The organism is Klebsiella sp. R390 (assembly GCF_051131745.1).
GTDB lineage: Bacteria > Pseudomonadota > Gammaproteobacteria > Enterobacterales > Enterobacteriaceae > Klebsiella.
Genome location: NZ_CP180445.1, coordinates 1,715,989 through 1,831,331, shown reverse-complemented (window position 1 = coordinate 1,831,331; position 115,343 = coordinate 1,715,989). Strand labels below are relative to the sequence as shown.

Genomic DNA, 115,343 nt, shown 5'->3' with positions numbered 1-115,343 from the left:
TTCAAAGCAGCCTGTGGCAGAGCTTCAGCGATCCGCTGGTAGAGCTACTGTCCGATCACCCTGAATCCCAATTTGATCTGCTTGAAACCCGTCACGCGCTGGAAGGCATCGCGGCTTATTATGCGGCACTGCGCAGCAATGAGGCTGACCGTGAGCGTATTCGCGAACTGCACCAGGCAATTGAGCGGGCTCAGCAGTCTGGCGACCTTGACGCCGAATCAGACGCCGTCGTCCAGTATCAAATTGCTGTCACCGAAGCCGCACACAATGTCGTGCTCCTCCATTTGCTACGCTGCATGGAGCCGATGCTGGCGCAAAACGTTCGTCAGAACTTTGAATTGTTGTACGCCCGTCGGGAAATGCTCCCGCAGGTCAGCAATCATCGCACTCGGATTTTCGAGGCGATAATCGCCGGGGAGCCGGAGCAGGCGCGTGAAGCGTCGCATCGTCACCTGGCGTTCATTGAAGAAATTTTGCTGGATCGTAGCCGTGAGGAGAGTCGTCGAGAACGCTCACTGCGTCGTTTACAGCAACGGAAAGATGAGAACTCCGGTTCTTAAGCGCCATTTTTAGAGCGCGGCAACTAAACGCAGAACCTGTCTTATTGCGTTCTTCGCTTCAGTTGCCCAAAGTAATTCGGCTTGTATCGCGGCGGCAAGCGTCGAATTCCCAGGAGCTTACTAGAGTAAGTGACTGGGATGAGGACGTGAAGCCAACAATGAGACAAGTCGAAGTATGACGGGCAAGAGCGCAATGGGACAGGTTCCAGATTAATCAACGATTAGATAGATAAGGAATAACCCCCATGTCAGAACGTTTACCAAATGACGTGGATCCGATCGAAACTCGCGACTGGCTACAGGCGATCGAATCGGTCATCCGTGAAGAAGGTGTTGAGCGCGCTCAGTATCTGATTGACCAACTCCTTTCTGAAGCCCGCAAAGGCGGGGTGAAGGTTGCTGCTGGCACATCTACAGGCAGTTACGTCAACACTATTGCCGTTGAAGATGAACCGGAATACCCGGGGAATCTGGATCTGGAACGTCGAATTCGTTCTGCGATTCGTTGGAACGCCATTATGACCGTTCTGCGCGCATCGAAAAAAGATCTCGAACTGGGTGGCCACATGGCGTCCTTCCAGTCCTCCGCGACTTTCTACGAAGTGTGCTTCAACCACTTCTTCCGTGCGCGTAACGAGCAGGACGGCGGCGATCTGGTGTACTTCCAGGGCCACATCTCTCCGGGCGTATACGCACGTGCCTTCCTTGAAGGTCGTCTGACTGAAGAGCAGATGAACAACTTCCGTCAGGAAGTTCACGGCAACGGTCTGTCCTCTTATCCGCACCCGAAACTGATGCCGGAATTCTGGCAGTTCCCGACCGTATCTATGGGGCTTGGCCCGATCGGTGCTATCTATCAGGCTAAATTCCTGAAGTATCTGGAACACCGTGGTCTGAAAGACACCTCTAAACAAACCGTTTACGCCTTCCTGGGCGACGGTGAGATGGATGAGCCGGAATCTAAAGGCGCCATCACCATCGCGACCCGTGAAAAACTGGACAACCTGGTCTTCGTCATCAACTGCAACCTGCAGCGTCTGGACGGCCCGGTCACCGGTAACGGTAAAATCATTAACGAACTGGACGGTATCTTCAGCGGTGCTGGCTGGAACGTGATCAAGGTTATCTGGGGCGGCCGTTGGGACGAACTGCTGCGTAAAGACACCAGCGGTAAGCTGATTCAGCTGATGAACGAAACCGTTGATGGCGACTACCAGACCTTCAAATCCAAAGACGGCGCCTACGTGCGTGAGCACTTCTTCGGTAAATATCCGGAAACTGCCGCACTGGTAGCTGACTGGACTGACGAGCAGATCTGGGCCCTGAACCGCGGTGGTCACGATCCGAAGAAAGTCTTTGCTGCACTGAAAAAAGCGCAGGATACCAAAGGCAAAGCGACCGTCATCCTGGCACATACCATTAAAGGGTATGGCATGGGCGATACCGCTGAAGGTAAAAACATCGCTCACCAGGTGAAGAAAATGAACATGGACGGCGTACGCTACGTCCGCGATCGTTTCAATGTACCGGTTGCCGATGCTGACATCGAAAAACTGCCGTACGTAACCTTCCCGGAAGGTTCTGAAGAGCACACCTACCTGCACGCTCAGCGTCAGAAACTGCACGGTTATCTGCCGAGCCGTCAGCCGAACTTCTCTGAGAAGCTCGAAATGCCGACGCTGGAAGATTTCGCACCGCTGCTGGAAGAGCAGAACAAAGAGATCTCTACCACGATCGCTTTCGTTCGTGCCCTGAACGTGATGCTGAAAAACAAATCCATCAAAGACCGTCTGGTGCCGATCATCGCCGATGAAGCGCGTACTTTCGGTATGGAAGGTTTGTTCCGTCAGATTGGTATCTACAGCCCGAACGGCCAGCAGTACACCCCGCAGGACCGTGAGCAGGTTGCTTACTACAAAGAAGACGAAAAAGGTCAGATCCTGCAGGAAGGTATCAACGAACTGGGCGCAGGCGCATCCTGGCTGGCGGCGGCAACGTCTTACAGCACCAACAACCTGCCGATGATCCCGTTCTACATCTACTACTCCATGTTCGGTTTCCAGCGTATCGGTGACCTGTGCTGGCAGGCTGGCGACCAACAGGCTCGCGGCTTCCTGGTCGGTGGTACTTCCGGTCGTACAACGCTGAACGGCGAAGGTCTGCAGCACGAAGATGGTCACAGCCATATTCAGTCTCTGACTATCCCGAACTGTATCTCTTACGATCCGTCTTACGCGTACGAAGTCGCTGTGATCATGCACGACGGTCTGGAACGTATGTACGGTGAGAAACAAGAGAACGTTTACTACTACATCACCACGCTGAACGAAAACTACCACATGCCGGCAATGCCAGCAGGTGCTGAGGAAGGTATCCGTAAAGGTATCTACAAACTCGAAACCGTCGACGGTAGCAAAGGTAAAGTTCAGCTGCTGGGCTCCGGTTCTATCCTGCGTCACGTTCGTGAAGCAGCACAGATCCTGGCGAAAGACTACGGTGTAGGTTCTGACGTTTACTCCGTCACCTCCTTCACTGAACTGGCGCGTGATGGCCAGGATTGCGAACGTTGGAACATGCTGCACCCGCTGGAAACCCCGCGTGTACCGTACATCGCTCAGGTGATGAACGACGCTCCGGCTGTGGCATCTACTGACTATATGAAACTGTTCGCCGAGCAGGTTCGTACTTACGTACCGGCTGATGATTACCGTGTACTGGGTACTGATGGCTTCGGTCGCTCTGACAGCCGTGAGAACCTGCGTCACCACTTCGAAGTTGATGCTTCCTATGTGGTTGTAGCGGCGCTGGGCGAACTGGCTAAACGTGGTGAAATCGATAAGAAAGTGGTTGCAGATGCCATCACTAAATTCAACATCGATGCAGAAAAAGTTAACCCGCGTCTGGCGTAAGAGGTAAAAGAATAATGGCTATCGAAATCAACGTACCGGATATCGGGGCAGATGAAGTTGAAATCACCGAAATCCTGGTCAAAGTTGGCGACAAAGTTGAAGCTGAACAGTCGCTGATCACCGTAGAAGGCGACAAAGCCTCTATGGAAGTCCCGTCTCCGCAGGCTGGCGTCGTGAAAGAGATCAAAGTCTCTGTCGGCGACAAAACCGAGACCGGTAAACTGATTATGATTTTCGATTCCGCCGAGGGTGCAGCAGCTGCTGCACCTGCGCAGGAAGAGAAGAAAGAAGCGGCACCGGCAGCAGCACCTGCTGCGGCAGCGGCGAAAGACGTTCATGTACCGGATATCGGCGGCGACGAAGTTGAAGTCACCGAGATCATGGTTAAAGTCGGCGACACCGTTGCGGCAGAACAGTCCCTGATTACCGTAGAAGGCGATAAAGCCTCTATGGAAGTCCCGGCTCCGTTCGCGGGTGTGGTTAAAGAGATCAAAATCAACACCGGCGACAAAGTGTCCACCGGTTCTCTGATCATGGTCTTCGAGGTGGCGGGTGCTGCACCTGCTGCGGCGCCAGCACAGGCAGCTGCTCCGGCAGCGGCGGCGGCACCAGCCGCCAGCGGCGCGAAAGACGTCAACGTACCGGACATCGGTGGCGACGAAGTTGAAGTCACTGAAGTGATGGTGAAAGTGGGCGACAAAGTTGCCGCTGAGCAGTCACTGATCACCGTAGAAGGCGACAAAGCCTCTATGGAAGTTCCGGCACCGTTCGCGGGTACCGTGAAAGAAATTAAAATCAGCACCGGCGATAAAGTTTCTACCGGTTCTCTGATCATGGTCTTCGAAGTGGAAGGCGCTGCGCCTGCTGCGGCTCCGGCTCCGGCTCCGGCTGCTGCTGCACCAGCACCTGCGGCTGCCGCACCGGCACCGGCTGCAAAAGCAGCGGCTCCGGCAGCGAAAGCGGAAGGCAAATCTGAGTTTGCGGAAAACGACGCTTACGTCCATGCAACTCCGCTGATTCGTCGCCTGGCGCGCGAATTCGGCGTGAACCTGGCGAAAGTAAAAGGTTCCGGTCGTAAAGGCCGTATCCTGCGCGAAGACGTTCAGGCTTACGTGAAAGACGCGGTAAAACGTGCAGAAGCCGCTCCGGCTGCAGCCGCCGCTGGCGGTGGTATCCCGGGCATGCTGCCGTGGCCGAAAGTTGACTTCAGCAAGTTTGGTGAAGTTGAAGAAGTGGAACTGGGTCGTATCCAGAAAATCTCTGGTGCTAACCTGAGCCGTAACTGGGTGATGATCCCGCACGTTACCCACTTCGACAAAACCGACATTACCGATCTGGAAGCGTTCCGTAAGCAGCAGAATGCTGAAGCTGAGAAACGTAAACTGGATGTGAAATTCACGCCGGTGGTGTTCATCATGAAAGCCGTAGCCGCTGCTCTTGAGCAGATGCCGCGCTTCAACAGCTCTCTGTCCGAAGATGCACAGCGTCTGACGCTGAAGAAATACATCAACATTGGTGTTGCGGTTGATACGCCGAATGGTCTGGTTGTTCCGGTCTTCAAAGACGTGAACAAGAAGAGCATTACCGAGCTATCTCGTGAACTGACGGTGATTTCTAAGAAAGCGCGTGACGGTAAGCTGACCGCTGGCGAAATGCAGGGCGGTTGCTTCACCATCTCCAGCATCGGTGGCCTGGGTACAACCCACTTTGCGCCGATTGTTAACGCGCCGGAAGTGGCTATCCTCGGTGTTTCCAAGTCCGCGATGGAGCCGGTGTGGAACGGTAAAGAGTTTGTGCCGCGTCTGATGATGCCTATCTCTCTGTCCTTCGACCACCGCGTAATCGATGGGGCTGACGGTGCGCGCTTTATCACTATCATCAACAATACGTTGAGTGATATTCGCCGCCTGGTGATGTAAGTGAAAAGCCGGCCTGACGGCCGGCTTTTTTCTGGTAATCTGGTCATCGTTTCGGGGTTACCAGCAACAAAGGACAAAATCGTTTGCCGTTTGTTGTTTCAAAATTGTTAACAATTTTGTAAAATGCAGGCGGATAGAACGTCCCGGTGGACATGGGCGTAAAAACAATAGCGTCAGACCCGCCGGATACAAACTACAGAGGTCATGATGAGCACTGAAATTAAAACTCAGGTCGTGGTACTTGGGGCAGGTCCTGCAGGTTATTCTGCTGCCTTCCGTTGCGCTGATTTAGGTCTGGAGACCGTCATCGTAGAACGCTACAGCACCCTCGGCGGTGTTTGCCTGAACGTCGGCTGTATCCCTTCTAAAGCACTGCTGCACGTTGCGAAAGTTATCGAAGAAGCGAAAGCGCTGGCCGAACACGGCATTGTTTTCGGTGAGCCGAAAACTGACATCGACAAGATCCGCACCTGGAAAGAAAAAGTGATCACTCAGCTGACCGGTGGTCTGGCTGGCATGGCTAAAGGCCGTAAAGTGAAAGTGGTCAACGGTCTGGGTAAATTCACCGGGGCTAACACCCTGGAAGTGGAAGGCGAGAACGGTAAAACCGTGATCAACTTCGACAACGCCATCATCGCAGCGGGTTCCCGCCCGATCGAACTGCCGTTCATTCCGCATGAAGATCCGCGCGTGTGGGATTCCACCGATGCGCTGGAGCTGAAAACCGTACCAAAACGCCTGCTGGTTATGGGCGGCGGTATCATCGGTCTGGAAATGGGTACCGTGTACCATGCGCTGGGTTCAGAGATCGACGTGGTTGAAATGTTCGACCAGGTGATCCCGGCCGCCGACAAAGACGTAGTCAAAGTCTTCACCAAACGCATCAGCAAGAAATTCAACCTGATGCTGGAAACTAAAGTGACCGCCGTTGAAGCGAAAGAAGACGGCATCTATGTTTCCATGGAAGGTAAAAAAGCGCCGGCAGAAGCACAGCGTTATGACGCAGTGCTGGTGGCTATCGGTCGCGTACCGAACGGTAAAAACCTCGATGCAGGCAAAGCGGGCGTTGAAGTTGACGAGCGCGGCTTTATCCGTGTTGACAAGCAGCTGCGTACTAACGTGCCACACATCTTCGCTATCGGCGATATCGTGGGTCAGCCGATGCTGGCGCACAAAGGTGTTCACGAAGGTCACGTTGCCGCTGAAGTTATTTCCGGCCTGAAGCACTACTTCGACCCGAAAGTCATCCCGTCAATTGCCTACACCGAGCCAGAAGTTGCCTGGGTTGGCCTGACCGAGAAAGAAGCGAAAGAAAAAGGCATCAGCTACGAAACTGCCACCTTCCCGTGGGCAGCCTCTGGCCGTGCTATCGCTTCTGATTGCGCAGACGGTATGACCAAACTGATCTTCGACAAAGAGTCCCACCGTGTTATCGGCGGCGCGATTGTCGGTACCAACGGCGGCGAGCTGCTGGGTGAAATCGGTCTGGCTATCGAAATGGGCTGTGATGCTGAAGACATCGCACTGACTATCCACGCGCACCCGACTCTGCACGAGTCCGTTGGCCTGGCGGCGGAAGTCTTCGAAGGTAGCATTACCGACCTGCCGAACGCGAAAGCGAAGAAGAAATAAGTTTTCTTTTCGCAACAGAATATAAGCGGCTCTCAGAGCCGCTTTTTTTATGCCTGATGTTTAGAACTGTGTCTGCGTAAACAAATGGGCACATCTTATAAATACTTCCGAAATAATTACAGACTAAACTTATAGGCAGTTAATTATTAGTGAGGTGTGTCATGAAACTCTTTTTAACAACTGCGCTGTTAGCCGCTACGATGGTCTCCGGCCTGGCCTGTGCCGCCGATCCTTCCATTCCCTGGGCCGACAACAGCGGTGGGACGGAAAATACGCATATTGCCAACATGGGGCAAAATCTGAATTCACAGCACCAGATGATCAGCAAATCGTCGGAAGGCGTGTGGGCCGCAAACTCCGGCAGCATTCATCAGGATGAAGCGGCGTTAAGCAGCACCAGGCCGGCATTCAACGGCTATCCGCAGCTGATGCCGCACCAGGGCTAAACCGCGTTCAGACTCTCAGGATGCCCGGCGGCAGATGACTGCGCCGGGCATTTTTTATTGCGTGATAGCCTGCCATTTTGCATCCGGGGCAAACCGGGTAATCGCCTGAGCGAGCGTCTGCGTATCCTCACCTAAATTAGCCTGATACACGCGATCGTTCTGATCAACCATAAAGCTCATCACGCCGGTTTCACCCCATTCAACGGGCCAGGCCAGTAGGGCAACTGCCTGCTTGCCACCGCCGTCAATGATACGGAAACGATAGCCGTGATAGCCTTCACCAGGCTCGACGGGGCTGAAGGCTGGTCCAAGTGGGCTAGGCTCTTCGCCGGGCTGAGTTGGCCAGTACAGGCCGTCTTTCGCCCCCGTGCCACTGAACAGCTTTTTGGCATAGGTCTGGAAGTGCTGGTAATACTCATTTTGAGCGTCAACATAGGCATGCATTGCCTGGATCGCCGACAGCTCATTACGGCCGATTTCACGCGTGTGGATCTCATCTTCAGCCTGCGCCATATCGAAGTGCCAACCTTCGGCGGTTTTCAGGATTGGCAGCGGCAGCTGCCACTCTTCACGACCGACGTTCAGGTGCGCCGTGTCACCCTGCTCGACAATCTTATGTCCGACTTTCCAGTCACGCAGAAAACGGGCGACGGCTTCCGGATCGGCCTCCCGCTGGGGCAGGTACTGACGCCAGTTATCTCCGAGCAGGTCGTTGAGCGCCGCCTCGTTTTGCGTCGAAATGGCATCCTCCAGCGCGATGGCTGCTTTCTCCGGAGTGGCAAAATGTTGTTGGGCAAAAACGGGGAAGGCGAAAAGTGCCAACCAGCCAGAAATCAGGACTTTTTTCATGACCGCTCCTTAGCGATGACGCAGTTCGCGATGTTGGCCCGCGTGCTGTTGCACCGCCGCACGCTGATTATTGTTAAGGTGCGCCGAATTCCGGCTCTGCGTACCTCGCTGGCGCTGGGCCTCCCACGACGGCGACCGACTGTCGTTGCCGCTGAACGCATTCGAACGGACATTCTGCACTTTCTGCTGGCGCTGCTGCGGCGTGGTATTGGTCCGGTGCTGCTGAACCTGTGATTTCGCCGTTTCGCGATGCTGTTGCTGCTGAGCCGTTGGGTTCTGGACATGCGACTTCACATTTTCACGTCGCTGTTGCTGTGCTGCTGGCTTTTGCAGCTTCTGTTTCGCCGCGCTGCGGTTTTCCGGGGTGTCATAGCCACGGTAGTTGCTGCGTTGAGTAATTTTATTGAGCTGCTGCGAGGCTGCCTGACGCTGAGAATCCCGGTTGCCCGCTGCTGCCACGCCGCCTGCGGTCAGGCCTTTCGCCGCGCCGTTATGGGTGCTGTGCTGGAACTGATCAAGTGCCGCCTGACGCTGGTTGGTCAGATTCGCCGGGTTGCGCTGCGTGGCACTGAGACCTCCAGGAACGTTGGTCTGGTGGAAACGCTGCGCCACATTATTGTTCGGGTATGGCACGTTATTGCGAAACGCCGGGTTGTGCTGCCAGTTGGTGTTTTTGCCGTCAAATCGCTGGTTGTTGAAATGGTTGAAGTTATTGACGTCGATATTGATATTGTTGTTCCCGCCGCCGTGGTAGCCGCCGTGATTCCAGTCATCGTCGTGATGGTGATAGTCGTCATCCCAGTCGATGCTGCTAAACAGTGCATAGGTTGTTGCGATACCCAGGCTGAAGCCGAGGCCGTTGACGAAGCTGTCGGTGAACTGCTCGCCCGGCGTTGGCGGTAAGTATACCGGCGGGTAAGCCGTGTTCGGCCAGGTGCCATAAACCGTATTGGGGTTGTAGGTTGGCACATACACCACGTTCGGATCGGTAGATTCAATCTTGATGATTTGCGTTGTGGGCGCCGGCTCAACCACGGTGGTGGTGCTGGTTTTTGCGGTTGTCGTTGCCGGTGGCGGCGTTATCTGGGTGGTCGTCACTTTCTGCTGCGGTGACGATTTCAGCGTCCCGGTTTGCTGGGCGATAGCGCGCAGTTTCTGCACTGAATTCATCACATCTTGTGGTTGAGCAAGAAACGCGTTACCCAGGTCCTGAACCCACTGCGGATTTTCCCCCATCAGCGACAGCAGCGCCGGGAAGGCGACCAGGGATTTCACGCTGGGGTCCCACGGCTGGTTCGCTACGGCTTGCACGGCGGCATCACCCTGCATCGTGGGGTTATCCTGTGACCACTGGACGGCCTGCAACACGTTGCTTGGGTAGGTAGACGCCATTAACACCTGCGACAGCAGGTTATCCGGATACAGGGCGACGGGCGCCACCCACTGATCGATTTGTGCCGACGTGTAAGTGGCGGTAGCTGGCTGAGCTGCCGGAGCAGGGGCCTGCACGGCAGCAGGTGCGGCAGGTTGGGCGACTGGTGCAGGTGCGGGCGGTGTTTCTGCGGCGCGGCTTTTGACATACAGGGTGCCGGAGGCGGCTAATAACCCTGCACTGCAAATCAGTGCAATCATGTGGGGTTTCAAAGGTCTTATCATGTTAGCTCCCGGCGCAATAGTTTGGCCTGTTTCCACTGAGTATCGCCGAAAATAGCGCTCGTGACGGAGTATAAGCAGGTCTATTTTTGGTTTTTGATGTTTGTTGGGTTTTTGGTCAGCAATCTTGCACAGAATTAAATTTATATACCGGGAAATGTGGGGAAAGCCTGTAAAATCCTGCCCTTAACGATTCAGCTAAATTTTAATGTTGCTTTTTTGTAAACAGATTAACACCTCGCCAAAATCCTGCTATGCTGCCGACGCGGTATCGGGCATTTACCCTACAAACTGCTGTCTCACAGGAGCGTGAAGAGAATCGCCTACCGCATTTTACAATGAGAGCGAGGAGAACCGTCGTGCTAGAAGAATACCGTAAGCACGTAGCTGAGCGTGCAGCCGTTGGGATTGTTGCCAAACCCCTAGATGCTACCCAAATGGCCGCGCTGGTAGAACTGCTGAAGAGCCCGCCTGCGGGTGAAGAAGAATTCCTGTTAGACCTGTTAATCAACCGTGTACCACCGGGCGTCGACGAAGCTGCCTATGTTAAAGCCGGATTCCTTGCCGCTATCGCCAAAGGCGAAGCGACCTCCCCACTGGTCACTCCTGAAAAAGCCGTTGAACTGCTGGGCACCATGCAGGGCGGTTACAACATTCACCCGCTGATCGATGCACTGGACGATGCCGCACTGGCACCGATTGCTGCAAAAGCGCTCTCTCATACGTTGCTGATGTTTGATAACTTCTACGATGTTGAAGAGAAGGCAAAAGCTGGTAATGAGCATGCGAAGCAGGTGATGCAATCCTGGGCCGACGCTGAGTGGTTCCTGAGCCGTCCGCAGTTGGCTGAAAAAATTACCGTGACCGTTTTCAAGGTGACCGGTGAAACCAACACCGATGACCTCTCGCCGGCGCCAGATGCCTGGTCCCGTCCGGATATCCCGCTGCACGCCCTGGCGATGTTGAAAAACGCCCGCGAAGGCATCGAGCCGGATCAGCCGGGTTCAGTTGGCCCGATTAAGCAAATTGAAGCGCTTCAGCAGAAAGGCTTCCCGCTGGCCTACGTCGGTGACGTGGTCGGTACCGGCTCTTCGCGTAAATCTGCCACCAACTCGGTGCTGTGGTTTATGGGCGACGATATCCCGAACGTGCCGAACAAGCGCGGCGGCGGCCTGTGCCTGGGTGGCAAAATCGCACCTATCTTCTTCAATACCATGGAAGATGCTGGCGCACTGCCGATTGAAGTCGACGTGAATGACCTGAACATGGGCGACGTGATTGACGTTTACCCGTTCAAAGGCGAAGTCCGTAACCACGAAACCAACAACCTGCTGGCAAGCTTCGAGCTGAAAACCGACGTACTGGTTGATGAAGTGCGCGCCGGTGGCCGTATTCCGCTGATTATCGGCCGTGGTCTGACAACCCGTGCTCGCGAAGCGCTGGGTCTGCCACACAGCGATGTTTTCCGTCAGGCGAAAGACGTTGCTGAAAGCAGCCGCGGTTACTCGCTGGCGCAGAAAATGGTGGGCCGCGCCTGTGGCGTTGCCGGTATTCGTCCGGGCGCTTACTGCGAACCGAAGATGACGTCTGTTGGTTCTCAGGATACCACCGGTCCGATGACCCGTGATGAACTGAAAGACCTGGCGTGCCTGGGCTTCTCTGCCGATCTGGTGATGCAGTCCTTCTGCCACACTGCCGCTTATCCGAAGCCGGTTGACGTGACCACGCACCACACGCTGCCAGACTTCATCATGAACCGCGGCGGTGTTTCACTGCGTCCGGGCGATGGCGTTATCCACTCCTGGCTGAACCGTATGCTGCTGCCGGATACCGTTGGTACCGGTGGTGACTCCCATACCCGTTTCCCTATTGGGATTTCCTTCCCGGCAGGCTCTGGTCTGGTGGCGTTTGCCGCTGCAACCGGCGTGATGCCGCTGGATATGCCGGAATCGGTGCTGGTCCGCTTTAAAGGCAAGATGCAGCCGGGGATCACCCTGCGCGATCTGGTTCATGCGATCCCGCTGTATGCGATTAAGCAGGGCCTGCTGACCGTTGAGAAGAAAGGTAAGAAAAACATCTTCTCTGGCCGCATTCTGGAAATCGAAGGTCTGCCGGATCTGAAAGTTGAACAGGCATTTGAGCTGACCGATGCTTCCGCCGAGCGTTCTGCGGCTGGCTGTACTATCAAACTGAACCAGGCGCCGATCGTTGAGTACCTGAATTCCAACATCGTGCTACTGAAGTGGATGATTGCCGGTGGTTATGGCGACCGTCGTACGCTGGAACGTCGTATCCAGGGCATGGAAAAATGGCTGGCGGATCCGCAGCTGCTGGAAGCGGATGCCGATGCTGAATACGCTGCGGTGATCGAGATCGATCTGGCTGATATCAAAGAGCCGATCCTCTGTGCACCGAACGATCCTGACGATGCTCGTCTGCTGTCCGACGTGCAGGGTGAAAAAATCGATGAAGTGTTTATCGGTTCCTGCATGACCAACATCGGTCACTTCCGCGCGGCAGGTAAACTGCTGGATAGCCATAAAGGCCAGCTGCCGACCCGTCTGTGGGTGGCTCCGCCAACCCGTATGGATGCGGCACAGCTGACTGAAGAAGGTTACTACAGCGTGTTTGGTAAGAGCGGAGCACGTATCGAAATCCCTGGCTGTTCCCTGTGTATGGGTAACCAGGCGCGTGTTGCCGACGGTGCGACGGTGGTTTCCACCTCAACCCGTAACTTCCCGAACCGTTTAGGTACCGGTGCTAACGTCTATCTGGCTTCTGCTGAGCTGGCGGCGGTCGCTTCTCTGCTCGGCAAACTGCCGACGCCGGAAGAGTATCAGACCTTCGTCGCCCAGGTGGATAAGACCGCGGCGGATACCTATCGCTATCTGAACTTCAACCAGCTGGAAGAGTACACCGAGAAAGCTGACGGCGTGATTTTCCAGACCGCGGTATAAGCGAATCAGTCCTGCTACACAAAGCCACTCCTCGGAGTGGCTTTTTTCTTGCTGCGTGACCTGTCACGTTAAGCGCATCAAATGTCTATTACTGCCGCCAGGCGATTCCTTAACCTCTCCTGTATCACGCCGTGTCAGAACATCTCAATGTATCGACAGGTCCTGAATTCCCAGACAGGAAGGAGAGAGATATGGTTTCGTTACAACGTCAGACCGTGGCAATTATCGGCGGCAGTTCGGGGATTGGTTTTCGCGTTGCACAGCTGGCAGCGGAGGCCGGCGCTAATCTGATCGTGATCGGACGTGATACCGGGCGTCTTGCCGAGGCGAAAAAGACGCTGGAGTTAGCGGGTACGACGGTTAATACGTATGCCGCGGATGCTCACGATCATCAGGCTCTGGAGGCACTCTTTGCCGGACTGCCTAACGTTGATCACCTTGTGTCGATGGTTGGTGATGTGATGGGCGGCGGCTTTCTGTCTGCATCGCTGTCCACGATTCGCCATGTAATGGAATCGAAATTCTTCACCAATGTGATCATTGGCCAGCTGGCGGCGAAGAAACTGAATACCGGTGGCAGCCTGATCTTCACTTCCGGCACCGGTGGGCGTGCCCAGGATGCCTGTGCTAGCTACGTTGGCAATCTTGGCATTAATGCGCTGGTCGAGGGGCTGGCGGTAGAATTGGCTCCGCGCGTGCGGGTTAACGCCGTCTCGCCGACCTGGACTATTACGCCGTTCTGGCGTGATATGCCGGCCGAACAGCTGGAAGAGACCCGGCTGCGTTTTGCGGAGTCGATCCCGTTGGGACGTACCGCGACCATTGATGAGCTGGCCGGCGCCTACCTGTTCTTACTGCAAAATACCTTTATTACCGGCCAGCATCTGGCGATCGATGGTGGAATTATGCTCGGCAGTTGATGCTAAGACGACCGGTTAGCAGGCCGCAACGCTTTTATTTGCTGTAGCCCAGTCTGCTCCACTTTTTTTCTGCCCTGGTACTGCGATAATTACCCTATGGGTACAATGTAGCGGTGACGCATTGCCCTTGCAGAGGAAGACACTATGGATTACGAATTTCTGCGCGATATTACCGGAGTGGTAAAGGTGCGAATGTCGATGGGCCACGAGGTCGTTGGGCACTGGTTTAATGAAGAAGTGAAAGAAAACCTGGCCCTGCTGGATGAAGTGGAACAGGCAGCACGTACCGTAAAAGGCAGCGAGCGTTCCTGGCAGCGTGCCGGTCATGAATACACGTTATGGCTGGATGGCGAAGAGGTGATGATCCGCGCCAATCAGCTGGATATTGCGGGCGATGAGATCGAAGAAGGGATGAGCTATTACGACGAAGAAAGCTTCTCTCTATGCGGCGTCGAGGATTTTCTTCAGGTGGTGACGGCGTACCGCGAGTTTATCGGCAAAGCCTAGCCGCCCTTCATGTGTTCACGCCGGGAGCCTGTCTCCCGGTTTTTTTTTGCAATTGATGATTATTTGATTTTTTATAATCATATTAAATCTGTGATCGCGGTCTGTTGTGGTTTGTTATTGATTAAATATAATCAATATGATTTTATTTAATCACATTGATGACAGGCGGCACGACATGAACATCAAGAAAACAATAGAACGAGTACCTGGCGGCATGATGGTTGTGCCACTGGTTATTGGGGCGATCATCAATACGTTTGCTCCTCAGGCGCTGGAAGTTGGCGGATTCACTACCGCCTTATTTAAGAATGGTGCGGCACCGCTGATTGGCGCATTTTTGCTGTGCATGGGGGCGGGCATCAGCGTCAAAGCCGCCCCTCAGGCGTTGCTACAGGGCGGGACCATCACGCTCACAAAACTGCTTATCGCGATTGCGTTGGGACTGGGTGTTGAGCATCTTTTTGGCGCCGAGGGGATCTTTGGCCTGAGCGGTGTGGCGATTATTGCGGCGATGAGCAATTCCAACGGCGGGCTCTACGCGGCGCTGGTGGGAGAGTTTGGCAATGAACGCGACGTTGGGGCTATCTCTATTCTGTCGCTGAACGACGGTCCTTTCTTCACCATGATCGCGCTGGGTGCGGCCGGCATGGCCAACATTCCTCTGATGGCGCTGGTTGCGGTACTTATTCCACTTGTTGTTGGCATGATCCTCGGCAATCTTGACGCCAATATGCGTGATTTTTTGACCAAAGGTGGGCCTCTGCTCATTCCATTTTTTGCCTTTGCGCTGGGGGCCGGGATCAATCTCGAGATGCTGCTCCAGGGCGGGCTGGCAGGCATCCTCCTCGGCGTTCTGACGACCTTTATTGGCGGGTTTTTTAACATTCGCGCTGACAGGTTAGTGGGCGGAAGCGGTATTGCTGGCGCCGCCGCGTCCAGTACCGCCGGAAATGCGGTGGCCACACCGTTGGCGATCGCTCAGGCCGACCCTTCACTGGCATCCGTTGCCGCAGCGGCAGCACCGCTGATTGCGGCCTCGGTGATCACTACCGCGATCCTGACGCCACTCCTGACTTCCTGGGTGGCAAAAAGGCAGGCACGTCAGCTGGCGGAGGAAAAAAACGCATGAAAATGATCGTTATCGCCGATGATTTTACCGGATCCAACGATACCGGGGTCCAGTTGGCAAAAAAAGGCGCGCGGACGGAAGTGATGCTAAGTGCGGCCCAGAAGCCTTCCCGCCGTGCCGATGTGCTGGTGATTAACACTGAAAGCCGGGCGTTGCCGGCCCCACAAGCCGTAGACATGGTTCAGACGGCGCTGGCTCCCTGGTGCGATACGCCAGACGCACCGCTGGTGTACAAAAAGATTGATTCTACTTTTCGGGGCAACGTGGGGGCCGAAGTGGCTGCGGCAATGAAAGCCAGTCGCAGACGTCTCGCGGTCATTGCCGCAGCGATCCCTGCTGCCGGGCGCACGACGCGGGATGGCCAGTGCCTGGTTAACGGTGTCCCGCTCGTGGATACCGAATTCGCCAGCGATCCCAAAACGCCGATTATCTCTTCTCGCATTGCCGAGCTGATCGCGTTGCAAAGTCAGATCCCTGTTCATGAAGTCCATCTGGAGGGGCTTCGTCGCGGGCGGCTCAGTGCGCTGCTGGAGGCATGGGCCGCGGAAGGCGAGTGCATGGTTGTGGTCGATGCACTGGAAGATCGGGATTTGACGCTGATTGCACATGCGATCTGTGAACAAACCCAGATACCGCTGATGGTGGGGGCGGCCGGGCTGGCGAATGCGCTACCCGGCTGGATGTTCAAGCAGGACAAGCTGGCACTGCCCGTGCTGGTGGTGGCGGGATCGATGAGTGAAGCGACGCGCCGACAGGTTGACTATGCGCTCAGCCAGGGGCGAGCAGAGATCGTGGACATTGATGTCTCTCGTCTGGTGTCGCCCTTCTGCGCCCAGGAGATGGCAGCGGTAGTGGAACAAGCCTGCGCGCTCCTGAGCCGACAGCGGCATACGATCCTGCGCACCAGTCGCCGGATGGAGGACCGACAGGGCATTGATACGCTGTGTGCCACTACCGGCATGAGCCGCCAGCAGTTGGGCGAGACGCTGAGCCTGCATGTGGGAGAGATAACGTTAAAGATCCTTGAGCAGGCACGCATCGGCGGCCTGTTTTTGACGGGAGGGGATATGGCCACTGCCGTCGCCAGCGCACTGGGCGCTGAAGGTTATCGGATTCAGAGCGAAGTCGCGCCCTGTATCCCCTGCGGCACGTTTATTAACAGTGATATCGACGATCTACCGGTGATCACCAAGGCTGGGGGATTTGGCTCCGATCGTACGTTGTGCGATGCGCTTTATTTTATTGAGGAGATGTACTGTGGGCATTAAGACTGTGGCAATTACAATGGGAGATCCGGCAGGGATTGGGCCGGAAATTATCGTTAAGGCGCTCAGCGAAGATCGGTTAAATGGCGCACCGGTAGTGGTAGTTGGCTGTTTCCAGACGCTGAAGCGATTGCAGGAGAAAGGTCTGGCAGAAGGCGTTGAGTTCCGCGTTATCGACGACGTGGCGGCGGCTCGCTTTACGCCCGGCGTGATCCATGTGATCGATGAACCTCTGGCCGATCCGCAGGCGCTTGAAATTGGTAAGGTGCAGGCGCAGGCAGGCGATCTGGCTTATCGCTGTGTGAAGCGGGCGACGACGCTGGCGCTGAAGGGCGATGTCCACGCGATAGCGACCGCGCCGTTAAATAAAGAGGCGCTGCATCTCGCCGGGCACCATTATCCGGGACACACCGAACTGCTGGCTACGCTGACAGAGACGCGCGACTACGCGATGGTGTTATTTACGGAAAAGCTGAAGGTCATCCATGTCTCTACCCATATTGCGCTGCGTAAATTCCTTGATACGCTGAATACGCCGCGTGTCGAGACGGTCATTGATATTGCGGATACCTTCCTGAAACGCGTTGGTTACCAGCAGCCGAGAATTGCTGTTGCCGGGGTGAACCCCCATGCCGGAGAAAACGGTCTGTTTGGCGACGAAGAGGGACGTTTCCTGGCGTCGGCGATTGCACATGCAAAGGCCAAAGGGATCGCGGTTTACGGCCCTTGCCCTCCGGATACCGTCTTTCTCCAGGCTTATGAAGGACAGTACGATATGGTGGTCGCCATGTACCACGATCAGGGACATATTCCTTTGAAACTATTGGGATTCTATGACGGTGTCAATATTACGGCCGGTCTGCCGTTTATCCGCACCTCTGCCGATCACGGGACCGCTTTTGATATCGCCTGGACGGGAAAAGCAAAATCTGAGAGCATGGCGATATCGATAGGACTGGCAATGCAACTGGCGTAATTCCCTGTTATGAAAGGACAACCCCGTCTGGATAAAATAGTGGCGTATCTGAAAAACCATACGCTGGTTACGGTAGAGGAACTGGTTGAGGCGGTAGATGCTTCTCCGGCCACTATCAGACGTGATTTGATCAAGCTGGACGAGCAGGGCGTTATCAGCCGCAGCCACGGCGGCGTAGCGTTACGCCGCTTTGAACCAGTGCAGCCAACCACCAATGAAAAACAGCTGCGATCGCCTGCCGAGAAAAGGGCGATCGCTCGCTATGCCGCCTCTTTGGTGCATCCCGGAGATGCAGTGGTGCTGGATGCCGGGACCACCATGCTTGAACTGGCGAAGTGCTTAACGCATTTGCCACTGCGGGTGATTACCGTGGATTTGCATATCGCCCTGTTTTTATCTGAATTCAGGCAAATCGAAGTGACCATTGTGGGTGGTCGAATCGACGACAGCAGCCAGTCTTGTATCGGTGAGTATGGCCGTAAAATGCTGCGCAGCGTTTTCCCTGATATTGCGTTTATGAGCTGTAACTCCTGGAGCGCGGAAACCGGTGTCACAACGCCGACGGAAGAGAAAGCCGGACTGAAGCAGGAAATCATTGCCAATGCCCAGCGCAAGGTGCTGCTGGCCGACAGCAGCAAATACGGCGCACATTCGCTATTTACCGTAGCGCCGCTGGCTGACTTTAGCGAGGTGGTGACGGACGTCAATCTGCCGCAGTCAGTACAAAGCGTGCTAAAAGGGCAGCAGGTGCCTCTCAAACTGGTTCAGCCGGAGTAACAGCGCCCGTGGGCGCTGTCATCAGCTCAGATACCCGGGATATTTCTGGCGTAATAGATTTCGCGCATCTCTTTCCATAACAGGCTGGTAATGGTTTTGCGCTCTTCCTCGGTCAGGTCTTCTGGCCGGGTGTGGAACATGTAGTGCTTCAGATCGAACTCTTTCAGCAGCATCTTGGTGTGGAAGATGTTTTCCTGATAGACGTTAACATCCACCATGTCATACAGCGCTTTCATATCGTCGGACATGAAATTCTGAATTGAATTGATTTCATGATCGATGAAGTGCTTCATTCCATTGATATCTCGGGTAAAACCGCGAACGCGATAATCAATAGTGACGATGTCAGATTCCAGTTGATGAATCAGATAATTCAGCGCGTTAAGCGGCGAAATCACCCCGCAGGTCGATACTTCAATATCAGCGCGGAAGGTGCATAGCCCGCCTTCCGGGTGGCTTTCCGGGTAGGTATGCACGCAAATATGACTCTTATCAAGATGAGCAACCACGGCGCTTGGCAGCGGGCCCGGATGTTCGGTCTGATCGATAAGCTGTGGGTCAATGGGCTCTTCACTGACAAGAATGGTGACGCTTGCACCCTGAGGTTCATAATCCTGACGCGCGATGTTCAGAATGTTGGCGCCAATAATCGAGCAGGTCTCTGACAATATTTCGGTCAGGCGGTTGGCGTTATAGAGTTCATCGATATAGGCAATGTAGCCATCGCGCTCCTCTGCCGTTTTGGCATAGCAGATATCGTAGATGCAAAAACTCAGGCTCTTGGTGAGATTATTAAAGCCATGCAGCTTCAGTTTTTTCAATTCGTTCACCCCCTTACTTAAGTTCGCTGGCAGACAGAGTATCCAGCAAATATTGCGGTAGGGCGAAGGCCGCCTTATGAATCGCCGGATTATAGTAACGGCACTTCAGATTAGTTTTGTGAAAACGCGCCTGGATAATTTCATTGGACAGGTGGCGTAGGGCGTCATTATCCGTCGCCCAGGCGAAGGTCATGATGCCGCCATAGTAGGTTGGGATGGCGGCCTGATAGAAGCTGACATCGCTGAAATAGTGGCTGAGCTTGCGGTGACTATCGAGGGCTTCATCCTGTTGCAGGAAGCAGACGCCGTTCTGGGCAACAAAGATTCCGCCAGGGTTAAGGCAGCGCTTACAACCTTCGTAAAAGGCGGAGGTGAACAGGCTTTCTCCGGGACCAATAGGGTCGGTACAGTCGGAGATGATCACATCAAACGTTTGCGTCGTCTGGTTAACAAAATTGACGCCATCGTCAATAACCAACGTAAACCGCGGATCGTCGTACGCGCCTGCGCTGTGGTTAGGCAAATACTGGCGGCAGAACGAGACCACACCAGCGTCAATTTCCACCATGGTGATGGTGTCGATAGTGCTGTGACGAGATACTTCACGCAGCATGGCGCCATCACCGCCGCCGATGATCAGCACATGTTTTGCCCGGCCGTGGGCCATCAGGGGCACATGGGTCATCATCTCGTGATAGATAAACTCATCGCGTTCGGTGGTTTGAACTACGCCATCCAGCGCCATCACGCGGCCAAAGGCGGCGTTCTCAAAAATGATCAAATCCTGGTGATCGGTTTTTTCGTGGTACAGCACCTTATCAACTGTAAAGTACTGACCAAAATGGTCGTGCAGCGTTTCATGCCACAGATTGCTATCGGCCACTGGCTGATCCTCCGTTGTTAACACCCGTTACGCCTGTATAAATAAGCGCAACATCATAGCCAACTATAGATGAGGATGCACGGTTGGTATTTCAGCAATGCGGTCAGTGAACGTAGCAATGCAAAAACGAATAATGCCTCCTTTTTTCAGGAGGCATTGGAGTCAGGGTTTTTTAGCGGTCTGCGGTTCTGCCGCTTTAACATCGACGATGCGGATTGTGTAGACCATGGTTGAGCCTGGCGGAATTTTAGAAGGGATACCTTCACTACCGTATGCTTGCTCAGGTGGGATAACGACAGTAATCACACCATGATTGCTCAGGCGCTTTATCGGCCCAAGGAAAGTGGCTGGGTATTTATTGAGTTCCTGGGACCAGACTTTACCTTCGGCTTCCATATCATTAATGACGGTTCCGTCGATAAGCATCTCTTTGATGGTTATCGTGACGATATCATTGTCGTGAATTTTGCCTTTCCCGGCATAATCGATACGGCTGTAGATCCCGTCTTTAAACAGTACGCCTTTTTGTTGGCTGAACGTCTTCTGATATTTTTTTCCTTCTCCGATCGCTTGTTTCTCGATTTTATTCAGGTTCTGGAACAGTTTATTGGAGACATCAAATAAGGCTTTGTTGCGTTCTGTCTCATCCAGCGCAATCTTGCCGGAGAAGGTGTCCATGATGCCTTGCAGCACGATACTTTGGTTTATTTTTACACCCTGGGTATTACGTGTAGACAGGACTTTTAACGCCTCATCGCCCATGGATGTCCCGATCGCATAATCCTGCAGCTGTGACTCTTTCGTCAGGTCAAGCGCGGCAGACTTTCCGCCGTCATCCGTTTTGGTCTGCACCAGTTTTGCTTTCAGTTGGCTAATTTCATCCGTATTAGCCTGTAACTGGGCTTTGGCTTTTTCTGCCTCAAGCTTTAGGGTATTTTCAGTATTTATCGCCTGCTGTCTGGTGAGATTAAACGAATCTACTTTTGCCGTCAGCGCGAGTTTTTCCATCATTGCAGTCGCTAATTTTGTGGCAACATCTTGTTTTTCTTCCGTTGTTGTTTTCAGCTTTGCGGTGAGTACCTGAGTGTCCGCGAGGGCGGCACTGAGTTTTGTCTCGAGGGCTTGTTTTTCGGTTTCGCTGGCGGAGAGTTTGCTGGCGACGTCCTGCCTGTCGGGGGCCGTCGCGACTAATTTAGCGGCAAGGGCCTGCTTCTCTTCTGCTGAGGCTTTCAGTTTTGCCGTGAGATCCCTGATCATCGAAGTGGCGGTAGCCAGTTTTGCGACCTCGGTTTTATTTTTCGCCTGTGCGGCGGTCAGTGTTGTCGTCAGCGCCTGTTTTTCTGTTGTCAGAGCGGCCAGCTGAGCGACAATCTTTTGCTTTTCTGATGTCATCGCAGCAAGCGCGTTCTTTGTACTTTCATTCGCGTCGGGCTGTACGGCATGCACTTTTTTATCATTCAACGCTGAACGGGCCTTTGCGTTCTCAGCCGTCGCCTGGTTTAACTTTGCCTGCAAATCGTTAATTTTGGTCAGTAGCGCTTTCCGGTCGCCAGAATTAGCGCCCTCCGCCGTAGTTTTCGCTTTCAGCTGCGCCTGAAGCTGCCGGATTGTTTTGTCTTTTTGTTGAATAATAACGGAGTACTGGGGTACGGAAGGCTTTGTTTGAGGGGGCGTTTTTTTGCCCAGACCATTATTATCGTTAGTCAGCTCAGCAGGCTTTGATGGTTCTTTTTTCTCCTGCTGTTGAACATAATTGAGGAACGTTGGTGCTGAGTTATTACTCTGTGTATTAGCCGTTACGTTAACGAGCGCACCATTTTCTGCAGTAACACTCTGCGTAAAAAATAACGCCAGCATTAGCGAGATGGCGCGTGTTACCGTCCTGGAATTCACCGCCGTTGAGATATTCATAGCTGCGTATTTTCACCACGTTTAACCAGGCTGTCTATCAGCTCCTTTTCAATATCAGCACACAGCTTGATTGATTTGAACTGATACATAGAGTCAATGCCTTGTTTGGTTGGCTCGGCAACCTTATTACGAACTGAATTGTACTGCGAAGCGGCGCTGACTAACGCTGTAAAATCATTGCCGAATTTTGCAGCCTGTCGTGGATTCACTTCTTTCAATGATTCCAGCGCCTGACTGCAATTATTCATACGCTCCTGTTCTGCCGCTATTCTTTGTTGCTCAATTTGCTGCTGGCTGGCGGTAGGATCTGTTAATGCTGTTGTTATATGGTTTGATTTCCGGGTTGATGTGCTATTGCAGCCAACCAACAGCATTACGGCAAACGGAGCGACGCGGGTAAATAAAATGGTATTCAAAATTTCAGTCCATTTGAAAAATAAGAGTCATTAGCCGGCGATAATAGTGTGATGAAAATGAGAAGGCAATAAACGGCTTCCTCATTTTTTATGGTGACATATGATTTTATATTTATTCAATTAGTGGAATCGTTAATGAATTTAGGTTGATTTGATGGGTTGATATATGAACTGGCAGTTGCGGCGTGGGAGTGAAAAGATATACAGGATATCTGTAGCCGTGTTTCATCGGCTACATATTAGACACAGGGCAATGACATGAATTTTATTTGACGTATGCCAGCAGACTTAATGAATCACGGGCCAGCGCTTTACATTTTTTCGTCGTTGAAATCTTAATGCCGCTGAGATCGCGGTAGCTGTCTTCACCGAGCGCTTTCATGTTGAAGCTGTCGTAGTTGCTCAGATCCCACTGGTTTTGCTGGGCAAAAAACACCAGCGCCCGACGGATTTGGGTATTGGGGAGGTTCTGGTATCCGCAGTCGTTTTTCAGAAAGACAAATACCGCCGTTAAATCAGCCATATCTTCCGCTTCGGACTCGCTTAACGCATAACTATTGCTGGAAAGAGTAAGCAGGCTGCCGAGCACTACCGTTCTGAAAAGCGTCTTCATTTTTTTTACCATTGCATCACGGACGCTCAACGTTAGCATACTTCGTTACAGTGCGCAGAGCTTTATTCTTACTCTTCTGCTTGACCTTCCCGTTGGTGGAAGGTTTAAGCTCAAATGTTCACCAGCAGAATAAAAGGATGTGAAAATGCAACGTCGTGAATTCATCAAATTAACCGCTGCAGCCGGCGTATTGAGTGCTCTTCCGCTCTGGAGTCGCTCAGCATTTGCCACCAGCCGTCCGGCTCTGCCGGTACCCAATCTTTTGACCGCCGACGCACGAAATCGCATCACCTTAACGATCCAGGCCGGAAAGACGCAGTTTGGTCCCCATCAGGCGGCCACCTGGGGTTATAACGGCACTCTGCTGGGCCCGGCGCTGAAACTGAAAAAAGGTGAGGCGGTGACCGTCGATATTCATAATCGACTGGCGGAAGAGACCACCGTACACTGGCATGGCCTGGAGGTTCCCGGGGTGGTTGATGGCGGACCGCAGGGGATTATTGCATCAGGCGCGTCCCGCAGCGTGAGTTTTACCCCCAGCCAACGGGCCGCGACCTGCTGGTTCCACCCGCATCAGCATGGCAAAACCGGCCATCAGGTTGCCATGGGACTGGCGGGACTGGTGCTGATATCTGATGAGGAAAGCGAACGACTGCTGCTGCCGAAGCAGTGGGGGATCGATGATGTGCCGGTGATCGTGCAGGACAAACGTTTTACCGCGGCCGGCGAGATCGACTACCAGCTCGACATCATGAGCGCTGCCGTGGGCTGGTTTGGCGATACGCTGCTGACGAACGGGGCGCTCTATCCGGAACATGCTGCACCGCGCGGCTGGCTGCGCCTGCGTTTGCTTAACGGTTGTAATGCCCGCTCGCTCAATTTCTCCACCAGTGATAACCGACCGATGTACGTTATCGCCAGCGATGGCGGCCTGCTTGCCGAACCGGTGAAGGTGAATGAGCTGCCGGTGTTAATGGGCGAGCGTTTTGAGGTGCTGATAGATACCCGCGACGGCAAAGTGTTTGACCTGATCACGCTGCCGGTGAGCCAGATGGGGATGGCGATTACGCCGTTCGACAAGCCACAGCCGGTATTGCGCATTCAGCCGCTGACGATTCAGGCATCCGGTACGCTTCCAGATTCACTGGTCAGCATGCCCGCGCTGCCGTCGCTGGAAGAGCTGACCCAGCGCACGCTGCAGCTATCGATGGACCCAATGCTCGACATGATGGGCATGCAGGCGCTGATGCAAAAATATGGCGACCAGGCGATGTCCGGTATGCACCATGGCGGCATGATGGATCACGGCAAAATGGGCAACATGGGACAGATGAATCACGGCGATATGGGGAACATGACGCATGGCAATATGGGGCAGATGAACCATGGCGCTGAGCGCTTTGATTTCCATAATGCCAACCGGATTAATGGCAAAGCGTTTGATATGAATACGCCGATGTTTGCCGCGACCAAAGGGCAATATGAACGCTGGGTGATTTCAGGCAAAGGCGACATGATGCTGCACCCGTTCCATATTCACGGCACCCAGTTCCGCATTCTGTCTGAAAATGGCGCCGCGCCTGCCGCTCACCGTTCGGGCTGGAAAGATACCGTGCGGGTGGAAGGCGAGGTTAGTGAAGTATTAGTGAAGTTCGACCATGACGCGCCGAAAGAACATGCCTATATGGCGCACTGCCACCTGCTGGAACATGAAGATACCGGGATGATGCTCGGCTTTACGGTCTAGCTTGTCTCCCTAAAGGGACATTCTGACAGCAATAAAAAAGCCCGGATAATCCGGGCCTTTTGCGTATGACGTCAGCGCTTATTTCGCGTCGTCAGGCAGCGCATAGGCGACGATGTAGTCGCCCATTTTGGTACCAAACGAGCCGTGACCGCCGGCGGAGATGACAACATACTGCTTGCCATTCACTTCATAGGTCATCGGCGTTGCCTGGCCGCCAGCTGGCAGGCGGGCCTGCCACAGTTTATCACCATTGCTCATGTTATAGGCGCGCAGGTAGTTATCGGCGGTGGCACCAATAAACAGCACGTTACCGGCGGTGGAGATTGGGCCGCCCAGCATTGGCATGCCGAGGTTAAACGGCAGCTGGACCGGCATCGGGAACGGCAGGCTATCCTGCGGGGTACCGATACGTTTTTTCCACACCACTTCGTTGGTTTTCAGATCCAGCGCTGAGATATAGCCCCACGCCGGCTGTTTGCACGGCAGGCCAAACGGCGACAGGAAAGCATTAAGGGTGACGCCGAACGGCACGCCGTACTGCGGCTGGATGCCGGATTCAGTACCAGAGCCTTTGGCATCTTTCGGCGGTTCCATCGGGTTGCCTGGGCCGCGTGGGATCAGTTTCGAGACAAACGGCAGCGCCATCGGGTTAGCAATCGCCACCTGACGGTTTGGATCGACGGAAATACCGCCCCATTCAAACATCCCCAGGTTACCCGGGAACACCAGGGTGCCCTGTTCAGACGGCGGCGTGAAGATGCCTTCATAACGCAGCTGGTGGAAGATAACGCGACACACCAGCTGGTCGAACATGGTGGCGCCCCACATATCCGCGCCGGTCAGATCTTTCTTCGGACGGAAGCTCAGGTCGGAGAACGGCTGCGTTTTCGAGACGTAATCGCCTTTCGCGGCGCCCTGCGGAACCGGTTTTTCCGGCGCCGGAACGACCAGCTCGCCATTACGACGGTCGAGGACGAAAATATTACCGGTCTTCGCCGGCGCGTAGATCACCGGAACGGTTTTGCCGTTAACGTCGATATCCGCCAGCGTCGGCTGGGACGGCATATCCATGTCCCACAGGTCATGGTGAACGGTCTGATAGCTCCAGGCCAGTTTACCGGTCGTCGCATTCAGCGCCACGATAGAGCTGGCGTAGCGTTCCTGTTCCGGCGTACGGTTGCCGCCCCAGATATCCGGAGTGGTGACGCCCATCGGCAGGTACACCAGATCCAGCTTCGCATCATAGGCCGCCGGTGCCCACGAGTTCGGTGAGTTCAGCGTAAAGTGGTGTTCATCATCCGGAATTGCGTTTGGATCTTTCGCACCTGGATCGAACACCCACATCAGCTTACCGGTGTTGACATCGAAGCCACGAATGACGCCTGACGGCTCGCGGGTCGAGAAGTTATCGGTTACTGCACCGGCAATGATAATGGTGGTGTCGGTCACGATCGGCGGGGAGGTTGGTTCGTACATCCCCGGCGTGGTCACCGGCATATTGGTCTGCAGGTTGAGGATCCCTTTGTTGGCAAAGGATTCGCACAGCTGACCGTTATCGGCGTTAATGGCGAACAGACGACCATCGTTGACCGGCAGAATGATACGGCGTGGGCAGTTGGCGACGACGTCAGCCGGCGCGCTGTCTGCTTTTGCTTCGTGGTAAGAGACGCCACGGCAGGTCACGTGCTGGAACGACGGGTCAGAATTCAGCTGCGGATCAAAGTGCCATTTCTCTTTACCGGTAGCCGCATCAAGCGCGAACAGACGCTGGTGAGCGGTACACAGGTACAGCATGTTGCCCACTTTAATTGGCGTCACTTCGTTGGTGATTTCGCCCGGGTCGTTCGGCTGCTTCAGGTCGCCGGTGCGGAACACCCAGGCTTCCTTCAGGTTTTTCACGTTATCGGCGTTGATCTGCTTCAGCGGTGAGAAACGCTGGCCTTCCTGATTGCGACCGTAGGCCGGCCAGTCACCATCGGCTACGGCGGAAATCGGTGCGGCAGGCGTAGCGTCGGCACTCAGAGTACCGTTGACTTCCTGCGGGTCATTGAACGCCGCCCAGGTCAGGATACCGCCGCTGATCAGCAGAGCGACAACCAGACCGGCAACCGCGCCGCCAGACGGGAACGGCAAACGACGCCAGACAAAAGGCAGAATCAGCCAGATGCCGAAGAAGACCAGAATATCGCTACGAGGTGTCAGCGCCCAGAAGTCAAAGCCGACTTCCCAGACGCCCCAGAGCATGGTGGCGAGCAGCAGTGCGGCATACAGCCAAAGAGCTGAACGCTTACCACGCAGGAGTTTCACGGTAACGGCCAGCATCACCAGACCGGCGATGGGGTAGTACCAGGAACCGCCAATCGCTGCCAGCCAGACTCCACCAATGAGAAGATACAGGCCACAGAATGCAGCAAAGAGCGCCGTCAGTGTCACGAGTAATCGTGATTGTTGAGATTTTGTTTCTGCCATAGAAAGAGACTCGGTTGTTTGTTAATTTTTTAAGTGCAATTAATTATAGGATTTAACAAGTGTGATCGGAATCACAAAATGGGCTTTATTATTCCCTGCATCGGATATTTCTTTTTACTGGTATACTGCATAGCTTGCCGGTCAACGTCGGTGCGCTCGCAGCGGCTTTGATGATTTATCCTAAGAATCAAATGGTTAGTTTTATGAAACATACTGTAGAAGTGATGATCCCGGAAGCCGAGATCAAAGCGCGTATCGCCGAACTGGGTCGTCAAATCAACGAATGCTATCAAGACAGCGGCAGTGAAATGGTGCTGGTGGGGCTGCTGCGCGGCTCATTTATGTTTATGGCCGACCTGTGCCGTGAAGTTCAGGTCCCGCACGAAGTCGATTTTATGACCGCCTCTAGCTACGGCAGCGGCATGTCGACTACCCGTGATGTGAAAATCCTGAAAGATCTGGATGAAGACATTCGTGGTAAAGATGTACTGATTGTCGAAGACATCATCGACTCCGGTAATACGCTCTCGAAAGTGCGCGAAATTCTCAGCCTGCGCGAGCCGAAGTCACTGGCGATTTGTACTTTGCTGGATAAACCAAGCCGCCGTGAAGTCAATGTCCCGGTTGAGTTCGTTGGTTTTGCGATTCCGGATGAGTTCGTGGTCGGTTACGGGATTGATTACGCCCAGCGCTATCGCCATCTGCCGTATGTCGGAAAAGTTGTACTGCTGGACGAGTAAGGTTTCATGTGACCCCGGACGATGGCGCGCTGCGCTGCCGGGGTTTTCGAAACGGGCGGGTTACTTGTGGTTGACGTGTTTGATTTTGAGGTTGGAAATCCCATGTCGATAGCGCTGCTCGAGGGTTTCACGGCTGACGGCGGTAACATCAAGATCGCGTAACAGCCCGTCGTGAATACCGTAAGCCCAGCCGTGAATTGTCACTTTCTGACCGCGCTTCCATGCCGACTGCATAATGGTCGAATGCCCCAGGTTATAGACCTGCTCCATCACGTTCAGCTCACATAATGTATCCAGCCGACGATCTTCCGGCATTTCGCCCAGCAGCGAACTGTGCTTGAACCAGATATCGCGGATATGCAGTAGCCAGTTATCGATAAGCCCTAACTCTGTGTTATCAATCGCCGACTGTACGCCGCCGCAGCCGTAGTGGCCGCAGATAATGATATGCTCGACTTCCAGCACATCGACGGCATACTGCACCACGGACAGACAGTTCAGGTCGGTATGAATCACCAGATTGGCGACGTTACGATGAACAAACAGTTCGCCTGGCTCAAGGCCGGTTAACCGTTCAGCGGGAACACGACTGTCAGAACATCCAATCCACAGAAAGCGTGGCTTCTGCGCTTGCGACAATTTTGCGAAAAAGCCAGGGTCTTCTTCCACCAGCATTTTTGACCATAGTGCATTATTGCTGATGAGTGTATCTATATCGTTCATGGACGTTCACGGCCTGTAACCAAGTAAGTGCGTTGGGCTAATATAGGTTAACCTTACTTTTTTTAAAACAACCCATCGCGTGCCATCACGCGAGAAGAGAAATTTAATGACCATTGCTCTTGAACTAAAACAGCTCACCAAGACCTACCCCGGCGGGGTTCAGGCGCTTCGGGGGATCGATCTGCAGGTGGAGGCGGGGGATTTTTATGCGCTTCTCGGTCCAAATGGCGCGGGGAAATCGACCACTATCGGCATCATCAGCTCGTTGGTGAATAAAACCTCCGGTCAGGTCAACGTGTTTGGCTACGATCTGCAAAAGGACGTGGTGAATGCCAAGCGCCAGCTCGGGCTGGTGCCGCAGGAGTTTAACTTCAACCCGTTTGAAACCGTCCAGCAGATCGTCGTTAACCAGGCCGGTTACTATGGCGTCGAACGTAAAGACGCGCTGCTAAGAAGCGAAAAGTATCTCAAACAGCTCGATCTGTGGGAAAAACGCAACGAACGTGCACGGATGCTGTCAGGTGGGATGAAGCGCCGTCTGATGATTGCCCGTGCGCTGATGCATGAACCGAAACTGTTGATTCTCGATGAACCGACCGCGGGTGTGGATATTGAACTTCGCCGCTCGATGTGGGGGTTCCTCAAGGATCTGAACGATAAAGGCACCACCATTATCCTCACTACCCACTACCTGGAAGAAGCGGAGATGCTGTGCCGCAATATCGGGATTATTCAGCGTGGTGAGCTGGTGGAAAACACCTCGATGAAGGCGCTGTTGTCCAAGCTGAAATCAGAAACCTTTATCCTCGACCTGGCGCCCAAAAGCCCGCTGCCGACGCTAGAAGGCTATCAGTATCGTCTGGTAGATACCTCAACGCTGGAAGTGGAAGTGCTGCGTGAGCAGGGGATCAACAGCGTCTTTACCCAGCTGAGCGCTCAGGGCATTCAGGTATTAAGTATGCGTAACAAAGCCAACCGTCTGGAAGAGCTGTTTGTCACGCTGGTGCATGATCGCAAAGGAGAATCAGCATGATGCAGCTTTACTGGGTCGCGCTGAAAAGCATCTGGACCAAAGAAATTCACCGTTTTATGCGCATCTGGATCCAGACGCTGGTGCCGCCGGTGATCACCATGACCCTCTATTTTGTCATTTTTGGCAACCTGATTGGCTCGCGGATCGGTGAAATGCATGGCTTCACCTATATGCAGTTTATCGTACCGGGTTTGATCATGATGGCGGTGATCACCAACGCCTACGCCAACGTGGCCTCCTCCTTCTTCAGCGCCAAGTTCCAGCGCAACATTGAGGAGCTGCTGGTGGCGCCGGTGCCAACGCACGTGGTCATTGCCGGCTACGTGGGCGGTGGGGTAGCCCGCGGGCTGTGCGTGGGGATTCTGGTGACCGCGATATCGCTGTTCTTTGTGCCGTTCCAGGTCCACTCGTGGCTGTTTGTGGGACTGACGCTGGTATTGACCGCGGTGCTGTTCTCGCTGGCGGGGTTGCTGAACGCCGTTTTTGCCAAAACCTTTGACGATATCAGCCTGATCCCGACCTTCGTACTGACGCCGTTGACCTACCTTGGCGGGGTGTTTTACTCCCTGACGCTGCTGCCGCCATTCTGGCAGGCGCTGTCGCACCTTAACCCGATTGTCTACATGATCAGCGGGTTCCGCTACGGCTTCCTTGGGATCAACGATGTGCCGCTGATCACCACGTTTGGCGTGCTGGTAGTCTTTATCATCGCGTTTTATGCGCTGTGCTGGTATCTGATCCAGCGTGGACGCGGTCTGCGTAGCTAGCAGCGTCTCCTCGTTAGCGCTTCACGCTGCTATTAGGTGAAGCGCTATCCGCTAATCTTGACGGCCATCACTCATCCGCCTTACTCCCTTTGCTACAGTAATTCCCTGCTAAGTAAGGAGGCTGTCGATGCTAGGTTGGGTGATTACCTGTCATGATGAGAAGGCACAGGAGTGGCTGGATCGTCTGGAGAAAAAGTTTGGACCGCTGGCGCAATGCCGGGCGGTTAATTACTGGCGTAATTTGAGCAGTAACATGCTGAGCCGGATGATGTGCGATGCATTGCACGCCACGGACAGCGGTGACGGCGTGATTTTCCTGACCGATAAAACCGGTGAAGCTCCCTATCGCATTGCCGCGCTGATGAGCCACAAACATACTCATTGCGAAGTGATCTCCGGGATTAGCTATTCATTGCTGGAGCGAATGTATCTTCTGCGTACCAGCCTGAGCAGCGAAGCCTTTCGCGAGACTATTGTGAGCAGCGGAGGTCCGGTGGTCAGCAGTCTCTGGCACCAACAGCAAAAAAATCCACCTTTTCGTCTGCTGCATGATGCCTTCGGGAATTAAGCGTTGGTATTGATGCCGCTTTTGTTACAATGGCGGCTGATTTCTTCACCGGCCCGCCATGCATGTTTGCCCGCATTTTTGCTCTGTTCCTGTTGCTGACGTCGGTCAGCGCCTCCGCCAGCCTGTTAAGCCAGCAGGGGTCTCCTGCACGTTATATGCAAACCACCGAAGATGCGATTATCTGGGCGCAGGTCGGCAATGATGTGGTGAGCGTCGGTAATATTCGCGGCGGGCAAATTATCGCGGTGGTGCCGACGGCGGCCGACTATTATGAATTTAACTTCGGCTTCGGCACCGGATTTATTGATAAAGGCCATCTTGAGCCTGTTCAGGGTAAGCAGCGAGTGGAGGATAACCTCGGTGATTTACATAAACCGCTGAGTAACCAGAACCTGCTGACCTGGAAAGATACCCCGGTCTACGATGCGCCGTCCGCCGGCAGCGCGCCGTTCGGCACGCTGGCCAATAATGTGCGCTACCCGGTGATCAGCAAGCTGAAAGACCGTCTGAACCAAACCTGGTTTCAGATCCGCATCGGTAACCGCCTGGCGTGGATCAGCAGCCTTGATGCTCAGGAAGATCGTGGTATTCCGGTACTGACCTATCACCATATTCTGCGTGACGAAGAGAACAGCCGTTTTCGGCATACCTCCACCACGACCTCGGTTCGCGCCTTTAGTAACCAGATGACCTGGCTGCGCGATCGAGGCTACACCACGTTGAATATGTATCAGCTGGAAGGCTATCTGAGGAACAAAATCAATCTGCCGGCCCGCGCGGTGGTGATTACGTTTGATGATGGTCTGAAGTCGGTAAACCGCTACGCTTATCCGATTCTGAAACAATACGGCTTTCACGCGACGGCATTTATTATCTCGTCACGCATCAAGCGCCATCCGCAAAAATGGGACCCGAAATCGCTGCAGTTTATGAGCATTTCCGAACTGCGCCAGATTCAGGACGTCTTTGATATTCAATCTCACACCCACTTCCTGCACCGGGTCGATGCCCAGCGTCATCCTATTTTGCTGAGCCGCAGCTATCACAATATCCTGTTCGATTTTGAACATTCCCGGCGCGCGCTGTCGCAATTTAATCCGCACGTGCTGTACCTCTCTTACCCTTTCGGTGGCTACAACGCGACGGCGATCCAGGCGGCAAACGATGCGGGCTTTCATATGGCGGTCACCACGGTGAGAGGGAAAATTAAGCCGGGGGATAATCCGTTCTTACTGAAAAGGCTCTATATCTTGCGTACGGATTCGCTGGAGACGATGTCGCGGCTGATCAGCAACCAGCCGCAGGGATAACCCGAAGCCCCGTTGAACCGGGGCCTGGTGAGGGTTCAGGCAACCTGAACCGGAATGGCTTTGGCCTGGCGCTTCATTTCGTTGTCGCCTTCGAAATAGGCTACTTTCGGCTGCCAGCGGCGGGCTTCTTCATCAGGCATGGTGACGAAGCTGGCGATGATCAGAATGTCTCCGACGCTGGCGCAGTGCGCGGCGGCGCCGTTCACCGAGATGATTCTGGAGCCACGTTCTGCCGCAATGGCGTAGGTGGAGAAACGGTTACCATTGGTCACGTTCCAGATGTGGATCGCTTCGTTCTCAAGAATGCCGGAAGCATCGAGAAAATCCTGGTCAATGGCGCAAGAACCTTCATAGTGCAGGTCAGCCTGCGTGACTTTAACGCGGTGGAGTTTACCCTGCAGCATATTACGAATCATGATATCTACCTTTATTCCCGTGGTGCATCAGCGTGCGCTGGTCGTCTGGATGCGTCAGGGGTTATACCTTAACGATACGAAGCGGATTTAACATCCGCCTGGCGTAAATGCCCGGCAATATTGCCAGATTTTTAACCCTTGTCTACTGGCTCAGCGCCACGATGTGGTTATCGATCAACCGTGCCTGGCCCAGCCAGGCTGCCATCAGGATCACCGCGTTTTTGCTGGTCTCCGTCAGCTCCAGCAGCGTATCCGCATCGCGGATCTGGATATCGTCAGCGCGGAAGCCTTTCTCGTTCAGCTCCTGCCCGGCAAGGGTGATGATTTCATCGAGGTTACGATCGCCGGCGGCAAGCTTATCGGCCACGGTGCTCAACACCTTATACAGACCCGGCGCAATCTTACGCTGTTCCGCGGTGAGGTAGCCGTTGCGTGAGCTCAGCGCTAAACCATCTTTGGCGCGAATAATCGGCACGCCGATGATGTCGATGTCGTAGCCCATATCGGCCACCATTTTACGAATCAACGCCAGCTGCTGGAAATCCTTCTCACCAAAGCAGGCGATGTCCGGCTGAATCAGGTTAAACAGCTTGCTGACGATGGTCGATACACCGCGGAAGTGGCCCGGACGGCTGGCGCCTTCCAGCATGGTCGACAGACCGGGAACATCGACATAGGTCTGGCTTTCGGTACCGTTGGGATAGATCTCTGCAACTGCCGGGGCGAAAACGAAATCTACCTTACGCTTGTTCAGCTTTTCGCAATCATCCTGCAGCGTCCGCGGGTAGCGCTGCAGATCCTCGGGGCGGTCAAACTGCATCGGGTTGACGAAAATACTGACCACCACGACATCCGCGCTGGCTTTCGCTTTATCCACCAGCTGCATATGGCCGTCATGGAGATTGCCCATGGTGGGCACCAGCGCGATACGCTTACCTTCCTGACGTAAGCGGCGGATATGCTGGCGCAGCAGCGGCAGAGATTCAATAATCAACACAACAAGACTCCTTAATGGAAACTGTGTTCTTCGCCCGGATAGACGCCGGACTCCACTTCGGCAATATACTGCCGCACGGCGGCGCGCATGTCGCCCGCTTCAGCAAGGAAATTTTTCGCAAATTTCGGGATATGGCCACCGGTAATGCCGAAGGCGTCATGCATGACGAGGATCTGCCCGTCGGTCACGTTACCTGCGCCAATACCAATTACCGGAATTGTTAGGGCTTCGGTGATCCGCTGTGCCAGCGCCACCGGGACGCACTCAAGAACCAGCAGCTGCGCACCGGCCGCTTCCAGGGCCAGCGCGTCTTCAAACAGCGACTGCGCCGCATCGCCACGGCCCTGTACCTTATAGCCGCCAAAAATGTTGACCGACTGCGGGGTCAGGCCCAGATGACCGCAGACCGGGACCGCGCGTTGTGCCAGCATTTTCACGGTGTCTGCCAGCCATGCGCCGCCTTCCAGTTTGACCATGTTGGCCCCGGCCCGCATCACCAGAGCGGCGTTAGCAAAGGTCTGTTCCGGCGTGGCGTAGGCCATAAACGGCAGGTCAGCGAGCAGCAGGCAATGTGGCGCGCCACGACGGACCGCCTGGGTGTGATAGGCAATGTCTTCCACGGTCACCGGCAAAGTCGAGTCGTGCCCTTGTACCGTCATGCCCAGCGAGTCGCCTACCAGCATCACGTTGATCCCTTCATCGGCAAACAGCTTCGCAAAACTGTAGTCATAGGCGGTGATGGTGGCGAAGCGCTGCTTCTCCTGTTTGCATTTCTGCAGCAGGGCGATAGTGGTCGGTTTCATAACGTTTCCTGATGATGAAAGTCATTTTAACCGGCATTCTAACAGTCGCATTGAAGGGGGCAATGGTTTTAGGCAACCGATTACCCCGATAGCCAGAATGGTTAAGCCTGGGAAGAGGGGAGTGACCAGATAGCCGGCTTGTCGGCGGCAAGATTTTCCAGCACCTGACGCAGGGAGATGCCGTCCGGGAAGCGGAGCGTCGGGGCGATTTCAAACAGCGGCCAGAGCATAAAACCACGGTTTTTCATGTCGTAATGCGGCACCGTCAGACGTTCGGTGTTGATGACGGCATCGCCAAACAGCATGATATCGAGGTCCAGCGTGCGCGGGCCCCAGCGTTCGGCTTTGCGCTCGCGGCCCTGCTGCAGCTCGATGCGTTGAGTATGATCCAGCAAGGCTTCCGCCTGGAGTTCGGTCTCCAGCGCAACGGCGGCATTGAGGTAATCAGGCTGATCCTGCGGCCCCAGCGGCGGGGTGCGGTAAAACGAAGAGGTGGCAATCACCCGGCAGTCGGGAATCGCCGCAAGGGCGGCAACGGCAGCATTTACCTGCTCCAGGGGAGAGGCCAGATTGCTGCCGATGGCGATGTAGACGCGGGTCATGCGTTGCCGTGGCGCGGTGCGCGCTTGCGCGGGCGACGATGGCGACGGCGCGGTGCCGGCTCGTCATCAAGGTCGTTCAGCATATCTTTTTGATCTGGTGGCGCAGCTACCTGGAACTCGCCCCACCATTTGGTCAGACGCTGCAGTTCGTTATTCTTTTCAGCGCCGGCACGCAGCTCAAGCAGATCGTAGGCCGCACGGAATTTCGGATGCTCCATCAGCTTCCAGGCGCGTTTGCCCTGGCGACGCGACATACGCAGCTGCAGCTGCCAGATGTCGCGCACCAGCGTGGTGATCCGCTTCGGAATCGCCAGCGTACGGCAGGCTTCATCCAGCACATCGTTCATCGCCAGCGCGAAGGCGTCGTTGTAAGCCAGACCACTTTCCTGGGTAATTTTCTGCGCCATTTCCAGCAGCGGATACCAGAACATCACGGCAAACAGGAACGCCGGGTTAACGCGCATGTCGTTATGGATGCGGTTATCGGTATTCTTCAGCACCTGGGTAATGATGTGTTCCATCGGGCTATCGCCACGCTCGGTGAAGTAGCGGGTGATGGTCGGGAACAGCGGCTGGAACAGGTTGTATTCGCGCAGCAGCATGTAGGTGTCATAGCCGTAGCCAGCCTGCAGCAGTTTCAGCACTTCTTCGAACAGACGCGCCGGAGGCACATCGTGAAGCAGCGCGGCAAGACGCGGTATCGGCTCTGAGGTATCGGCGCTAATGCTCATGTTGAGCTTGGCGGCAAAGCGCACCGCGCGCAGCATGCGGACCGGATCTTCGCGATAGCGGGTTTCCGGATCGCCAATCAGGCGAATGACGCCTTCTTGCAGATCTTTCATGCCGCCGACGTAGTCGCGCACGGTAAAATCGGCCACGCTGTAATACAGGCTGTTAATGGTGAAGTCGCGACGCTGGGCATCTTCCTCAATGGAGCCGAAGATGTTGTCACGCAGCAGCATGCCGTTCTGGCCGCGCTGGGAGGTCACACGGTCGGTGGTGTGGCCTTCATGGTGGCCGCGGAAGGTGGCGACTTCAATGATTTCCGGCCCAAACATCACGTGTGCCAGGCGGAAGCGACGGCCCACCAGACGGCAGTTGCGGAACAGTTTACGAACCTGATCCGGCGTTGCGCTGGTCGTCACGTCAAAATCTTTTGGTTTTTTGCCTAACAGAAGGTCACGTACGCCACCGCCGACGAGATAGGCTTCGTAGCCCGCCTTGTTCAGTCGATAGAGCACCTTGAGGGCATTATCACTGATATCTTTGCGGGAAATTGCATGCTGTTCACGCGGGATAACCGTCATATGCGTTTGTTCAACGGCGGCTTCTGCCTCGCGCTCCTCACGGCTTAGCACCTTGCGGCAAAAATTAGCGACTCGGGTAAAAATGTTGCACCTCGTAGTGTCAGACGGACTTCAGATCAAAATATTACTCTATGCGTTTCGGGTTGCAGCAAGGTGGCAAACTTGTGAGTCCCAGCAGCATAGATAACTATGTGACTGAGGTGAACAAGTGCAGCCAATGCAGGAGCAACTTGAAAGGCGACGAGAAAAATAGCGGCTAATCATAGCTCAGCAAGAGTCATTTGAGAATGCTGGATTTTTTTCGGGTTCCAGTTCGCTACCGCATGCTTGAGTAAATCCTCAATATTGAGCGCTCGCCATTCCTGATCAATATCCTGATTCAGAAACATTAACGCCCGCATAATTTCCGGGCGTGGATCGCCTGCCGGCAGCGCCGGGGCGTGATTTTGTTTGGAGAGTTTACTCCCCTCAGCATTCAGGGCCAGCGGCAGATGGACGTAGTCCGGGGCCTGCCAGCCAAAGTGGTGATACAGGGAAATCTGCCGTACCGTCGGCTCGATAAGATCGGCACCGCGCACAATTTCGCTCACCCCCTGGAAATGATCGTCCACCACCACCGCAAGATTATAGGCGAACAGACCATCGCGGCGATGGATAATAAAATCTTCGCGCGCCAGCGCTTCATCGGCGACGAGGGTCCCGCGCAGCTGGTCGTAAAAATCGAGGACCGGTTGCGTCTGGCGTAACCGCAGGGCGGCATTGTGCGCCCCGAGCTGTAAATCCCGGCAGTGGCCATCATACACGCCGCCAACTTCGTGGATGCGCGCTCGCGTGCAGGTGCAGTAATAGCACAGTCCCTGGTCGTGCAGCCAGGCAAGGCGTTCGCGATAGGCTTCGTGGCGCTGCGACTGCCACAGGACTTCTCCGTCCCAGTGCAGGCCGTAGTGTTCTAACTGATGCAGGATGGTACTGGCGGCGCCGGGCACTTCACGTGGCGGATCGATATCTTCAATACGCACGCGCCAGATTCCATGTTGTGCACGGGCCTGGAGGTAGCTGCCGAGGGCGGCAATCAAAGAGCCGAAATGAAGTTCGCCGGACGGTGAGGGGGCAAAGCGGCCAATATAGTGTGAGTCATTCATGGGGTGACTATTAAAGCATGTAGGCGGGAGAGACTCCCGCCGGAGATACGATAGCGAAGCGGATTAGCCAGCCATCTGTTTTTCGCGAATTTCCGCCAACGTTTTGCAGTCGATGCACAAGTCAGCGGTCGGGCGCGCTTCCAGACGGCGAATACCAATCTCAACGCCACAGGATTCGCAGAAGCCAAAATCTTCGTCTTCGACTTTCTTCAGCGTTTTTTCGATCTTTTTGATCAGTTTACGTTCGCGGTCGCGGTTACGCAGTTCCAGGCTGAACTCTTCTTCCTGTGCGGCACGGTCTACCGGATCCGGGAAGTTTGCTGCTTCATCCTGCATGTGCGATACGGTGCGATCCACTTCATCCCTGAGTTGATTACGCCATGCTTCAAGAATACGCTTGAAGTGCGCCAGCTGGGCTTCGTTCATATACTCTTCGCCTGGCTTCTCTTGATACGGCTCCACCCCAGCGATGGCGAGAATACTCAGGGACGATGTTTTACGGTTTTGCCCTTCTTGCATGTTGCTTCTCCTTAACACGCACTATCGATCCCCATGTTGGGGGAAAAATCAGGCCGCTATAAATAGCAGATGCTTTTCCGGATAGCAATTATGTAAACGTTACACTTGACAACCCTGTGAAGAAAAGCGTATTTGCGCTCGCGACCCGGACATTATTTAGCCGTTTATTTACCGGGGGTTAACACCGCGGTAATCGGCTTATTCAGAGTCATCATCTCGGTAGAAAGTTCCGCCTTATAAACGAGAATTTCCACCCCCTTGGTTTGCGCCTCAATCAACAGCTGTGCGTATCTGGCATCAATGTGATGCGCGGGTGAGAAACGGTCAATCGCCGAATGGAGTACGGCGAACAAAATGACTGCCCGGTCGCCTGCCGCCGCCACGCTCATGAGCTCCCGCAGGTGCTTTTGACCGCGTTCGGTGACCGCGTCGGGGAAATAACCGCTTTCTTTATCCGCCAACGTAACCGATTTCACTTCAATATAGCAGTTTTGTCGCGCTTCTGCCTGTAACATAATATCAATACGGCTTTTCTCTTCGCCATATTTAACTTCACTTTTCAATATGTTATAGCCAGAAAGCTGCGGGATGTTCCCGGCCAGTATGGCCTCTTTCGCCAGTATATTCGCGCGTAGCGTATTAACACAAATTATTGCCCCCTGCTGGGTTTGCGTTAATTCCCAGGTATGGGCGTATTTGCGTTTGGGATTATCTGACGTGGAATACCAGACGGTATCGCCGGGAGTTGCGCAGCCGGTCATGGCGCCGGTGTTCGGGCAGTGGAGGGTAAGCTCCTGACCCTCTGGGGTCACCACATCTGCCAGAAATCGTTTGTAACGTTTAATCAGGGTGGCGGACTGTAACGGAGGAGTGAACTGCATCAGCTTTCCTTGTTGAAGGGATAACGTTCCAGGGCGGTATAGCGGGTACGTCCGCGCGTAAAACTGGACTCATAGAGAACGAACTCGCTGGCGGCAAAGGTCCACGCAAAACCCGGCGGCGGGATTGGCACCGCATGGCGGGCATCGCGCAGCAGGGTAATATGCGGGTGGAACGGTTGCGGGCTTTGATAGCAGCCGCTGCGGGCCGCCTGAGCGCGCAGCATGTCCGCCAGTTGCAGCAGGCCGCGTGCTGGCCGACGAGGGCCAAGCCAGACCACCCGTGAGCGCAGCCATTGCCCGGCATCGTCGAGGGTGAGCGTAAAGCCTGGCTGCTGGATCCGTCCGGCCATCGCCGCCAGCGCGCGCTGTTTCTCCGCGCTGACCTCTCCGAGAAACGCCAGCGTCAGATGCAGATGGCTGGCCGCGACCGGCCGCCCGGCATCTTCCGCAAAGTGCGCGGCGCGCCACTGCACGATGTGCTGCTGGACTTCTTCAGGCAGTTCAAGGGCGAAAAACAGCCTTTTCGGCTCGGACATGATAGAGACTCGGTTATGAATTATCAGGATGCTACAATGCTTGCCCTCAAATGTTAACCTCCGGAGCCTTTCGTGTCCCCATTGCCGGTTGCCGCCGTCCTTCCAGAACTTCTTAATGCCCTGCAGCAGGCACCGCAGGTGCTGCTTAATGCGCCAACCGGTGCCGGTAAATCAACATGGCTGCCGCTGCAAATTCTTGCCTCGGGCCAGATTGAGGGACGCATTATCCTGCTGGAACCCAGGCGCTTAGCCGCGCGCAACGTCGCCCAGCGCCTCGCGGAGCTGCTGGATGAGAAACCCGGTGCGACCGTCGGCTACCGGATGCGAGCGGAAACCTGCGTCGGGACGCAGACGCGCCTGGAGGTGGTCACTGAGGGGATCCTGACGCGGATGATCCAGCACGATCCCGAGTTGAGCGGCGTCGGGTTGGTGATCCTCGATGAGTTCCACGAACGTAGCCTGCAGGCGGATCTGGCGCTGGCGCTGCTGCTGGATGTCCAGCAGGGGCTGCGCGACGATCTGAAACTACTGATTATGTCCGCGACGCTGGATAACGATCGCCTGCAGCAGCTGTTGCCCGAGGCGCCGACTATCAGCTCTGAAGGGCGGGCGTTTCCGGTGGAAAAACGTTTTCAGGCCCTTGCCGCGCATCAGCGTTTTGATGAGGCGGTGGCGATCGCGGCCGCCGAGTTACTGCGCCATGAACAGGGCTCGATGCTGCTGTTTCTCCCGGGAGTGGGGGAAATCCAGCGGGTACAGGCACAGCTGGCCGAGCGGGTGGCCGACAATGTGGTCCTCTGCCCGCTGTACGGTGCGCTACCGTTGAGTGAACAGCGAAAAGCCATTCTTCCTGCGGCACCAGGCCAGCGTAAGGTCGTTCTGGCGACCAATATCGCCGAAACCAGTTTAACCATCGAGGGCATTCGCCTGGTGGTGGACAGCGCTCAGGAGCGAGTCGCCAGCTTTGACGCCCGGACCGGGTTAACCCGGTTGGTGACCCAGCGTATTAGTCAGGCGTCAATGACTCAGCGCGCCGGTCGTGCCGGGCGCCTGGAACCAGGGATTTGCCTGCACTTAATCGGCAAAGAGCAGGCGGAACGGGCCGCGGCACAGAGCGAAGCGGAAATACTGCATAGCGACCTGTCGGCGCTGCTGATGGAGCTTTTACAGTGGGGATGTCGCGATCCCGCACAGCTCAGCTGGCTCGATCTCCCCCCTGCCGCCAACCTGGCAGCGGCCCGGCGTTTGCTGACGGCGCTGTCGGCACTGGAGGGGGAAGGGCTATCGGCGCTCGGTCGCAAAATGGCGAGCATAGGCAACGATCCGCGGCTGGCGGCGATCCTCACGGCAGCGAACGATCCTGACGATGCGGCGACGGCGGCAAAGCTGGTGGCGATCCTCGAAGAGCCGCCGCGCGGCGGAAGCGGCGATCTCGCGGCGGCATTTTCCCGCCAGCAGCCAAACTGGCAGCAGCGTGCGCAGCAGCTCTTAAAACGGCTCGCCAGCCGCGGCGGACATCCTGATGCTCAGCGCCTGGCGGCGCTGCTGGCCCCGGCGTTTGCCGATCGTATTGCCCGACGCCGTGGTCAGGAAGGCCGTTATCAGCTCGCCAATGGTATGGGGGCGATGCTGGATGCTGACGACGCGCTGGGACGCCACGAGTGGCTGATTGCCCCGCTGCTGTTGCAGGGCAGTAGCGCGCCGGATGCGCGTATCTTGCTGGCGCTGCCGCTGGATATTAACGCGCTGATGACACAATGCCCGGCGCTGGTGCAGCAGTCTGATACCGTCGAATGGGACGAGGCGCAAGGTACTCTGAAGGCGTGGCGGCGTACCTGTATTGGGCAACTGGTGGTGAAAACGCAGCCGCTGGCAAAACCCTCGGAAGCGGAGCTACATCAGGCGATGCTCAACGGTATCCGGGATAAAGGCCTGGGCGTACTGCACTGGACTCCGGAAGCTGAGCAATTGCGCCTGCGCCTGCACTGTGCGGCGCAATGGTTGCCGGAGGAGGCGTGGCCCGCGGTGGATGATGCATCGCTGCTGGCTTCGCTTGAAGCGTGGTTGCTGCCCCAGATGAGCGGCGTTCATTCGTTGCGGGCGCTGAAGGCGCTGGATGTGCGTCAGGCGCTGCAAAACTGGTTACCCTGGTCGCTGCGCCAGAAGCTGGAGAGCGAACTGCCAACGCATTACACCGTGCCTACCGGCAGCCGGATCGCCATACGTTATCATGAGGAAAACCCGCCGGCGTTGGCGGTGCGCATGCAGGAGATGTTCGGCGAGGCCACGACCCCGACCATCGCCCAGGGGCGGGTGGCGCTGGTGCTGGAGCTCTTATCCCCCGCGCAACGACCGCTACAAATCACCCGCGACCTTGGTGCCTTCTGGCAGGGGACCTACCGGGAGGTGCAAAAAGAGATGAAAGGGCGTTACCCCAAGCACGTCTGGCCGGACGATCCGGCGAATACGGCACCAACCCGGCGCACCAAAAAATATTCGTAGCCCGGTGTAGCCGGCTAAGCATCGCGCCGGCCGGGAGCATTCCCTGTGATTGCCGTAACGGTTACAGCGTCTGGTTCCACAGGAACAGCCCGCTGCCGGCCAGTGCCAGCCAGGGACCGAAAGCCAGTGGCTGATCCAGTGACTGAAGCGTGATGCGGCGTTGCAGTAAGGTCCAGATCAGCCCGCTGGCAGACGCACACAGCAGCGTCTGCGGCAGAAGCTCCCAGCCTGACCACGCGCCGAGCGCGGCCAACAGCTTAAAATCCCCGTAGCCCAGTGCCTCCTTGCCGGTCAGCAGGCGAAACAGCCAGTACAGCGCCCACAACGATAAATATCCCGCCATGGCGCCGATCACCGCATCCACGAGCGGGACAAAGGTCCCGTCAAGATTAAAGAGCAGGCCGGCCCACAGTAGCGGCAGGGTCAGGCGATCCGGCAGAAGCTGCGTCTTCCCGTCGATAATCGCCAGCACCAGCAGCGTGGACAGCAGGATCAGACCTCCCAGTAGCGGTAATCCCGGCGTCAGCAGACTGCCCGCCAGCACAAAGATCAGCCCGCTGGCCAGCTCCGTCAGCGGATAACGGCGAGAAATTGGCAGCTGGCAGCAGCGCGAATGCCCCTTCAATGAGAGATAGCTCAGCAGGGGAATGTTATCCCGCCAGAGAAGAGGACGTTGGCACTGCGGGCAGAAGGAGGCGGGCACGCACAGGTTGAATTGCGGGTTATCTTCTTGCTGCATCATCAGCGGTAAACGGTGAATGACGACGTTAAAAAAACTGCCAAACGTCAGGCCGAAAAGAAACAAAAATCCGCCCCAAACCAGGGGAAACTGCAGCGAAAATGCATTAAATAGCGTCATGATATCTCCTGGAGGTTACCATTTTCCCTGCAGCTGCCAGGGAATACGTCCCTGCTCATCTTTGCGCTGATTTTGGCTCATCAGCAGGGCGAGCAGTGCTGGGGTTGACTGGCGGGTCTGAAGCTGGCCGTGAAAGGCGTAGCGTCCGTCGGGGCTCAGGGTACCTTGCCCGCTGAGACTGAGCTGATGCGAATCCTGGCTGAGGGTCAGCGCCAGCGCGCCGGCGGGCGTGCAGCGAAATGTGCCGCTCACCTTGACCAGCTCCAGTGAACCCGCCGGGGAGCGTAATTGCGCTTGCTGCCACTGCGCACGGCCTCCGGAGACCTGCTGACAGCCTGCGCGGTTAAAGCGGCCTTCCGATAGGTTCAGGGTGAGCAAGCCGCTGGCCTCCACCGGCAGCGTCGGCGTCAGCCAGCCGCTGGCGAGTCTGGCCGGCATCGTAAGGGAACCGTTTTGCACGCTGAGCGCCGACAAGGCGTACAGCGAGAGCTGACCGCGTAAACCGTCGGGATCGTGAAACGTGATCCGCCAGCCTGGCAGGCCGGAAGAGAAGGTCAGCGCCCAACGGAGATGATTGAAGCGCATGCCGCGCCAGCTCAACTGCCGGGCTTCACCTTGCCACAAGGTTCCGGAAAGCCCGCTGACGTTGACGTCCGCTGGCAACACGAGAGTCAACAAACGGGCTGGCGCGCTCACCAGCAGCCAGAGCAGATAGATCCCCGCAAACAGCACGCCGGGCATGATTTTATTGCTCATGCTGACGCTCCAGTATCAGGGTATTGACCGTCACCCAGCCGGGCCGGGTAGGGTCGGCGCTGACCGCCAGCGTCGGGGCGAGTATTCCCTGCCTGGCGAGGAGGTCCAGCCAGGTCATTAGCGCCTGAAAGGTACAGGGCTGGAGCGTCACGTTGACCCTTGCGCCCTGTGGCTGTAGCCGGACGATGGTCAGCGCCTGGCGGGTGGCCTCCCGCATGACGACGGCGGAAAGCGCTTCCCGGGTTGCTGTGGCCGGAACGGCGGGTTGTTGGCGGGCGAGCTGCTGGAGTCGCGGTGTTTGCTGCTGCATCCAGCGCAGGCTGGCCTGCTCTTTGGCGAGCGTTTGTTGCCATTGCGCTTCCCGGTTGAGCCAGGGCTGCCAGATGGCAGACCAGATCATTCCCACAAGCAACAGCAAGCCCATGCCGACCAGCAACCTCTGTTCCCGGCGGGTACGCTGTTGCCATAACACTCGAACATCAGCCATCGTGGCCCTCCAGCGTCAGGCGCCCGTCAATGCCATCTGGGCGGGGTTTCATTTCTCCCGTGCGTACGCGAAATCCCGCCTGTGCACGGGTGGTGAACTGCTCCAGCGCCCGCGTAGAGACCGCGGAGATATCGAGCTGCAGTATGTTGCGGGCGGCGTCCCAGCTCAGCGTTCGCAGCTGGATCCCCGGCGTGTCAGAAACAACATTTTGCAGGGTGCGGATATGGTCAATCAGTGGTGATGTCGTGGTGGTGCTTTCCAGCTGGCGCAGGTGCTGCTGCATCTGCAGCCGCGGGTTGATGACGTTTTTATCGTGATTGAACCAGTGGCGATAGAATGCCAGGCTGGCCTCCCGGGCGGCACCCGCCTGACGGCTCAGGGACAGATGATCGATCACCGCGTTGGTACTCCACAGCAGCGCCAGCGCCACGGCGGCGAACAGGGACGGACGCCAGCGTTGAGCGGCAGGCTGCCAGCGACGCTGTGGGGCAAAACTGCCCTGACGCACGCATATGCTGAGGGCCGTCGGGTTCGCCGCTGCCAGCGCAAGCACATCCTGCGGCGCGAGCACCTGCCAGGGGGCGGCGGTCGTGGGGGGCGGAGAGTAGCAGTCGATTGGCGGCAGGGTTTCCCAGCAGGCAAGCAGTGCCGCAAGCCAGCTATCTTCCGCCGCCATGCCGCGGCTGGCATTCTGGCGAATCAGCCATTGGCCGTCGGTCCGGACCGCGCTCCAGCGATCGGGGTGGCAAGGCAGGGTTAATACATCCGGCGTTAGTGCCAGCAGCGTTAGCCCCAGATTGTCGCAGCGGGCCAGCCAGTCGGCCATTTTCTGCCGCGCAATCGCCACCACCGAACAGTGCTCTCGCTGGCGATGGATCAGGGCGAAGTGGGTCTCTTCAACGTCGGTGGCCAGCTGCTCTTCCAGCAAAAACGGCAACACCTGCAGCGGCGGTTTGCGTAGCCCAGCCGGAAGCGTGACGTCATGAAAGGCGCAGTCGCTGGCCGGTATCAGTACCCAGGCGGGGACGCGTTCCGCCAGACCTGGGAGCGTGGCGTCATCGCCGGAGGCGGACCATTCGCCAGCGCGCTCCTGCCGCGGGTCGTCCGGGCAGATCAGTCGCCAGGCGATGGGCGCTTCGGGCGCGGCAAGGCGTACAATGAGCATCGCGCGGTGCGCTGTTTTATCGTGATTCATCGGCCATCCTATAGCGTCCATATTGCCGCTGGATAATGCGGAACGTGCGGCCTTCTTTTTGCAGGACGCTACGTTGTTGATACTGGGTGCTACCCATCGCCACGGTAAAGGCGGCGACAAAGCGCTCGCTGCGAACCGCCAGCCAGGGGCGGGCGGCGGCGGTATCGCTTTGTTGTAAGGCCGGCAGAGCCAGGAAGGCGGCGACGCTGTTCCAGCCGCTCTGTGGGCGATCCCGCAGCAGTTGCTGCGCCTGCTGAAGATTCACACCGCTGGGAAACAGCGCCATCAGCAGCCGCGCCTGCCCGAGCCTGAGGGTATTGACGTTGATCTGCAGCGTGTCGTCCGGCAGGGCGCACACGTAGGGCAGCAGGCGTTGATACAGCGCCGCGTCCATTCCGTTAAGCAGCCGCAGTTCACTGACGTCCTGCATCTTCTGGTTGGCGGCAAGATATCCCGGTGTTCCCGCCATATAGACCTCATCTTCGCCGCCGTTAAGCCGTGGCTCACGATCGCTGTCAATCCAGTCACCAAGCGCGGCGGTGAGCTGGCGCGCGCGCAGCGGCTCTTCCCCGAGGTTCTCCAGCAGGCGGATAAAGGTCGCTGCCGGCCAGGGGGTCTCTTCGTTCTCCTCAGCGCTCTTCTGGTTGATTGCGTTCAGGTTGAAGCAGGCCTGACCATCGCGGATCGTGGCGCCGATCTCGCCGCCATCGACCGTGAAACGCCGCCCTTCCTGGGCCCAGTTTTGCCCGAGATGCGTTTGATTAGGGGAGTCCAGTGCATCGCGTTGCAGCAGGGCGGCAGCCATGGTTTCTGCACCAAGCGCGTACCATTTCGCCTGCAGGTTATCGAGGGTGGTGGCGGTCTGCTGATAGAGCCGCGCCGTTCGCTCGGTGATGGCGCTCGCCAGCACCATCATCAGGGCCAGAATCAGCAGTACCATCAGGAGCGCGACTCCGCGCTGACGGTGATTCATTGGCTGGATCCTGGGGTTATTAGAAACAGACGAGTGATGTCGCCATAGCCGTCCAGCGTCAGGGTCACTTCGAGTCCCTGGGGCAGGCTTTGGGTGTTGTCCCAGCGTTCTTGCCAGCGGCCGCTGGCGTAAAAGCGCAGGCGGAAGGCCTGGACGCCCTCTTGCACCACCTCTACCGTCGGCTGCGCACCGGTAAGCGGATCCTGTTGGTCATAACTCAGGCGTTCAAGGCGCTGTTGACGCAGGCGATAGCTGACGTTCTGGATCTCCGATCGCGGTAGCATTCCCAGCGGGTTCGGCCAGCCGTTGCGGCTGAAGCTTAGCGCCCAGTCCTCACTGTTAAGCTGGTAACGTCCGGCAAAAAAGAGGCTGCTGCTCTCGCGGCTTCGACGCGCAATGATCTGGTTGATGTCGGAGGACATCTGGCTGAAGGTGTGCTGTAGCGCCTGCATCTGCTGTGTCCTGTCGCGAGTCAGGGTATCCGCGCGGATAACGTTTTGCAGCACCGCCATTGCCGCCACGCTCAGCGCCGCCAGAATCGCCAGCGCCAGCAGCATTTCCACGAGGGTGAAGCCGTGCATCTTGTGTCTGATCATGGCTGAGTCACGTAGGTGCGCAGGGAGGCTACCGGCGTCTTGTCACGCTTATCGTGACGGACTTCCACATCCAGCGCCCGCAGCTGTGGGAGCTCCGTTTCCACCCCTTTCCAGCGGATATGCCAGCGGCTTCCCGCCGCCTGGACCGTGGTTTCTGAGTCACTCAGCGCCGGCCAGTGGTTTTCCAGTTTCAGCTGTACCAACTGGTTATCCGCGAGCCAGCTGGCGAGGGTTTTCTCCTCCATTCGTCCCAGATGGCGGGTCTGCTGGAGCGTTGCCTGCATCACGGACAGCCCGGCCAGAGCGAAGACCACCAGCGCTACCATGACTTCGAGGAGCGTCATCCCGGATTGTGATTTCATGGTGTGTCGTCCTGTTGTGCCGGTTGGATGGCGCCGCGGGCATCGACGGCGATCCCCTTCGTCCCGTCGAGCTGGAGCTGGAACGGCGTCACTTCACCGCCGGGAAACAGCAGGACATCGGGCTGTTCCCCCGGGGTCCATTGGGCATCATGCGGGAAGATCAGGGTGAGTTTTCCCGACGGGACCTGACCGGCGGTCGCGACGCGGTCGGATGGCAGCGGCTGCCAGTGATAACCGGACCAGTTGTCGTCCGAGATGTTATCCGGCTGACGGTCATCCTGCGGTTGCAGCAACATAAATTGCCAGCGGTCGGGGTGAACCGAGATGCCAAAGAACTGCCCGGTCTGTAGCCCGCGCTCGCGGATAACTTGCAGCTGAGTCTGGAAGCGCTCAAGGGTCTGCGTGGCGTCATCGTCGCGTGCCGTCGGAAAGGCCAGCAGCACCATGCTCGCGCTGATGCCCATCAATAGCAAAATGAGCATCATTTCCAGTAACGTGAAGCCGCGCTGTCGCACTATTTTTTCCCGATAGTCCAGTTGCCGATATCGTCATTGGTATCCGGCACGCCATCAGGACCGACGCTAAACACATCGATCTGACCGTGCTGGCCCGGACTGAGCAACTGATAGTCGTTGCCCCACGGGTCCTGAGGCAGACGGCGGATGTATCCCCCCTCCGGATAGTTGCGCGCCTGCGGCTCGGCGGTGGGGCGGCTGACCAGCGCCTGCAGCCCTTGTTCACTGTTGGGGTAGCGGCTGTTATCCAGCTTGTACATATCCAGCGCGCCCTCCAGCGCCACCAGGTCGCTGACCACCTTCTGGCGATCCGCTTTTTCTTTGTTGCCCATTAAGTTGGGCACCACCAGGCTGGCAAGAATGCCGAGGATGACAATCACCACCATGATTTCGAGTAACGTGAAGCCGCGCTGCCGTTGCATATTTTTCTCCATTAAGACAATTACATACTCATAAGGGTGTTGAGCTGAAGGATCGGTTGCAGGATTGCCAGAACGATGAACAACACCATTCCGGCCATTACCACCACCAGCAAAGGTTCAAACAGGCTGAGCGCCATCTGTATCTGTGCGCTCAGCTCACGGTCCTGATTGTCGGCGGCACGCGCCAGCATGCCGTCGAGTTCTCCGCTCTGTTCGCCGCTGGCGACCATGTAACGCATCATGGGCGGGAAGAGGGCGGTCATTTCGAGTGCGCGGTGCAGGCTGATGCCTTCACGGACTGATTCCGTGGCGGCCTCCAGCTGGCGGCGCGCCCAGGCGTTGCTCAGCACTTCCGCACTGATGCGCATTGCCAGCAACAACGGAACGGCGCTGGCATTCAGAATGCTTAAGGTCCGGGCGTAGCGGGCGCTGTTGATGCTGCGCGCCACCCGGCCAATCAGCGGCAGGCGCAGCAGCTGTTTGTGCCACAGCAGGCGACGCGCTGGCTGGCGCAAGAGGTAGTGCAGCAGCACACCGCCGGCGAGAAGGATCAGCAGCAGCCAGGGGCCAGCGGTGCGGACGATATCGCTGAGAGCCATGAGTAGTCGGGTGGAAAACGGCAGCGCCTGCTTCAGATGGATAAACTGGTCGACGACTTTGGGCACGACCGTGGAGAGTAAAATGGCGATGACGCTGACGGCGACCAGGGTCAGAACAATGGGGTAGATCATCGCCTGCAGCAGGCGGGCGCGTAGCTGCTGGCGCTGTTCGGTATAGTCCGCCAGACGGTTAAGCACGCCGTCGAGATGGCCGGAGGTTTCGCCTGCGGCCACCATGGCGCAGTACAGCCGATCAAAACATCCCGGATAGCCGCGCATGGCATCGGCCAGCGAATGGCCTTCCAGGACCTTGCTGCGTACGCCTGCTATCAGGGTTTTGAGGTGCGCTTTTTCACACTGCTGGGCCACGGCATCCAGCGCTTTCTCTAACGGGATAGCTGCTGCCACCAGAGTGGCCAGCTGACGAGTCAGCAAGGCCAGATCGCTGGCGCTGGTGCGGCGGGTGAATAGCGGGCGGGCGGCGCCTGGCGAGGCGCGGTCGACGGCGTGGATCTCCAGGGGCAACCAGCCTTTATCGCGCAGGAGCTGACGGGCGTGACGGGCAGAATCGGCCTGCTGCACGCCGCGCTGGGTTTTGCCCCGCGCATCGAGCGCCTGATAGCGGAAAATAGCCATCTTAGTCTGCTTCCGTTGTTCGTTGTTCGGTCACCCTGAGCACCTCTTCCCAACTGGTGATACCGGCCAGCGCCTTCGCGCGCCCGGCATCCCGTAGCGTGGTGTAGTCTTCACCCAGTTGCTGAATCAGCGTGACTTCGTTTTCTCCCCGATGGATTGCCCTGCGTACGCGGTCATCAACCCGCAGCAGTTCATGGATCCCCGTACGACCGCGATAGCCGGTGAAACTGCATTCCGCGCAGCCCACCGCCCGCCACAACGGGGTTCCCGAGGGGATCGCCATCTGGCTGGCGGTATGAGCATCGGCCGGCTGCGGCTGGCGACAGTGCGGGCAGAGTCGGCGCACCAGCCGTTGCGACATCACCGCCAACAGTGAGGTGGAGAGTAAAAACGGCTCAACCCCCATATCCTGCAGACGTGAAATGGCTCCCAGCGCGCTGTTGGTATGGAGGGTGGAAAGGACCAGATGCCCGGTCAGCGAGGCCTGGACGGCAATTTGTGCCGTCTCGCCATCGCGGATTTCACCGACCAGCACCACGTCAGGATCCTGACGTAGGATCGCCCGCAGACCGCGGGCGAAGGTCATCTCCACTTTGGCATTCACCTGAGTCTGGCCAATGCCTTCCAGTTCATATTCGACCGGGTCTTCAATGGTCATAATATTGCGCTCACGGGCGTCAAGCCGGCTGAGGGCGGCGTACAGGGTGGTGCTCTTGCCTGAGCCGGTCGGGCCGGTGACCAGAATAATGCCGTGCGGACGGGCCATCAGATCGTCGACCTGCTGTAGCAGCGCCGGCGGCATCCCGAGGGTCAGCAGATCGAGGTTGACGCTGTTTTTGTCCAGCAGACGCAATACCACGCGCTCGCCGTAGCTGGAGGGCAGCGTTGAGACGCGAACATCGATCGCCCGTCCGCCGATGCGCAGCGCCATCCGTCCATCCTGGGGGATGCGTTTTTCCGCGATATCGAGGCTGGCCATGACTTTTATACGTGAGATCAGCAGCGCGGCGAGGCGACGCTGTGGGCGCAGGATCTCACGCAGCACGCCATCTACGCGAAAGCGAATTTGCAGGTGGCGTTCGTAGGTTTCGATATGAATATCTGAGGCTTTTTCTTTGATGGCCTCGGTCAGCATAGCGTTAATCAGGCGGATGATTGGCGCGTCGTCGTCGCTGTCCAGCAGGTCATCGGTGTCCGGTAGTTCTTCTGCCAGGGTGTAGAGATCCAGCTCATTGCCGATATCGGCCATCATACGTCGGGCTTCCGCCGAGTCACGCTGGTAGCTGAGCACCAGCAGTTTTTCAAACGCTTCGCTGGTGAGGTGCTCGACGGCAATCGGGCCGTCGGCCACCCGCCGGGCCTCCTGCAATGCCTGCGCGGACGTGCTGCTCAGGCAGTGGACCAGGCACGAGATGCCATCGTTAAGCAGCACGATATTGTGGGTGCGGGCATAGGCAAAAGGCAGCAACGGGCGAGGTTCGGTCACCGGCATCATGGGGTGCCTCCAAGGTTGAAGGCATCGATGGCGGCGCTGATCTGGCGAAATGCCACTGTGTCCTGCCGGGGATAAATCTGTAGCTTCTCTTCGTTCAGCAGCGCCTCGTTGTTCTCTTTGCCACGTTGTTTAGTCTGGGCTTCGTTAAAGGCCTCGTACTGGCCGGACGAGGCCCGACGGTAGCTATCCCGATCGCGAATGATCGTCGGGCGGATAAACAACATCAGATTACGTTTGGAGACTTTTTTGTTGCTGGAGCGGAACAGGGCACCAATCACCGGAATATCGCCGAGCAGAGGCACCTTATCGGCCGTGTCGGTGACGCTTTTATCCAGCAGTCCGCCGACGACGACGGTTTCGCCGCTGCCCACCAGCACCGCATTGTTGACCGTGCGGGTATTGAAGGTCGCCCCCAAATCCGAGCTGGTGCTGGAGGCGGAGTCGGCGACGCTGGAAACTTCTTGTTCGATTTCCAGCAGCACCGAGTCACCTTCGTTGATCTGCGGTTTGACCTTCAGCTTGATGCCGACGGTTTTACGTTCCACGGTGTTGAAGATGTTATCCCCGGAGGTGGTTTGCGAACCACTGAGTACCGGCACTTCCTGGCCGACGTTAAAGGTTGCTTCCATGTTGTCGAGGGTGACGATGCTGGGGGTGGCGAGGATATCGTTTTTGGTGCTGCTGGAGAGCGCGGTCAGCAGCATGGCCCAGTTTCCCTGATAGAATCCGGCAGCGATGCCGTTAAACGAGCTTAAGGCACTGGACAGCGAGCTGGTGAGGGTGCCGTCCTGGTTGTATTGGTTGGCCCCGGCGACCACCGTCGAGATGGGCAGGCCGCTGTTAGTGAACTGGGTCATGCCGGCATTTTTATTGGCCCACTGGACACCCAGATTGAGGCCGTCGGCGTCCTGAACTTCGGCAATAATTGCCTCAACCAGCACCTGCGGGCGGCGAATATCCAACTGGGCGATGACCCGTTCAAGGTCATTCATGACGTCAGGTGCGGCGGTGACAATCAGGGCGTTGGTCTGGCTATGGGCCTTGATAATGATATTTTTATCGAGCGCAGCCACCGGTTTGGCGCTCTGTTTTTCGCTTTGCATCGTGCTGCTGATCCCGGTTAACACCTCCACCAGATCGGCCGCTTTGGCGTACTTCAGATAGATAACTTTGGTGTTTCCCTGCACCGCCTGCTGGCGGTCGAGCTGCTTAATCATGGTGATAATGCGCTGACGAGAGTTCGGCTCGCCGCTGACCAGCACGGCGTTGGTCCGTTCGTCGGCCACCACGTTTGCCACCATCGAGCCGGGAAGGGCAGATTTGCTGGTGTCTTTGTTCAGCTCGTTGACCAGTTTGACCACGTCGGCCGCCGAGGCCCATGACAGCGGAACCGTTACCACACTGCGATCGCCTGCATTATCAACGCGTTCTACGATGGTTAACAGGCGCTTGATCACCGCGGCCCGTCCGGTCATCAGCAGGACGTTAGACGGTTCGTAGTGGACCACGCTACCGGCACCAGCGTTATCGTTGAGCTGGCGCAATAGTGGCGCCAGATCGCGGGCGGCGACGTTGGTCAACGGCACGACCCGGGTCACGACCTCATCCCCTTCACCTGGAGCGGCATCGCTGGCTACCGGAACTGCCGCGGTTTTGGCATCTTTTGAGCGGACCACTTTCAGCACGCCGTTATTCATATTGATGACGGCGAAACCATAGACATCCAGTACGCTAAGGAAAAACTGATAATATTGCTCTTCATTGAGCATATCGTAGCTGCGGACGGTAATTGTCCCGCGTACGCTGGGGTCAATGATCACCGTTTTATTCAGATTTTTACTCACCGTATTAATAAATTCCTGAATATCCGTTCCTTTAAAACTGGCGGAGAATTCTTCAGCCCCGGCAGGTCTGAATAACAGCGAACTGAATATCATCAGGGTGATGAGCATCAGGCGGAAAATCGTTGCATTTGCCAATTATTCATCCCTCAAAGCTAAATAGATATCGTGTCGCTGGCCTTCGCGTTCGACGGTAAGCGTTATTTCGTTAAGCTCCGGAAGCTGTTTTAATGCCTGCTGAGCCTGTTGTTTATCACGGAGATCGAGACCGTTTAAGGCCACCGCCAGATCGTTTTCATGCAAACCTGACTCACGGAAAAGCGTGGGGTCTTTACCGGGGTTGAGCCGATATCCGCTGAGTTGTTCATTGACCATGACTGCGGAAATGTTGAGGTAATTAAGTATATTCTGTGGCTGCTGGCGAATCTGGCTAAGACGTGGTGTCTGCGGAGGTACGGAGGACGTCGCCGCTTTTTCCGGCGCGTCGTCATTCAGCAAAATAGCTTCATTGCGCCCGCGGTAGTTCACAATAATGCGGTCGGCCAGAATCGCGATAATACGGGCTTCATTACCCGGTGTGCTGTCGCCGGTCATCAGGCTAACCTGTTGATTCCCTTTTGCGATGATCGCAATCGATCGCGATGCATCGCTGCTGGTGAGCAGGCCGGTTATCCGCAGCTTAAGCGCAGAGAGCGGGGCCTGTTCAAGGCTGCCACCATGGGCAGATGACGGCGCTTTTTGCTCTGCGCGGCCAAACAGCGTCAGGCGCGGTAATTCCGTAGTGGTTGCCGGGAGAATAGCGGAAGGTACGGGGGTATCGTTAATCTCAATATCTGGAGCGGTCGCCGGGACGATCGCCCACCAGCTTAATTTAGCCAGTTGTTGGGCGGTCAATAATAAAATGATGAGCATGACTATTGACGAGGCTTGAGGAATATTTTTTTTATTTATTATTGTTAACCGCATCACAGAAATATATCTTTTTATTTTGTCGCTCATTTTATTTCCCTCGAGGCAGTACGGTCTCCCTACCTGTATTGGTGGGTGATTTTTTTATATTGCGAGCTGGTATTTCGAGAAACCGAACGGGTCGTCGCGAATCATAATGAGTTTCACGATCCGGGTCGTCATTCCCTTTTTGTTTTTACTCCCCCGGCCGCCTACGCCCCCCCATTAATTGGTAATGGATGATTGAACCGGAGAAAACAAAAATATCTAATTGCGACGCTTCACAGATAAACATCTTTTCTTACCTTTCATAAATTATTAAGCATATTAGGGACTATCGAATGCTCAGATATACCTGTAATGCCCTATTCCTTGGCTCGTTGATTTTACTTAGCGGCTGCGATAATAGTTCTTCATCTTCTTCCTCTGGCTCACCTGATAACCCTGGCAATCCTGATAATCAGGATGTCGTTGTCCGTTTACCCGATGTGGCGGTGCCTGGCGAAGCCGCCACGGCGACGGCGAACCAGGCCGTCATCCACCTGGTCGATATCGCGGGTATCACCGGAACGGGCACGGTGGATTACAGCAGTAAGAACCTTTATCTCTGGAATAATGAAACCTGCGATGCACTAAGCTCACCCGTCGCTGACTGGAATGATGTCAGCACCACGCCGGCCGGTAGCGATAAATACGGCCCGTACTGGGTTATTCCGCTGAATAAAGAGAGTGGTTGCATCAACGTCATCGTCCGGGATGGCACTAACAAACTGATCGACAGCGATCTGAAGGTCTCGTTTGGTGACTTTACCGATCGTACCGTATCGGTCATTGCCGGCAGCGGCACGCTCTATGACTCCCGTGCCGAGGCGTTCCGCGCGGCCTTCGGGGTGGCGCTTGCTGAGGCCCATTGGGTCGATAAAACGACGTTGCTGTGGCCGGCGGGTGAAGATAAGCCCATCGTGCGTTTGTACTACAGCCACAGCAGTAAGGTGGCGGCCAATAGCGAAGGGAAATTTACCGACAGCTACCTGAAGCTGACGCCAACCACCATCAGCCAGCAGGTCAGTATGCGCTTCCCGCAGCTTTCCAGCTATGCGGCGTTTAAACTGCCGGATGACGCCAAAACCGACGAGCTGCTACAAGGCGAAACCGTGGCGATTGCTGCGGAGGAAGACGGGGTACTGATCTCCGCCACTCAGGTACAAACGGCTGGCGTGCTGGATGATACCTATGCGTCGGCGGCTGAAGCGCTGAGTTACGGTGCGCAGATTGAGAATGGCGGAGTCAATTTCCGCCTGTGGGCGCCAACCGCCCAGCAGGTCGATCTGGTTATCTACAGTGCCGATAAAAAAGTACTGGCCAGCCATCCGATGAGCCGCGACAGCGCCTCCGGTTCCTGGGCGTGGCAGGGCGGCAGCGACCTGAAAGGGGCGTTCTACCGCTATGCGCTAACGGTCTACCATCCGCAGTCGCGGCAGGTTGAGCAGTATGAAGTCACCGACCCGTACTCCCATAGCCTGTCGACTAACTCAGAATACAGCCAGGTCGTTGACCTTAACGACAGCGATCTCAAGCCGGAAGGCTGGGATAGTCTGACCATGCCTCATGCCCAGAAAACCAAGGCCGATCTCGCCAAAATGACGATTCATGAATCGCATATTCGCGATCTGTCTGCCTGGGATCAGACCGTGCCGGCCGAGCTGCGTGGTAAGTATCTCGCGCTCACCGCGCAGGACAGCAATATGGTGCAGCATCTGAAAAAGCTCTCCAGCGCAGGTGTCACCCACGTGGAACTGCTGCCGGTCTTCGATCTGGCGACGGTTAACGAGTTCAGCGATAAAGTCGCCGATATTCAGCAACCGTTCAGCCATCTGTGCGAGATTAACAGCGCGGTGAAGAGCAGCGAATTTGCCGGTTATTGCTCAAGCGGCTCTACCGTTGAAGAGGTGCTCAACCAACTGAAGCAGAACGATAGCCAGGACAATCCGCAGGTGCAGGCCCTGAACACGCTGGTGGCGCAGACGGACTCCTATAACTGGGGTTACGATCCGTTCCACTATACGGTGCCGGAAGGTTCGTATGCGACCAACCCGGAAGGGACGACGCGCATTAAAGAGTTCCGCACCATGATTCAGGCGATCAAGCAGGATCTGGGGATGAACGTCATCATGGACGTCGTGTATAACCATACCAATGCCGCGGGACCAACTGACCGCACATCGGTACTGGATAAAATCGTCCCCTGGTACTATCAGCGTCTGAACGAGACCACCGGTAGCGTTGAGTCGGCGACCTGCTGCTCGGATTCTGCGCCGGAGCACCGCATGTTTGCCAAGCTGATCGCTGACTCTCTGGCGGTATGGACCACCGACTATAAGATCGATGCCTTCCGTTTCGATTTAATGGGTTACCACCCGAAAGCGCAGATTCTGTCGGCGTGGGATCGGGTGAAAGCGTTAAATCCGGACATCTACTTCTTCGGTGAAGGTTGGGATTCAAGCCAGGGCGACCGCTTTGATATTGCCTCGCAAATCAACCTGAAAGGCACCGGCATCGGCACCTTCTCCGATCGTCTGCGTGACGCAGTGCGCGGCGGTGGTCCGTTTGACTCAGGTGATGCGCTGCGCCAGAACCAGGGCGTCGGCAGCGGCGCCGGGATTCTGCCTAACGAGCTGACCCAGCAGAGTGAAGACGATGCGCGCCACCTGGCCGATCTGACCCGTCTCGGCATGGCCGGCAACCTCGCCGACTTTATTCTGATTGATAAAGACGGTGCGGTGAAAAAAGGCAGCGAGATTGACTACAACGGCGCGCCTGGCGGCTATGCGGCTGACCCAACGGAAGTCGTTAACTATGTCTCCAAGCACGATAACCAAACCCTGTGGGATATGATCACCTACAAAGCCGCGCAGCAGGCTGACCTGAATACCCGGGTGCGGATGCAGGCGGTATCGCTGGCGACGGTGATGTTGGGTCAGGGGATTGCTTTCGATCAGCAGGGTTCGGAACTGCTGCGCTCGAAATCCTTCACCCGCGATTCCTATGATTCCGGCGATTGGTTTAACCGCGTGGATTATGCGATGCAGGACAATAACTTTAATGTCGGGATGCCGCGCCGTAGCGACGATGGCGATAACTACGATCTGATCTCCCGCGTGAAAGAGATGGTCACTACGCCGGGCGAGGCGGAACTGCAGCAGATGACCGCTTTCTATCAGGAACTGACTCAACTGCGTAAATCCTCCCCGCTGTTTACCTTAGGTGACGGAAGCGCGGTCATGAAGCGCGTTGACTTCCGCAACACCGGGCCTGAACAGCTGGCGGGTCTGCTGATCATGACAATCGACGATGGCGTGCAGGCGGGAACGAGCCTTGATAGTCGGGTTGATGGCCTGGTGGTGGCGATTAACGCCGCACCTGAAAGCCGGACTGTCGATGATTTTACGGGGGAGAATCTGCAGCTGAGCCCGATCCAACAGACGGCCGGTGACGCGTCGCTGGCAAACGGCGTGGAGATTGCGGCCAATGGCGCGATTACGTTGCCAGCCTGGTCTGTGGTGGTTCTGGAAAAACCGCAGGGCGATGCCCAGGGGACCGGCCTGCCGGTGAGCAGTAAGTAACACAGTAACCCAGGGCGGGTTGCAACGCTTTGCAAACTGCGCCAGATAGCCCGGCGAACGTTGCCGGGCTATCGTTATCAGCGATAAGGAGTGCCTGTGATCGTACCTGATGAGAAAACCTGCCGCTTGCCTGCGTTACTGGCACCCGTGGAGGAAGAGCCGCCGCTGGTGATCGGGCGTATGGTGCAGGTGCCGTACCTGACCGTGCCGTTTTATGCGGCGCTGCTGATTGCCCTCGGCTGGTTTGCGGGCGAACAGTGGCGCAATACTTCCGTGGCGCCAGCATTGATGGTGCCGGTGGCGCATGCAGCGTTGGTACCGATGACACATCCTGCGCCAAAAGCGCGCCAGCCGGAACCGGCGTCGTCACCTGAGAAAATGAAACCGCAGGCGGAGCGTATCGTCGATGATGATAATTTGCCGGCATTACGCTACAGCGCACATGTCTACGCCTCATCAGCGGAGAAGCGCAGTATCGTGTTAAATGGTCAATCCTGGAAAGAGGGAGAGTCGCCGCTGCCAAATCTGGTGATTGAGCAGATTCAGCAGGATGTCACGCTGTTTAGTTTTAACGGCAAAACGTTCACGCTGGCGGCGCTGGACGACTGGCCGGGAGGCATTATTGAAGATAGCCCGCAAGGGGAATAAATCGGCGTGAAATAAAAAACAATTTACTTATTTCGGCTTTTTATTGCTGACGTAGGCTGGCAATAAATGGCGCGAGCTGACGATTAAACTGGCTGCATTTTGTGGTTTCCGGCGTACTGTCCTGCTGGAGTTGTTGGTACATTTGCGTGCTGCGCTGACTCAGCGTGGCGTAATCAATATTATCCCATCCCCTTTTTTTACCGACATTCCACGCTGCACGATCGATAGTTTCATCTGTCGGGAGATCGCTCCGGCTGCATTTGTTTTTCAGATAGCGCGCACCAGCTGCCACCGAGGAGAGCTGCTCCAGCTGGGCTTCATTGCTGACGGTGGGACTGAGCGTAGACGAACGGTTTTGCTGGCAACCTGCCAGGGCGCTAATCATCAGAAGCGGAAATATAACGGAAGTTCGCATAATATATTAAACAGGTCGGGTTAACTGGCTGACAGTTTAACAAATATTTCCAGGCTGTCATCATGAAATATTATTATATATATTTGTTAAGGCGCTCTCATTTTTATCCCCGGATGGCTTAAAGTTTCGCTTTACTTCTTGTCGAATATTACCGGCTACAATCTGAATATAATATTTAGCGACAACGCCATTTTTAGCGATCGGCAGCTCCCGGACGGTATGCCGCGATGATGTACTGTCTGTAATATTTTTATGTTATTAAAAAACATAATATTTTCGATTTTGTCATGCCATGGGGGCGTAAAATGCTGGTTAAGCCGGCCCCGGTTTAGTGCTATCCTGTGTGGCCTGGACTATTCGTGCTATGGCCCTAAATTTTCGTCAGGCGTTGTGCGTAACATGATGATTTATTTCATGAATAATGAAGTTAAGGCTTAAGCTGACATCATGACCACGCCGCGAGACGCGTCAGTGATACTGAGCGGGTCGCCTGCAGGGGTAAGATCCCCAGGCGTGAATTTGAGAGATATCTTCTTCCTCTCTCAAGAGGAAGCATTGAGAATCAGGCTTTTACGCCTGAAAGTTGCGGAGAGTAAGCATGGCGGGAGATGACCGCGAGCCTATCGGACGTAAGGGAAAAGCCTCGCGTCCGGCAAAACAAAAAGTGACTCGTCGTCGGGTCCGGGATGAGGACTATGACGACGATTACGATGATGATTATGAGGACGAAGAGCCAATGCCAAAGAAAGCAAAGGGCAAAGGTAACAAGCCTCGCCGTAAACATACCTGGCTATGGCTGTTGTTCAAGCTGGGTATCGTCATGGCGGTGCTGGTTGCGGCTTATGGCGTCTATCTTGATCAGAAAATCCGTAGCCGCATCGACGGTAAAGTCTGGGAACTTCCGGCAGCGGTATATGGCCGGATGGTTAACCTTGAACCGGATATGCAGGTCAGCAAAAACGAGATGGTGCGTCTGCTGAATGCAACGCAGTATCGTCAGGTCAGTGCCATGACCCGCCCGGGTGAATATACCGTGCAGGCCAACAGCATTGAGATGATCCGCCGTCCGTTTGATTTCCCTGACAGCAAAGAAGGGCAGGTACGCGCGCGTCTGACCTTTGATGGCGATCGGCTGGAAAAAATCGAGAATATGGAGAACAACCGCCAGTTCGGCTTCTTCCGTCTCGATCCGCGTCTGATCACCATGCTGCAGTCGGCTAACGGGGAGCAGCGCCTGTTCGTGAAGCGCAGCGGCTTCCCGGACCTGCTGGTGGATACGCTGCTGGCGACCGAAGACCGTCATTTCTACGAGCATGACGGGATTAGCCTCTACTCGATTGGTCGTGCGGTGCTGGCGAACCTGACCGCAGGACGGACGGTGCAAGGGGCAAGTACCCTGACCCAGCAGCTGGTCAAAAACTTGTTCCTCTCCAGCGAACGTTCTTACTGGCGTAAGGCGAACGAAGCCTATATGGCGCTGATCGTCGATGCCCGTTATAGCAAAGACCGCATCCTTGAACTGTATATGAACGAGGTCTACCTCGGTCAGAGCGGCGACAATGAAATCCGCGGTTTCCCGCTGGCGAGCCTTTACTACTTTGGTCGTCCGGTCGAAGAGCTGAGCCTCGATCAGCAGGCGCTGCTGGTAGGGATGGTGAAAGGGGCGTCGATTTACAACCCGTGGCGTAACCCGAAGCTGGCGCTGGAACGACGCAATCTGGTTCTGCGTTTACTGCAGCAGCAGAATGTTATCGACCAGGAACTGTACGACATGCTGAGCGCTCGTCCGTTGGGCGTGCAGCCGCGTGGTGGGGTGATCTCTCCGCAGCCGGCCTTTATGCAGATGGTGCGTCAGGAGCTGCAGGCTAAACTGGGCGATAAAGTGAAAGATCTCTCCGGCGTGAAGATCTTTACCACCTTTGACTCGGTGGCGCAGGATGCGGCAGAAAAAGCGGCGATCGACGGTATTCCGGCCTTGAAAAAGCAGCGTAAGCTGCCGGATCTGGAAACCGCGATGGTGGTGGTTGACCGCTATACCGGTGAAGTCCGGGCGATGGTTGGTGGTGCGGAGCCGCAGTTTGCCGGCTATAACCGTGCGATGCAGGCGCGTCGTTCGATCGGTTCTCTGGCGAAACCGGCGACCTATCTGACGGCATTAAGCCAGCCGAATCAGTATCGTCTGAACACCTCGATTGCCGATGCGCCGATTACCATTCGTCTGCCAAACGGCCAGACCTGGTCTCCGCAGAACGATGACCGTCGCTTTAGCGGTCAGGTGATGCTGGTTGACGCGCTGACGCGTTCGATGAACGTCCCGACCGTGAATCTGGGGATGGCGCTGGGCTTACCGGCCATCACTGATACCTGGGTCAAACTGGGGGTACCGAAAGAGCAGCTTAATCCGGTACCGGCGATGATTCTGGGGGCGCTGAACCTGACGCCGATCGAAGTCGCCCAGGCGTTCCAGACGATCGCCAGCGGCGGTAACCGCGCGACGCTGTCGGCGCTGCGTTCGGTCATCGCTGAAGATGGCACCGTGCTGTACCAGAGCTATCCGCAGGCAGAACGTGCGGTACCGGCTCAGGCGGCGTACATGACGCTGTGGACCATGCAGCAGGTTGTCCAGCGCGGGACCGGTCGTCAACTTGGCGCGAAGTATCCTGGTCTGCACCTGGCAGGGAAAACCGGGACCACCAACAATAACGTCGATACCTGGTTCGCCGGCATCGACGGAAGTCAGGTGACGATTACCTGGGTGGGACGCGATAACAACCAACCGACCAAGCTGTATGGCGCCAGTGGTGCAATGTCGATTTACCAGCGCTATCTGGCGAATCAGACGCCGACGCCGTTGGCGCTGACGGCGCCGGAAGATGTGGTTGATATGGGTGTCGACAGCAGCGGTAACTTCCTGTGCAGCGGTGGGGTCCGTTCGCTTCCGGTCTGGACCACTACGCCGGATGCGCTGTGCCGCCAGGGCGAGCAGATGCAACAGCAGCAGCTGGAGCAACAGCAGCAGAACAATCCGTTTAATCAGTCCGGACAGCAGCAACAGCAGCAGCCGGCAACACAACAGCAGCAACAGCAGCCGCCGAAGCAGGAAAAGAGCGATGGTGTAGCGGGCTGGATTAAGGACATGTTCGACAGCAACTGATTTCCCGCCTGACCAGGCCCTCTGATGCAAAAGTATCAGAGGGCTTTTTTATTTCCGCACATTAGTTAACAGTCACTTAACCCCACAATAACTGCCTGGTTATTATTTCATCCTTCGGTATTCAGAGCGGCCATATTGCTTGCCTTGCATTCGGCGTTTCGCCTATTATTGCATTGGTCATAATAATAATTCTCGTTTACGTTATCATTCACTTTCATCAGAGATATACCAATGGCGCGTCCAAAAACTGCTCAGCCAAATCACTCGCTGCGTAAAATCGCAGTCGTAGTAGCCACGGCGGTTAGCGGCATGTCTGTCTACGCACAGGCGGCGGTTGAACCGAATAAAGAAGAAACTATCACTGTTATCGCGGCACCTGCCGACCAGGAAAGTGCCTGGGGTCCGGCACCGACGATCGCGGCTAAACGTTCAGCTACTGCCACCAAAACCGATACCCCAATCGAAAAAACACCGCAGTCTGTCTCCGTGGTGACCCGTGCTGAGATGGATATGAAGCAGCCAACGACGGTAAAAGAAGCGCTGGCCTATACGCCGAGCGTGTTCTCCACCCGCGGCAGCTCCACCACCTATGATGTGGTAACCATTCGCGGCTTCACCTCCTCATCCACGGTTAACACCAACCAGTATCTGGATGGCATGAAGCTGCAGGGCAATAACTACTCCGAAGCGTCGATGGACCCTTACTTCCTCGAGCGTGTGGAAGTGATGCGTGGGCCAACCTCTGTGCTGTATGGCAACAGTAACCCAGGCGGCATCGTCAGCATGGTGAGCAAGCGCCCGACCACCGAACCGCTGAAAGAAGTGCAGTTCAAAATGGGGACGGACAACCTGTGGCAGACCGGCTTTGACTTCAGCGATGCCATCGATGATGCTGGCGTGTGGTCCTACCGCCTGACCGGTTTAGGCCGCAGCCAGGATGCGCAGCAGCAGATGGCAAAATCGACCCGCTACGCGGTCGCGCCGTCCTTTAGCTGGCGTCCGGATGATAAAACCGATTTCACCTTCCTGAGCAACTTCCAGAACGACCCGGATGCGGGTTACTACGGCTGGTTGCCTCGTGAAGGGACCGTGGTGCCGTATTACGACGCCAACGGCAACGCGCATAAGCTGCCGACGGATTACAACGAAGGTGAGCCGGATAACAAGATGTCCCGCCGTCAGCAGATGGTTGGCTACAGCTTCTCGCATCAGTTTGATGATACCTTCACCGTACGTCAGAACCTGCGTTATACCGACGTGAAGACCCTGTACCGTTCCGTATACGGCAATGGCTATTCGGCGCCGGGGCAGATCAACCGTGCCTACGTGCGTTCTGATGAGCATCTCAATACCTTTACCGTCGACACTCAGCTGCAGTCTGACTTCGCGACCGGTGCGGTCAGCCATCAGTTACTGACCGGTGTTGACTACTCGCGCATGCGTAACGATGTGAATGCGGACTACGGTTCAGCCGATTCGATCAGTATGAGCAACCCACAGTATGGTGATGCTAACGTCAACGTGAACTTCCCGTATGCGGTGTTGAACCGCATGGAGCAGACCGGCCTGTACGCTCAGGACCAGATGCAGTGGGACAAATGGGTGATGACCCTCGGCGGTCGTTACGATTACGCGATGGCTTCAACCCTGACGCGCTCTACTGGCGATGAGGCCAAAAACCACGATCAGCAGTTTACCTGGCGTGGAGGTATTAACTATCTGTTCGACAACGGAATCTCTCCGTACTTCAGCTATAGCCAGTCCTTCGAGCCGGTGTCAGGGTCTTCCCTTGATGGTAAGCCGTTCGATGCGTCCCGCGGCGAGCAGTATGAAGCGGGTGTGAAATACGTACCGAAAGATATGCCTGTGGTGGTTACCGCAGCGGTTTATCAGCTGACCAAAGATAAAAACCTGACGGCGGATCCGAATAATTCCGCGTTCAGTATTCAAACCGGTGAAATTCGTTCACGCGGCTTTGAGCTGGAAGCGAAAGCGGCGGTCAACGCCAATATCAACCTGACCGCGGCCTATAGCTATACCGATGCTGAGTACCAGCATGACACCGTATTTAACGGCAAACGTCCGGCGGAAGTCCCGCGCAACATGGCATCGTTGTGGGCGGATTACACCTTCCACGAAACCGCGTTAAGCGGTCTGACGATTGGTGCCGGGGCGCGTTATGTTGGCTCCACGGTCAGCTACTACAAAAATGACACGGACTCCGGGAAGAAAAACGACTCCTTCAACGTGGCCGCTTACGGCCTGATGGATGCGACGGTGAAATATGATTTAGCGCGCTTTGGCATGCCAGGCTCGTCGGTTGGGATCAACGTCAACAACCTGTTCGATCGTGAATACGTCTCCAGCTGCTACAGCGAGTATGCATGCTACTGGGGCGCAGGTCGTCAGGTCATTGCGACCGGAACCTTCCGTTTCTAATCACTTAATGGGCGCGGTTCGCCGCGCCTTTCACCAGGTCGCCGCTATGCAGGAACAGACTCCGCACACCGATACCACGTTCTCACTGAACCGCGTCACCTTTCGCGTACCAGGCCGTACGCTGTTGCATCCTCTCTCCTTAACGTTCCCGGCAGGAAAAGTGACGGGCCTGATTGGCCATAACGGATCCGGCAAATCCACACTGTTGAAAATGCTGGGTCGCCATCAGCCACCTTCGGAAGGGGATGTGCTACTGGACGGGCAGCCGCTGGATAGCTGGAGCAGCAAAGCCTTTGCCCGCAAAGTCGCCTACTTACCGCAGCAGCTGCCTCCGGCAGAAGGGATGACGGTACGTGAGCTGGTGGCTATTGGTCGCTATCCGTGGCACGGCGCGTTGGGGCGTTTCGGCAGCGCCGATCGGGATAAAGTGGAAGAAGCGATTGCGCTGGTGGGCCTCAAACCGCTGGCGCACCGACTGGTGGACAGCCTGTCCGGAGGCGAACGTCAACGTGCGTGGATTGCGATGCTGGTCGCCCAGGACAGCCGTTGTCTGTTGCTGGATGAACCCACCTCGGCACTGGATATTGCGCATCAGGTTGATGTGCTCGCACTGGTGCATCGTCTGAGCCAGCAGCGCGGCTTAACGGTGATTGCGGTCCTGCATGATATTAATATGGCCGCCCGTTATTGCGATTATCTGGTCGCTTTACGCGGTGGTGAGATGATTGCCCAGGGCACGCCAGCGGAGCTGATGCGTAGCGAAACGCTGGAGCAAATTTACGGTATCCCTATGGGCATTCTGCCGCATCCGGCGGGCAACGCGCCGGTAAGTTTTGTGTATTGATGGACAAGACCGATTTCCTTACGCGTCGTCGCCTGTTGACGGCGATGGCCTTGTCGCCACTGCTGTGGCAGATGCGGCATGCGCAGGCTGCGGCGATCGACCCGCAGCGCATCGTGGCGCTGGAGTGGCTGCCGGCAGAGCTGCTGCTGGCGCTCGGCGTGACGCCCTACGGCGTTGCCGATATTCCGAACTATAACCTGTGGGTGAACGAGCCTGCATTACCTGCCTCGGTGATTGATGTTGGGTTGCGCACGGAGCCGAACCTTGAGCTGCTGACGCAGATGAAGCCGTCATTTATCGTCTGGTCGGCAGGCTACGGGCCGTCGGCGGAGAAGCTGGCGCGCATCGCTCCGGGACAAGGCTTCACCTTCAGCGACGGCAAACGCCCGCTGATGATGGCCCAGCAGTCCCTCAACGAGATGGCCGAACTGATCGGCCGACAGCAGGCGGCGAAACGCCATCTGGCGGAATTCGATGCGCTGATGGAGAATTTGCGTCCCCGGTTTGCTCAGCGTGGCGATCGCCCGCTGCTGATGATCACTTTGCTTGATCCCCGCCACGTATTGGTTTTTGGGCATAACTGCTTGTTCCAGGAGGTGCTCGATCGCTTTGACATTAAAAATGCCTGGCGCGGCGAGACCGCCTTCTGGGGGAGCGTCAGCGTCGGGATCGACCGGCTGGCCGCTTACAAAGACGCAGACGTTATCTGCTTTGACCATGGTAATCATGCCGAGATGACGCAATTGATGGCGACGCCGCTATGGCGGGCGATGCCGTTTGTGCGCGAAGGCCGTTTCCAGCGTGTACCGGCGGTGTGGTTCTATGGTGCGACGTTGTCGGCGATGCATTTTGCCCGCGTGCTGGCGGATGCTCAGGGAGGTGCAGCGTGAGATCGCGAATTTCTCCTCTGACGGCGCTGCTGCTGGCGGTGCTGGTGATTGCCGCTTTTACCCTCAGCCTGTTCAATCTTCATGCCGCGTTGCCGCAAAGCCAGTGGTGGCAGGCGTTACGGCAGCCGGATATTGATAATATTGCCCAGATGCTGTTCCACTACAGCCTGCTGCCGAGGCTGGCGATATCGCTGCTGGTCGGCGCCGGTCTGGGGCTGGTCGGCGTATTGTTCCAGCAGGTGCTACGCAACCCGCTGGCGGAACCGACGACGCTTGGGGTGGCTACCGGCGCCCAGTTGGGGATGACGGTGACGACGCTCTGGGCGATCCCTGGCGTACTGGCATCGCAGTTTGCCGCGCTGGCCGGGGCCTGCCTGGTCGGGGCGTTGGTCTTCGGCGTCTCCTGGGGCAAGCGGTTGTCGCCGGTGACCCTGATTCTTGCCGGCCTGGTGGTCAGTCTTTACTGCGGAGCGCTGAATCAACTGATGGTGATTTTCCATCACGATCAGCTGCAAAGTATGTTCCTGTGGAGCACCGGTACGCTGACGCAAACCGACTGGAGCGTAGTGCAACGGCTGTGGCCGCAATTGCTTGGCGGCGCCATATTAACCCTGTTGCTGCTGCGTCCTCTGACGCTGATGGGGCTGGATGATGGCGTGGCGCGTAACCTCGGACTGGCGCTGTCGTTGGCGCGTCTGGCAACGCTGACGCTGGCGATTGTCATCAGTGCGCTGCTGGTGAATGCGGTGGGGATTATCGGTTTTATTGGCCTGTTTGCGCCGCTGCTGGCGAAAATGCTCGGCGCCCGTCGCCTGCTGTCGCGTCTGCTGCTGGCGGCGCTGATTGGCGCTCTCATTCTGTGGCTGTCGGACCAGATTATTCTGTGGCTGACCCGGGTGTGGATGGAAGTCTCTACCGGTTCGGTGACGGCGCTGATTGGTGCACCGTTACTGCTGTGGCTGTTGCCACGCCTGCGGAGTATCAGCGCGCCGGTGATGAACGTCGGTGACAAGGCGTTGGTGGAACGGCAAAATGTGCAGTGGTTTGCCCTCGGCGGCTTGCTGATTCTGCTGCTGGCGATCGTCGTTGCCCTGACTTTTGGCCGGGATGCTCAGAGCTGGCAGTGGGCGAGCGGTACGCTGCTGGATCAACTGATGCCGTGGCGCTGGCCGCGAGTATTTGCCGCGCTGTTCGCCGGAGTGATGCTGGCGGTCGCCGGTTGTATTATTCAGCGGCTGACCGGCAACCCGATGGCAAGCCCGGAAGTCCTTGGGATCAGCTCCGGCGCGGCGTTCGGGATTGTCATGATGTTGTTTTTCGTCCCTGGCAACGCGTTTGGCTGGCTGCTGCCCGCCGGGAGCCTCGGGGCGGCGGTGACGCTGCTGGTGATCCTGATTGCCGCCGGACGCGGTGGCTTCTCGCCGCACCGGATGCTGCTGGCGGGGATGGCGCTCAGCACCGCCTTCACCATGCTGTTGATGATGCTGCAGGCCAGCGGCGATCCGCGGATGGCGCAGATCCTGACGTGGATCTCCGGGTCAACTTACAGCGCGACGCCGGAGATGGTGATGCGCAGTGGTATCGCTATGGTGGTGCTGCTGGCGCTGGCTCCGCTGTGCCGACGCTGGATGACCATTCTACCGTTAGGCGGTGAAGCGGCGCGTGCGGTGGGCATGGCGCTGACCCCGTCACGTATTGGCCTGTTGATGCTGGCCGCGTGCCTGACGGCAACCGCTACGCTGACGATTGGCCCGTTGAGTTTTGTCGGCCTGATGGCACCGCATATTGCACGTATGATGGGATTCCGCCGCACGATGCCGCAGATGGTGGTGTCCGGATTGATCGGGGGCCTGCTGCTGGTCTTTGCCGACTGGTGCGGACGGATGATGATGTTCCCGTATCAGATCCCGGCCGGCCTGCTGTCGACTTTTATCGGCGCACCGTACTTTATCTATTTGCTGAGAAAGCAGAGCCGCTAAGCGATTCCCCGGCGGCGGTTTCCGCGCGCCGGGGATAAAACATGATTACAGTTGCGCGAAGGCGCGGCGTGCGGCGGCGATGGTATCGTTGATATCTTCGACGCTGTGAGCCACGGACATAAAGCCTGCTTCAAATGCCGACGGCGCCAGGTAGACCCCTTCTTCAAGCATCAGATGGAAGAAACGTTTAAAGCGCTCAACGTCGCACTTCAGTACATCCTGATAGCTGGTGACCGTTTCGGCATCGGTAAAGAAGAGGCCGAACATCCCGCCCACATTGTTAACCACCAGCGGAATACCCGCGTCGCGTGCCGCATCCAGCAGTCCTTGTGCCAGTTGGTTGGTCAAATCCGTCAGCGTTTCGTGAACGCCCGGCTGCGCCACTTCGCTTAAGCAGGCAAAACCGGCTGCCATGGCAATCGGGTTACCGGAGAGGGTCCCGGCCTGATAAACCGGGCCGGTCGGGGCCAGGGCATCCATGACGTCGCGGCGGCCGCCAAATGCGCCGACCGGCATGCCGCCACCGATGATTTTGCCCAGGCAGGTCAGATCAGGCACTACGTTGTAGTACGACTGCGCTCCCGCCAGTGCGACGCGGAAGCCGGTCATCACTTCATCGATAATCAGCAGCGCGCCAAATTCATCGCATAGCGCGCGCAGACCCGGCAGGAACTCAGGCAGCGGCGGGATGCAGTTCATGTTGCCGGCAACCGGCTCCACAATAATGCAGGCAATCTCTTGCGGATACTGCTCGAACGCCGCCCGAACGGACGCCAGATCGTTGTAGGTACAGGTCAGGGTATGTCTGGCGAAATCGGCCGGTACGCCTGGAGAGTTCGGCTGACCCAGCGTCAGGGCGCCAGATCCTGCTTTAACCAGCAGGCAGTCGGCGTGGCCGTGGTAGCAGCCTTCAAATTTAATAATCTTATCGCGACCGGTAAAACCGCGGGCCAGGCGAATGGCGCTCATTGTCGCTTCGGTGCCGGAGTTCACCATGCGCACCATATCCATCGTCGGGACCAGTTCCGTTACCAGTTCCGCCATTTTGACTTCCATCTCGGTCGGGGCGCCGAAGCTCAGGCCGCGTTCTGCTGCTTCAATTACCGCGTTGCGAATGGCCGGATGGTTGTGGCCCAGCACCATTGGCCCCCAGGAGCCGACATAATCGATATAAGCTTTACCATCGACATCATACAGTCTGGCGCCGTCAGCGCGTTCGATAAACAGCGGGGTGCCACCAACGCCGCTAAAGGCGCGTACTGGCGAGTTCACGCCGCCGGGGATGAGTTCACGTGCGGCGCTATAGAGTGTTTCAGATTTGCTCATTGCGATGATCCTGGTTCGTGATAAATGTTTTGCTGGTTATTCTAAGTTATTCCAGGATAGTTATGAAAGTTTTGCCCAATTGAAACAAAGCGCAGCCGATGAAATTTTTCCGCGACGCGGGACGTGTGGAAGGCTAAAATATCCACCTCGTATTTGTATGACTATTGACGATAAGAGTATGAAAATAGCAGCCTCAACTTTTGAAGCAAAACAAATCGTGCGCTTGCGTCGTGGCGATATGGTCCGTCGATTAGTTCAGCGTGACAAGACGCCACTGGCAGTATTATTGATGGCAGCGGTGGTCGGAACCCTGGCAGGATTGGTGGGGGTCGCGTTTGAAAAGAGCGTCAACTGGGTGCAGAACATGCGTATTGGCACCCTGGTGCAGGTTGCCGATCACTGGTTTCTGATTTGGCCGCTGGCCTTTATTTTTTCCGCGCTGTTGGCAATGGTCGGCTATTTTCTGGTGCGGCGTTTCGCGCCAGAAGCGGGAGGCTCTGGGATTCCGGAGATCGAAGGGGCGCTCGAAGAGCTGCGTCCTGTTCGTTGGTGGCGCGTGCTGCCGGTCAAATTTATCGGCGGCATGGGGACCCTGGGCGCCGGGATGGTCCTTGGCCGCGAAGGGCCGACGGTGCAGCTGGGCGGTAACGTCGGGCGAATGGTGTTGGATATCTTCCGCATGCGTAGCCCCGAAGCCCGCCATACGCTGCTGGCCACCGGGGCCGCGGCGGGTTTGTCCGCTGCCTTTAATGCGCCGCTGGCGGGGATACTGTTCATTATTGAGGAGATGCGCCCGCAGTTCCGCTATAACCTGATTTCGATTAAGGCCGTCTTTACTGGCGTGATTATGTCGAGCATCGTGTTTCGGGTATTTAATGGCGAGTCGGCGATCATCGAGGTTGGCAAACTGAGTGATGCGCCGGTCAATACTCTGTGGCTGTACCTGATTCTGGGGATGATTTTTGGCTGTATCGGCCCGCTGTTTAACCGCCTGGTGTTGAGTACCCAGGATATGTTCCAGCGCTTCCATGGCGGCGATACGAAAAAATGGGTGCTGATCGGCGGGGTCATCGGTGGGCTGTGTGGCGTGCTCGGGCTGATTCAGCCGGCAGCGTCGGGAGGCGGATTTAACCTGATTCCCATCGCCGCGGCGGGTAACTTTTCCGTTGGCCTGCTGCTGTTTATCTTTGTTGCCCGTGTGATTACGACGTTACTGTGCTTCTCCTCTGGTGCCCCTGGCGGTATTTTTGCGCCGATGCTGGCGCTGGGAACGCTGTTGGGCACGGCCTTCGGCATGGCGGTTACACCGCTGCTGCCGGCCTATCATCTGGATGCCGGGACCTTTGCGATTGCCGGTATGGGCGCGCTGCTGGCGGCCTCCATTCGTGCGCCACTGACCGGTATCGTGCTGGTGCTGGAGATGACGGATAACTATCAGCTCATTTTGCCAATGATTATTACCTGTCTTGGCGCAACACTACTGGCACAATTCCTTGGCGGTAAGCCTTTGTATTCCACTATCCTTGAACGAACCCTGGAAAAGCAGGCCGCGGAGCAAGCGGCGAAAGCGCAGCAGGTTGCCGGGGAGAATACTTGAACGATTTACCAGGGTATTAGATAATGGCTCAAAAGGTCGGGTTATTCTTTAACCGACCAGAAGTATCAATGGGAGCATAAAATGAGTGATGACATCGCGTTGCCGCTGGAGTTTACTGAAGCCGCAGCCAAAAAAGTAAAATTCCTGATTGCCGATGAAGATAACCCGAACCTGAAGCTGCGTGTTTATATCACCGGTGGCGGTTGTAGTGGTTTCCAGTACGGCTTCACCTTTGACGATCAGGTTAACGAAGGTGATATGACCATTGAAAAACAGGGCGTTGGCCTGGTGGTCGATCCGATGAGCCTGCAGTATCTGGTCGGCGGTGCCGTCGATTACACGGAAGGTCTGGAAGGTTCGCGGTTTATCGTGACCAACCCGAATGCGAAAAGCACCTGCGGCTGCGGGTCTTCATTCAGCGTCTGATCTCGTCGTCTGATTCTCGCCCCGGTACAGGTTGCTGCCGGGGGAGAACGTTCGCGTTTATCGTCCGCTCTCGTCGAGCGCAAACGTCGGTAGTTTCAGGTGCCAACGGATAGCCGCAAGGCGAATGATCAACGTGACGCACATTCCCATCATCGCCGCATTTTCCAGCGGAACATGAAATGTATCATAGGCCGTGGCGTGAACGATCCCGCCAGCAATACAGGCCGTGGCATAGATTTCCGTACGTAGAATCATAGGAATTTCGCGAGCCAGCACGTCGCGAATGATCCCCCCGCCCACGCCGGTAACCACGCCCATACAGATCGCTACCAGCGGGCCGCTGTGCGCCAGAAAGGCCTTATTCACGCCAATGCCCACAAACACCGCCAGGCCAACGGCATCCAGCACCGGCAGGATCCATTTCGGCAGGCGGCGCGGCTGACGGACCAGCAAAATAGTCATCATGCTGGTGACCATGGCCACCACCAGGTCGGTGGGGTCTTTGACCCAAAATACCGGGCCGTTGGCGAGTGCCATATCACGAATCGTTCCGCCACCCACGGCGGTCACCACGCCAAGCACCAGCACGCCAAAAGGGTCCATACGGAGTTTACCGGCCAGCAATACGCCCGAGATTGCAAATACGGCGGTGCCAATAATATCCAGCCAATAGACAAGCATCGTCAGTTCTCGTTTCGCGCCCGGTTCCTTAGGCTATTTTATTCATCATGGTGAATCCGGCGACGCCCACCTACCGTACCGATAAGGCGTAACGCTGCCGGGATGACGCTGTTGTACTGCGTAAACGGTGCTATTTGACCTGTTCGAGCGCAGTGCAGAGCTGTTTAGCGGCGAGGATAATACGCGGGCTTGCGCGTTCAAACCAGTCGCCATGCACTGCAATCAGGGAAATTTTTAACTGATTATGCCAGTAACGTTCCACGTCGGGGAGACGGCTGTCGTCACCGGCGATAACAATCGCCTGAGGCTGCCTTGCCAGAACCTGTTCGCGGCTGACCTGCGGCCAGGGGACGGTGCTGGAGGCGAAAATATTTTCACCACCGCAGAGGGTCAGGACCTGATCCTGAATGGAGCCCCGGCTGCTGGTAAAAAGCGGGTTGGAGCCAAACTGCATGAAGACGCGCTTCTTCGGCGTGTTGGCGTAGCGAGTTTTGAGGGCCGCGTAGTCGTCCTGCATTTGTTGGGCGGCTTCACGGGCTTTTTCCGGTTGCGGGCTCCACTGCGCCAGCTGGCGGAGCGTCGCGATAATCTCTTCGATCGTCGCGGTATTGACCCACAGCACTTTGATGCCTAACGCTCGCAGCTGATTCACCTGCCGTTCCGCGTTGCCGCCGCGCCAGGCGAGGACCAGGTCGGGCTTCAGCGCGACGATCCGTTCCAGATTCATCCCCTGCCAGCTGGCAACCTGTTCGATAGCGCTGGCCTGTGGTGGATAATCGGAATAGCTGCTGACGGCAACCGGGGTGATCCCGGCAGCAAAGGCCAGCTCGGTATTAGATGGTGACAGCGTGATGACCCGCGGCGCGGCGAGGAGCCACGCCGGGACAAGCAACAGCAGGGCGCTAAGCGCCAGGGTGAGCGACTTAGCCACGTGCCAGATTCTGCACCAGCTTTTCCACCATCAGGGTGGACTGTTTCGCGGCGACGGCCAGGAACTCATCGAAGCTCAGATGAGACTGTTGGTCGGCAACATCGGAAATGGCACGCACGACCACAAAGGGTACGCCGAAGTTATGGCAGACATGGGCAATGGCGGTAGCTTCCATTTCTACCGCGACGGCCTGCGGGAAGTTGTGACGAATTTTCGCCAGCCCGACGGAACCGTTGATGAATGCATCGCCGCTGACGATCAGGCCGCGTACCGCATTAAGGTTCAGTGCTTCGATGCAGGTCTGCGCGGCGGCGATGAGTTTATCGTCTGCTTTAAAGCCGGCCGGACAGCCCGGTAGCTGGCCATATTCGTAGCCAAATGCAGTGACGTCGGCATCGTGGTAGCGGGTTTCGTCGGAGATGACGATATCGCCCACTTTCAGCGTTGGCGCGAGACCGCCTGCAGAACCGGTGTTGATGATGACGTCTGGCTTACAAATTTCCAGCAACAGCGCGGCACCCATGGCGGCCGCTACTTTGCCAATTCCTGATTTTAACAGCGCAACATCGGTGCCGTTCAACTGACCGGTGTAGATTTCGCTGCCGCCCAGTGTCAGGGTCTGGCGGTTTTCGATTTTGTCGCGCAGAAGGGTCACTTCTTCTTCCATAGCGCCAATAATGCCGATTTTCATAGATTTACTCGCGATGTGTCAGGTTTAGTTGCATAGTCTATCATGCACTCAGAAGGAAACGTTATTGCTCGCGCGGGAGAGGCCATGGCAAAAATTGATTTTCGCAACAAGATTAACTGGCGTCGACGCTACCGCTCACCGCAGGGTGTCGAAACGGAACGTGAAATTCTGCGCATCTTCGAAAGCGACCGCGGGCGGATTATTAACTCGCCGGCGATCCGCCGTCTGCAGCAAAAAACGCAGGTTTTTCCGCTGGAACGTAATGCAGCGGTGCGCACTCGTTTAACCCACTCCCTTGAAGTTCAGCAGGTTGGCCGCTATATCGCCAAAGAGATCCTTAGCCGCCTGAAAGAGCAGCGCCTGCTGGAAAGCTACGGGCTGGATGAGCTGACCGGACCGTTTGAGAGCGTCGTCGAGATGGCCTGTCTCATGCACGACATCGGCAACCCGCCGTTTGGCCATTTTGGCGAGGCGGCAATTAATGACTGGTTTGGACAGCGGCTTGTGCCCGATGACGCTGCGGGAGAACCGTTAGCGCAGGACCGTTGCACGGTTGAAGCGTTGCGTTTGCAGGTGGGGCAGACGGAGCTGAATACGCTGCGGAGCAAAGTTCGCCAGGATCTGTGCTGGTTTGAGGGAAACGCCCAGGGTATTCGTTTGGTCCATACGCTGATGCGTATGAATCTGACCTGGGCGCAGGTTGGCTGCATTTTAAAGTACACGCGACCGGCGTGGTGGCGCGGTGAACTGCCTGACAGCCACAGTTATTTAATGAAAAAACCTGGTTATTATTTAGCCGAAGAGGGCTATATTGCGCGGTTACGTAAAGAACTTGATCTGGCACCTTACAATCGCTTTCCATTGACATGGATTATGGAGGCCGCGGATGATATTTCATATTGCGTGGCCGATCTTGAAGATGCGGTAGAAAAACGAATTTTCAGCGTCGAACAGCTTTATCAACTGCTGTATGAGGCGTGGGGCCAGCATGAAAAAGGCTCTCTGTTTTCGCAGGTGGTCGAAAATGCGTGGGAGAAATCGCGCGAAAATTCCCTCAGTCGAAGCACTGAAGATCAGTTCTTTATGTATTTGCGGGTCAATACGTTGAATAAACTGGTGCCGTATGCGGCGCGGCGATTTATCGATAATTTGCCTAAGATCTTTACCGGTGATTTTAATCATGCGCTGCTTGAAGATGATAGTGACTGTAGCCAGTTGCTGGAGTTATATAAAAATGTCGCTATAAAACATGTTTTTAGCCATCAGGATGTCGAGCAGCTGGAATTGCAGGGCTATCGTGTTATTAGCGGACTTCTGGATATCTATGCGCCGTTACTCAATTTATCACTGGAAGACTTTAGTTTATTAGTTGAGAAAGAGCGGGTAAGAAGTTTCCCCATTGCTTCACGCTTGTTTCAGAAACTTTCGACGCGTCACCGACTGGCCTATGTTGAGGCGGTGAATAAAATTTCTCGCGATGATGAGGCGTTTCCGATAATGGAATATTATTATCGCTGTCGGCTGATTCAGGACTATATCAGCGGCATGACGGACTTGTATGCATGGGATGAATATCGTCGCTTAATGGCGGTAGAATAGGTACAGGTTTTGTAAAGATGGACAATAAATTTTTACTTTTTGCCAATGCTTAATTCCGGAACTTAGCGCGATAAAATGACTCTGATAGTCACTTACATAGCAATTGCGTTATCCAAAATCGAGATTGAGACATGATGAAAAAAACCACGTTAGCAATGAGTGCACTGGCTCTGAGTTTAGGTCTGGCGTTATCCCCGCTCTCTGCGAGCGCGGCAGAAACGTCCTCTTCAGCCCCCAACGCGCAGCAGATGCCGAGTCTGGCACCTATGCTGGAAAAAGTGATGCCGTCAGTGGTGAGCATAAATGTTGAGGGCAGCACGACGGTAAATACCCCGCGGATGCCGCGTAACTTCCAGCAGTTCTTCGGCGACAACTCGCCGTTCTGCCAGGATGGTTCACCGTTCCAGAGTTCACCCTTCTGTCAGGGGGGTGGACAGGGCGGCGGAGCGCAGGGTGACGGCGGTCAGCAGCAGAAATTTATGGCGTTAGGTTCCGGGGTGATTATCGACGCGGCGAAAGGCTATGTCGTGACCAACAACCACGTTGTCGACAACGCCACCACCATCAAAGTCCAACTGAGCGATGGCCGTAAGTTTGATGCGAAAGTCGTTGGTAAAGATCCACGTTCCGATATCGCGTTGATCCAGATTCAGGATCCGAAGGACCTGACGGCGATCAAACTGGCAGACTCCGATGCGCTGCGCGTGGGTGATTACACCGTCGCTATCGGTAACCCGTTTGGCCTCGGTGAAACGGTGACCTCGGGTATCGTTTCTGCTCTGGGTCGTAGCGGACTTAACGTCGAAAATTACGAAAACTTTATCCAGACTGATGCCGCTATCAACCGCGGTAACTCCGGCGGGGCGCTGGTTAACCTGAATGGCGAGCTGATCGGTATTAACACCGCGATCCTGGCGCCGGATGGCGGCAACATCGGTATCGGTTTTGCCATCCCGAGCAACATGGTGAAAAACCTGACCGAACAGATGGTCAAGTATGGCCAGGTGAAACGCGGTGAGCTGGGTATCATGGGCACCGAGCTGAACTCTGAACTGGCGAAAGCGATGAAAGTTGACGCGCAGCGCGGGGCGTTCGTCAGCCAGGTGATGCCAGGATCTGCGGCAGCGAAAGCCGGTATCAAAGCGGGTGATGTGATTACCTCGCTGAACGGCAAACCAATTAGCAGCTTCGCCGCACTGCGTGCTCAGGTCGGTACGATGCCGATTGGTAGCAAGGTCCAGCTGGGCCTGGTGCGCGATGGCAAGCCGGTGAACGTCACCGTCGAGCTGCAGCAGAGCAATCAGACTCAGGTTGACTCCAGCAGCATCTTCAACGGCATTGAAGGTGCGGAAATGAGCAACAAAGGTCAGGATAAAGGTGTGACGGTCAATAACGTGAAGGCGGGGACTCCGGCGGCACAAATTGGCCTCAAGAAAGGTGACATTATCGTCGGTGCTAACCAGCAGCCGGTGAAAAATATTGCCGACCTGCGCAAAATATTCGATGCCAAACCTTCGGTGCTGGCGCTGAATATCCAACGCGGCGACGCGACGATCTATCTGCTGATGCAGTAATCGTTCACCGTGAAATCTGCCCCTTCTCCTCGTTGAGGGAAGGGGCTTTTTTTTTCCCGTATTTACCCTGCGTTTTCATTCTGTGACCCCACCCGCAACTCCACACTTCTCCGTCCTGCTTTATGCATATGCACAATGCGAGGCACACTGAACTCTTTTATGCTGGAGCCCTGCTTACGGGAGGGTTACATGGCTGGCTGGCATCTTGATACCAAAATGGCGCAGGATATTGTGGCGCGCACGATGCGCATCATTGATACCAATATCAACGTAATGGATGCCCGTGGGCGGATTATTGGCAGCGGCGATCGCGAGCGGATTGGGGAATTGCACGAAGGCGCGCTGCTGGTGCTCTCCCAGGGGCGAGTGGTGGATATTGATGATGCGGTTGCCCGCCATCTGCACGGTGTCCGTCAGGGGATCAACCTGCCATTGCGTCTGGAAGGGGAGATTGTCGGGGTGATTGGCCTGACCGGCGAACCCGAAACGCTGCGTAAGTATGGCGAACTGGTGTGCATGACCGCCGAGATGATGCTCGAGCAGTCGCGGCTGATGCACCTGCTGGCTCAGGACAGTCGTCTGCGTGAAGAGTTGGTGATGAACCTGATTCAGGCGGAAGAAAATACCCCGGCGTTAACGGAGTGGGCGCAGCGTTTGGGGATCGATCTGAACCAGCCGCGGGTCGTCGCGATGATTGAAGTGGACAGCGGCCAGCTTGGCGTCGATAGCGCCATGGCCGAACTTCAGCAACTCCAGACCGCGCTGACCACTCCCGATCGTAATAATCTGGTCGCTATCGTTTCCCTGACGGAGATGGTGGTTTTGAAGCCAGCCCTCAACGCTTTTGGCCGCTGGGACGCCGAAGATCATGGTAAACGGGTTGAGCAGCTTATTGCCCGGATGAAAGAGAACGGGCAGCTGCGGTTTCGCGTCGCGCTGGGTAACTTTTTTACCGGCCCTGGGAGTATTGCCCGTTCGTACCGTACCGCCCGTACCACCATGATGGTCGGCAAGCAGCGGATGCCTGAAAGCCGCAGCTATTTTTATCAGGATCTGATGCTGCCGGTGTTGCTTGATAGCCTGCGCGGCGGCTGGCAGGCCAATGAGCTGGCTCGCCCTCTGGTCCGGCTGAAGGCCATGGATAATAACGGTTTGCTGCGTCGGACGCTGCAGGCGTGGTTTCGCCACAACGTGCAGCCGCTGGCGACCTCAAAGGCGCTGTTTATTCATCGCAATACCCTGGAATATCGGCTTAACCGAATTTCGGAGCTGACCGGACTGGATCTGGGAAACTTCGACGACCGTCTGCTGCTGTATATTTCGCTGCAGCTGGATGAGCAGCGCTAGACGATAATCGGCCCGGCTGTCATTGAAATTGCCCCGGCGGGCATGACCGGCCGGGGAGAGGAAGGCGTTATTTGTTGCGGGTCAGTTTTTCCAGATCGGCTTCAATTTCGCTGATCTTATGGGTAACGACGCTTTCCAGGTGACGCAGATCGTCAAGGATCTTGCGCTTAAGATCGACTTCGGTGCGATCGCGCTGGCAGATTTGGTCCAGCTCATCAATAACGTAGCGCAGGTTTGGGCTGATTTCCTGGACTTCTTTATACCCCTGGCCGACGCCATCGGCGACCACGGTTTTACGCTGACGCGGGTATTTAAACTTCACGCTTTTGGCGAAGAATTCGCCTTTGTCCTTCTGAAAATAGATTTTCAGAATGTCGTTGTTGGCTTCTTGCCGGAGGCTATAGCGATCGATCTCATCAGGGTTGGTAATGCCCAAACTTTTCAGATTATCGTACATAACGGTATCCTTGAATTAAACATAACCTTTGAATAATTAACGAAAAAATGTCTTTTCGCCAGCGGCAGATACAAAAAAAGCGGGGTTGCCCCCGCTTTTTAAACGACTTGCTTAGTCGATGGTACGCAGTAGTTCGTTGATGCCGACCTTACCGCGGGTCTTCGCATCGACTTTCTTCACAATCACGGCGCAGTACAGGCTGTATTTGCCATCTTTCGACGGCAGGTTGCCGGAAACGACTACGGAACCCGCCGGAACGCGACCGTAGAACACTTCGCCGGTTTCGCGGTCGTAAATTTTGGTGCTCTGGCCCAGGTATACGCCCATGGAGATAACGGAGCCTTCTTCGACGATCACGCCTTCAACCACTTCAGAGCGCGCACCGATGAAGCAGTTATCTTCGATGATGGTCGGGTTAGCCTGCAGCGGCTCCAGAACACCACCGATGCCGACGCCGCCGGACAGGTGAACGTTTTTGCCAATCTGCGCGCAGGAACCTACGGTCGCCCAGGTATCAACCATGGAGCCTTCATCAACGTAGGCGCCGATGTTAACGTAGGACGGCATCAGGACGGTGTTACGAGCGATGAATGCCCCCTGACGCACCGCGGCCGGAGGCACCACGCGGAAACCTTCTTTCTGGAAACGCGCTTCGTCATAGTCAGCGAATTTCATCGGTACTTTATCGAAGTAGCGGCTTTCCGCACCGTCGATAACCTGGTTATCGTTAATACGGAAAGAGAGCAGAACCGCTTTCTTCAGCCATTGATGGGTGACCCACTGGCCATCGATCTTTTCAGCGACACGCAGCGCGCCGGAATCAAGCAGAGAAATCACCTGGTTAACCGCTTCGCGGGTTACGGTATCCACATTTGCCGGCGTGATGTCGGCGCGACGCTCAAAGGCGGACTCAATAACATTCTGTAATTGCTGCATTGTTTACTCTTTCTCTTTACACATTAAAAGTTCGTCACCCTTTATCGTTTGGATTGAGGGCCTCTGTCAACCGTTGTTGTACTTCTTGTTGTAGCTCATTATTAAGCCCACGCCGGTCTGCCGTCGCGATTATAAATAAATCTTCTACTCGCTCACCAATTGTCGTAATTCTGGCCCCATGGAGTGAAATATTGAGGTCAGCGAACACTTGCCCGACGCGCGCCAGCAGTCCGGGCTGATCGAGGGCAATCAGTTCAAGGAACGATTTTCTGTCGGTATGCGTCGGTAAGAAGTTGACTTCGGTTGCCACGGAGAAATGACGCAGTTTTGCGGCCTGTCGGCGTGGCGCCGGTGGCTGCCAGCTGCGTTGGGTGATGGTCTGTTCGAGGCCAAGCCGAATCATCTCATGGCGGTCGGCGGAAAGCGGACTGCCGTCTGGTTCAAGGACGATAAAGGTGTCCATCGCCATCCCGTCACGGGTGGTAAAGACCTGGGCATCGTGGACGCTCAGGTTACGACGATCGAGTTCGCCGCAGACGGCGGCAAACAGATAAGGCCGGTCCGGGCTCCAGATAAAGATTTCCGTTCCGCCGCGGGTAGCCTGTGAGCTGAGCAGGATCATCGGCTTGCTGAGATCGTGCTTGAGCAAATTGCGGGCGTGCCAGGCAAGCTGGTTTGGCGTATGGCGAACGAAGTAGTTGGCGCGACAGCGGTTCCAGATTTGATGCAGCGCCTCTTCGTTAATGTTTTCCATCCGCAGGAGCGCCAGCGCCTGTAGCTGATGATGGCGAACCCGCTCGCGCATATCCGGTGTGCTTTGCATCCCCCGGCGCAGCTGTTTTTCCGTTGCGAAGTAAAGCTCGCGCAGCAGGCTCTGTTTCCAGCTGTTCCACAGGGTTTCGTTGGTTGCGCAGATATCGGCGACGGTCAGGCATACCAGGTAGCGCAGGCGGTTTTCCGTTTGTACCTCTTCGGCAAACTGCTTGATGACTTCGGGATCCTGAATATCGCGGCGCTGTGCGGTGACCGACATCAGAAGATGATGGCGTACCAGCCAGGCGACGAGCTGGGTTTCCCTGGAGTTGAGTCCGTGCAGCTCAGCAAATTTCAGTACGTCCTGCGCGCCGAGCACCGAGTGATCGCCCCCCCGGCCTTTGGCAATATCATGGAACAGCGCCGCAATCAGAATCAGCTCCGGGTGGGTCAGGCGTGGCCACAGCTCGACGCACAGTGGATGGCGGCTGCGGGTCTCTTCTTTGGCGAAACTTTCCAGCTTCAGCAGCACGCGGATCGTATGCTCATCGACGGTATAGGCATGGAACAGGTCAAACTGCATCTGGCCGACAATATGCGACCACTGCGGCATGTAGGCCCACAGTACGCTGTGGCGGTGCATCGGCAGTAGCCCACGGCTGACAGCGCCCTGATGGCGCAGCATGCTGAGGAAAATACTGCGCGCTTCCGGGATATAGCACAGCGGTTGCGTCAGGTGGCGCCGGGCGTGTCGCAGGTGGCGCAGGGTCGTGGAGTAGATGCCGGTGATGTTGCTGTTCCGCACCATAATATAGAACATACGCAGGATAGCCTGCGGCTCGCGGATAAACAGCGTGTCGTCGCGTAGATCGATAAGCGTGCCACGCAGCTGGAAATCATCATCGATGGGCCGCGGTTTTTCATCTTCCGTGAGGGCGAGGATTGCTTCATCGAACAGCTGGAGCAGCATGTGATTCAGCTCGCCGACCCGGCGGGTGACGCGGAAGAAATCCTTCATCATGTACTCGATCGGCTGGTTTCCCTCGCCTTCGTAGCGCAGGCGACGGGCGACGCTGAGCTGGCGATCAAACAGCAGGCGGTTGTCATAGCGGGTTAGCTCCAGGTGCAGAGCAAAACGGATCCGCCAGAGCTGGTGCAGGCATTCGTTAAGCTCGTTGCGCTCCGCTTCGGTAATAAAACCGAAACCGACCATTTCATCCAGCGAGGTGGCGCCAAAGTGGCGACGGGCAACCCACTGCAACGTGTGAATATCACGCAAGCCGCCGGGGCTACTTTTTACATCCGGTTCGAGGTTATAGCTGGTGCCATGATAACGCTGGTGGCGGATCTGCTGCTCTTCGACCTTGGCGGCAAAGAACTTCTCTGAAGGCCAGAAGCCATCGCTGAAGATATGTTTCTGGAGTTCCAGGAACAGGGCAACGTCACCGATCAGCAGGCGTGATTCAATCAGGTTAGTGGCGACGCTGAGGTCGGATAGCCCTTCCAGAAGACACTCTTCCAGCGTACGAACGCTGTGACCAACCTCCAGCTTGATGTCCCACAGCAGCGTCAGCAGTTCACCCACTTTCTGCGCCTGGTCATCGGCAAGTTTTTTGCGGCTGAGGATCAGAAGGTCAACGTCGGAGAGGGGATGCAGCTCACCGCGACCGTATCCACCAACCGCCACCAGCGCCAGGTCGTTGACCGGCCCAAAGCCGTAATCAACCCACAGCCGCTGAAGCAGTTGGTCGATAAATTCGGTTCGCGCTTCGATCAGCTGTTCGGCGGCGATGCCGCTATCAAACGCCTCGCCTAGCCAGCGCTGGAAGCTATCAAGATGCGCCTTTATGGCGGCACAGTTCAGATCACCCTGCGGCCAGGTTCCCGGATTCTCAGGCTGGCCGGAAAGGGGAGGGGAGACAGTGTCAGGTAAAGGGTTGCTCATTGCGTCACCATATGAAAAAACTATCGCCCATAAAAAATCGCCGGGAGCGATTTTTAACGTCGCCTGCGGCGGCCCGAAGGGTGACGGGCAGGAAGCCCGTCATAATAAATGCCGGGAGCGATTTTTAACGTCGCTTGCGGCGGCCCGAAGGGTGACGGCAGGACGCCTGTCATAAAAAAGCCGGCGGGCGCCGGCTTTTCATTATGCGTCGTGCGAGATTATCGCCGGGATGGTGTCATCCTTGCGTAACGTCAGAATCTCACAGCCGTTCTCTGTCACCACAATAGTATGCTCGTACTGTGCAGACAAGCTCCGGTCTTTGGTTTTCACCGTCCAGCCATCTTTCATGCTGCGGATCTCTTTTTTACCGGCGTTGACCATCGGCTCAATGGTGAAGGTCATGCCCGGTTTGAGCACCACGTTGGTTTCCGGGGAGTCGTAGTGCAGCACCTGCGGCTCTTCATGGAAGCCGCGGCCGATGCCGTGACCGCAGTATTCGCGTACGACCGAGAAACCTTCAGCCTCAACGAATTTCTGGATAGCGGCGCCAATCGCGCGCAGGTTGATTCCCGGCTTGACCATCTTCAGGGCCAGATACAGGCTTTCCTGGGTGATGCGGCACAGTCGTTCGCCGAGGATCGTCGGTTTGCCGACGATAAACATCTTTGAGGTATCGCCGTGGAATTCATCCTTAATCACCGTCACATCAATGTTGACGATGTCGCCGTCTTTCAGCAGTTTTTCGTCATCAGGGATGCCGTGACAGACGACCTCATTAATAGAGATGCACACGGATTTCGGGTAGCCGTGGTAGCCGAGGCAAGCTGAGATGGCTTGCTGGTTGTTGACGATATAATCGTTACAGATACGGTCCAGTTCGCCGGTGCTGACGCCCGGTTTCACGTAAGGTTCGATCATTTCCAGCACTTCAGCGGCCAGACGGCCGGCCACGCGCATTTTTTCGATGTCTTCAGGTGTTTTAATAGATATAGCCATGGTGGATTCTGTCCAGCTGCGCCGATTTTTTCGACAATAATAGAGTAAGTCCTGACAATGTTAACAGTCCGGGCGACCTGGTGCCAAATTGAGAATCATTAACAGCACGTGACGTCAACAAGAGTTGGTATCCGGTCTGGTTTTGTGGTATAAAGCGCGCCGGACTTCCGTTCCATTCGAACTACACAGGATGGACTGAAGCGACAAATCTCATTTTGTGTAAATAACACACACGTATCGGCACATATTCCGGGGTGCCCTTTGGGGTCGGTAATATGGGATACGTGGAGGCATAACCCCAACTTTATCTATAGAGGTTTTAAACATGGCAACTGTTTCCATGCGCGACATGCTCAAGGCTGGTGTTCACTTTGGTCACCAGACCCGTTACTGGAACCCGAAAATGAAGCCTTTCATCTTCGGCGCACGTAACAAAGTTCACATCATCAACCTTGAGAAAACTGTACCGATGTTCAACGAAGCTCTGGCTGAACTGAACAAAATCTCTGCACGTAAAGGTAAAATCCTTTTCGTCGGTACTAAACGCGCTGCAAGCGAAGCGGTAAAAGAAGCTGCTAACAGCTGCGACCAGTTCTTCGTGAACCATCGCTGGTTGGGCGGCATGCTGACTAACTGGAAAACCGTTCGTCAGTCCATCAAACGTCTGAAAGACCTGGAAACTCAGTCCCAGGACGGTACTTTCGAGAAGCTGACCAAGAAAGAAGCGCTGATGCGTACTCGTGAGCTGGACAAGCTGGAAAACAGCCTGGGCGGTATCAAAGACATGGGCGGCCTGCCGGACGCACTGTTTGTTATCGATGCAGACCACGAACACATCGCTATCAAAGAAGCAAACAACCTGGGTATCCCGGTATTTGCTATCGTTGATACTAACTCCGATCCGGACGGCGTAGACTTCGTTATCCCGGGTAACGACGACGCAATCCGCGCAGTTAGCCTGTACCTGGGTGCTGTAGCGACTACCGTGCGTGAAGGTCGTTCTCAGGATCTGGCTTCTCAGGCGGAAGAAAGCTTCGTAGAAGCTGAATAATAAGGTCTATCCCTTATTTAGTACCGTGTATAAATAGGGGCCTATATTTGGCCCCTTTTTCACTTTTAAACCTGTCTGGTTCTGCGAACCGGGCAGGTCATCTCTCCCGAGGATTAAAGAATGGCTGAAATTACCGCATCCCTGGTAAAAGAGCTGCGCGAACGTACTGGCGCAGGCATGATGGATTGCAAAAAAGCGCTGACTGAAGCTAACGGCGACATCGAGCTGGCAATCGAAAACATGCGTAAATCCGGCGCGATCAAAGCGGCGAAGAAAGCAGGCAACGTTGCTGCTGACGGCGTGATCATCACTAAAATCGATGGCACCTACGGCATCATTCTGGAAGTTAACTGCCAGACTGACTTCGTTGCTAAAGATGGTGGTTTCCAGGCATTTGCTAACAAAGTTCTGGACGCAGCTGTTGCTGGCAAAATCACTGATGTTGACGTTCTGAAAGCTCAGTTCGAAGAAGAGCGTGTTGCGCTGGTTGCTAAAATCGGTGAGAACATCAACATTCGTCGCGTTTCTGCTCTGGAAGGCGACGTTCTGGGTTCATACCAGCACGGTGCACGTATCGGTGTTCTGGTTGCTGCTAAAGGCGCCGATCAGGAGCTGGTTAAACAGCTGGCAATGCACATCGCTGCAAGCAAGCCTGAGTTCGTTAAGCCGGAAGACGTTTCTGCTGAAGTCGTAGAGAAAGAGTACCAGGTTCAGCTGGACATCGCGATGCAGTCTGGTAAGCCGAAAGAAATCGCAGAGAAAATGGTTGAAGGCCGCATGAAGAAATTCACCGGCGAAGTTTCTCTGACTGGCCAGCCGTTCGTAATGGACCCGAGCAAATCTGTTGCTCAGCTGCTGAAAGAGCACAACGCTGACGTAACTGGCTTCATCCGCTTTGAAGTGGGCGAAGGCATCGAGAAAGTTGAGACCGACTTTGCAGCAGAAGTTGCTGCGATGTCCAAGCAGTCTTAATTTTCACAAGGAGCCGCCTGAGGGCGGCTTCTTTTTGTGCCCGTTTTGTAAATTCAGCGCAATGCTTATAGTGACTGTGCTGAAAAGCGACATACAATGTCGCCAGAATTAACTCATCTCACTTGTTACCGTCTCAGGAAAGAAACATGGCTACCAATGCAAAACCTGTCTACAAACGTATTCTGCTTAAGTTAAGTGGCGAAGCTCTGCAGGGTTCGGAAGGCTTCGGTATTGATGCAAGCATACTTGACCGTATGGCTCAGGAAATCAAAGAACTGGTTGAACTGGGTATTCAGGTCGGCGTCGTGATTGGTGGTGGTAACCTGTTCCGTGGTGCTGGTCTGGCGAAAGCGGGTATGAACCGCGTTGTGGGCGACCACATGGGCATGCTGGCAACGGTGATGAACGGCCTTGCAATGCGAGATTCTCTCCATCGCGCCTATGTGAACGCTCGCCTGATGTCAGCGATTCCGCTGAATGGCGTGTGTGATAATTACAGCTGGGCGGAAGCGATCAGCCTGCTGCGTAACAACCGCGTGGTGATTCTTTCTGCCGGTACCGGTAATCCATTCTTCACTACCGACTCTGCAGCCTGCCTGCGCGGTATTGAAATCGAAGCCGATGTCGTGCTGAAGGCCACTAAAGTTGACGGTGTATTTACTGCTGACCCGGCCAAAGATCCGACTGCAACGATGTACGAGCAACTGAGCTACAACGAAGTGCTTGATAAAGAACTGAAAGTCATGGATCTGGCCGCCTTTACCCTGGCGCGTGACCATAAATTGCCGATTCGCGTCTTCAACATGAATAAACCTGGCGCACTGCGTCGCGTGGTGATGGGCGAAAAAGAAGGCACTTTGATTACAGAATAATTCCCGTCAGCGCCAAATCCGGGTAATATTCCGCTTTACTTTCGCGGGCGTATTGCCCGGTGATTTGCATTAAACCTGACTATACTTAGCTCACTTTTGCGGTGAGCGACCGTCTGGTCTGTCTGAGACAAGTTTTCAAGGATTCGTAACGTGATTAGCGATATCAGAAAAGATGCTGAAGTACGCATGGAAAAATGCGTCGAAGCGTTCAAAACCCAAATCAGCAAAATACGCACGGGTCGTGCTTCTCCCAGCCTGCTGGATGGCATCGTCGTGGAATACTACGGCACGCCGACGCCGCTGCGTCAGCTGGCAAGCGTAACGGTAGAAGACTCACGTACTCTGAAAATCAACGTGTTCGATCGCTCTATGAGCCCGGCCGTTGAGAAAGCCATCATGGCTTCTGACCTCGGCCTGAACCCAAGCTCCGCGGGTACCGACATTCGCGTACCGCTGCCGCCGCTGACGGAAGAACGTCGTAAAGATCTGACCAAGATCGTACGCGCAGAAGCCGAGCAGGCTCGCGTGTCAGTACGTAACGTTCGTCGTGATGCCAACGACAAAGTCAAAGCGCTGCTGAAAGACAAAGAGATCAGCGAAGATGACGATCGCCGTTCTCAGGACGACGTGCAGAAAATGACTGACGCCGCCATTAAGAAAGTTGATGCGGCGCTGGCAGATAAAGAAGCGGAACTGATGCAGTTCTGATTCTCTGCTAAAGCGACTGCTGCGCATCACTGCTGATGGGCTGCGGTCGTCAAGTCTGAAACGCCGTACAGAAGACCGAACGCTTAGTTCCTGGGAATGAGTTAAACGGGTTGCCTTTAACGCTTGTTAAAGGCGATCTTGTGCAAAACCATTCCCATATTACTGATGTGTAAGGGCTTGCTGGCGGCGTTTTTCTTTTTATCCTGTCTCAATTCTTCTGGACATCTCATGAAGCAATTAACCGTTCTCGGTTCGACCGGTTCAATTGGATGCAGCACGCTGGATGTGGTGCGCCATAACCCCGAACGCTTTTCCATCGCCGCGCTGGTCGCGGGGAAAAATGTCGACCGCATGGTTGAACAATGTCTGGAATTCTCCCCTGGCTACGCGGTCATGGACGATGCGCAAAGTGCGGATATGTTGCGCATCCGGCTGCGTGAAAGCGGTAGCCGTACTGAAGTATTGAGCGGCCAGCAGGCTGCCGCTGACGTTGCTGCGATGGAGCACGTTGATCAGGTGATGGCCGCGATCGTGGGTGCTGCAGGACTGGTGCCGACGCTGGCGGCAATTCGTGCCGGTAAAACGGTACTGCTGGCAAATAAAGAATCGCTGGTGACCTGCGGGCGTCTGTTTATGGATGCGGTGCAGCAGTCCGGCGCGCGTTTATTACCCGTTGATAGTGAACATAACGCCATTTTTCAGAGTATGCCGGTAACCGTTCAACATAATCTTGGATACGCTGATTTAACGCAGAATGGCGTTTCGTCGATTCTGCTGACCGGTTCGGGTGGTCCTTTCCGGGAGACAGCAATAGCCGACCTGGCTGCAATGACGCCAGATCAGGCCTGTCGCCATCCTAACTGGTCAATGGGACGCAAGATTTCCGTGGATTCCGCCACCATGATGAACAAGGGGCTGGAATATATCGAAGCCCGCTGGTTGTTCAATGCCTCGGCCCGGCAGATGGAAGTGCTGATTCACCCGCAGTCCGTGATCCATTCTATGGTGCGTTATCTTGACGGTAGCGTTATTGCGCAGCTTGGAGAACCAGACATGCGCACGCCTATCGCCCATACGATGGGGTGGCCAGAACGCCTCAATTCCGGTGTACCAGCGTTAGATTTCTGCCAGTTGAGTCACCTGAGCTTTTCCGCGCCGGATTATGGACGTTACCCCTGTCTGAAACTGGCGATGGATGCATTTGAGCATGGTCAGGCGGCGACTACGGCGCTGAATGCGGCCAATGAAATCTCCGTGGCCGCCTTCCTGGCGCAAGAAATTCGCTTCACCGATATTGCTGCGATCAACCAGGCCGTGCTGGATCGACTGACGCTGGATGAACCTCAAAGCATTGAGGAAGTGCTGGCCATTGACGCCCATGCCAGGGTGAGCGCACAGCAACAGATTAAACATCTGATAACGCGGGTCTGAACCTCAGCGACACGCTGTGATATTTGTGGGCGCTGGGCTTCGGTGATATAGTCTGCGCCACCCAATCGTTGCATATTGATGTAATAGATTGCGGTGGCCGTGGAAAAACACGGCTTTTTTGCGTAAAGCTTTTGGTTGTTCTCTGCGATTAGCTGCAGCTTCGGCACTGGATAAAAATGCGTATACAGCGCTGACCTGTTGCTTGCGTTTAGTGGCTTGGCTAATCCTTATTATGGACTTAAAACGCATATATGTTGTCTGCTAATCACACTGTCAGCGAAGGGGCGCTTGCTCATGGCTGCCGTCATGTCGCCATTATTATGGATGGCAACGGTCGTTGGGCTAAGCAACAAGGAAAAATTCGCGCATTCGGCCATAAAGCCGGGGCGAAATCGGTTCGTCGTGCGGTTTCTTTCGCGGCGAACAATGGTATTGAAGCGTTGACGCTATACGCATTCAGCAGTGAGAACTGGAACCGTCCCGCGCAGGAAGTCACGGCATTGATGGAACTGTTTGTCTGGGCACTGGATAGCGAAGTCAAAAGTCTGCACCGGCACAACGTCCGTTTGCGGATCATCGGCGATACAACGCGTTTTAATTCCCGTTTACAGGAGCGTATCCGCAAAGCGGAAGCGTTGACGGAAAACAACACGGGCTTAACGCTGAATATTGCAGCGAACTATGGTGGGCGCTGGGATATTACTCAGGGCGTCCGCCAACTGGCTGAACAGGTACAGAAAGGGTTACTTCAGCCCGCACAGATCACCGAAGACATGCTGAGTCAGCAGGTCTGTATGCATGAGCTGGCACCTGTAGATTTAGTTATTAGGACCGGGGGAGAGCATCGCATCAGTAATTTTTTGATTTGGCAAATTGCCTATGCCGAACTTTACTTTACCGATGTTCTTTGGCCCGATTTTGCTGAACAGGACTTTGAAGGTGCACTCCATGCCTTTGTTAATCGAGAGCGTCGTTTCGGCGGCACTGAGCCGGGTGGCAATCATGCCTGATGGGGGTCACTTTTGCTGAAGTATCGCCTGATATCGGCTTTGGTCTTAATTCCCGCGGTGATTGCGGCGCTTTTTCTGTTGCCGCCGGCGGGTTTCGCTATTGTCACGCTGGTTGTCTGCATGCTCGCGGCATGGGAATGGGGACAATTTAGCGGTTTCACTTCTACCTCACAACGCATCTGGCTGGCGCTGCTTTGCGGCTTGCTGTTAGCGTTGATGCTTTTCCTGATGCCAGAATACCACTATGACGTTCATCAACCTTTGGTTGAGGGATCGCTGTGGGCATCGTTTGGCTGGTGGATTGTGGCGCTGCTGCTGGTGCTGTCTTACCCGGCATCTGCTGCATTCTGGCGAAACTCAAAAGTTCTGCGCCTGATCTTCGGCATTCTGACTATCGTTCCCTTTTTCTGGGGCATGCTGGCGTTGCGCGCATGGCACTATTCCGATAATCACTACAGCGGCGCGCTGTGGTTGCTGTACGTGATGATTCTTGTCTGGGGTGCCGATTCCGGTGCCTATATGTTTGGCAAGTTGTTCGGTAAGCACAAGCTGGCACCGAAGGTGTCTCCGGGGAAAACCTGGCAGGGTTTCTTCGGTGGCCTGGTGACCGCCGCAGTGATCTCCTGGGCCTACGGTCTGTGGGCAAATCTCGATGTGACCCCAACGGTACTGCTGATTTGTTCGGTGGTAGCCGCGCTGGCATCAGTACTGGGTGACCTGACAGAGAGTATGTTTAAGCGAGAGGCCGGCATTAAGGATAGCGGTCATCTGATTCCCGGACACGGTGGAATACTGGATCGTATCGATAGCCTGACGGCGGCGGTACCGGTGTTTGCCTGTTTGCTATTGTTGGTCTTCAGGACGATTTGACGGAAGGTTTTATGCTAAGCGTACTCTGGAATTTGGCTGCCTTTATCATTGCGCTGGGCGTATTGATTACCGTGCATGAGTTTGGTCATTTCTGGGTGGCTCGTCGCTGTGGCGTTCGCGTTGAACGCTTCTCCATTGGCTTTGGCAAAGCGTTATGGCGACGATACGACAAGCAGGGGACTGAATTCGTCATCGCGCTTATCCCACTCGGGGGTTACGTCAAGATGCTCGACGAACGCGTCGAGCCGGTGGCACCTGAGATGCGACACTACGCGTTTAACAACAAAACCGTCGGTCAGCGGGCGGCGGTGATCGCCGCCGGGCCTATCGCCAACTTCATTTTTGCCATCTTTGCCTACTGGCTGGTCTTTATTATCGGCGTCCCTGGTGTTCGCCCTGTCGTTGGCGAAATAGTACCCGATTCGATTGCCGCGCACGCACAAATTGCAAAAGGAACGGAACTTAAAGCGATAGATGGCATCGAAACGCCTGATTGGGATGCCGTGCGTATGGCGCTGGTGACGAAGATTGGTGATGAGCAAACAATAGTTTCGGTCGCCCCTTTCGGCAGCAGCCAGCGTCAGGATAAAATCCTCGATCTGCGACACTGGGCTTTCGAACCGGATAAACAAGATCCGGTAACGTCGTTAGGTATTCAGCCTCGTAGCGCGCAGATTGATACGGTGCTGGCTGAAGTACAGGCAAACTCGGCTGCGAAGAAGGCTGGTTTGCAAGCGGGCGACAGGATCGTTAAAGTCGATGGTCAGCCGTTAACGCAGTGGATGATGTTCGTTAACCTGGTGCGTGACAACCCAGGCAAGGCGCTGGTGTTGGACATTGAGCGACAGGGGACACCCTTATCTGTTACGCTGACGCCGGATACGAAGTCCGCGAAAGGTAAGACTGAAGGGTTTGCAGGAGTGGTACCAAAGGTCATTCCGCTGCCCGATGAATATAAGACAGTGCGTCAGTATGGGCCGTTTGCGGCCATTGCTGAAGCCACGGATAAAACCTGGCAACTGATGTCGTTGACGGTCAGGATGTTGGGTAAATTGATAACCGGTGATGTCAAACTGAACAACCTCAGCGGGCCGATTTCTATCGCCCAGGGGGCTGGAATGTCAGCGGAGTTTGGGTTGATTTATTATCTGATGTTCCTCGCGCTGATTAGCGTGAACCTCGGAATAATCAATCTGTTCCCGCTTCCCGTCCTGGACGGGGGGCACCTGCTGTTTTTGGCAATTGAAAAGCTGAAGGGCGGGCCGGTATCCGAGCGAGTTCAAGACTTTAGTTATCGCATTGGCTCAATACTGCTGGTGTTGTTAATGGGGCTTGCACTTTTCAATGATTTCTCTCGGTTGTAAGAGAGTTTGTTAGGAAGAACGCATAATAACGATGGCGATGAAAAAGTTGCTCATAGCGTCGCTGCTGTTTAGCAGCGCAACCGTATACGGTGCTGAAGGGTTCGTGGTGAAGGACATTCATTTCGAAGGCTTGCAGCGTGTCGCTGTTGGTGCGGCCCTTCTCAGTATGCCAGTGCGTCCTGGCGATACGGTAACCGATGATGATATCAGTAACACCATCCGTGCTCTGTTTGCCACTGGCAACTTTGAGGACGTCCGCGTCCTGCGCGATGGTGATACCCTGTTGGTGCAGGTGAAAGAGCGCCCAACGATTGCCAGCATCACCTTCTCCGGTAACAAATCGGTGAAGGATGACATGCTCAAGCAAAACCTTGAGGCATCCGGTGTTCGTGTCGGGGAATCTCTTGACCGCACGACGCTTGCTGATATCGAGAAAGGGCTGGAAGATTTCTACTACAGCGTCGGTAAATACAGCGCCAGCGTAAAAGCTGTCGTCACACCGCTGCCACGTAACCGTGTCGACCTGAAACTGGTGTTCCAGGAAGGCGTTTCGGCGAAAATCCAGCAGATTAACATTGTCGGTAACCATGCATTCAGCACCGATGAACTGATCTCAACATTCCAGCTGCGTGATGAAGTGCCGTGGTGGAACGTGGTCGGCGACCGTAAATACCAGAAACAGAAACTGGCAGGGGATCTCGAAACCCTGCGCAGCTACTATCTGGATCGCGGCTACGCACGTTTCAACATCGACTCCACGCAGGTAAGCCTGACGCCAGATAAAAAAGGCATCTACATCACCGTCAACATTACAGAAGGCGAGCAGTACAAGCTTTCTGGTGTACAGGTGACGGGCGATCTGGCAGGTCATTCGGCGGAAATCGAAGCCTTGACCAAGGTGGAACCGGGCGAGCTGTATAACGGTGCCAAAGTGACCAAAATGGAGAATGATATTAAGAAACTCCTCGGTCGCTACGGTTACGCCTATCCGCGCGTACAGTCCCAGCCGGAAATCAACGATACCGATAAGACCGTGAAGCTGCACGTCAATGTTGATGCGGGCAACCGCTACTACGTGCGTAAAATTCGCTTCGAAGGCAACGACACGTCAAAAGACTCCGTTCTGCGTCGCGAAATGCGTCAGATGGAAGGGGCCTGGCTGGGCAGCGATATGGTCGATCAGGGTAAAGATCGTCTGAATCGCTTAGGCTACTTTGAAACGGTAGATACCGATACGCAGCGCGTGCCAGGTAGCCCGGATCAGGTTGATGTTGTCTATAAGGTCAAAGAACGTAACACCGGTAGCTTCAACTTCGGTATCGGTTACGGTACGGAAAGTGGCGTAAGCTTCCAGGCTGGCGTTCAGCAGGACAACTGGTTAGGTACCGGCTATTCCGTTGGAATTAACGGCACCAAAAACGATTATCAGACCTATACTGAACTGTCGGTAACCAACCCGTATTTCACCGTGGATGGCGTGAGCCTCGGTGGTCGTATCTTCTATAACGACTTCGACGCGAATGATGCGGACCTGTCTGACTATACCAACAAAAGCTATGGTACAGACGTCACGCTGGGCTTCCCGGTTAACGAATACAACACCCTGCGTGCAGGCCTGGGTTATGTCCATAACTCCTTGTCCAACATGCAGCCGCAGGTGTCAATGTGGCGTTACCTGAACTCAATGGGTCAGAATCCGGGCACGACGGATGATAATAACTCATTCAGCGCGAACGACTTCACCTTCAACTACGGGTGGACCTATAACAAACTCGACCGTGGCTTCTTCCCAACGGAAGGTTCGCGAGTCAACCTGAATGGTAAAGTGACCATTCCAGGTTCTGATAACGAATACTACAAAGCTACGCTGGATACAGCGACCTACGTACCGATCGATAACGACCACAAGTGGGTTGTGCTGGGACGTACTCGCTTCGGTTATGGTGACGGTATTGGCGGTAAAGAGATGCCGTTCTACGAGAACTTCTACGCCGGTGGTTCAAGCACCGTTCGTGGGTTCCAGTCGAACACCATTGGCCCGAAAGCGGTATATTTCCCGGCCAGCAATCGTCATGATGACGATGACAACTATGACAGCAACTGTAAGAGCACTGAATCTGCACCGTGTAAATCGGATGATGCGGTGGGCGGTAACGCCATGGCTGTGGCCAGCCTTGAGCTGATCACTCCTACACCATTTATCAGCGATAAGTATGCTAACTCGGTCCGTACCTCGTTCTTCTGGGATATGGGTACCGTGTGGGATACACATTGGGATTCAAGCGCTTACGCGGGTTATCCGGATTACGGTGACCCGAGCAACATCCGTATGTCCGCCGGTATTGCGGTACAGTGGATGTCGCCGTTGGGGCCGTTGGTCTTCTCCTACGCCCAACCGTTTAAAAAGTACGAGGGAGACAAAGCCGAACAGTTCCAGTTTAACATTGGTAAAACCTGGTAATTGTGGGCAGCAAAGGAATGTAAGTGCAGTATAGCGCTGACTTTAGGCGATAACCGCGGTTATCGCCTGGCCACGCAAATAACGGTACCCCTGGGTACTCATGGGATGGTAAGGAGTTAATTGTGAAAAAGTGGTTATTAGCTGCAGGTCTGGGTTTGGCAATGGTAACTTCCGCGCAGGCGGCAGATAAAATTGCAATGGTTAACATGAACAGCCTGTTCCAACAGGTAGCCCAGAAAACGGGTGTTTCTAATACGCTGGAAAACGAGTTCAAAGGCCGCGCAAGCGAGCTGCAGCGTATGGAAGGCGACCTGCAGTCCAAAATGCAGCGTCTGCAGTCTATGAAGCCGGGTGCCGACCGTACCAAGCTGGAAAAAGACGTTATGGCTCAGCGCCAGACTTTCTCTCAGAAGGCACAGTCTTTTGAGCAGGATCGTTCACGTCGTTCCAACGAAGAACGTGGCAAACTGGTTAACCGTATCCAGACCGCTGTGAAAAGCGTAGCGAGCAGCCAGAGCATCGACCTGGTTGTTGATTCTAATGCCGTTGCATACAACAGCAGCGATGTGAAAGACATCACCGCTGATGTGCTGAAACAGGTTAAATAAGTAATGCCTTCAATTCGACTGGCTGATCTTGCGCAGCAGTTGGATGCAGAATTACACGGTGATGGCGATATCGTCATCACCGGTGTTGCGTCCATGCAGACTGCCAAAGCAGGCCATATTACGTTCATGGTAAATCCTAAATACCGTGAACACCTGGCCGCATGCCAGGCTTCTGCCGTCGTGATGACGCAGGACGATTTACCTTTTGCCCAAGGCGCCGCGTTGGTAGTGCGTAACCCCTACCTGACTTACGCGCGCATGGCTCAAATTCTGGATACTACGCCGCAGCCGGCGCAGAATATCGCACCCAGCGCGGTGATTGATAGCACGGCGAAGCTAGGTAAAAACGTTGCGATTGGCCCGAATGCCGTTATCGAATCTGATGTTGAGCTTGGCGATAACGTCGTGATTGGTGCCGGATGCTTCGTCGGTAAAAAGACCAAAATTGGCGCAGGCTCCCGTTTGTGGGCCAACGTGAGCATTTACCATGAGATTGAGATCGGTGAGAATTGCCTGATTCAGTCCAGTACGGTGATTGGCGCAGATGGCTTCGGCTATGCCAACGATCGTGGTAACTGGGTGAAGATCCCACAATTAGGTCGCGTGATTATTGGCGATCGTGTGGAGATTGGTGCCTGTACGACCATTGACCGTGGCGCGCTGGATGATACCGTCATCGGTAATGGCGTGATTATTGATAATCAGTGCCAGATTGCGCATAACGTTGTGATTGGCGACAATACGGCCGTTGCTGGTGGCGTGATCATGGCAGGCAGCCTGAAAATTGGCCGTTACTGCATGATCGGCGGCGCGAGCGTCATCAACGGGCATATGGAAATCTGCGATAAAGTCACCGTTACCGGAATGGGTATGGTGATGCGTCCTATTACCGAGCCTGGCGTCTATTCATCAGGTATTCCGCTGCAGCCGAACAAAGTCTGGCGTAAAACAGCAGCGTTGGTGATGAACATTGACGAGATAAGCAAACGTCTCAAATCAATCGAACGGAAGGTTAATCAGCAAGATTAACGTCTCTGTTAACACACGGCATCATGTAAGCGATATCGTAACGGCGGTTGCTGCTGACAACGATGTGGCCTAAGAGATGATGTGTAAAAATTTTCGGCCTGTTGCATTCATAAGATTGCAGCAGGCCGTGTTATTATTGCATTTTAGTATATTTAGACAGGAAGAGTATTTTGACTACTGAAACTCATACTCTGCATATTGAAGAGATTCTGGAACTTCTGCCTCACCGTTACCCGTTCCTGCTGGTAGACCGTGTGCTGGATTTTGAAGAAGGCCGTTTTCTGCGCGCAGTAAAAAATGTTTCTGTTAACGAGCCGTTTTTCCAGGGGCACTTCCCTGGTAAGCCGATTTTACCTGGCGTGTTAATTCTGGAAGCGATGGCTCAGGCCACCGGGATTCTGGCATTTAAAAGCGTGGGTAAACTCGAACCTGGCGAACTGTATTACTTCGCGGGGATTGATGAAGCGCGTTTCAAACGTCCGGTAGTACCTGGCGATCAGATGATTATGGAAGTCACTTTCGAGAAAACCCGCCGTGGCCTGACGCGTTTCAAAGGTGTGGCACTGGTTGACGGTAAAGTGGTTTGCGAAGCAACGATGATGTGTGCGCGTAGCCGGGAGGCCTGATACGTGATTGATAAAACCGCCTTTATTCATCCTACTGCCATTGTGGAAGAGGGCGCCATTATTGGTGCTAACGCTCACATTGGCCCGTTTTGTATTGTTGGTGCTCACGTCGAAATCGGCGAAGGTACCGTACTGAAGTCTCATGTTGTTGTTAATGGCCACACTAAAATTGGTCGTGATAACGAGATCTATCAGTTCGCTTCCATCGGTGAAGTTAACCAGGATTTGAAATACGCTGGCGAACCGACCCGGGTGGAAATTGGCGATCGCAACCGCATTCGCGAAAGCGTCACCATTCATCGCGGCACAGTACAGGGCGGTGGATTAACGAAGGTGGGCAGCGATAACTTGCTGATGATCAACGCGCACGTTGCACACGATTGCACGGTCGGCGACCGCTGTATTCTGGCGAATAACGCCACGCTGGCCGGGCATGTTTCACTGGATGATTTCGTTATCATCGGTGGCATGACCGCAGTGCATCAGTTCTGCATCATCGGCGCGCACGTCATGGTAGGCGGCTGTTCCGGCGTCGCACAGGACGTACCGCCGTTCGTGATTGCTCAGGGCAACCACGCGACGCCGTATGGCGTCAATATTGAAGGCCTGAAGCGCCGTGGCTTTAGCCGCGAAGCGATTACCGCAATTCGTAACGCCTATAAACTGTTGTATCGCAGCGGCAAAACGCTGGACGAAGCCAAACCGGAAATCGCCGAGCTGGCCGCTCAGCACCCTGAAGTACAGCCATTTGTCGATTTCTTCGCCCGTTCTACACGCGGCCTGATTCGTTAATGTCTGCACAGCGTCCCCTGACGATTGCCCTTGTCGCCGGAGAAACCTCCGGCGATATTCTTGGTGCAGGTCTGATCCGCGCGCTCAAAGCACGTATCCCCGATGCTCGCTTTGTTGGCGTGGCGGGACCGCTTATGCAGGCCGAAGGCTGTGAAGCCTGGTACGAAATGGAAGAGCTGGCCGTGATGGGCATTGTTGAAGTGCTCGGACGACTGCGCCGCCTGCTGCATATTCGCGCCGACCTGACCCGACGGTTTACCGAGCTGCAGCCCGATGTGTTCGTTGGGATTGATGCGCCTGATTTTAACATTACCCTTGAGGGTAACCTGAAAAAACAGGGCATCAGAACCATTCATTACGTCAGCCCGTCAGTGTGGGCATGGCGCCAAAAACGCGTTTTCAAAATTGGCAGAGCGACCGATCTGGTGCTGGCATTTCTGCCTTTCGAAAAAGCGTTTTATGACCGGTTTAACGTTCCCTGCCGGTTTATCGGCCACACCATGGCTGATGCGATGCCGCTGGATCCGGACAAAAACGCCGCACGTGAGCGTTTAGGTATTGCCCGGGATGTCCACTGCCTGGCGCTGCTACCGGGCAGTCGTGGTGCTGAAGTGGAAATGCTCAGTGCCGACTTTCTGAAAACCGCGCAGATTTTACGCGAAGACTATCCCGACCTGCAGGTACTGGTACCACTGGTGAATGCGAAACGCCGGGAGCAGTTTGAACGCATTAAAGCGGAAACGGCACCGGAGCTCACGGTACATCTGCTGGATGGACAAGCGCGTGATGCGATGATTGCCAGCGATGCGGCTCTGCTGGCCTCCGGTACCGCGGCACTGGAGTGTATGCTGGCGAAGTGCCCGATGGTCGTGGGCTATCGCATGAAGCCGTTTACCTTCTGGCTGGCGAAACGGTTGGTGAAAACCGACTATGTCTCCTTACCGAATCTGCTGGCCGGGCGGGAACTGGTGAAAGAGCTGCTGCAGGACGAGTGCCAGCCGCAGTCACTGGCCGATGCGCTGCGGCCGTTGCTGGCTGATGGCAAGACCAGCCATGACATGCACGACACCTTCCGGGCGCTGCATCAACAGATTCGTTGCAATGCCGATGAGCAGGCAGCGGATGCAGTACTGGAGCTAGCAAAATGATTGAGTTTGTTTACCCACATACCCACCTGGTGGCTGGCGTTGACGAAGTCGGCCGTGGGCCGTTGGTTGGCGCGGTGGTCACCGCCGCGGTGATCCTTGACCCGGAAAAGCCGATTGTGGGCCTCAACGACTCGAAAAAATTAAGCGAAAAGCGTCGACTGGCGCTGTTCGACGAAATCAAAGAAAAGGCACTGTGCTGGAGTCTGGGTCGCGCGGAACCCCATGAAATTGATGAGCTAAATATCCTTCATGCAACGATGCTGGCAATGCAGCGTGCCGTTGCTGGCCTGACTGTGGTGCCGGAGTTTGTGCTAATTGATGGCAACCGTTGCCCGTCGCTGCCGATACCTGCTCAGGCGGTGGTCAAAGGCGATAGCCGGGTGGCAGAAATCAGCGCAGCGTCTATTCTGGCTAAAGTCGTGCGCGATGCGGAAATGACCGCTTTGGATCTCGAATTTCCGCAATATGGCTTTGCACAGCATAAAGGCTATCCTACCGCTTTCCATCTGGAAAAACTGATCGAACATGGCGCAACCGAACACCATCGGCGTAGTTTTGGCCCGGTAAAACGCGCGCTGGGCCTTGCGTCCTGATTCTTGTGTCGAGAAATAAGTAAACCGGAATCTGAAGATGTCTGAACCACGTTTCGTCCACCTACGGGTGCATAGCGACTATTCCATGATCGATGGGCTGGCAAAAACCGGGCCGCTGGTGAAAAAGGCGGCCGCGCTTGGCATGCCTGCTCTGGCGATCACCGATTTTACTAACCTGTGTGGTCTGGTGAAGTTCTACGGCGCGGGACATGGCGCGGGGCTGAAACCGATCGTCGGGGCGGATTTTCACGTCCAGAGCGAGCTGATGGGTGATGAGTTCACCGAATTAACCGTTCTGGCGGCCAACAATACCGGTTATCAGAACCTGACGCTGCTGATTTCCCGCGCCTATCAGCGTGGTTATGGCGCGCTGGGGCCCTATATTGATCGCGACTGGTTGATTGAACACCAGGAAGGGCTGATTTTGCTGTCCGGCGCCCGCAAAGGTGACGTCGGTATCAGCCTGATGCGTGGCAATATGCCGCTGGTCGAACAGTGCGTCGCTTTCTACGAAGAACATTTCCCGGACCGCTACTATCTGGAGCTTATCCGCACCGGCCGTGCCGATGAAGAGGCATATTTACATGCCGCCGTGCAGCTCGCCGAAGCGCGCGGGTTGCCGGTTGTGGCCACCAATGATGTCCGCTTCCTCGAAACCGGCGACTTCGATGCCCATGAGATCCGCGTCGCGATCCATGACGGTTTTACCCTCGATGATCCAAAGCGCCCACGTAACTATTCGCCGCAGCAATATATGCGCAGCGAAGACGAAATGTGCGAGTTGTTCTCCGATATTCCCGAGGCGCTGGAAAATACCGTCGAAATAGCCAAGCGCTGCAACGTGACCGTGCGTTTAGGCGAATATTTCCTGCCGCAATTCCCGACAGGAGAGATGACGACAGAAGATTTTCTGGTCCTGAAATCGAAAGAAGGTCTGGAAGAGCGTCTGGAGTTCCTGTTCCCGGATCCGGCTGTCCGTGCGGAGAAACGTCCCGCCTATGATGAGCGTCTGGACATCGAGCTCCAGGTGATTAACCAGATGGGCTTCCCCGGCTACTTCCTGATCGTAATGGAGTTTATCCAGTGGTCGAAGGATAACGGCGTGCCGGTCGGGCCTGGCCGTGGTTCTGGTGCCGGCTCATTAGTGGCTTACGCCTTAAAAATCACCGATCTGGACCCGCTGGAGTTCGATCTGCTGTTCGAACGTTTCCTCAACCCGGAACGTGTCTCAATGCCCGACTTTGACGTCGATTTCTGCATGGAGAAACGCGACCAGGTTATCGAACACGTGGCGGACATGTACGGCCGCGACGCGGTATCGCAGATCATCACCTTCGGTACGATGGCGGCGAAAGCGGTTATCCGTGACGTGGGGCGCGTGCTTGGCCACCCGTACGGGTTCGTTGACCGTATTTCAAAACTGGTGCCGCCAGACCCGGGCATGACGCTGGCAAAAGCCTTTGAGGCTGAGCCGCAGCTGCCGGAAATCTACGAAGCCGACGAAGAAGTGAAAGCGCTGATCGACATGGCGCGCAAACTGGAAGGCGTCACGCGTAACGCCGGTAAACATGCCGGGGGCGTGGTTATCGCGCCAACCAAAATTACCGATTTCGCCCCGCTGTACTGCGATGAAGCCGGGCTGCATCCGGTCACCCAGTTTGATAAAAACGACGTTGAATATGCCGGGCTGGTCAAGTTTGACTTCCTCGGTCTGCGTACGTTGACCATCATCAACTGGGCACTGGAGATGATCAACAAGCGGCGGGAGAAGCAAGGCGAAGCGCCGCTGGATATTGCGGCGATCCCGCTGGATGACAAGAAAAGCTTCGACATGCTGCAGCGCTCGGAAACCACCGCGGTGTTCCAGCTTGAATCGCGCGGCATGAAAGACCTGATCAAGCGTCTGCAGCCTGACTGCTTTGAGGATATGATCGCCCTGGTGGCGCTGTTCCGCCCCGGCCCCCTGCAATCGGGGATGGTAGATAACTTTATCGACCGTAAGCATGGCCGCGAGGAGATCTCTTACCCTGACGTACAGTGGCAACATGAATGCCTGAAACCGGTACTTGAGCCAACTTATGGCATCATCTTGTATCAGGAACAGGTCATGCAGATCGCCCAGGAGCTTTCTGGCTACACGTTGGGCGGCGCGGATATGCTGCGTCGTGCGATGGGTAAGAAAAAACCCGAGGAGATGGCCAAGCAGCGCGGGACCTTCGAGGATGGGGCGAAGAAAAACGGCGTCGACGGCGAGCTGGCGATGAAAATCTTCGACTTGGTAGAGAAATTTGCCGGTTATGGGTTTAACAAATCGCACTCGGCTGCCTACGCGCTGGTCTCATACCAGACGCTGTGGTTAAAGGCGCACTATCCAGCCGAATTTATGGCGGCGGTTATGACCGCAGATATGGATAACACCGAGAAAGTGGTCGGGCTGGTGGATGAATGCTGGCGAATGGGGCTGAAAATCCTGCCACCGGATATTAACTCCGGGCTGTACCATTTCCACGTCAATGACGACGGTGAGATAGTCTACGGCATCGGCGCGATTAAAGGCGTCGGCGAAGGCCCCATTGAAGCGATTATTGAAGCGCGTAACGAGGGCGGTTATTTCCGCGAGCTGTTTGACCTGTGCGCCCGTACCGACATCAAAAAACTGAACCGTCGGATACTGGAAAAATTGATTATGTCCGGGGCATTTGACCGCCTCGGTCCGCATCGTGCGGCGTTAATGAATTCGCTGAGTGATGCGCTGAAGGCCGCCGATCAACATGCGAAAGCCGAGGCGATTGGTCAGGCAGATATGTTCGGGGTGCTGGCAGAAGAGCCGGAACAGATCGAACAATCTTATGCCAACTGTCAGCCGTGGCCGGAGCAGGTGGTGCTGGACGGTGAAAGGGAAACGCTCGGTCTGTATCTGACGGGGCACCCCATCAACCAGTATTTGAGAGAGATTGAGCGCTACGTGGGTGGCGTGAGACTCAAAGACATGCATCCGACCGATCGTGGTAAAGTAACCACGGCGGCGGGGCTCGTGATTGCCGCGCGGGTAATGGTCACCAAGCGCGGTAATCGTATCGGTATCTGTACGTTGGATGACCGTTCCGGGCGTCTGGAGGTGATGTTATTCACCGACGCGCTGGATAAATATCAGCAATTGCTGGAAAAAGACCGCATACTTATCGTCAGCGGACAGGTCAGCTTTGATGACTTTAGCGGGGGGCTTAAAATGACCGCCCGTGAAGTGATGGACATTGACGAAGCCCGGGAAAAATATGCTCGCGGGCTTGCTATCTCGCTGACGGACAGGCAAATTGATGACCAGCTTTTAAACCGACTCCGTCAGTCTCTGGAACCCCACCGTTCGGGAACTATTCCAGTACACCTCTATTATCAGAGGGCGGATGCACGCGCGCGGTTGCGTTTTGGTGCAACATGGCGCGTCTCTCCGAGCGATCGTTTACTCAACGATCTGCGTGGCCTTATCGGCTCGGAGCAGGTGGAACTGGAGTTTGACTAATACAGGAATACTATGAGTCTGAATTTCCTTGATTTTGAACAGCCGATTGCAGAGCTGGAAGCGAAAATCGATTCCCTGACTGCAGTAAGCCGTCAGGATGAGAAACTCGATATTAACATCGACGAAGAAGTGCATCGTCTGCGTGAGAAAAGCGTAGAACTGACGCGCAAAATCTTCGCCGATCTTGGTGCATGGCAGGTTGCTCAACTGGCTCGCCATCCACGTCGCCCGTACACCCTGGATTATGTCCGCCTGGCTTTCGACGAGTTTGACGAGCTGGCTGGTGACCGTGCTTACGCTGACGACAAAGCTATTGTCGGGGGCATTGCACGTCTGGACGGGCGTCCGGTGATGATCATCGGCCATCAGAAAGGGCGCGAAACGAAAGAAAAAATTCGTCGCAACTTCGGGATGCCGGCACCGGAAGGCTACCGCAAAGCACTGCGTCTGATGGAGATGGCCGAGCGTTTTAAAATGCCGATCATCACCTTTATCGACACCCCAGGGGCTTACCCGGGCGTCGGCGCAGAAGAGCGCGGCCAGTCTGAAGCGATTGCTCGCAACCTGCGTGAAATGTCACGTCTGAGCGTTCCGGTCATCTGCACCGTGATTGGTGAAGGTGGCTCCGGTGGTGCACTGGCGATCGGCGTTGGCGACAAGGTCAACATGCTGCAGTACAGCACCTACTCGGTTATTTCACCGGAAGGCTGCGCGTCCATTCTGTGGAAAAGCGCCGATAAAGCCCCGCTGGCTGCCGAAGCGATGGGGATCGTGGCCCCGCGCCTGAAAGAGCTGAAGCTTATCGACTCTATTATTCCGGAGCCGTTGGGCGGTGCGCATCGTAACCCGGAAGCCATCGCGGCAAGCCTGAAGGCGCAGCTGCTGGCCGATCTGGCGGATCTCGATACGCTGAGCGAAGAAGAGCTGTTAAACCGTCGCTATCAGCGCCTGATGAGCTACGGTTACGCCTGATAATCTCCCGGCTTAACGCATATCAGGGGTCGGATTTTCCGACCCCTTTTTTATGTGCCATACGCCAGCGCGATTGATATGATGCCTGACTTAGGTTAATTCCAGGAGGAAAGCGTGAATATCATCGCCATCATGGGGCCACACGGCGTCTACCATAAAGACGAACCGATCAAAGAGCTGGAAGCTGCCCTGCAACGGCAAGGCTTTCAGACCATCTGGCCGCAAAACAGCGCCGACCTGCTGCAGTTTATTGAACATAATCCTCGGATCTGCGGAGTCATCTTTGACTGGGATGAGTACAACGTCGATCTGTGCAGCGATATCAATCAACTGAACGAATACCTCCCGCTTTATGCCTTTATCAACGCGCACTCGACGATGGACGTCAGCAGCCAGGATCTGCGGATGACGCTGTGGTTCTTCGAATATGCGCTGGGCCTGGCACCAGAGATAGCCACACGTATCGCCCAGTACACCCGTGAATATCTGGATAACATCACGCCGCCGTTTACCAAAGCGCTGTTCAACTATGTGCAGGAGGGAAAATATACCTTCTGTACGCCGGGGCATATGGGGGGAAGTGCATACCAGAAAAGCCCGGTTGGCTGCCTGTTTTATGACTTCTTCGGCGGCAATACGCTTAAAGCCGATGTCTCTATTTCGGTGACCGAGCTGGGGTCGTTGCTTGATCACACCGGCCCGCATCTGGAAGCGGAAGAGTATATCGCTCGCGCTTTTGGCGCGGAACAGAGCTACATGGTGACCAACGGGACGTCGACCTCGAACAAGATTGTTGGCATGTACTCAGCGCCGGCTGGCAGCACGCTGCTTATCGACCGTAACTGTCATAAATCACTGGCCCATCTGCTGATGATGAGCGATGTCGTTCCGCTGTGGCTGAAACCGACCCGCAATGCGCTGGGCATTCTTGGCGGCATACCGAAACGCGAATTCACCCGCGACAGCATTCAACAAAAGGTTAACGGGACGGGGGGCGCCGCGTGGCCGGTGCATGCGGTGATCACCAACTCCACCTATGATGGCCTGCTCTATAACACCACCTGGATCAAAGAGACGCTGGATGTGCCGTCGATCCATTTTGATTCCGCCTGGGTGCCCTATACCCACTTCCACCCGATCTACCACGGGAAGAGCGGAATGAGCGGCGATCGCATTCCCGGTAAGGTGATCTTCGAAACGCAATCCACGCATAAAATGTTGGCAGCGCTGTCGCAGGCCTCGCTTATTCATATTAAAGGTAGCTACGATGAAGATACCTTTAATGAAGCCTTTATGATGCATACCTCAACGTCACCGAGCTATCCCATTGTCGCCTCGATAGAAACCGCAGCGGCGATGCTGCGTGGCAACTCCGGTAAACGTTTGATTCAGCGTTCAATTGAGCGGGCACTCGACTTCCGCAAAGAGGTTCAGCGCCTGCGCGAAGAGTCTGACGGCTGGTTCTTTGATATCTGGCAACCGGAAGACATCGAACAGGCGCAGTGCTGGCCAGTGGCAAGTGGTGAGAGCTGGCACGGTTTTAGCGATGCTGACGACGATCATATGTTCCTCGACCCGGTGAAGGTGACGATCCTGACGCCGGGTATGGACGAACAAGGCAAGATGGATGATGAAGGTATTCCTGCCGCGCTGGTGGCAAAATTCCTTGATGAGCGTGGCGTGGTGGTGGAGAAAACCGGCCCGTATAACCTGCTGTTTCTGTTCAGTATCGGTATAGATAAAACCCGGGCAATGGGGCTGCTGCGCGGCCTGACCGAGTTTAAGCGCGCCTACGATCTTAACCTGCGGGTGAAGAACATGCTGCCGGATCTCTACGCAGAAGATCCCGACTTCTACCGCAACATGCGCATCCAGGATCTGGCGCAGGGGATCCACCGTCTGATCCGCCAACATCAGCTACCGCAATTGATGCTCAGCGCCTTTGATGTTCTGCCGGAAATGAAGATGACGCCGAATAAGGCCTGGCAGCGGCAAATTAAAGGCGAAGTGGAAACCATTGAGCTGGAAAATCTGGTCGGTCGCATCTCAGCGAATATGATTCTGCCTTACCCGCCGGGCGTGCCGCTGCTGATGCCCGGCGAGATGATTACCGAAGAAAGCCGGACGGTACTCGATTTCCTGCTAATGCTCTGTTCAATTGGCCGTCATTATCCCGGATTTGAAACGGATATCCACGGAGCGAAGCGTGATGAGGATGGCGTATACCGGGTACGAGTCTTAAAAAATGGCTAACGGCTTGCGCCGTGATGAGCGGCGCGAGTAACCTGGTCAGTAATAACAGAAGGAGTAGATATGCTGGGTTTAAAACGGGTTCACCATATTGCCATCATCGCCACCAACTATGCGCAGAGCAAAGCCTTCTACTGCGACATCCTGGGTTTTACATTGCAGAGCGAGTTCTACCGCGAAGCGCGTGACTCCTGGAAGGGCGATCTGGCGTTGAACGGCGAATATGTGATTGAGCTGTTCTCGTTCCCGTTCCCGCCGGCCCGACCCAGCCGCCCGGAAGCCTGTGGCCTTCGTCATCTGGCATTTAGCGTGGATGATATCGATGCGGCGGTTGTCCATCTTGAGGCACACGGCGTGGCCTGTGAAGCGGTGCGTGTCGATCCTTTCACCGGTAAGCGCTTTACCTTTTTTAGCGATCCCGACGGCCTGCCGCTCGAGATTTATCAACAGTAGCCCTTGTCAGAGAACGTCCTGCCCGGTAACGTGCCGGACTATCTCTCCCCAGCCAGCACTATCATGATGATGACGCCCGATATTGCGCAACGCCTTCAACCGTACCGCCAGTTTTTAGTCGCCTTCAGCGGCGGCCTGGATTCGACGGTACTTCTACATCAGCTGGTCTGCTGGCGCGAGCGGGACCCGACGCTGCAGCTGCGGGCTATCCATATCCACCATGGCCTGAGCGCCAATGCCGATAGCTGGGTGGCGCACTGCCAGCAGCTTTGCCAGCAGTGGCAGGTGCCGCTGCTGGTTGAGCGTGTGACCCTTGCTGATGAGGGGCTCGGTGTAGAGGCGCATGCCCGACAGGCGCGTTATCAGGCTTTCCGGACGGCGTTGCTGCCGGGCGAGGTGCTGGTAACCGCTCAGCATCTTGATGACCAGTGTGAAACCTTCCTGTTGGCGCTCAAACGAGGCAGCGGCCCGACCGGACTGGCGGCGATGGCGGCATCCTCTGAGTTCGCCGGCACCCGTCTGCTGCGTCCGTTGCTGAACTGCCGCCGCGAGGCGCTGCTGCAGTGGGCGCTAAGCCATCAGCTCCAGTGGATTGAGGATGAGAGCAATCAGGATGATGCCTACGATCGTAATTTTCTTCGTCTGCGCGTGGTCCCGCAGCTGAATGCACGCTGGCCTCACTTTAGTGAAGCGGTGGCCCGCAGCGCCGGGCTGTGCGGCGAGCAGGAACAGTTGCTGGATGAACTGCTTGCCGAAGATCTGGCAAAGCTGGTGGCCGCGGATAGCTCGCTGGCTATCGAACCGCTAATCGCCATGAGTGCGCCGCGGCGCGCAGCGCTGCTGCGGCGATGGCTGGCAGGACAGAGCGCGCCGATGCCCTCCCGTGAGGTACCGGAGCGTATCTGGCGTGAAGTGGCCCTGGCGCGTGAAGATGCATTTCCCTGCCTGCGGCTTGGGGACTTTTCCGTACGCCGCTATCAGCAGCGTCTGTGGTGGGTGAGATTCCTGCCGGGTCAGGCCGAACTCACCGTGCCGTGGCCCGATTACCGTCAGCCATTAGCGCTGCCGGAAGGATTGGGAGAACTGGCATTGCATACCGGTGGGCCGTTGCGTAGGCCGCGTCCGGAAGAGGCGGTGACGGTACGCTTTCGTGCCAGCGGCCATCTGCATATTGTCGGTCGTCACGGCGGCCGTAAGCTGAAAAAAATCTGGCAGGAATTAGGCGTCGCCCCCTGGCGTCGCGATACCACGCCGCTGCTGTTTTACGGCGATACGCTGATTGCGGCCGCAGATGCGCTGTTTGTTACCCGTGAAGGGGAAGTGGGTGATGGCGAAGGGATACAGCTGATATGGAGGAAAACGGGCGGCTGAGCCACCCGTTTTTATTCAGGACTCACTCACCACCACGGTACCGATTTCCGGGTGGCTGAAGCTGGCGATTTTATCCAGACGTAGCTCACGAGCATTCCCGCTCAGTTCCACTACCAGATACTCGATATTTTTGCGTGAGATAAGATCGGTTGCCTTAGCCTGCAACTGCTCACCATCTTTGAGCGTCAGAACAAGCACCAGATGGTGCTGGCAGGCAAGCTCGAGATTGTCATAATCATCACAGTTGATGGGTTGATAAGTATCATTCATTGACATAATCGCTCACCAGTAAGTTTGCTGCCGCATACGCGGCCTTTTCCCTGACTGACTCCGAAAGGGCCTCATCCGCCGCAATTTCATTCAATACTTTCAACACGCAACCCAGCGCATTCGGGATATACCCCAGGTCTCCGCTGGCTATTTCCGCATATCGCTTGCGTATTAACTCACAATATTGCTCCACATTCCCTCCTGTCAGTATGCTGACTCAACCGTGGGATGCAAGTTTAAGCCTACGAAGATACACTCTGTTTAGCAAGGTGACTATACCATAGTCATTTAAGCAATATCAGCAGGATGAAAAGGGGACCGCGGATTGTCGGCAGCCTTTTGTCGTGAGTTTCGCTACAATGTACGCCATTTTTTTCGGGAGTTTATTCATGGCGCTGAAAGCGACAATTTATAAGGCAACGGTGAACGTCGCCGATCTGGATCGTAACCAGTTTCTGGATGCCAGCCTGACGCTGGCACAGCATCCGTCGGAAACCCAGGAGCGCATGATGTTACGCCTGCTGGCGTGGATCAAATATGCCGACGAGCGACTGCAGTTTACCCGTGGCCTGTCGTCTGATGATGAGGCTGAGCTATGGTTGCTCAACGATCATCTCGGCGTTGATCTGTGGATTGAACTCGGTTTGCCGGATGAGCGCCGGATAAAAAAAGCCTGCTCGCGTTCGCAGGAAGTGGTGTTGTTTACCTACAATAGCCGGGCGGCGGAAATCTGGTGGCAGCAAAATAAGAGCAAAATGGCACAGTTCAGTAAGCTGACGGTGTGGTATCTGGATGATGCTCAACTGGCCCAGCTCAGCGCATTTGCCGATCGCTCGATGGTATTACAGGCCACGATCCAGGACGGCAGCATCTGGTTATCGGATGCTAAGAATAATCTGGAAATTAATCTGACGGCGTGGCAACCGTCAGCATGATTACGATTAGCCGCAGCGTTGCTATTCCCGATGAAGAGGTGACTCTTTCGGGGATCCGCGCGCAGGGCGCGGGCGGTCAGCACGTCAATAAGGCGTCAACCGCCATCCATCTGCGGTTTGACATTAAAGCTTCAAGCCTGCCTGAGTATTATAAAGAACGCCTGCTGACCGCCAGCCACCACTTAATTTCTGCCGACGGTGTGGTTATTATTAAGGCTCAGGAATATCGCAGCCAGGAAATGAATCGCGAAGCGGCACTGTCTCGTCTGGTTGCGTTAATTAAAGAATTAACCGTAGTGCAAAAAAGCCGTCGTGAGACCCGGCCGACCCGGGCGTCAAAAGAGCGGCGCCTTGCCTCGAAGGCGCAAAAATCCTCAGTCAAAGCACTGCGTGGGAAAGTTCGTCAGTAAGCGCTAAGGCGAACCGGTGGAATGGATTATAAGGAATTAACAGTGAAGAAAATCGTACTCTCAGTGGCAGCGGCGTGTTCGCTCTTTGCGCTATTTGGTTGTAACCATCGTTCGGATGTTGAAACGCTGCAGCCAGCGCCGATGGAAGAGCTGAAGCCGATGCAGCAAAGCTGGCGCGGTGTTTTGCCCTGCGCTGATTGTGAAGGCATCGAAACCACGCTGTTCCTCGAAAAAGACGGTAGCTGGGTGATGAACGAGCGCTATCAAGGGGTCAACCGTGAGCCGTCATCATTTGCCTCATACGGCACCTGGGCGCGGACTGCGGATAAGCTGGTACTGACCGACAGCAAAGGCGAGAAATCCTATTACCGGGCGAAGGGGGACTCGCTGGATATGCTCGATCGTGAAGGCAATCCGATTGAGTCGACGCTGAACTATACCCTGAAATCGGTTAAAGCCAGTCTGCCAACCACGCCGATGACCATGCGTGGCATGTATTTCTATATGGCGGATGCGGCGACCTTCACCGACTGTGCAACCGGTAAGCGGGTTGCGGTGGCGAACAATGCTCAGCTGGAACGCGATTATGCGGCCGCTCGCGGCAACCAAACGCATCCGGTTCTGCTGGTGGTGGACGGACACTTTACCCTGGAAGCCAACCCTGACAGCGGTGAAATGGTGAAAACCCTGAAGGCGGATAAAGACATTAAATTTGTCCCCGGTAAAGACTGTAATCAGTAACCAGCAATGGCCGTATTGCTGGTACCACGGACATAAAAAAGGCCCCGCATTTGCGGGGCCTTTTACATTCATCAGCGGAATTAGCCTTTGATAGCGCGAACCAGATAGTCCACGATGTCACCGGTTTTAATCAGCTGCTTCTCGCCGTTGCGACGATATTTATATTCGATATCGTCGTTGTCGAGGTTACGATCGCCGAGCACGATGGTATGCGGAATACCAATCAGCTCCATATCAGCAAACATGACGCCCGGACGCTCTTTACGGTCGTCCATCAGTACTTCAATGCCCTGAGCACGCAGTTCAGCATACAGCTTCTCAGCCAGTTCCTGCACACGGTAAGACTTGTGCATGTTCATTGGCAGGATTGCGACCTGGAACGGTGCAATGGCATCAGGCCAGACGATACCGCGATCGTCAAAGTTCTGCTCAATGGCTGCCGCAACGACACGCGTCACCCCAATACCATAGCAACCCATGGTCAGGACCTGGTTACGGCCGTCTTCGCCCTGTACGGATGCGTTCATCGCCTGGGAGTACTTGGTCCCCAGTTGGAAGATGTGACCGACTTCGATGCCGCGTTTAATCAGCAGCGTACCCTGACCATCCGGGCTCGGATCGCCTGCGACCACGTTACGGATGTCCGCGACTTCCGGGGTGGCGACGTCGCGATCCCAGTTGATGCCAAAGTAGTGTTTGCCATCGATATTTGCGCCGGCAGCGAAATCGCTCATGACGGCAACGGTACGGTCGATAACCACCGGAATCGGCATATTCACCGGGCCCAGCGATCCAGGGCCTGCTTTAACGATGGCGCGGATCTCGTCTTCGGTCGCGAAGGTCAGCGGGCTGGCAACCTGCGGCAGTTTTTCCGCTTTCACTTCGTTCAGCTCGTGGTCGCCGCGTACCAGCAGCGCAACCAGCGGGTAGCTTCCACCTTCAACGGCTTTAACCAGCAGCGTTTTGACGGTTTTTTCAATCGGCAGATTAAACTGTTCAACCAGCTCAGCAATGGTTTTCGCATTCGGCGTATCGACCAGGGTCATCTCCTGGGTGGCAGCGGCGCGCGGCGCTTTTGGCGCAACGGCTTCTGCGAACTCGATGTTGGCGGCGAAATCAGAGCTGTCGGAGAAGATCACGTCATCTTCGCCGCTCAGTGCCAGAACCTGGAACTCATGCGATGCGCTGCCGCCGATGGAGCCGGTGTCAGCCTGTACCGCGCGGAAATCCAGACCCATACGGGTGAAGATTTTGCTGTACGCGGTGTACATCGCGTCGTAGGTTTCCTGCAGCGATTCCTGAGAAGTATGGAAAGAGTATGCATCTTTCATCAGGAACTCGCGCGAGCGCATCACGCCAAAGCGCGGACGAACTTCGTCACGGAACTTGGTCTGGATCTGGAAGAAGTTCAGCGGCAGCTGCTTGTACGAGTTCAGCTCGTTACGAATCAGGTCAGTGATGACCTCTTCATGCGTCGGGCCAAGGACAAACGGACGGTCGCCACGATCAACGAAGCGCAGCAGTTCCGGACCGTATTGCTCCCAGCGACCGCTCTCCTGCCATAAATCCGCTGGCTGAACCACCGGCATGGACACCTCGATAGCACCGGCGTTGTTCATCTCTTCACGCACGATGTTTTCGACTTTTTTCAGGACGCGCAGGCCGGTCGGCAGCCAGGTGTACAACCCGGAGGCCAGCTTACGGATCATCCCGGCGCGCAGCATCAACTGATGGCTGATGACTTCGGCGTCGGCAGGTGTCTCCTTTTGAGTGGAGAGCAGGTATTGGCTAGTACGCATGTTGTTACGGTTCCATTTGGACGATCGGAACAGGCTGGGGACCAGCCTGAAACAAAAAAAGTGGTTTAGTTTACCAGTGTGGCAAAGATGCCAAAAGAGAGGAAAATAAAATTACCGTGGTTCAAGGGCAAAGACTTCAAAACCCGACGGGATAACACGCCAGCGGACGTTGAAATCAAGCAGCCAGACGGCATAGGTTTTTCCCGCTTCTTCCTCTTTACGATAGGCAGGACGCGGATCCTGCGCCAGCACTTCCCGGATAAACGCTCTAAGGTGCGGATAGCGCTTTTCCAGTGTGAAAAGCTGCGTGTCCAGCTCAGGCGTAAAGCTCACCGTCATCTCCGCCAGCGGTGCCTGCTGGGCATAGCTGGCGCTGGCATCCGGCAGCGCTTCGGCAAACGGCAGATAAGGTTTGATATCCACCACTGGGGTGCCGTCCACCAGGTCCAGACTCCCGAGCTGCAGGATGACCTGCTCTTTCTGGCAGTGGATACCTTTGAGTTCGACCAGCGACATCCCGATGGGATTAGGGCGAAACGTTGAACGCGTGGCGAACACGCCCATACGCGCATTCCCGCCGAGGCGGGGAGGGCGCACGGTAGGGCGCCACCCACCTTCCATTGTCTGATGGAAGACAAACAGCACCCACAGATGGCTAAAGTCTTCCAGACCGCGTACGGCGTCCGCTTGATTATAGGGCGGCAGCAAATGTAGTTCGCCACCACCATTTTTGACCAGACCTGGCTGGCGCGGCACGGCAAACTTTTCTTTATAGGGCGAACGAATCACACCTATCTGCGCGAACTGGAAAGCACTCATTGCGCCGAAACGTTAAGCGCGGAACCCAGACAAACGGCCTGACGATAGCATCCCGGTGTACCGCTGGTGACTTCACAGCTGTGCAGAAGGACCGCGTTAGCTTTCATTTTGGCCGCATTAATTTGCAGACGTTTGCGGGCGGTCGGGATATTTGGCGGTGAGTCCTGATTGCTGGCCTGGCAAGATTCGCCAGTCACTTCACCCAGATCGCGGAAAGGCTTGCCGACCAGTGCGGATGCATCGGTGTAAATTCTTACCGGCGCCGGACGCGATGCTTTCGGTTTTGCCGTTTCCGTTTTAGCAGGGGCAGTTGCGGTGCTTTGTACAGGTTCGACGGGAGATCTGCTTAGCATTGAACAGCCGCTTAACATGAGCGCTAACAAACAGACCGGTAAAGCACGCATAGGAATTCCTCAAAAAATAATCAAACAGGGCGCTATTGAATCAGGCGCTTGCATAAATGACAAGACGGGCATTAAGCCCGTCCTGAATGATATTACGGTGAAAAAAGATTACCAGCCTTTCACAGCACCACCGTTAAAGATTTTGTTCGCCGCTTCGTAAACTTCATCGCTCTGGTATGCCTGAACAAATTTCTTCACATTTTCGGCATCTTTGTTGTCTTCGCGAGCAACAATCAGGTTCACGTACGGGGAGTCTTTATCTTCAACGAAGATACCATCTTTCGCCGGAGTCAGGCCGATCTGGCTGGCGTAGGTGGTGTTGATCACTGCCAGAGAGATTTGCGCGTCATCCAGAGAACGTGGCAGCTGCGGTGCTTCCAGCTCAACAATCTTCAGGTTTTTCGGGTTTTCAACGATATCCAGAGAGGTCGGCAGCAAGCCAACGCCTTCTTTCAGTTTGATCAGGCCCACTTGCTGCAGCAGCAGCAGGGAACGGCCGAGGTTAGTCGGGTCGTTAGGAATAGCAATCTGGGAGCCCGGCTGCAGCTCGTCCAGAGATTTGATTTTCTTGGAGTAACCGGCAATCGGGTAAACAAAGGAGTTACCGACGGCAACCAGCTTGTAGCCACGGTCTTTAATTTGCTGGTCGAGGTACGGTTTATGCTGGAAGGCGTTGACGTCGATGTCGCCTTTGCTCAGCGCTTCGTTCGGCAGAACGTAATCGTTGAAGGTCACCAGCTCTACGTCGAGACCGTATTTCTCTTTCGCCACTTTCTGAGCAACTTCAGCAACCTGCTGTTCTGCACCCACGATGACGCCGACTTTGATATGGTTCGGGTCTTTCTCATCCTGACCACAACCCACCAGAGCCAGAGAACCGATTAACGCGCCGACCGCCGCAAAGGTTTTAAAATTAAAGGCCATGTTATTTCCTTTCTGTAAGAGTCTTTGTGTACACGAGTCATCAGACCGCCCAGAGACGGCCCACATGATGGTGTGTTGTGTGTTATTTGTGAGTCACAGCCCGGACGATACGATCGCCAGAGAATTGGATTAAATAAACCAGAATAACCAGTAATACCAGCACCGTATTCATTACCGTTGCGTTGTAGCCGATGTAGCCGTACTGATAGCCAATCTGCCCAAGACCGCCGGCACCCACCGCCCCGCCCATGGCGGAATAACCTACCAGGGTAATCAGGGTGATGGTGGCGGCGTTCACCAGTCCCGGCAGCGCTTCTGGCAGCAGCACCTTGCGGACGATCTGCATCGGTGTTGCGCCCATTGCACGGGAGGCTTCAATCAACCCGGTCGGAATTTCCAGCAGCGCGTTTTCGACCATACGGGCGATAAACGGCGCGGCGCCAACCGTCAGCGGTACAATCGCCGCCTGCAGGCCGATGGAGGTACCAACAATCACGCGGGTGAATGGAATCATCCATACCAGCAAGATAATGAAAGGAATAGAACGGAAGATGTTAACCAGCGCGGAGAGCGTCCGGTAAAGCTTCGCGTTGGCGGCAATCTGTCCTGGACGGGTCACGTACAGCAGCACACCGACAGGCAGGCCGAGGACAAAACCGAAAAAGCCGGAGACAAACGTCATGGCCAGCGTTTCCCATACGCCGCGCAACAGCAGCCAAATCATTGCCTCAGACATAACCCAGTACCTCTACTTTTACATGGTGTTCCTGCAACCAGGCGATAGCGGCCTGGGTATCTTCCTGCGTGCCGTGCATCTCGGTCAGCATAATGCCGAACTTCACGCCGCCGGCGTAATCCATCTGCGCGCTAATAATGTTGTTATTCACATTAAAGCGACGGGCGGTTTCAGAGAGCAACGGGGCATCAACAGAGTGGCCGGTAAACTCCATGCGCAGCATTGGCACGCTATCCGGTTGCGCGGTTGGTTTCAGGCGGGCCTGATAATCGTCCGGAATATCCAGATGCAACGTGGACTGAATAAACTGCTGTGCCAGCGGGGTCTTCGGATGAGAGAAGACTTCACTCACCGTATCCTGCTCGATCAACTGACCGTTGCTGATGACCGCGACGCAATCGCAGATGCGTTTGACGACGTCCATCTCGTGGGTGATCAGCAGAATCGTCAGGCCAAGGCGACGGTTGATATCTTTCAACAGCTCAAGGATGGAGCGTGTGGTTGCCGGATCCAGGGCGCTGGTGGCTTCATCACACAGCAGCACCTTCGGGTTGCTTGCCAGGGCGCGGGCAATCGCGACACGTTGTTTCTGCCCGCCGGAGAGGTTGGCCGGGTAGCTGTCATGTTTATCGGCTAGACCAACAAGATCCAACAGTTCGGTCACGCGACGTTTAATCTCTGCTTGTGGAGTGTTGTCCAGTTCCAGCGGCAGTGCGACGTTGCCAAAAACGGTACGGGAAGCCAGCAGATTAAAGTGCTGGAAAATCATGCCAATCTGGCGGCGTGCGCGGGTCAGTTCTTTTTCAGAAAGCGCAGTCAGTTCCTGACCGCCAACCTGAACGCTACCTTCTGTCGGGCGTTCAAGCAGGTTCACGCAGCGAATAAGCGTACTTTTACCAGCACCAGATGCGCCGATAACGCCATAAATTTGTCCGGCAGGGACATGCAGGCTGACATCGTTCAGCGCCTGTATGGTGCGATTCCCTTGCTGGAACACTTTGGTGATATTCGAAAGTTTAATCATCAGTTATTTATTATCGTTTAGCCGTGTGCCGTGGCATTTT

At 55.5% G+C, this 115,343-nt stretch carries 102 protein-coding genes (1 of these 102 running past the window's edge); 54 read left to right on the top strand and 48 right to left on the bottom strand.

The window, feature by feature from the left end; genetic code table 11:
• The 5 genes from pdhR to ACMYSP_RS08520 form a co-directional block, all read left to right on the top strand.
• Nucleotides 1-560: the 3' portion of a pyruvate dehydrogenase complex transcriptional repressor PdhR gene (pdhR, locus tag ACMYSP_RS08540; RefSeq protein WP_123757476.1), read on the top strand. Its footprint begins 220 nt before the window's first position; the window shows 560 of its 780 coding nt (coding positions 221-780); its start codon lies beyond the left edge, outside the window; the stop codon is at nucleotides 558-560.
• A 245-nt stretch (nucleotides 561-805) separates the two neighbouring features.
• A complete protein-coding gene (aceE, locus tag ACMYSP_RS08535; RefSeq protein ID WP_174509152.1) occupies nucleotides 806-3,469 on the top strand; it encodes a pyruvate dehydrogenase (acetyl-transferring), homodimeric type in 2,664 nt (887 codons plus the stop codon).
• Nucleotides 3,470-3,483: 14 nt separating this feature from the next.
• Nucleotides 3,484-5,388, top strand: a complete 1,905-nt coding sequence (gene aceF, locus ACMYSP_RS08530) for a pyruvate dehydrogenase complex dihydrolipoyllysine-residue acetyltransferase (RefSeq protein ID WP_434586350.1) — start codon at nucleotides 3,484-3,486, stop codon at nucleotides 5,386-5,388.
• Nucleotides 5,389-5,595: 207 nt separating this feature from the next.
• Complete coding sequence (gene lpdA, locus ACMYSP_RS08525; RefSeq protein WP_434587050.1) at nucleotides 5,596-7,020, top strand: dihydrolipoyl dehydrogenase; 1,425 nt, start codon at nucleotides 5,596-5,598, stop codon at nucleotides 7,018-7,020.
• Between the two features lie 161 nt (nucleotides 7,021-7,181).
• On the top strand, nucleotides 7,182-7,466 hold the full coding sequence (locus ACMYSP_RS08520) for a hypothetical protein (RefSeq protein WP_434586349.1): 285 nt from the start codon (nucleotides 7,182-7,184) through the stop codon (nucleotides 7,464-7,466).
• 54 nt (nucleotides 7,467-7,520) lie between these two features.
• Here ACMYSP_RS08520 and ACMYSP_RS08515 read toward each other — a convergent pair whose 3' ends face one another.
• Entirely contained in the window at nucleotides 7,521-8,315 is a 795-nt protein-coding gene (locus ACMYSP_RS08515) for a DUF2950 family protein (protein ID WP_434586348.1), read from the bottom strand.
• Nucleotides 8,316-8,324: 9 nt separating this feature from the next.
• Nucleotides 8,325-9,971 carry a DUF3300 domain-containing protein gene (locus ACMYSP_RS08510; RefSeq protein ID WP_434586347.1) on the bottom strand — a complete coding sequence of 549 codons (1,647 nt, stop codon included), beginning with the start codon at nucleotides 9,969-9,971 and terminating at the stop codon, nucleotides 8,325-8,327.
• Nucleotides 9,972-10,327: 356 nt separating this feature from the next.
• Here ACMYSP_RS08510 and acnB point away from each other — a divergent pair, with 356 nt between their 5' ends.
• The 7 genes from acnB to ACMYSP_RS08475 all read left to right on the top strand — a co-directional run bounded on the left by acnB (nucleotide 10,328) and on the right by ACMYSP_RS08475 (nucleotide 18,499).
• Nucleotides 10,328-12,925, top strand: a complete 2,598-nt coding sequence (gene acnB / locus ACMYSP_RS08505) for a bifunctional aconitate hydratase 2/2-methylisocitrate dehydratase (RefSeq protein WP_434586346.1) — start codon at nucleotides 10,328-10,330, stop codon at nucleotides 12,923-12,925.
• Nucleotides 12,926-13,116: 191 nt separating this feature from the next.
• Nucleotides 13,117-13,845, top strand: coding sequence for an SDR family oxidoreductase (locus ACMYSP_RS08500; protein WP_434586345.1), 729 nt, complete (start codon nucleotides 13,117-13,119; stop codon nucleotides 13,843-13,845).
• Between the two features lie 144 nt (nucleotides 13,846-13,989).
• Entirely contained in the window at nucleotides 13,990-14,352 is a 363-nt protein-coding gene (gene yacL / locus ACMYSP_RS08495; RefSeq protein ID WP_434586344.1) for a protein YacL, read from the top strand.
• A gap of 175 nt (nucleotides 14,353-14,527) precedes the next feature.
• Nucleotides 14,528-15,481 carry a 2-keto-3-deoxygluconate permease 1 gene (locus ACMYSP_RS08490; protein WP_123757466.1) on the top strand — a complete coding sequence of 318 codons (954 nt, stop codon included), beginning with the start codon at nucleotides 14,528-14,530 and terminating at the stop codon, nucleotides 15,479-15,481.
• A complete protein-coding gene (gene dtnK, locus ACMYSP_RS08485) occupies nucleotides 15,478-16,749 on the top strand; it encodes a D-threonate kinase (RefSeq protein WP_434586343.1) in 1,272 nt (423 codons plus the stop codon). Before ACMYSP_RS08490 ends, dtnK begins: the two co-directional genes overlap by 4 nt.
• Nucleotides 16,739-17,722 carry a D-threonate 4-phosphate dehydrogenase gene (locus ACMYSP_RS08480; protein ID WP_434586342.1) on the top strand — a complete coding sequence of 328 codons (984 nt, stop codon included), beginning with the start codon at nucleotides 16,739-16,741 and terminating at the stop codon, nucleotides 17,720-17,722. The genes dtnK and ACMYSP_RS08480 overlap by 11 nt, the downstream gene beginning before the upstream one ends.
• Before the next feature lie 9 nt (nucleotides 17,723-17,731).
• Entirely contained in the window at nucleotides 17,732-18,499 is a 768-nt protein-coding gene (locus tag ACMYSP_RS08475) for a DeoR/GlpR family DNA-binding transcription regulator (protein ID WP_434586341.1), read from the top strand.
• A gap of 26 nt (nucleotides 18,500-18,525) precedes the next feature.
• On the opposite strand, the gene speD is transcribed toward ACMYSP_RS08475, so the two are convergent.
• The 5 genes from speD to ACMYSP_RS08450 form a co-directional block, all read right to left on the bottom strand.
• Nucleotides 18,526-19,320, bottom strand: coding sequence for an adenosylmethionine decarboxylase (speD, locus tag ACMYSP_RS08470; protein ID WP_123757462.1), 795 nt, complete (start codon nucleotides 19,318-19,320; stop codon nucleotides 18,526-18,528).
• Between the two features lie 13 nt (nucleotides 19,321-19,333).
• On the bottom strand, nucleotides 19,334-20,203 hold the full coding sequence (speE, locus tag ACMYSP_RS08465; protein ID WP_434586340.1) for a polyamine aminopropyltransferase: 870 nt from the start codon (nucleotides 20,201-20,203) through the stop codon (nucleotides 19,334-19,336).
• Between the two features lie 162 nt (nucleotides 20,204-20,365).
• Nucleotides 20,366-22,114 (bottom strand): FKBP-type peptidyl-prolyl cis-trans isomerase, encoded by a 1,749-nt coding sequence (locus ACMYSP_RS08460; RefSeq protein ID WP_434586339.1) that lies wholly within the window; start codon nucleotides 22,112-22,114, stop codon nucleotides 20,366-20,368.
• A complete protein-coding gene (locus ACMYSP_RS08455; RefSeq protein WP_434586338.1) occupies nucleotides 22,111-22,530 on the bottom strand; it encodes a permease in 420 nt (139 codons plus the stop codon). Before ACMYSP_RS08455 ends, ACMYSP_RS08460 begins: the two co-directional genes overlap by 4 nt.
• Before the next feature lie 265 nt (nucleotides 22,531-22,795).
• Nucleotides 22,796-23,143 carry a YacC family pilotin-like protein gene (locus tag ACMYSP_RS08450; RefSeq protein ID WP_123757459.1) on the bottom strand — a complete coding sequence of 116 codons (348 nt, stop codon included), beginning with the start codon at nucleotides 23,141-23,143 and terminating at the stop codon, nucleotides 22,796-22,798.
• A 145-nt stretch (nucleotides 23,144-23,288) separates the two neighbouring features.
• Here ACMYSP_RS08450 and cueO point away from each other — a divergent pair, with 145 nt between their 5' ends.
• Nucleotides 23,289-24,890 carry a multicopper oxidase CueO gene (cueO, locus tag ACMYSP_RS08445; protein WP_434586337.1) on the top strand — a complete coding sequence of 534 codons (1,602 nt, stop codon included), beginning with the start codon at nucleotides 23,289-23,291 and terminating at the stop codon, nucleotides 24,888-24,890.
• A gap of 78 nt (nucleotides 24,891-24,968) precedes the next feature.
• On the opposite strand, the gene ACMYSP_RS08440 is transcribed toward cueO, so the two are convergent.
• Nucleotides 24,969-27,359, bottom strand: a complete 2,391-nt coding sequence (locus ACMYSP_RS08440; protein ID WP_434586336.1) for a glucose/quinate/shikimate family membrane-bound PQQ-dependent dehydrogenase — start codon at nucleotides 27,357-27,359, stop codon at nucleotides 24,969-24,971.
• Nucleotides 27,360-27,562: 203 nt separating this feature from the next.
• On the opposite strand from ACMYSP_RS08440, the gene hpt reads away from it, so the two are divergent.
• A complete protein-coding gene (hpt, locus tag ACMYSP_RS08435) occupies nucleotides 27,563-28,099 on the top strand; it encodes a hypoxanthine phosphoribosyltransferase (RefSeq protein WP_434586335.1) in 537 nt (178 codons plus the stop codon).
• 60 nt (nucleotides 28,100-28,159) lie between these two features.
• On the opposite strand, the gene can is transcribed toward hpt, so the two are convergent.
• Nucleotides 28,160-28,822, bottom strand: coding sequence for a carbonate dehydratase (gene can, locus ACMYSP_RS08430; protein WP_123757454.1), 663 nt, complete (start codon nucleotides 28,820-28,822; stop codon nucleotides 28,160-28,162).
• 106 nt (nucleotides 28,823-28,928) lie between these two features.
• Here can and ACMYSP_RS08425 point away from each other — a divergent pair, with 106 nt between their 5' ends.
• From ACMYSP_RS08425 to ACMYSP_RS08410, 4 genes are all read left to right on the top strand, one after another.
• On the top strand, nucleotides 28,929-29,855 hold the full coding sequence (locus tag ACMYSP_RS08425; protein WP_434586334.1) for an ABC transporter ATP-binding protein: 927 nt from the start codon (nucleotides 28,929-28,931) through the stop codon (nucleotides 29,853-29,855).
• A complete protein-coding gene (locus tag ACMYSP_RS08420) occupies nucleotides 29,852-30,622 on the top strand; it encodes an ABC transporter permease (RefSeq protein WP_434586333.1) in 771 nt (256 codons plus the stop codon). Before ACMYSP_RS08425 ends, ACMYSP_RS08420 begins: the two co-directional genes overlap by 4 nt.
• A 127-nt stretch (nucleotides 30,623-30,749) precedes the next feature.
• Nucleotides 30,750-31,190: a PTS sugar transporter subunit IIA gene (locus tag ACMYSP_RS08415; protein WP_434586332.1), complete on the top strand. Its 441-nt coding sequence runs from the start codon at nucleotides 30,750-30,752 to the stop codon at nucleotides 31,188-31,190.
• Nucleotides 31,191-31,252: 62 nt separating this feature from the next.
• Nucleotides 31,253-32,500 (top strand): polysaccharide deacetylase family protein, encoded by a 1,248-nt coding sequence (locus ACMYSP_RS08410; RefSeq protein ID WP_434586331.1) that lies wholly within the window; start codon nucleotides 31,253-31,255, stop codon nucleotides 32,498-32,500.
• Between the two features lie 35 nt (nucleotides 32,501-32,535).
• Here the strand turns inward: ACMYSP_RS08410 and panD are convergent, their stop codons facing one another.
• From panD to thpR, 9 genes are all read right to left on the bottom strand, one after another.
• Complete coding sequence (panD, locus tag ACMYSP_RS08405; protein WP_004858002.1) at nucleotides 32,536-32,916, bottom strand: aspartate 1-decarboxylase; 381 nt, start codon at nucleotides 32,914-32,916, stop codon at nucleotides 32,536-32,538.
• 142 nt (nucleotides 32,917-33,058) lie between these two features.
• Nucleotides 33,059-33,913 (bottom strand): pantoate--beta-alanine ligase, encoded by an 855-nt coding sequence (gene panC, locus ACMYSP_RS08400; RefSeq protein ID WP_123757450.1) that lies wholly within the window; start codon nucleotides 33,911-33,913, stop codon nucleotides 33,059-33,061.
• An 11-nt stretch (nucleotides 33,914-33,924) separates the two neighbouring features.
• Nucleotides 33,925-34,716, bottom strand: a complete 792-nt coding sequence (gene panB, locus ACMYSP_RS08395; protein WP_123757449.1) for a 3-methyl-2-oxobutanoate hydroxymethyltransferase — start codon at nucleotides 34,714-34,716, stop codon at nucleotides 33,925-33,927.
• A 101-nt stretch (nucleotides 34,717-34,817) separates the two neighbouring features.
• A complete protein-coding gene (folK, locus tag ACMYSP_RS08390) occupies nucleotides 34,818-35,318 on the bottom strand; it encodes a 2-amino-4-hydroxy-6-hydroxymethyldihydropteridine diphosphokinase (protein WP_434586330.1) in 501 nt (166 codons plus the stop codon).
• A complete protein-coding gene (gene pcnB / locus ACMYSP_RS08385) occupies nucleotides 35,315-36,709 on the bottom strand; it encodes a polynucleotide adenylyltransferase PcnB (RefSeq protein ID WP_434587049.1) in 1,395 nt (464 codons plus the stop codon). Before pcnB ends, folK begins: the two co-directional genes overlap by 4 nt.
• Before the next feature lie 176 nt (nucleotides 36,710-36,885).
• Nucleotides 36,886-37,767, bottom strand: coding sequence for a tRNA glutamyl-Q(34) synthetase GluQRS (gluQRS, locus tag ACMYSP_RS08380; protein WP_434586329.1), 882 nt, complete (start codon nucleotides 37,765-37,767; stop codon nucleotides 36,886-36,888).
• A gap of 63 nt (nucleotides 37,768-37,830) precedes the next feature.
• The gene (gene dksA / locus ACMYSP_RS08375; RefSeq protein ID WP_004858018.1) at nucleotides 37,831-38,286 is read right to left on the bottom strand and encodes an RNA polymerase-binding protein DksA; all 456 of its coding nucleotides are present in this window, start codon (nucleotides 38,284-38,286) and stop codon (nucleotides 37,831-37,833) included.
• Between the two features lie 164 nt (nucleotides 38,287-38,450).
• Nucleotides 38,451-39,167, bottom strand: coding sequence for a DNA/RNA nuclease SfsA (gene sfsA, locus ACMYSP_RS08370; protein WP_434586328.1), 717 nt, complete (start codon nucleotides 39,165-39,167; stop codon nucleotides 38,451-38,453).
• On the bottom strand, nucleotides 39,167-39,703 hold the full coding sequence (gene thpR / locus ACMYSP_RS08365) for an RNA 2',3'-cyclic phosphodiesterase (protein WP_434586327.1): 537 nt from the start codon (nucleotides 39,701-39,703) through the stop codon (nucleotides 39,167-39,169). The genes sfsA and thpR overlap by 1 nt, the downstream gene beginning before the upstream one ends.
• A gap of 72 nt (nucleotides 39,704-39,775) precedes the next feature.
• On the opposite strand from thpR, the gene hrpB reads away from it, so the two are divergent.
• Complete coding sequence (hrpB, locus tag ACMYSP_RS08360) at nucleotides 39,776-42,205, top strand: ATP-dependent helicase HrpB (RefSeq protein WP_434586326.1); 2,430 nt, start codon at nucleotides 39,776-39,778, stop codon at nucleotides 42,203-42,205.
• 61 nt (nucleotides 42,206-42,266) lie between these two features.
• Here the strand turns inward: hrpB and ACMYSP_RS08355 are convergent, their stop codons facing one another.
• Genes ACMYSP_RS08355 through gspC form a run of 13 tightly spaced genes read right to left on the bottom strand, consistent with a single transcriptional unit; the run spans nucleotide 42,267 to nucleotide 53,940 of the window.
• A complete protein-coding gene (locus ACMYSP_RS08355; RefSeq protein ID WP_434586325.1) occupies nucleotides 42,267-43,064 on the bottom strand; it encodes a prepilin peptidase in 798 nt (265 codons plus the stop codon).
• A gap of 15 nt (nucleotides 43,065-43,079) precedes the next feature.
• Entirely contained in the window at nucleotides 43,080-43,820 is a 741-nt protein-coding gene (locus ACMYSP_RS08350; RefSeq protein ID WP_434586324.1) for a type II secretion system protein N, read from the bottom strand.
• On the bottom strand, nucleotides 43,810-44,307 hold the full coding sequence (locus ACMYSP_RS08345; protein WP_434586323.1) for a type II secretion system protein M: 498 nt from the start codon (nucleotides 44,305-44,307) through the stop codon (nucleotides 43,810-43,812). Before ACMYSP_RS08345 ends, ACMYSP_RS08350 begins: the two co-directional genes overlap by 11 nt.
• On the bottom strand, nucleotides 44,300-45,502 hold the full coding sequence (gene gspL, locus ACMYSP_RS08340) for a type II secretion system protein GspL (protein ID WP_434586322.1): 1,203 nt from the start codon (nucleotides 45,500-45,502) through the stop codon (nucleotides 44,300-44,302). The genes ACMYSP_RS08345 and gspL overlap by 8 nt, the downstream gene beginning before the upstream one ends.
• Entirely contained in the window at nucleotides 45,489-46,475 is a 987-nt protein-coding gene (gene gspK / locus ACMYSP_RS08335; RefSeq protein WP_434586321.1) for a type II secretion system minor pseudopilin GspK, read from the bottom strand. Before gspK ends, gspL begins: the two co-directional genes overlap by 14 nt.
• On the bottom strand, nucleotides 46,472-47,071 hold the full coding sequence (gene gspJ, locus ACMYSP_RS08330) for a type II secretion system minor pseudopilin GspJ (protein WP_434586320.1): 600 nt from the start codon (nucleotides 47,069-47,071) through the stop codon (nucleotides 46,472-46,474). The genes gspK and gspJ overlap by 4 nt, the downstream gene beginning before the upstream one ends.
• Complete coding sequence (gene gspI, locus ACMYSP_RS08325; protein ID WP_434586319.1) at nucleotides 47,068-47,433, bottom strand: type II secretion system minor pseudopilin GspI; 366 nt, start codon at nucleotides 47,431-47,433, stop codon at nucleotides 47,068-47,070. Before gspI ends, gspJ begins: the two co-directional genes overlap by 4 nt.
• Complete coding sequence (gene gspH, locus ACMYSP_RS08320; RefSeq protein WP_434586318.1) at nucleotides 47,430-47,948, bottom strand: type II secretion system minor pseudopilin GspH; 519 nt, start codon at nucleotides 47,946-47,948, stop codon at nucleotides 47,430-47,432. Before gspH ends, gspI begins: the two co-directional genes overlap by 4 nt.
• Nucleotides 47,948-48,370, bottom strand: a complete 423-nt coding sequence (gspG, locus tag ACMYSP_RS08315; RefSeq protein WP_123757434.1) for a type II secretion system major pseudopilin GspG — start codon at nucleotides 48,368-48,370, stop codon at nucleotides 47,948-47,950. The genes gspH and gspG overlap by 1 nt, the downstream gene beginning before the upstream one ends.
• A gap of 20 nt (nucleotides 48,371-48,390) precedes the next feature.
• Nucleotides 48,391-49,605: a type II secretion system inner membrane protein GspF gene (gene gspF, locus ACMYSP_RS08310; protein ID WP_434586317.1), complete on the bottom strand. Its 1,215-nt coding sequence runs from the start codon at nucleotides 49,603-49,605 to the stop codon at nucleotides 48,391-48,393.
• Nucleotide 49,606: 1 nt separating this feature from the next.
• The gene (gspE, locus tag ACMYSP_RS08305) at nucleotides 49,607-51,100 is read right to left on the bottom strand and encodes a type II secretion system ATPase GspE (protein WP_434586316.1); all 1,494 of its coding nucleotides are present in this window, start codon (nucleotides 51,098-51,100) and stop codon (nucleotides 49,607-49,609) included.
• The gene (pulD, locus tag ACMYSP_RS08300) at nucleotides 51,097-53,052 is read right to left on the bottom strand and encodes a GspD family T2SS secretin variant PulD (RefSeq protein ID WP_434587048.1); all 1,956 of its coding nucleotides are present in this window, start codon (nucleotides 53,050-53,052) and stop codon (nucleotides 51,097-51,099) included. Before pulD ends, gspE begins: the two co-directional genes overlap by 4 nt.
• A gap of 27 nt (nucleotides 53,053-53,079) precedes the next feature.
• Nucleotides 53,080-53,940, bottom strand: a complete 861-nt coding sequence (gspC, locus tag ACMYSP_RS08295) for a type II secretion system protein GspC (protein WP_434586315.1) — start codon at nucleotides 53,938-53,940, stop codon at nucleotides 53,080-53,082.
• Nucleotides 53,941-54,230: 290 nt separating this feature from the next.
• Between gspC and pulA the strand changes: the two genes are divergently transcribed.
• The gene (gene pulA / locus ACMYSP_RS08290) at nucleotides 54,231-57,512 is read left to right on the top strand and encodes a pullulanase-type alpha-1,6-glucosidase (RefSeq protein ID WP_434586314.1); all 3,282 of its coding nucleotides are present in this window, start codon (nucleotides 54,231-54,233) and stop codon (nucleotides 57,510-57,512) included.
• A 96-nt stretch (nucleotides 57,513-57,608) separates the two neighbouring features.
• Entirely contained in the window at nucleotides 57,609-58,160 is a 552-nt protein-coding gene (gene gspB / locus ACMYSP_RS08285; RefSeq protein ID WP_434586313.1) for a type II secretion system assembly factor GspB, read from the top strand.
• A 40-nt stretch (nucleotides 58,161-58,200) separates the two neighbouring features.
• On the opposite strand, the gene gspS is transcribed toward gspB, so the two are convergent.
• On the bottom strand, nucleotides 58,201-58,575 hold the full coding sequence (gene gspS, locus ACMYSP_RS08280) for a type II secretion system pilot lipoprotein GspS (RefSeq protein WP_434586312.1): 375 nt from the start codon (nucleotides 58,573-58,575) through the stop codon (nucleotides 58,201-58,203).
• Nucleotides 58,576-59,173: 598 nt separating this feature from the next.
• Between gspS and mrcB the strand changes: the two genes are divergently transcribed.
• The 5 genes from mrcB (at nucleotide 59,174) to fhuB (ending at nucleotide 67,881) form a co-directional block, all read left to right on the top strand.
• A complete protein-coding gene (gene mrcB / locus ACMYSP_RS08275; protein ID WP_434586311.1) occupies nucleotides 59,174-61,729 on the top strand; it encodes a bifunctional glycosyl transferase/transpeptidase in 2,556 nt (851 codons plus the stop codon).
• Between the two features lie 231 nt (nucleotides 61,730-61,960).
• On the top strand, nucleotides 61,961-64,168 hold the full coding sequence (gene fhuA, locus ACMYSP_RS08270; RefSeq protein ID WP_434586310.1) for a ferrichrome porin FhuA: 2,208 nt from the start codon (nucleotides 61,961-61,963) through the stop codon (nucleotides 64,166-64,168).
• Between the two features lie 46 nt (nucleotides 64,169-64,214).
• Entirely contained in the window at nucleotides 64,215-65,012 is a 798-nt protein-coding gene (gene fhuC / locus ACMYSP_RS08265) for a Fe3+-hydroxamate ABC transporter ATP-binding protein FhuC (protein WP_434586309.1), read from the top strand.
• Nucleotides 65,012-65,902, top strand: coding sequence for a Fe(3+)-hydroxamate ABC transporter substrate-binding protein FhuD (fhuD, locus tag ACMYSP_RS08260; RefSeq protein WP_434586308.1), 891 nt, complete (start codon nucleotides 65,012-65,014; stop codon nucleotides 65,900-65,902). Before fhuC ends, fhuD begins: the two co-directional genes overlap by 1 nt.
• Nucleotides 65,899-67,881, top strand: a complete 1,983-nt coding sequence (gene fhuB, locus ACMYSP_RS08255) for a Fe(3+)-hydroxamate ABC transporter permease FhuB (protein WP_434586307.1) — start codon at nucleotides 65,899-65,901, stop codon at nucleotides 67,879-67,881. The genes fhuD and fhuB overlap by 4 nt, the downstream gene beginning before the upstream one ends.
• A gap of 45 nt (nucleotides 67,882-67,926) precedes the next feature.
• Here the strand turns inward: fhuB and hemL are convergent, their stop codons facing one another.
• A complete protein-coding gene (gene hemL / locus ACMYSP_RS08250; protein WP_434586306.1) occupies nucleotides 67,927-69,207 on the bottom strand; it encodes a glutamate-1-semialdehyde 2,1-aminomutase in 1,281 nt (426 codons plus the stop codon).
• A 178-nt stretch (nucleotides 69,208-69,385) separates the two neighbouring features.
• Between hemL and clcA the strand changes: the two genes are divergently transcribed.
• Nucleotides 69,386-70,804 carry a H(+)/Cl(-) exchange transporter ClcA gene (gene clcA, locus ACMYSP_RS08245; protein WP_434586305.1) on the top strand — a complete coding sequence of 473 codons (1,419 nt, stop codon included), beginning with the start codon at nucleotides 69,386-69,388 and terminating at the stop codon, nucleotides 70,802-70,804.
• A gap of 81 nt (nucleotides 70,805-70,885) precedes the next feature.
• Nucleotides 70,886-71,230 carry an iron-sulfur cluster insertion protein ErpA gene (gene erpA, locus ACMYSP_RS08240; RefSeq protein ID WP_123757422.1) on the top strand — a complete coding sequence of 115 codons (345 nt, stop codon included), beginning with the start codon at nucleotides 70,886-70,888 and terminating at the stop codon, nucleotides 71,228-71,230.
• A 57-nt stretch (nucleotides 71,231-71,287) separates the two neighbouring features.
• On the opposite strand, the gene ACMYSP_RS08235 is transcribed toward erpA, so the two are convergent.
• The 3 genes from ACMYSP_RS08235 to mtnN all read right to left on the bottom strand — a co-directional run bounded on the left by ACMYSP_RS08235 (nucleotide 71,288) and on the right by mtnN (nucleotide 73,533).
• A complete protein-coding gene (locus ACMYSP_RS08235) occupies nucleotides 71,288-71,911 on the bottom strand; it encodes a TRIC cation channel family protein (RefSeq protein ID WP_434586304.1) in 624 nt (207 codons plus the stop codon).
• A 130-nt stretch (nucleotides 71,912-72,041) separates the two neighbouring features.
• A complete protein-coding gene (gene btuF, locus ACMYSP_RS08230; protein ID WP_434586303.1) occupies nucleotides 72,042-72,842 on the bottom strand; it encodes a vitamin B12 ABC transporter substrate-binding protein BtuF in 801 nt (266 codons plus the stop codon).
• Nucleotides 72,835-73,533: a 5'-methylthioadenosine/S-adenosylhomocysteine nucleosidase gene (gene mtnN / locus ACMYSP_RS08225; RefSeq protein ID WP_154145148.1), complete on the bottom strand. Its 699-nt coding sequence runs from the start codon at nucleotides 73,531-73,533 to the stop codon at nucleotides 72,835-72,837. The genes btuF and mtnN overlap by 8 nt, the downstream gene beginning before the upstream one ends.
• An 84-nt stretch (nucleotides 73,534-73,617) precedes the next feature.
• On the opposite strand from mtnN, the gene dgt reads away from it, so the two are divergent.
• From dgt to cdaR, 3 genes are all read left to right on the top strand, one after another.
• The gene (gene dgt / locus ACMYSP_RS08220; RefSeq protein ID WP_434586302.1) at nucleotides 73,618-75,132 is read left to right on the top strand and encodes a dGTPase; all 1,515 of its coding nucleotides are present in this window, start codon (nucleotides 73,618-73,620) and stop codon (nucleotides 75,130-75,132) included.
• 134 nt (nucleotides 75,133-75,266) lie between these two features.
• Nucleotides 75,267-76,706: a serine endoprotease DegP gene (gene degP, locus ACMYSP_RS08215; protein ID WP_434587046.1), complete on the top strand. Its 1,440-nt coding sequence runs from the start codon at nucleotides 75,267-75,269 to the stop codon at nucleotides 76,704-76,706.
• Between the two features lie 189 nt (nucleotides 76,707-76,895).
• Nucleotides 76,896-78,053, top strand: a complete 1,158-nt coding sequence (cdaR, locus tag ACMYSP_RS08210) for a DNA-binding transcriptional regulator CdaR (protein ID WP_434586301.1) — start codon at nucleotides 76,896-76,898, stop codon at nucleotides 78,051-78,053.
• A gap of 67 nt (nucleotides 78,054-78,120) precedes the next feature.
• Here cdaR and ACMYSP_RS08205 read toward each other — a convergent pair whose 3' ends face one another.
• From ACMYSP_RS08205 to map, 4 genes are all read right to left on the bottom strand, one after another.
• The gene (locus ACMYSP_RS08205; RefSeq protein ID WP_004858100.1) at nucleotides 78,121-78,510 is read right to left on the bottom strand and encodes a DUF3461 family protein; all 390 of its coding nucleotides are present in this window, start codon (nucleotides 78,508-78,510) and stop codon (nucleotides 78,121-78,123) included.
• 111 nt (nucleotides 78,511-78,621) lie between these two features.
• On the bottom strand, nucleotides 78,622-79,446 hold the full coding sequence (gene dapD, locus ACMYSP_RS08200) for a 2,3,4,5-tetrahydropyridine-2,6-dicarboxylate N-succinyltransferase (RefSeq protein WP_004872026.1): 825 nt from the start codon (nucleotides 79,444-79,446) through the stop codon (nucleotides 78,622-78,624).
• Nucleotides 79,447-79,480: 34 nt separating this feature from the next.
• The gene (gene glnD / locus ACMYSP_RS08195) at nucleotides 79,481-82,144 is read right to left on the bottom strand and encodes a bifunctional uridylyltransferase/uridylyl-removing protein GlnD (RefSeq protein WP_434586300.1); all 2,664 of its coding nucleotides are present in this window, start codon (nucleotides 82,142-82,144) and stop codon (nucleotides 79,481-79,483) included.
• A 201-nt stretch (nucleotides 82,145-82,345) separates the two neighbouring features.
• The gene (gene map / locus ACMYSP_RS08190; RefSeq protein ID WP_123757414.1) at nucleotides 82,346-83,140 is read right to left on the bottom strand and encodes a type I methionyl aminopeptidase; all 795 of its coding nucleotides are present in this window, start codon (nucleotides 83,138-83,140) and stop codon (nucleotides 82,346-82,348) included.
• Nucleotides 83,141-83,465: 325 nt separating this feature from the next.
• Between map and rpsB the strand changes: the two genes are divergently transcribed.
• The 20 genes from rpsB (at nucleotide 83,466) to tilS (ending at nucleotide 107,241) form a co-directional block, all read left to right on the top strand.
• Nucleotides 83,466-84,191 (top strand): 30S ribosomal protein S2, encoded by a 726-nt coding sequence (gene rpsB / locus ACMYSP_RS08185; RefSeq protein WP_100682499.1) that lies wholly within the window; start codon nucleotides 83,466-83,468, stop codon nucleotides 84,189-84,191.
• A 120-nt stretch (nucleotides 84,192-84,311) separates the two neighbouring features.
• On the top strand, nucleotides 84,312-85,163 hold the full coding sequence (gene tsf / locus ACMYSP_RS08180; protein ID WP_123757413.1) for a translation elongation factor Ts: 852 nt from the start codon (nucleotides 84,312-84,314) through the stop codon (nucleotides 85,161-85,163).
• Between the two features lie 146 nt (nucleotides 85,164-85,309).
• Nucleotides 85,310-86,035, top strand: coding sequence for a UMP kinase (gene pyrH / locus ACMYSP_RS08175; protein ID WP_434586299.1), 726 nt, complete (start codon nucleotides 85,310-85,312; stop codon nucleotides 86,033-86,035).
• Nucleotides 86,036-86,185: 150 nt separating this feature from the next.
• The gene (gene frr / locus ACMYSP_RS08170; RefSeq protein ID WP_004858114.1) at nucleotides 86,186-86,743 is read left to right on the top strand and encodes a ribosome recycling factor; all 558 of its coding nucleotides are present in this window, start codon (nucleotides 86,186-86,188) and stop codon (nucleotides 86,741-86,743) included.
• A 228-nt stretch (nucleotides 86,744-86,971) separates the two neighbouring features.
• Nucleotides 86,972-88,174: a 1-deoxy-D-xylulose-5-phosphate reductoisomerase gene (gene ispC / locus ACMYSP_RS08165; protein WP_434586298.1), complete on the top strand. Its 1,203-nt coding sequence runs from the start codon at nucleotides 86,972-86,974 to the stop codon at nucleotides 88,172-88,174.
• A 251-nt stretch (nucleotides 88,175-88,425) separates the two neighbouring features.
• Entirely contained in the window at nucleotides 88,426-89,184 is a 759-nt protein-coding gene (ispU, locus tag ACMYSP_RS08160) for a (2E,6E)-farnesyl-diphosphate-specific ditrans,polycis-undecaprenyl-diphosphate synthase (RefSeq protein ID WP_434586297.1), read from the top strand.
• 12 nt (nucleotides 89,185-89,196) lie between these two features.
• Nucleotides 89,197-90,054, top strand: coding sequence for a phosphatidate cytidylyltransferase (gene cdsA / locus ACMYSP_RS08155; RefSeq protein ID WP_434586296.1), 858 nt, complete (start codon nucleotides 89,197-89,199; stop codon nucleotides 90,052-90,054).
• An 11-nt stretch (nucleotides 90,055-90,065) separates the two neighbouring features.
• Nucleotides 90,066-91,418, top strand: a complete 1,353-nt coding sequence (gene rseP / locus ACMYSP_RS08150) for a sigma E protease regulator RseP (protein ID WP_434587045.1) — start codon at nucleotides 90,066-90,068, stop codon at nucleotides 91,416-91,418.
• Between the two features lie 31 nt (nucleotides 91,419-91,449).
• Nucleotides 91,450-93,879, top strand: a complete 2,430-nt coding sequence (bamA, locus tag ACMYSP_RS08145) for an outer membrane protein assembly factor BamA (protein ID WP_434586295.1) — start codon at nucleotides 91,450-91,452, stop codon at nucleotides 93,877-93,879.
• A gap of 122 nt (nucleotides 93,880-94,001) precedes the next feature.
• A complete protein-coding gene (gene skp / locus ACMYSP_RS08140) occupies nucleotides 94,002-94,487 on the top strand; it encodes a molecular chaperone Skp (protein WP_123757406.1) in 486 nt (161 codons plus the stop codon).
• A gap of 3 nt (nucleotides 94,488-94,490) precedes the next feature.
• The gene (gene lpxD / locus ACMYSP_RS08135; protein ID WP_434586294.1) at nucleotides 94,491-95,516 is read left to right on the top strand and encodes a UDP-3-O-(3-hydroxymyristoyl)glucosamine N-acyltransferase; all 1,026 of its coding nucleotides are present in this window, start codon (nucleotides 94,491-94,493) and stop codon (nucleotides 95,514-95,516) included.
• A 170-nt stretch (nucleotides 95,517-95,686) separates the two neighbouring features.
• Nucleotides 95,687-96,142: a 3-hydroxyacyl-ACP dehydratase FabZ gene (fabZ, locus tag ACMYSP_RS08130; RefSeq protein WP_004858132.1), complete on the top strand. Its 456-nt coding sequence runs from the start codon at nucleotides 95,687-95,689 to the stop codon at nucleotides 96,140-96,142.
• A 3-nt stretch (nucleotides 96,143-96,145) separates the two neighbouring features.
• Nucleotides 96,146-96,934 (top strand): acyl-ACP--UDP-N-acetylglucosamine O-acyltransferase, encoded by a 789-nt coding sequence (lpxA, locus tag ACMYSP_RS08125; RefSeq protein WP_434586293.1) that lies wholly within the window; start codon nucleotides 96,146-96,148, stop codon nucleotides 96,932-96,934.
• Entirely contained in the window at nucleotides 96,934-98,082 is a 1,149-nt protein-coding gene (gene lpxB / locus ACMYSP_RS08120; protein WP_434586292.1) for a lipid-A-disaccharide synthase, read from the top strand. The genes lpxA and lpxB overlap by 1 nt, the downstream gene beginning before the upstream one ends.
• Nucleotides 98,079-98,675, top strand: a complete 597-nt coding sequence (gene rnhB, locus ACMYSP_RS08115) for a ribonuclease HII (RefSeq protein WP_434586291.1) — start codon at nucleotides 98,079-98,081, stop codon at nucleotides 98,673-98,675. Before lpxB ends, rnhB begins: the two co-directional genes overlap by 4 nt.
• A gap of 37 nt (nucleotides 98,676-98,712) precedes the next feature.
• On the top strand, nucleotides 98,713-102,195 hold the full coding sequence (gene dnaE / locus ACMYSP_RS08110; protein WP_434586290.1) for a DNA polymerase III subunit alpha: 3,483 nt from the start codon (nucleotides 98,713-98,715) through the stop codon (nucleotides 102,193-102,195).
• Between the two features lie 12 nt (nucleotides 102,196-102,207).
• Nucleotides 102,208-103,167, top strand: a complete 960-nt coding sequence (gene accA, locus ACMYSP_RS08105; RefSeq protein WP_045859732.1) for an acetyl-CoA carboxylase carboxyl transferase subunit alpha — start codon at nucleotides 102,208-102,210, stop codon at nucleotides 103,165-103,167.
• A gap of 114 nt (nucleotides 103,168-103,281) precedes the next feature.
• Nucleotides 103,282-105,420 (top strand): lysine decarboxylase LdcC, encoded by a 2,139-nt coding sequence (locus tag ACMYSP_RS08100; RefSeq protein ID WP_434586289.1) that lies wholly within the window; start codon nucleotides 103,282-103,284, stop codon nucleotides 105,418-105,420.
• 60 nt (nucleotides 105,421-105,480) lie between these two features.
• On the top strand, nucleotides 105,481-105,870 hold the full coding sequence (locus ACMYSP_RS08095) for a VOC family protein (protein WP_434586288.1): 390 nt from the start codon (nucleotides 105,481-105,483) through the stop codon (nucleotides 105,868-105,870).
• A gap of 69 nt (nucleotides 105,871-105,939) precedes the next feature.
• Entirely contained in the window at nucleotides 105,940-107,241 is a 1,302-nt protein-coding gene (gene tilS, locus ACMYSP_RS08090) for a tRNA lysidine(34) synthetase TilS (protein WP_434587044.1), read from the top strand.
• Between the two features lie 15 nt (nucleotides 107,242-107,256).
• Here the strand turns inward: tilS and rof are convergent, their stop codons facing one another.
• Nucleotides 107,257-107,517, bottom strand: coding sequence for a Rho-binding antiterminator (gene rof, locus ACMYSP_RS08085; protein WP_123757398.1), 261 nt, complete (start codon nucleotides 107,515-107,517; stop codon nucleotides 107,257-107,259).
• Nucleotides 107,504-107,704: a YaeP family protein gene (locus tag ACMYSP_RS08080; RefSeq protein ID WP_123757397.1), complete on the bottom strand. Its 201-nt coding sequence runs from the start codon at nucleotides 107,702-107,704 to the stop codon at nucleotides 107,504-107,506. Before ACMYSP_RS08080 ends, rof begins: the two co-directional genes overlap by 14 nt.
• Nucleotides 107,705-107,900: 196 nt before the next feature.
• Here ACMYSP_RS08080 and ACMYSP_RS08075 point away from each other — a divergent pair, with 196 nt between their 5' ends.
• Genes ACMYSP_RS08075 through nlpE form a run of 3 tightly spaced genes read left to right on the top strand, consistent with a single transcriptional unit; the run spans nucleotide 107,901 to nucleotide 109,597 of the window.
• A complete protein-coding gene (locus tag ACMYSP_RS08075) occupies nucleotides 107,901-108,446 on the top strand; it encodes a YaeQ family protein (RefSeq protein ID WP_434586287.1) in 546 nt (181 codons plus the stop codon).
• Nucleotides 108,443-108,856: an alternative ribosome rescue aminoacyl-tRNA hydrolase ArfB gene (arfB, locus tag ACMYSP_RS08070; protein WP_434586286.1), complete on the top strand. Its 414-nt coding sequence runs from the start codon at nucleotides 108,443-108,445 to the stop codon at nucleotides 108,854-108,856. The genes ACMYSP_RS08075 and arfB overlap by 4 nt, the downstream gene beginning before the upstream one ends.
• Nucleotides 108,857-108,898: 42 nt before the next feature.
• On the top strand, nucleotides 108,899-109,597 hold the full coding sequence (nlpE, locus tag ACMYSP_RS08065; protein ID WP_434586285.1) for an envelope stress response activation lipoprotein NlpE: 699 nt from the start codon (nucleotides 108,899-108,901) through the stop codon (nucleotides 109,595-109,597).
• Between the two features lie 80 nt (nucleotides 109,598-109,677).
• Here the strand turns inward: nlpE and proS are convergent, their stop codons facing one another.
• The 6 genes from proS to metN form a co-directional block, all read right to left on the bottom strand.
• On the bottom strand, nucleotides 109,678-111,396 hold the full coding sequence (proS, locus tag ACMYSP_RS08060; RefSeq protein ID WP_434586284.1) for a proline--tRNA ligase: 1,719 nt from the start codon (nucleotides 111,394-111,396) through the stop codon (nucleotides 109,678-109,680).
• 111 nt (nucleotides 111,397-111,507) lie between these two features.
• The gene (gene tsaA / locus ACMYSP_RS08055) at nucleotides 111,508-112,215 is read right to left on the bottom strand and encodes a tRNA (N6-threonylcarbamoyladenosine(37)-N6)-methyltransferase TrmO (protein WP_434586283.1); all 708 of its coding nucleotides are present in this window, start codon (nucleotides 112,213-112,215) and stop codon (nucleotides 111,508-111,510) included.
• Complete coding sequence (gene rcsF, locus ACMYSP_RS08050; protein ID WP_434586282.1) at nucleotides 112,212-112,619, bottom strand: Rcs stress response system protein RcsF; 408 nt, start codon at nucleotides 112,617-112,619, stop codon at nucleotides 112,212-112,214. Before rcsF ends, tsaA begins: the two co-directional genes overlap by 4 nt.
• A 108-nt stretch (nucleotides 112,620-112,727) precedes the next feature.
• Nucleotides 112,728-113,543: a methionine ABC transporter substrate-binding lipoprotein MetQ gene (gene metQ, locus ACMYSP_RS08045; RefSeq protein ID WP_123757391.1), complete on the bottom strand. Its 816-nt coding sequence runs from the start codon at nucleotides 113,541-113,543 to the stop codon at nucleotides 112,728-112,730.
• Nucleotides 113,544-113,625: 82 nt separating this feature from the next.
• Nucleotides 113,626-114,279, bottom strand: coding sequence for a methionine ABC transporter permease MetI (locus ACMYSP_RS08040; RefSeq protein WP_041144154.1), 654 nt, complete (start codon nucleotides 114,277-114,279; stop codon nucleotides 113,626-113,628).
• Nucleotides 114,272-115,303 carry a methionine ABC transporter ATP-binding protein MetN gene (gene metN, locus ACMYSP_RS08035; protein ID WP_123757390.1) on the bottom strand — a complete coding sequence of 344 codons (1,032 nt, stop codon included), beginning with the start codon at nucleotides 115,301-115,303 and terminating at the stop codon, nucleotides 114,272-114,274. The genes ACMYSP_RS08040 and metN overlap by 8 nt, the downstream gene beginning before the upstream one ends.
• Nucleotides 115,304-115,343 lie beyond the last annotated feature (40 nt).

Excerpts from the sequence above, each read along its gene's own strand:
- aceE (WP_174509152.1), top strand. The coding sequence starts at position 806 with ATGTCAGAACGTTTACCAAATGACGTGGATCCGATCGAAACTCGCGAC.
- aceF (WP_434586350.1), top strand. The coding sequence starts at position 3,484 with ATGGCTATCGAAATCAACGTACCGGATATCGGGGCAGATGAAGTTGAA.
- lpdA (WP_434587050.1), top strand. The coding sequence starts at position 5,596 with ATGAGCACTGAAATTAAAACTCAGGTCGTGGTACTTGGGGCAGGTCCT.
- ACMYSP_RS08520 (WP_434586349.1), top strand. The coding sequence starts at position 7,182 with ATGAAACTCTTTTTAACAACTGCGCTGTTAGCCGCTACGATGGTCTCC.
- ACMYSP_RS08515 (WP_434586348.1), bottom strand. The coding sequence starts at position 8,315 with ATGAAAAAAGTCCTGATTTCTGGCTGGTTGGCACTTTTCGCCTTCCCC.
- ACMYSP_RS08510 (WP_434586347.1), bottom strand. The coding sequence starts at position 9,971 with ATGATAAGACCTTTGAAACCCCACATGATTGCACTGATTTGCAGTGCA.
- ACMYSP_RS08500 (WP_434586345.1), top strand. The coding sequence starts at position 13,117 with ATGGTTTCGTTACAACGTCAGACCGTGGCAATTATCGGCGGCAGTTCG.
- yacL (WP_434586344.1), top strand. The coding sequence starts at position 13,990 with ATGGATTACGAATTTCTGCGCGATATTACCGGAGTGGTAAAGGTGCGA.
- ACMYSP_RS08490 (WP_123757466.1), top strand. The coding sequence starts at position 14,528 with ATGAACATCAAGAAAACAATAGAACGAGTACCTGGCGGCATGATGGTT.
- dtnK (WP_434586343.1), top strand. The coding sequence starts at position 15,478 with ATGAAAATGATCGTTATCGCCGATGATTTTACCGGATCCAACGATACC.
- ACMYSP_RS08475 (WP_434586341.1), top strand. The coding sequence starts at position 17,732 with ATGAAAGGACAACCCCGTCTGGATAAAATAGTGGCGTATCTGAAAAAC.
- ACMYSP_RS08460 (WP_434586339.1), bottom strand. The coding sequence starts at position 22,114 with ATGAATATCTCAACGGCGGTGAATTCCAGGACGGTAACACGCGCCATC.
- ACMYSP_RS08450 (WP_123757459.1), bottom strand. The coding sequence starts at position 23,143 with ATGAAGACGCTTTTCAGAACGGTAGTGCTCGGCAGCCTGCTTACTCTT.
- cueO (WP_434586337.1), top strand. The coding sequence starts at position 23,289 with ATGCAACGTCGTGAATTCATCAAATTAACCGCTGCAGCCGGCGTATTG.
- ACMYSP_RS08440 (WP_434586336.1), bottom strand. The coding sequence starts at position 27,359 with ATGGCAGAAACAAAATCTCAACAATCACGATTACTCGTGACACTGACG.
- hpt (WP_434586335.1), top strand. The coding sequence starts at position 27,563 with ATGAAACATACTGTAGAAGTGATGATCCCGGAAGCCGAGATCAAAGCG.
- can (WP_123757454.1), bottom strand. The coding sequence starts at position 28,822 with ATGAACGATATAGATACACTCATCAGCAATAATGCACTATGGTCAAAA.
- ACMYSP_RS08425 (WP_434586334.1), top strand. The coding sequence starts at position 28,929 with ATGACCATTGCTCTTGAACTAAAACAGCTCACCAAGACCTACCCCGGC.
- ACMYSP_RS08420 (WP_434586333.1), top strand. The coding sequence starts at position 29,852 with ATGATGCAGCTTTACTGGGTCGCGCTGAAAAGCATCTGGACCAAAGAA.
- ACMYSP_RS08415 (WP_434586332.1), top strand. The coding sequence starts at position 30,750 with ATGCTAGGTTGGGTGATTACCTGTCATGATGAGAAGGCACAGGAGTGG.
- ACMYSP_RS08410 (WP_434586331.1), top strand. The coding sequence starts at position 31,253 with ATGTTTGCCCGCATTTTTGCTCTGTTCCTGTTGCTGACGTCGGTCAGC.
- panD (WP_004858002.1), bottom strand. The coding sequence starts at position 32,916 with ATGATTCGTAATATGCTGCAGGGTAAACTCCACCGCGTTAAAGTCACG.
- panB (WP_123757449.1), bottom strand. The coding sequence starts at position 34,716 with ATGAAACCGACCACTATCGCCCTGCTGCAGAAATGCAAACAGGAGAAG.
- folK (WP_434586330.1), bottom strand. The coding sequence starts at position 35,318 with ATGACCCGCGTCTACATCGCCATCGGCAGCAATCTGGCCTCTCCCCTG.
- gluQRS (WP_434586329.1), bottom strand. The coding sequence starts at position 37,767 with ATGAATGACTCACACTATATTGGCCGCTTTGCCCCCTCACCGTCCGGC.
- dksA (WP_004858018.1), bottom strand. The coding sequence starts at position 38,286 with ATGCAAGAAGGGCAAAACCGTAAAACATCGTCCCTGAGTATTCTCGCC.
- sfsA (WP_434586328.1), bottom strand. The coding sequence starts at position 39,167 with ATGCAGTTCACTCCTCCGTTACAGTCCGCCACCCTGATTAAACGTTAC.
- thpR (WP_434586327.1), bottom strand. The coding sequence starts at position 39,703 with ATGTCCGAGCCGAAAAGGCTGTTTTTCGCCCTTGAACTGCCTGAAGAA.
- ACMYSP_RS08355 (WP_434586325.1), bottom strand. The coding sequence starts at position 43,064 with ATGACGCTATTTAATGCATTTTCGCTGCAGTTTCCCCTGGTTTGGGGC.
- ACMYSP_RS08350 (WP_434586324.1), bottom strand. The coding sequence starts at position 43,820 with ATGAGCAATAAAATCATGCCCGGCGTGCTGTTTGCGGGGATCTATCTG.
- ACMYSP_RS08345 (WP_434586323.1), bottom strand. The coding sequence starts at position 44,307 with ATGGCTGATGTTCGAGTGTTATGGCAACAGCGTACCCGCCGGGAACAG.
- gspL (WP_434586322.1), bottom strand. The coding sequence starts at position 45,502 with ATGAATCACGATAAAACAGCGCACCGCGCGATGCTCATTGTACGCCTT.
- gspK (WP_434586321.1), bottom strand. The coding sequence starts at position 46,475 with ATGAATCACCGTCAGCGCGGAGTCGCGCTCCTGATGGTACTGCTGATT.
- gspJ (WP_434586320.1), bottom strand. The coding sequence starts at position 47,071 with ATGATCAGACACAAGATGCACGGCTTCACCCTCGTGGAAATGCTGCTG.
- gspI (WP_434586319.1), bottom strand. The coding sequence starts at position 47,433 with ATGAAATCACAATCCGGGATGACGCTCCTCGAAGTCATGGTAGCGCTG.
- gspG (WP_123757434.1), bottom strand. The coding sequence starts at position 48,370 with ATGCAACGGCAGCGCGGCTTCACGTTACTCGAAATCATGGTGGTGATT.
- gspF (WP_434586317.1), bottom strand. The coding sequence starts at position 49,605 with ATGGCTATTTTCCGCTATCAGGCGCTCGATGCGCGGGGCAAAACCCAG.
- gspE (WP_434586316.1), bottom strand. The coding sequence starts at position 51,100 with ATGATGCCGGTGACCGAACCTCGCCCGTTGCTGCCTTTTGCCTATGCC.
- pulD (WP_434587048.1), bottom strand. The coding sequence starts at position 53,052 with ATGCTCATCACCCTGATGATATTCAGTTCGCTGTTATTCAGACCTGCC.
- gspC (WP_434586315.1), bottom strand. The coding sequence starts at position 53,940 with ATGAGCGACAAAATAAAAAGATATATTTCTGTGATGCGGTTAACAATA.
- pulA (WP_434586314.1), top strand. The coding sequence starts at position 54,231 with ATGCTCAGATATACCTGTAATGCCCTATTCCTTGGCTCGTTGATTTTA.
- gspS (WP_434586312.1), bottom strand. The coding sequence starts at position 58,575 with ATGCGAACTTCCGTTATATTTCCGCTTCTGATGATTAGCGCCCTGGCA.
- mrcB (WP_434586311.1), top strand. The coding sequence starts at position 59,174 with ATGGCGGGAGATGACCGCGAGCCTATCGGACGTAAGGGAAAAGCCTCG.
- fhuA (WP_434586310.1), top strand. The coding sequence starts at position 61,961 with ATGGCGCGTCCAAAAACTGCTCAGCCAAATCACTCGCTGCGTAAAATC.
- fhuC (WP_434586309.1), top strand. The coding sequence starts at position 64,215 with ATGCAGGAACAGACTCCGCACACCGATACCACGTTCTCACTGAACCGC.
- fhuD (WP_434586308.1), top strand. The coding sequence starts at position 65,012 with ATGGACAAGACCGATTTCCTTACGCGTCGTCGCCTGTTGACGGCGATG.
- hemL (WP_434586306.1), bottom strand. The coding sequence starts at position 69,207 with ATGAGCAAATCTGAAACACTCTATAGCGCCGCACGTGAACTCATCCCC.
- clcA (WP_434586305.1), top strand. The coding sequence starts at position 69,386 with ATGAAAATAGCAGCCTCAACTTTTGAAGCAAAACAAATCGTGCGCTTG.
- erpA (WP_123757422.1), top strand. The coding sequence starts at position 70,886 with ATGAGTGATGACATCGCGTTGCCGCTGGAGTTTACTGAAGCCGCAGCC.
- ACMYSP_RS08235 (WP_434586304.1), bottom strand. The coding sequence starts at position 71,911 with ATGCTTGTCTATTGGCTGGATATTATTGGCACCGCCGTATTTGCAATC.
- mtnN (WP_154145148.1), bottom strand. The coding sequence starts at position 73,533 with ATGAAAATCGGCATTATTGGCGCTATGGAAGAAGAAGTGACCCTTCTG.
- dgt (WP_434586302.1), top strand. The coding sequence starts at position 73,618 with ATGGCAAAAATTGATTTTCGCAACAAGATTAACTGGCGTCGACGCTAC.
- degP (WP_434587046.1), top strand. The coding sequence starts at position 75,267 with ATGAAAAAAACCACGTTAGCAATGAGTGCACTGGCTCTGAGTTTAGGT.
- cdaR (WP_434586301.1), top strand. The coding sequence starts at position 76,896 with ATGGCTGGCTGGCATCTTGATACCAAAATGGCGCAGGATATTGTGGCG.
- ACMYSP_RS08205 (WP_004858100.1), bottom strand. The coding sequence starts at position 78,510 with ATGTACGATAATCTGAAAAGTTTGGGCATTACCAACCCTGATGAGATC.
- dapD (WP_004872026.1), bottom strand. The coding sequence starts at position 79,446 with ATGCAGCAATTACAGAATGTTATTGAGTCCGCCTTTGAGCGTCGCGCC.
- glnD (WP_434586300.1), bottom strand. The coding sequence starts at position 82,144 with ATGAGCAACCCTTTACCTGACACTGTCTCCCCTCCCCTTTCCGGCCAG.
- map (WP_123757414.1), bottom strand. The coding sequence starts at position 83,140 with ATGGCTATATCTATTAAAACACCTGAAGACATCGAAAAAATGCGCGTG.
- rpsB (WP_100682499.1), top strand. The coding sequence starts at position 83,466 with ATGGCAACTGTTTCCATGCGCGACATGCTCAAGGCTGGTGTTCACTTT.
- tsf (WP_123757413.1), top strand. The coding sequence starts at position 84,312 with ATGGCTGAAATTACCGCATCCCTGGTAAAAGAGCTGCGCGAACGTACT.
- pyrH (WP_434586299.1), top strand. The coding sequence starts at position 85,310 with ATGGCTACCAATGCAAAACCTGTCTACAAACGTATTCTGCTTAAGTTA.
- ispC (WP_434586298.1), top strand. The coding sequence starts at position 86,972 with ATGAAGCAATTAACCGTTCTCGGTTCGACCGGTTCAATTGGATGCAGC.
- ispU (WP_434586297.1), top strand. The coding sequence starts at position 88,426 with ATGTTGTCTGCTAATCACACTGTCAGCGAAGGGGCGCTTGCTCATGGC.
- rseP (WP_434587045.1), top strand. The coding sequence starts at position 90,066 with ATGCTAAGCGTACTCTGGAATTTGGCTGCCTTTATCATTGCGCTGGGC.
- bamA (WP_434586295.1), top strand. The coding sequence starts at position 91,450 with ATGGCGATGAAAAAGTTGCTCATAGCGTCGCTGCTGTTTAGCAGCGCA.
- lpxD (WP_434586294.1), top strand. The coding sequence starts at position 94,491 with ATGCCTTCAATTCGACTGGCTGATCTTGCGCAGCAGTTGGATGCAGAA.
- lpxB (WP_434586292.1), top strand. The coding sequence starts at position 96,934 with ATGTCTGCACAGCGTCCCCTGACGATTGCCCTTGTCGCCGGAGAAACC.
- rnhB (WP_434586291.1), top strand. The coding sequence starts at position 98,079 with ATGATTGAGTTTGTTTACCCACATACCCACCTGGTGGCTGGCGTTGAC.
- dnaE (WP_434586290.1), top strand. The coding sequence starts at position 98,713 with ATGTCTGAACCACGTTTCGTCCACCTACGGGTGCATAGCGACTATTCC.
- accA (WP_045859732.1), top strand. The coding sequence starts at position 102,208 with ATGAGTCTGAATTTCCTTGATTTTGAACAGCCGATTGCAGAGCTGGAA.
- ACMYSP_RS08095 (WP_434586288.1), top strand. The coding sequence starts at position 105,481 with ATGCTGGGTTTAAAACGGGTTCACCATATTGCCATCATCGCCACCAAC.
- tilS (WP_434587044.1), top strand. The coding sequence starts at position 105,940 with ATGACGCCCGATATTGCGCAACGCCTTCAACCGTACCGCCAGTTTTTA.
- rof (WP_123757398.1), bottom strand. The coding sequence starts at position 107,517 with ATGTCAATGAATGATACTTATCAACCCATCAACTGTGATGATTATGAC.
- ACMYSP_RS08075 (WP_434586287.1), top strand. The coding sequence starts at position 107,901 with ATGGCGCTGAAAGCGACAATTTATAAGGCAACGGTGAACGTCGCCGAT.
- arfB (WP_434586286.1), top strand. The coding sequence starts at position 108,443 with ATGATTACGATTAGCCGCAGCGTTGCTATTCCCGATGAAGAGGTGACT.
- proS (WP_434586284.1), bottom strand. The coding sequence starts at position 111,396 with ATGCGTACTAGCCAATACCTGCTCTCCACTCAAAAGGAGACACCTGCC.
- tsaA (WP_434586283.1), bottom strand. The coding sequence starts at position 112,215 with ATGAGTGCTTTCCAGTTCGCGCAGATAGGTGTGATTCGTTCGCCCTAT.
- rcsF (WP_434586282.1), bottom strand. The coding sequence starts at position 112,619 with ATGCGTGCTTTACCGGTCTGTTTGTTAGCGCTCATGTTAAGCGGCTGT.
- metQ (WP_123757391.1), bottom strand. The coding sequence starts at position 113,543 with ATGGCCTTTAATTTTAAAACCTTTGCGGCGGTCGGCGCGTTAATCGGT.
- ACMYSP_RS08040 (WP_041144154.1), bottom strand. The coding sequence starts at position 114,279 with ATGTCTGAGGCAATGATTTGGCTGCTGTTGCGCGGCGTATGGGAAACG.
- metN (WP_123757390.1), bottom strand. The coding sequence starts at position 115,303 with ATGATTAAACTTTCGAATATCACCAAAGTGTTCCAGCAAGGGAATCGC.